General features: G+C 41.6%; 112 protein-coding genes, 2 tRNA genes and 1 riboswitch (1 of these 115 running past the window's edge). Of the genes, 88 read left to right on the top strand and 26 right to left on the bottom strand.

The window, feature by feature from the left end; genetic code table 11:
- Positions 1 to 160, bottom strand: partial view of an ImmA/IrrE family metallo-endopeptidase gene (locus B5Y67_RS18165; protein ID WP_088227818.1) — the 5' end (the start) only. It extends 356 nt beyond the left edge of the window; only the first 160 of its 516 coding nucleotides appear in the window; it begins with the start codon at positions 158 to 160; its stop codon lies off the left edge, out of view.
- Positions 129 to 452 (bottom strand): helix-turn-helix transcriptional regulator, encoded by a 324-nt coding sequence (locus tag B5Y67_RS18160; protein ID WP_088227817.1) that lies wholly within the window; start codon positions 450 to 452, stop codon positions 129 to 131. Before B5Y67_RS18160 ends, B5Y67_RS18165 begins: the two co-directional genes overlap by 32 nt.
- A 161-nt stretch (positions 453 to 613) precedes the next feature.
- On the opposite strand from B5Y67_RS18160, the gene B5Y67_RS18155 reads away from it, so the two are divergent.
- The 9 genes from B5Y67_RS18155 (at position 614) to B5Y67_RS18110 (ending at position 6,948) form a co-directional block, all read left to right on the top strand.
- Positions 614 to 823: a helix-turn-helix transcriptional regulator gene (locus B5Y67_RS18155; protein WP_088227816.1), complete on the top strand. Its 210-nt coding sequence runs from the start codon at positions 614 to 616 to the stop codon at positions 821 to 823.
- A 34-nt stretch (positions 824 to 857) separates the two neighbouring features.
- The gene (locus B5Y67_RS18150; RefSeq protein ID WP_088227815.1) at positions 858 to 1,049 is read left to right on the top strand and encodes a helix-turn-helix domain-containing protein; all 192 of its coding nucleotides are present in this window, start codon (positions 858 to 860) and stop codon (positions 1,047 to 1,049) included.
- Positions 1,050 to 1,246: 197 nt separating this feature from the next.
- Positions 1,247 to 1,480 (top strand): hypothetical protein, encoded by a 234-nt coding sequence (locus tag B5Y67_RS18145; protein ID WP_088227814.1) that lies wholly within the window; start codon positions 1,247 to 1,249, stop codon positions 1,478 to 1,480.
- Entirely contained in the window at positions 1,477 to 1,707 is a 231-nt protein-coding gene (locus B5Y67_RS18140; protein ID WP_088227813.1) for a hypothetical protein, read from the top strand. The genes B5Y67_RS18145 and B5Y67_RS18140 overlap by 4 nt, the downstream gene beginning before the upstream one ends.
- 2 nt (positions 1,708 to 1,709) lie before the next feature.
- Positions 1,710 to 2,168 (top strand): hypothetical protein, encoded by a 459-nt coding sequence (locus B5Y67_RS18135; RefSeq protein WP_088227812.1) that lies wholly within the window; start codon positions 1,710 to 1,712, stop codon positions 2,166 to 2,168.
- A gap of 236 nt (positions 2,169 to 2,404) precedes the next feature.
- On the top strand, positions 2,405 to 4,366 hold the full coding sequence (locus B5Y67_RS18130; protein WP_088227811.1) for a hypothetical protein: 1,962 nt from the start codon (positions 2,405 to 2,407) through the stop codon (positions 4,364 to 4,366).
- Positions 4,367 to 4,743: 377 nt separating this feature from the next.
- Entirely contained in the window at positions 4,744 to 5,469 is a 726-nt protein-coding gene (locus B5Y67_RS18120; RefSeq protein ID WP_088227809.1) for a hypothetical protein, read from the top strand.
- A 3-nt stretch (positions 5,470 to 5,472) separates the two neighbouring features.
- Positions 5,473 to 6,222: an MBL fold metallo-hydrolase gene (locus tag B5Y67_RS18115; RefSeq protein ID WP_088227808.1), complete on the top strand. Its 750-nt coding sequence runs from the start codon at positions 5,473 to 5,475 to the stop codon at positions 6,220 to 6,222.
- 15 nt (positions 6,223 to 6,237) lie between these two features.
- Complete coding sequence (locus B5Y67_RS18110) at positions 6,238 to 6,948, top strand: phosphoadenosine phosphosulfate reductase family protein (protein ID WP_170932739.1); 711 nt, start codon at positions 6,238 to 6,240, stop codon at positions 6,946 to 6,948.
- Between the two features lie 109 nt (positions 6,949 to 7,057).
- Here B5Y67_RS18110 and B5Y67_RS18105 read toward each other — a convergent pair whose 3' ends face one another.
- Complete coding sequence (locus tag B5Y67_RS18105; protein WP_088227806.1) at positions 7,058 to 7,246, bottom strand: hypothetical protein; 189 nt, start codon at positions 7,244 to 7,246, stop codon at positions 7,058 to 7,060.
- Between the two features lie 78 nt (positions 7,247 to 7,324).
- On the opposite strand from B5Y67_RS18105, the gene B5Y67_RS18100 reads away from it, so the two are divergent.
- The 4 genes from B5Y67_RS18100 (at position 7,325) to B5Y67_RS18085 (ending at position 9,787) form a co-directional block, all read left to right on the top strand.
- Entirely contained in the window at positions 7,325 to 8,125 is an 801-nt protein-coding gene (locus tag B5Y67_RS18100) for a replication protein (protein ID WP_088227805.1), read from the top strand.
- Positions 8,126 to 8,387: 262 nt separating this feature from the next.
- The gene (locus B5Y67_RS18095; RefSeq protein ID WP_088227804.1) at positions 8,388 to 8,909 is read left to right on the top strand and encodes a putative metallopeptidase; all 522 of its coding nucleotides are present in this window, start codon (positions 8,388 to 8,390) and stop codon (positions 8,907 to 8,909) included.
- The gene (locus tag B5Y67_RS18090; RefSeq protein WP_088227803.1) at positions 8,906 to 9,253 is read left to right on the top strand and encodes a hypothetical protein; all 348 of its coding nucleotides are present in this window, start codon (positions 8,906 to 8,908) and stop codon (positions 9,251 to 9,253) included. The genes B5Y67_RS18095 and B5Y67_RS18090 overlap by 4 nt, the downstream gene beginning before the upstream one ends.
- 30 nt (positions 9,254 to 9,283) lie before the next feature.
- Positions 9,284 to 9,787: a hypothetical protein gene (locus B5Y67_RS18085; RefSeq protein WP_088227802.1), complete on the top strand. Its 504-nt coding sequence runs from the start codon at positions 9,284 to 9,286 to the stop codon at positions 9,785 to 9,787.
- On the opposite strand, the gene B5Y67_RS18080 is transcribed toward B5Y67_RS18085, so the two are convergent.
- Together B5Y67_RS18080 and B5Y67_RS18075 are read right to left on the bottom strand one after the other, a co-directional pair.
- Positions 9,784 to 10,719, bottom strand: a complete 936-nt coding sequence (locus tag B5Y67_RS18080; protein ID WP_088227801.1) for a hypothetical protein — start codon at positions 10,717 to 10,719, stop codon at positions 9,784 to 9,786. The two genes, B5Y67_RS18085 and B5Y67_RS18080, sit on opposite strands and share 4 nt — an antisense overlap.
- 206 nt (positions 10,720 to 10,925) lie before the next feature.
- The gene (locus tag B5Y67_RS18075) at positions 10,926 to 11,441 is read right to left on the bottom strand and encodes a hypothetical protein (RefSeq protein ID WP_088227800.1); all 516 of its coding nucleotides are present in this window, start codon (positions 11,439 to 11,441) and stop codon (positions 10,926 to 10,928) included.
- Positions 11,442 to 11,889: 448 nt separating this feature from the next.
- On the opposite strand from B5Y67_RS18075, the gene B5Y67_RS18065 reads away from it, so the two are divergent.
- The 29 genes from B5Y67_RS18065 (at position 11,890) to B5Y67_RS17930 (ending at position 35,440) form a co-directional block, all read left to right on the top strand.
- Positions 11,890 to 12,474, top strand: coding sequence for a protoporphyrinogen oxidase (locus B5Y67_RS18065; protein WP_088227798.1), 585 nt, complete (start codon positions 11,890 to 11,892; stop codon positions 12,472 to 12,474).
- The gene (locus B5Y67_RS18060) at positions 12,455 to 14,386 is read left to right on the top strand and encodes a phage terminase large subunit family protein (RefSeq protein WP_088227797.1); all 1,932 of its coding nucleotides are present in this window, start codon (positions 12,455 to 12,457) and stop codon (positions 14,384 to 14,386) included. The genes B5Y67_RS18065 and B5Y67_RS18060 overlap by 20 nt, the downstream gene beginning before the upstream one ends.
- The gene (locus B5Y67_RS18055; RefSeq protein WP_170932738.1) at positions 14,358 to 14,639 is read left to right on the top strand and encodes a DUF6148 family protein; all 282 of its coding nucleotides are present in this window, start codon (positions 14,358 to 14,360) and stop codon (positions 14,637 to 14,639) included. Before B5Y67_RS18060 ends, B5Y67_RS18055 begins: the two co-directional genes overlap by 29 nt.
- A gap of 51 nt (positions 14,640 to 14,690) precedes the next feature.
- The gene (locus B5Y67_RS18050) at positions 14,691 to 16,355 is read left to right on the top strand and encodes a phage portal protein (protein ID WP_088227795.1); all 1,665 of its coding nucleotides are present in this window, start codon (positions 14,691 to 14,693) and stop codon (positions 16,353 to 16,355) included.
- A complete protein-coding gene (locus tag B5Y67_RS18045; RefSeq protein WP_207652430.1) occupies positions 16,279 to 17,475 on the top strand; it encodes a head maturation protease, ClpP-related in 1,197 nt (398 codons plus the stop codon). The genes B5Y67_RS18050 and B5Y67_RS18045 overlap by 77 nt, the downstream gene beginning before the upstream one ends.
- The gene (locus B5Y67_RS18040) at positions 17,475 to 17,879 is read left to right on the top strand and encodes a hypothetical protein (RefSeq protein WP_088227794.1); all 405 of its coding nucleotides are present in this window, start codon (positions 17,475 to 17,477) and stop codon (positions 17,877 to 17,879) included. Before B5Y67_RS18045 ends, B5Y67_RS18040 begins: the two co-directional genes overlap by 1 nt.
- A gap of 27 nt (positions 17,880 to 17,906) precedes the next feature.
- A complete protein-coding gene (locus B5Y67_RS18035; RefSeq protein ID WP_088227793.1) occupies positions 17,907 to 18,962 on the top strand; it encodes a major capsid protein in 1,056 nt (351 codons plus the stop codon).
- Positions 18,963 to 18,989: 27 nt separating this feature from the next.
- The gene (locus B5Y67_RS18030) at positions 18,990 to 19,343 is read left to right on the top strand and encodes a hypothetical protein (RefSeq protein WP_088227792.1); all 354 of its coding nucleotides are present in this window, start codon (positions 18,990 to 18,992) and stop codon (positions 19,341 to 19,343) included.
- The gene (locus B5Y67_RS18025; RefSeq protein ID WP_088227791.1) at positions 19,336 to 19,653 is read left to right on the top strand and encodes a hypothetical protein; all 318 of its coding nucleotides are present in this window, start codon (positions 19,336 to 19,338) and stop codon (positions 19,651 to 19,653) included. The genes B5Y67_RS18030 and B5Y67_RS18025 overlap by 8 nt, the downstream gene beginning before the upstream one ends.
- Positions 19,650 to 20,201: a phage tail protein gene (locus B5Y67_RS18020; protein WP_088227790.1), complete on the top strand. Its 552-nt coding sequence runs from the start codon at positions 19,650 to 19,652 to the stop codon at positions 20,199 to 20,201. Before B5Y67_RS18025 ends, B5Y67_RS18020 begins: the two co-directional genes overlap by 4 nt.
- Positions 20,202 to 20,203: 2 nt before the next feature.
- On the top strand, positions 20,204 to 20,683 hold the full coding sequence (locus B5Y67_RS18015) for a hypothetical protein (protein ID WP_088227789.1): 480 nt from the start codon (positions 20,204 to 20,206) through the stop codon (positions 20,681 to 20,683).
- A 1-nt stretch (position 20,684) separates the two neighbouring features.
- Complete coding sequence (locus B5Y67_RS18010; protein ID WP_088227788.1) at positions 20,685 to 22,151, top strand: phage tail protein; 1,467 nt, start codon at positions 20,685 to 20,687, stop codon at positions 22,149 to 22,151.
- On the top strand, positions 22,151 to 22,672 hold the full coding sequence (locus tag B5Y67_RS18005; protein ID WP_088227787.1) for a phage major tail tube protein: 522 nt from the start codon (positions 22,151 to 22,153) through the stop codon (positions 22,670 to 22,672). Before B5Y67_RS18010 ends, B5Y67_RS18005 begins: the two co-directional genes overlap by 1 nt.
- A gap of 11 nt (positions 22,673 to 22,683) precedes the next feature.
- Complete coding sequence (locus B5Y67_RS18000) at positions 22,684 to 23,001, top strand: hypothetical protein (protein WP_088227786.1); 318 nt, start codon at positions 22,684 to 22,686, stop codon at positions 22,999 to 23,001.
- Between the two features lie 144 nt (positions 23,002 to 23,145).
- Complete coding sequence (locus tag B5Y67_RS17995) at positions 23,146 to 25,365, top strand: hypothetical protein (RefSeq protein WP_088227785.1); 2,220 nt, start codon at positions 23,146 to 23,148, stop codon at positions 25,363 to 25,365.
- Positions 25,366 to 25,377: 12 nt separating this feature from the next.
- A complete protein-coding gene (locus B5Y67_RS17990) occupies positions 25,378 to 25,602 on the top strand; it encodes a tail protein X (RefSeq protein WP_088227784.1) in 225 nt (74 codons plus the stop codon).
- Positions 25,589 to 26,611, top strand: coding sequence for a contractile injection system protein, VgrG/Pvc8 family (locus B5Y67_RS17985; RefSeq protein WP_170932737.1), 1,023 nt, complete (start codon positions 25,589 to 25,591; stop codon positions 26,609 to 26,611). The genes B5Y67_RS17990 and B5Y67_RS17985 overlap by 14 nt, the downstream gene beginning before the upstream one ends.
- On the top strand, positions 26,611 to 27,099 hold the full coding sequence (locus tag B5Y67_RS17980; RefSeq protein ID WP_088227782.1) for a phage baseplate assembly protein V: 489 nt from the start codon (positions 26,611 to 26,613) through the stop codon (positions 27,097 to 27,099). The genes B5Y67_RS17985 and B5Y67_RS17980 overlap by 1 nt, the downstream gene beginning before the upstream one ends.
- A 14-nt stretch (positions 27,100 to 27,113) precedes the next feature.
- A complete protein-coding gene (locus B5Y67_RS17975; RefSeq protein WP_088227781.1) occupies positions 27,114 to 27,515 on the top strand; it encodes a phage tail protein in 402 nt (133 codons plus the stop codon).
- Complete coding sequence (locus B5Y67_RS17970) at positions 27,512 to 27,808, top strand: hypothetical protein (protein ID WP_088227780.1); 297 nt, start codon at positions 27,512 to 27,514, stop codon at positions 27,806 to 27,808. Before B5Y67_RS17975 ends, B5Y67_RS17970 begins: the two co-directional genes overlap by 4 nt.
- On the top strand, positions 27,798 to 28,931 hold the full coding sequence (locus B5Y67_RS17965; RefSeq protein ID WP_170932736.1) for a baseplate J/gp47 family protein: 1,134 nt from the start codon (positions 27,798 to 27,800) through the stop codon (positions 28,929 to 28,931). The genes B5Y67_RS17970 and B5Y67_RS17965 overlap by 11 nt, the downstream gene beginning before the upstream one ends.
- Positions 28,924 to 29,574, top strand: a complete 651-nt coding sequence (locus B5Y67_RS17960) for a phage tail protein I (RefSeq protein WP_170932735.1) — start codon at positions 28,924 to 28,926, stop codon at positions 29,572 to 29,574. Before B5Y67_RS17965 ends, B5Y67_RS17960 begins: the two co-directional genes overlap by 8 nt.
- Positions 29,575 to 29,595: 21 nt before the next feature.
- On the top strand, positions 29,596 to 31,539 hold the full coding sequence (locus B5Y67_RS17955) for a phage tail protein (RefSeq protein WP_088227777.1): 1,944 nt from the start codon (positions 29,596 to 29,598) through the stop codon (positions 31,537 to 31,539).
- 12 nt (positions 31,540 to 31,551) lie between these two features.
- Entirely contained in the window at positions 31,552 to 31,923 is a 372-nt protein-coding gene (locus tag B5Y67_RS17950; RefSeq protein ID WP_088227776.1) for a hypothetical protein, read from the top strand.
- A 37-nt stretch (positions 31,924 to 31,960) separates the two neighbouring features.
- Positions 31,961 to 32,101, top strand: a complete 141-nt coding sequence (locus B5Y67_RS25430; protein ID WP_170932734.1) for a hypothetical protein — start codon at positions 31,961 to 31,963, stop codon at positions 32,099 to 32,101.
- Between the two features lie 123 nt (positions 32,102 to 32,224).
- Positions 32,225 to 32,911, top strand: coding sequence for a hypothetical protein (locus B5Y67_RS17945; RefSeq protein ID WP_088227775.1), 687 nt, complete (start codon positions 32,225 to 32,227; stop codon positions 32,909 to 32,911).
- A 246-nt stretch (positions 32,912 to 33,157) separates the two neighbouring features.
- Entirely contained in the window at positions 33,158 to 33,556 is a 399-nt protein-coding gene (locus B5Y67_RS17940) for a phage holin family protein (protein ID WP_088227774.1), read from the top strand.
- Between the two features lies 1 nt (position 33,557).
- A complete protein-coding gene (locus B5Y67_RS17935) occupies positions 33,558 to 34,421 on the top strand; it encodes a glycoside hydrolase domain-containing protein (protein WP_088227773.1) in 864 nt (287 codons plus the stop codon).
- Between the two features lie 362 nt (positions 34,422 to 34,783).
- Entirely contained in the window at positions 34,784 to 35,440 is a 657-nt protein-coding gene (locus B5Y67_RS17930; RefSeq protein ID WP_088227772.1) for a hypothetical protein, read from the top strand.
- Between the two features lie 172 nt (positions 35,441 to 35,612).
- On the opposite strand, the gene B5Y67_RS17925 is transcribed toward B5Y67_RS17930, so the two are convergent.
- A complete protein-coding gene (locus B5Y67_RS17925; RefSeq protein ID WP_088227771.1) occupies positions 35,613 to 36,440 on the bottom strand; it encodes a DNA adenine methylase in 828 nt (275 codons plus the stop codon).
- Between the two features lie 75 nt (positions 36,441 to 36,515).
- Positions 36,516 to 38,183, bottom strand: a complete 1,668-nt coding sequence (locus tag B5Y67_RS17920; RefSeq protein ID WP_088227770.1) for an AAA family ATPase — start codon at positions 38,181 to 38,183, stop codon at positions 36,516 to 36,518.
- A gap of 539 nt (positions 38,184 to 38,722) precedes the next feature.
- Between B5Y67_RS17920 and B5Y67_RS17910 the strand changes: the two genes are divergently transcribed.
- The 4 genes from B5Y67_RS17910 to B5Y67_RS17890 all read left to right on the top strand — a co-directional run bounded on the left by B5Y67_RS17910 (position 38,723) and on the right by B5Y67_RS17890 (position 41,741).
- On the top strand, positions 38,723 to 39,550 hold the full coding sequence (locus B5Y67_RS17910) for a hypothetical protein (protein ID WP_088227768.1): 828 nt from the start codon (positions 38,723 to 38,725) through the stop codon (positions 39,548 to 39,550).
- 136 nt (positions 39,551 to 39,686) lie between these two features.
- The gene (locus B5Y67_RS17905; RefSeq protein ID WP_088227767.1) at positions 39,687 to 40,214 is read left to right on the top strand and encodes a hypothetical protein; all 528 of its coding nucleotides are present in this window, start codon (positions 39,687 to 39,689) and stop codon (positions 40,212 to 40,214) included.
- 185 nt (positions 40,215 to 40,399) lie between these two features.
- Positions 40,400 to 41,182, top strand: coding sequence for a DNA adenine methylase (locus tag B5Y67_RS17900; protein WP_088227766.1), 783 nt, complete (start codon positions 40,400 to 40,402; stop codon positions 41,180 to 41,182).
- Positions 41,183 to 41,564: 382 nt separating this feature from the next.
- Complete coding sequence (locus B5Y67_RS17890; RefSeq protein ID WP_088227764.1) at positions 41,565 to 41,741, top strand: aspartyl-phosphate phosphatase Spo0E family protein; 177 nt, start codon at positions 41,565 to 41,567, stop codon at positions 41,739 to 41,741.
- Between the two features lie 210 nt (positions 41,742 to 41,951).
- Here the strand turns inward: B5Y67_RS17890 and B5Y67_RS17880 are convergent, their stop codons facing one another.
- Positions 41,952 to 42,239, bottom strand: coding sequence for a hypothetical protein (locus tag B5Y67_RS17880; RefSeq protein WP_088227762.1), 288 nt, complete (start codon positions 42,237 to 42,239; stop codon positions 41,952 to 41,954).
- A 497-nt stretch (positions 42,240 to 42,736) separates the two neighbouring features.
- A tRNA-Trp gene (locus B5Y67_RS17875) sits at positions 42,737 to 42,810 on the bottom strand.
- A 158-nt stretch (positions 42,811 to 42,968) separates the two neighbouring features.
- On the opposite strand from B5Y67_RS17875, the gene B5Y67_RS17870 reads away from it, so the two are divergent.
- The 6 genes from B5Y67_RS17870 to B5Y67_RS17845 all read left to right on the top strand — a co-directional run bounded on the left by B5Y67_RS17870 (position 42,969) and on the right by B5Y67_RS17845 (position 58,459).
- The gene (locus tag B5Y67_RS17870) at positions 42,969 to 43,793 is read left to right on the top strand and encodes a PHP domain-containing protein (RefSeq protein WP_088227761.1); all 825 of its coding nucleotides are present in this window, start codon (positions 42,969 to 42,971) and stop codon (positions 43,791 to 43,793) included.
- A gap of 31 nt (positions 43,794 to 43,824) precedes the next feature.
- Positions 43,825 to 44,844: a potassium channel protein gene (locus B5Y67_RS17865; protein WP_088227760.1), complete on the top strand. Its 1,020-nt coding sequence runs from the start codon at positions 43,825 to 43,827 to the stop codon at positions 44,842 to 44,844.
- Between the two features lie 73 nt (positions 44,845 to 44,917).
- The gene (locus tag B5Y67_RS17860) at positions 44,918 to 45,808 is read left to right on the top strand and encodes a BON domain-containing protein (RefSeq protein WP_088227759.1); all 891 of its coding nucleotides are present in this window, start codon (positions 44,918 to 44,920) and stop codon (positions 45,806 to 45,808) included.
- Between the two features lie 193 nt (positions 45,809 to 46,001).
- Positions 46,002 to 46,961 carry a metal-dependent hydrolase gene (locus tag B5Y67_RS17855; RefSeq protein ID WP_088227758.1) on the top strand — a complete coding sequence of 320 codons (960 nt, stop codon included), beginning with the start codon at positions 46,002 to 46,004 and terminating at the stop codon, positions 46,959 to 46,961.
- A gap of 103 nt (positions 46,962 to 47,064) precedes the next feature.
- Positions 47,065 to 49,734 carry a DNA translocase FtsK gene (locus B5Y67_RS17850; RefSeq protein ID WP_088227935.1) on the top strand — a complete coding sequence of 890 codons (2,670 nt, stop codon included), beginning with the start codon at positions 47,065 to 47,067 and terminating at the stop codon, positions 49,732 to 49,734.
- Between the two features lie 139 nt (positions 49,735 to 49,873).
- Positions 49,874 to 58,459 (top strand): glucoamylase family protein, encoded by an 8,586-nt coding sequence (locus B5Y67_RS17845; RefSeq protein ID WP_088227757.1) that lies wholly within the window; start codon positions 49,874 to 49,876, stop codon positions 58,457 to 58,459.
- A 245-nt stretch (positions 58,460 to 58,704) separates the two neighbouring features.
- On the opposite strand, the gene B5Y67_RS17840 is transcribed toward B5Y67_RS17845, so the two are convergent.
- On the bottom strand, positions 58,705 to 60,147 hold the full coding sequence (locus tag B5Y67_RS17840; protein ID WP_242976029.1) for an MFS transporter: 1,443 nt from the start codon (positions 60,145 to 60,147) through the stop codon (positions 58,705 to 58,707).
- A gap of 13 nt (positions 60,148 to 60,160) precedes the next feature.
- Positions 60,161 to 60,823: an AbrB family transcriptional regulator gene (locus tag B5Y67_RS17835; RefSeq protein WP_088227756.1), complete on the bottom strand. Its 663-nt coding sequence runs from the start codon at positions 60,821 to 60,823 to the stop codon at positions 60,161 to 60,163.
- Between the two features lie 242 nt (positions 60,824 to 61,065).
- Here B5Y67_RS17835 and B5Y67_RS17830 point away from each other — a divergent pair, with 242 nt between their 5' ends.
- Positions 61,066 to 61,704: a ribonuclease H family protein gene (locus tag B5Y67_RS17830; RefSeq protein ID WP_170932733.1), complete on the top strand. Its 639-nt coding sequence runs from the start codon at positions 61,066 to 61,068 to the stop codon at positions 61,702 to 61,704.
- Here the strand turns inward: B5Y67_RS17830 and B5Y67_RS17825 are convergent.
- Both B5Y67_RS17825 and B5Y67_RS17820 read right to left on the bottom strand, forming a co-directional pair.
- A complete protein-coding gene (locus B5Y67_RS17825) occupies positions 61,697 to 62,173 on the bottom strand; it encodes a DsrE/DsrF/DrsH-like family protein (protein ID WP_047808174.1) in 477 nt (158 codons plus the stop codon). The genes B5Y67_RS17830 and B5Y67_RS17825 overlap by 8 nt on opposite strands.
- Positions 62,174 to 62,236: 63 nt before the next feature.
- Positions 62,237 to 63,553 carry an aminotransferase class V-fold PLP-dependent enzyme gene (locus B5Y67_RS17820; RefSeq protein WP_088227754.1) on the bottom strand — a complete coding sequence of 439 codons (1,317 nt, stop codon included), beginning with the start codon at positions 63,551 to 63,553 and terminating at the stop codon, positions 62,237 to 62,239.
- Positions 63,554 to 63,700: 147 nt separating this feature from the next.
- On the opposite strand from B5Y67_RS17820, the gene B5Y67_RS26260 reads away from it, so the two are divergent.
- From B5Y67_RS26260 to B5Y67_RS17810, 3 genes are all read left to right on the top strand, one after another.
- The gene (locus tag B5Y67_RS26260) at positions 63,701 to 63,823 is read left to right on the top strand and encodes a hypothetical protein (protein WP_282432792.1); all 123 of its coding nucleotides are present in this window, start codon (positions 63,701 to 63,703) and stop codon (positions 63,821 to 63,823) included.
- 152 nt (positions 63,824 to 63,975) lie between these two features.
- On the top strand, positions 63,976 to 65,199 hold the full coding sequence (gene pepT, locus B5Y67_RS17815; RefSeq protein WP_088227753.1) for a peptidase T: 1,224 nt from the start codon (positions 63,976 to 63,978) through the stop codon (positions 65,197 to 65,199).
- A 234-nt stretch (positions 65,200 to 65,433) separates the two neighbouring features.
- A complete protein-coding gene (locus B5Y67_RS17810; RefSeq protein ID WP_088227752.1) occupies positions 65,434 to 66,582 on the top strand; it encodes a class I SAM-dependent RNA methyltransferase in 1,149 nt (382 codons plus the stop codon).
- Between the two features lie 95 nt (positions 66,583 to 66,677).
- On the opposite strand, the gene B5Y67_RS17805 is transcribed toward B5Y67_RS17810, so the two are convergent.
- Complete coding sequence (locus B5Y67_RS17805) at positions 66,678 to 67,430, bottom strand: hypothetical protein (RefSeq protein ID WP_088227751.1); 753 nt, start codon at positions 67,428 to 67,430, stop codon at positions 66,678 to 66,680.
- 302 nt (positions 67,431 to 67,732) lie between these two features.
- Between B5Y67_RS17805 and B5Y67_RS17800 the strand changes: the two genes are divergently transcribed.
- The 9 genes from B5Y67_RS17800 (at position 67,733) to B5Y67_RS17760 (ending at position 77,337) form a co-directional block, all read left to right on the top strand.
- A complete protein-coding gene (locus tag B5Y67_RS17800) occupies positions 67,733 to 68,623 on the top strand; it encodes a respiratory nitrate reductase subunit gamma (protein WP_088227750.1) in 891 nt (296 codons plus the stop codon).
- 47 nt (positions 68,624 to 68,670) lie between these two features.
- Positions 68,671 to 70,284 (top strand): (Fe-S)-binding protein, encoded by a 1,614-nt coding sequence (locus B5Y67_RS17795; RefSeq protein ID WP_088227749.1) that lies wholly within the window; start codon positions 68,671 to 68,673, stop codon positions 70,282 to 70,284.
- Positions 70,285 to 70,709: 425 nt separating this feature from the next.
- Entirely contained in the window at positions 70,710 to 70,898 is a 189-nt protein-coding gene (locus B5Y67_RS17790) for a 4Fe-4S dicluster domain-containing protein (RefSeq protein ID WP_047808167.1), read from the top strand.
- Between the two features lie 33 nt (positions 70,899 to 70,931).
- Positions 70,932 to 72,155 (top strand): dissimilatory-type sulfite reductase subunit alpha, encoded by a 1,224-nt coding sequence (gene dsrA, locus B5Y67_RS17785; RefSeq protein WP_088189044.1) that lies wholly within the window; start codon positions 70,932 to 70,934, stop codon positions 72,153 to 72,155.
- 33 nt (positions 72,156 to 72,188) lie between these two features.
- Positions 72,189 to 73,247: a dissimilatory-type sulfite reductase subunit beta gene (gene dsrB, locus B5Y67_RS17780; protein ID WP_088189045.1), complete on the top strand. Its 1,059-nt coding sequence runs from the start codon at positions 72,189 to 72,191 to the stop codon at positions 73,245 to 73,247.
- 25 nt (positions 73,248 to 73,272) lie between these two features.
- A complete protein-coding gene (locus tag B5Y67_RS17775) occupies positions 73,273 to 73,497 on the top strand; it encodes a hypothetical protein (protein ID WP_047808164.1) in 225 nt (74 codons plus the stop codon).
- A 202-nt stretch (positions 73,498 to 73,699) separates the two neighbouring features.
- Positions 73,700 to 75,157: a cobyrinate a,c-diamide synthase gene (locus B5Y67_RS17770; RefSeq protein ID WP_088227933.1), complete on the top strand. Its 1,458-nt coding sequence runs from the start codon at positions 73,700 to 73,702 to the stop codon at positions 75,155 to 75,157.
- Between the two features lie 316 nt (positions 75,158 to 75,473).
- Positions 75,474 to 76,427: a LysR family transcriptional regulator gene (locus tag B5Y67_RS17765; RefSeq protein WP_170932732.1), complete on the top strand. Its 954-nt coding sequence runs from the start codon at positions 75,474 to 75,476 to the stop codon at positions 76,425 to 76,427.
- A 61-nt stretch (positions 76,428 to 76,488) separates the two neighbouring features.
- Positions 76,489 to 77,337, top strand: coding sequence for a nitrilase-related carbon-nitrogen hydrolase (locus tag B5Y67_RS17760; protein WP_088227748.1), 849 nt, complete (start codon positions 76,489 to 76,491; stop codon positions 77,335 to 77,337).
- A gap of 108 nt (positions 77,338 to 77,445) precedes the next feature.
- On the opposite strand, the gene B5Y67_RS17755 is transcribed toward B5Y67_RS17760, so the two are convergent.
- Complete coding sequence (locus B5Y67_RS17755; RefSeq protein ID WP_088227747.1) at positions 77,446 to 77,748, bottom strand: zinc-ribbon domain containing protein; 303 nt, start codon at positions 77,746 to 77,748, stop codon at positions 77,446 to 77,448.
- 303 nt (positions 77,749 to 78,051) lie between these two features.
- On the opposite strand from B5Y67_RS17755, the gene B5Y67_RS17750 reads away from it, so the two are divergent.
- The gene (locus tag B5Y67_RS17750; RefSeq protein ID WP_088227746.1) at positions 78,052 to 78,294 is read left to right on the top strand and encodes a hypothetical protein; all 243 of its coding nucleotides are present in this window, start codon (positions 78,052 to 78,054) and stop codon (positions 78,292 to 78,294) included.
- A gap of 6 nt (positions 78,295 to 78,300) precedes the next feature.
- Here the strand turns inward: B5Y67_RS17750 and B5Y67_RS17745 are convergent, their stop codons facing one another.
- Positions 78,301 to 79,620: a M18 family aminopeptidase gene (locus tag B5Y67_RS17745; RefSeq protein ID WP_088227745.1), complete on the bottom strand. Its 1,320-nt coding sequence runs from the start codon at positions 79,618 to 79,620 to the stop codon at positions 78,301 to 78,303.
- 176 nt (positions 79,621 to 79,796) lie between these two features.
- On the opposite strand from B5Y67_RS17745, the gene B5Y67_RS17740 reads away from it, so the two are divergent.
- From B5Y67_RS17740 to B5Y67_RS17715, 6 genes are all read left to right on the top strand, one after another.
- Complete coding sequence (locus B5Y67_RS17740) at positions 79,797 to 80,615, top strand: GNAT family N-acetyltransferase (protein WP_088227744.1); 819 nt, start codon at positions 79,797 to 79,799, stop codon at positions 80,613 to 80,615.
- A gap of 505 nt (positions 80,616 to 81,120) precedes the next feature.
- Complete coding sequence (locus tag B5Y67_RS17735; RefSeq protein WP_088227743.1) at positions 81,121 to 82,863, top strand: phospho-sugar mutase; 1,743 nt, start codon at positions 81,121 to 81,123, stop codon at positions 82,861 to 82,863.
- 513 nt (positions 82,864 to 83,376) lie between these two features.
- Positions 83,377 to 84,354: a J domain-containing protein gene (locus B5Y67_RS17730; protein WP_088227742.1), complete on the top strand. Its 978-nt coding sequence runs from the start codon at positions 83,377 to 83,379 to the stop codon at positions 84,352 to 84,354.
- Positions 84,355 to 84,398: 44 nt separating this feature from the next.
- Positions 84,399 to 86,996, top strand: a complete 2,598-nt coding sequence (clpB, locus tag B5Y67_RS17725; protein WP_088227741.1) for an ATP-dependent chaperone ClpB — start codon at positions 84,399 to 84,401, stop codon at positions 86,994 to 86,996.
- Positions 86,997 to 87,186: 190 nt separating this feature from the next.
- A complete protein-coding gene (locus B5Y67_RS17720; RefSeq protein WP_170932731.1) occupies positions 87,187 to 87,606 on the top strand; it encodes a hypothetical protein in 420 nt (139 codons plus the stop codon).
- A 42-nt stretch (positions 87,607 to 87,648) separates the two neighbouring features.
- Positions 87,649 to 89,415, top strand: a complete 1,767-nt coding sequence (locus tag B5Y67_RS17715; RefSeq protein ID WP_088227739.1) for a UbiD family decarboxylase — start codon at positions 87,649 to 87,651, stop codon at positions 89,413 to 89,415.
- Between the two features lie 49 nt (positions 89,416 to 89,464).
- Here the strand turns inward: B5Y67_RS17715 and B5Y67_RS17710 are convergent, their stop codons facing one another.
- Positions 89,465 to 90,001: a DivIVA domain-containing protein gene (locus B5Y67_RS17710; protein WP_242976037.1), complete on the bottom strand. Its 537-nt coding sequence runs from the start codon at positions 89,999 to 90,001 to the stop codon at positions 89,465 to 89,467.
- A gap of 187 nt (positions 90,002 to 90,188) precedes the next feature.
- Between B5Y67_RS17710 and B5Y67_RS17705 the strand changes: the two genes are divergently transcribed.
- Together B5Y67_RS17705 and B5Y67_RS17700 are read left to right on the top strand one after the other, a co-directional pair.
- Complete coding sequence (locus B5Y67_RS17705; RefSeq protein WP_088227737.1) at positions 90,189 to 90,398, top strand: hypothetical protein; 210 nt, start codon at positions 90,189 to 90,191, stop codon at positions 90,396 to 90,398.
- A 16-nt stretch (positions 90,399 to 90,414) separates the two neighbouring features.
- Positions 90,415 to 90,612, top strand: coding sequence for a spore coat protein (locus tag B5Y67_RS17700; protein ID WP_088227736.1), 198 nt, complete (start codon positions 90,415 to 90,417; stop codon positions 90,610 to 90,612).
- A 203-nt stretch (positions 90,613 to 90,815) separates the two neighbouring features.
- Here the strand turns inward: B5Y67_RS17700 and B5Y67_RS17695 are convergent, their stop codons facing one another.
- The 8 genes from B5Y67_RS17695 to B5Y67_RS17660 all read right to left on the bottom strand — a co-directional run bounded on the left by B5Y67_RS17695 (position 90,816) and on the right by B5Y67_RS17660 (position 97,322).
- Positions 90,816 to 91,346, bottom strand: coding sequence for a hypothetical protein (locus tag B5Y67_RS17695; protein ID WP_088227735.1), 531 nt, complete (start codon positions 91,344 to 91,346; stop codon positions 90,816 to 90,818).
- Between the two features lie 27 nt (positions 91,347 to 91,373).
- Entirely contained in the window at positions 91,374 to 91,994 is a 621-nt protein-coding gene (locus B5Y67_RS17690; protein ID WP_088227734.1) for a sigma-70 family RNA polymerase sigma factor, read from the bottom strand.
- Positions 91,995 to 92,298: 304 nt separating this feature from the next.
- Complete coding sequence (ribE, locus tag B5Y67_RS17685; RefSeq protein ID WP_088227733.1) at positions 92,299 to 92,763, bottom strand: 6,7-dimethyl-8-ribityllumazine synthase; 465 nt, start codon at positions 92,761 to 92,763, stop codon at positions 92,299 to 92,301.
- Between the two features lie 50 nt (positions 92,764 to 92,813).
- On the bottom strand, positions 92,814 to 94,016 hold the full coding sequence (locus tag B5Y67_RS17680) for a bifunctional 3,4-dihydroxy-2-butanone-4-phosphate synthase/GTP cyclohydrolase II (RefSeq protein WP_088227732.1): 1,203 nt from the start codon (positions 94,014 to 94,016) through the stop codon (positions 92,814 to 92,816).
- A gap of 43 nt (positions 94,017 to 94,059) precedes the next feature.
- Positions 94,060 to 94,710: a riboflavin synthase gene (locus B5Y67_RS17675; protein ID WP_088227731.1), complete on the bottom strand. Its 651-nt coding sequence runs from the start codon at positions 94,708 to 94,710 to the stop codon at positions 94,060 to 94,062.
- A gap of 24 nt (positions 94,711 to 94,734) precedes the next feature.
- Positions 94,735 to 95,862 (bottom strand): bifunctional diaminohydroxyphosphoribosylaminopyrimidine deaminase/5-amino-6-(5-phosphoribosylamino)uracil reductase RibD, encoded by a 1,128-nt coding sequence (gene ribD, locus B5Y67_RS17670; RefSeq protein ID WP_088227730.1) that lies wholly within the window; start codon positions 95,860 to 95,862, stop codon positions 94,735 to 94,737.
- A gap of 162 nt (positions 95,863 to 96,024) precedes the next feature.
- Positions 96,025 to 96,139: riboswitch (FMN riboswitch) on the bottom strand.
- A gap of 50 nt (positions 96,140 to 96,189) precedes the next feature.
- Positions 96,190 to 96,732: a GNAT family protein gene (locus tag B5Y67_RS17665; protein WP_088227729.1), complete on the bottom strand. Its 543-nt coding sequence runs from the start codon at positions 96,730 to 96,732 to the stop codon at positions 96,190 to 96,192.
- 513 nt (positions 96,733 to 97,245) lie between these two features.
- A tRNA-Pro gene (locus B5Y67_RS17660) sits at positions 97,246 to 97,322 on the bottom strand.
- A 189-nt stretch (positions 97,323 to 97,511) separates the two neighbouring features.
- Between B5Y67_RS17660 and B5Y67_RS17655 the strand changes: the two genes are divergently transcribed.
- The 14 genes from B5Y67_RS17655 (at position 97,512) to B5Y67_RS17590 (ending at position 114,556) form a co-directional block, all read left to right on the top strand.
- Complete coding sequence (locus tag B5Y67_RS17655; RefSeq protein WP_242976028.1) at positions 97,512 to 97,775, top strand: DegV family protein; 264 nt, start codon at positions 97,512 to 97,514, stop codon at positions 97,773 to 97,775.
- A gap of 308 nt (positions 97,776 to 98,083) precedes the next feature.
- Entirely contained in the window at positions 98,084 to 98,374 is a 291-nt protein-coding gene (locus B5Y67_RS17650; RefSeq protein WP_242976027.1) for a DegV family protein, read from the top strand.
- A gap of 238 nt (positions 98,375 to 98,612) precedes the next feature.
- Positions 98,613 to 99,377 (top strand): P-loop NTPase, encoded by a 765-nt coding sequence (locus B5Y67_RS17645; RefSeq protein WP_088227728.1) that lies wholly within the window; start codon positions 98,613 to 98,615, stop codon positions 99,375 to 99,377.
- A 65-nt stretch (positions 99,378 to 99,442) separates the two neighbouring features.
- Entirely contained in the window at positions 99,443 to 101,461 is a 2,019-nt protein-coding gene (gene cooS / locus B5Y67_RS17640; protein ID WP_088227727.1) for an anaerobic carbon-monoxide dehydrogenase catalytic subunit, read from the top strand.
- A 17-nt stretch (positions 101,462 to 101,478) separates the two neighbouring features.
- Positions 101,479 to 103,659, top strand: a complete 2,181-nt coding sequence (gene acsB / locus B5Y67_RS17635) for an acetyl-CoA decarbonylase/synthase complex subunit alpha/beta (RefSeq protein WP_088227726.1) — start codon at positions 101,479 to 101,481, stop codon at positions 103,657 to 103,659.
- A 93-nt stretch (positions 103,660 to 103,752) separates the two neighbouring features.
- The gene (gene acsC, locus B5Y67_RS17630) at positions 103,753 to 105,081 is read left to right on the top strand and encodes an acetyl-CoA decarbonylase/synthase complex subunit gamma (protein ID WP_088227725.1); all 1,329 of its coding nucleotides are present in this window, start codon (positions 103,753 to 103,755) and stop codon (positions 105,079 to 105,081) included.
- A gap of 136 nt (positions 105,082 to 105,217) precedes the next feature.
- Positions 105,218 to 107,122 (top strand): ASKHA domain-containing protein, encoded by a 1,905-nt coding sequence (locus tag B5Y67_RS17625; RefSeq protein WP_088227724.1) that lies wholly within the window; start codon positions 105,218 to 105,220, stop codon positions 107,120 to 107,122.
- 22 nt (positions 107,123 to 107,144) lie between these two features.
- Positions 107,145 to 107,906: an AAA family ATPase gene (locus tag B5Y67_RS17620; RefSeq protein ID WP_088227723.1), complete on the top strand. Its 762-nt coding sequence runs from the start codon at positions 107,145 to 107,147 to the stop codon at positions 107,904 to 107,906.
- 15 nt (positions 107,907 to 107,921) lie between these two features.
- The gene (locus tag B5Y67_RS17615; protein ID WP_088227722.1) at positions 107,922 to 108,884 is read left to right on the top strand and encodes an acetyl-CoA decarbonylase/synthase complex subunit delta; all 963 of its coding nucleotides are present in this window, start codon (positions 107,922 to 107,924) and stop codon (positions 108,882 to 108,884) included.
- Between the two features lie 74 nt (positions 108,885 to 108,958).
- On the top strand, positions 108,959 to 109,753 hold the full coding sequence (locus tag B5Y67_RS17610; protein ID WP_088227721.1) for a methyltetrahydrofolate cobalamin methyltransferase: 795 nt from the start codon (positions 108,959 to 108,961) through the stop codon (positions 109,751 to 109,753).
- A gap of 186 nt (positions 109,754 to 109,939) precedes the next feature.
- Positions 109,940 to 110,806 carry a hypothetical protein gene (locus B5Y67_RS17605; protein ID WP_088227720.1) on the top strand — a complete coding sequence of 289 codons (867 nt, stop codon included), beginning with the start codon at positions 109,940 to 109,942 and terminating at the stop codon, positions 110,804 to 110,806.
- A 126-nt stretch (positions 110,807 to 110,932) separates the two neighbouring features.
- A complete protein-coding gene (locus tag B5Y67_RS17600) occupies positions 110,933 to 112,075 on the top strand; it encodes a sensor histidine kinase (RefSeq protein ID WP_088227719.1) in 1,143 nt (380 codons plus the stop codon).
- A complete protein-coding gene (locus B5Y67_RS17595; RefSeq protein ID WP_088227718.1) occupies positions 112,072 to 112,707 on the top strand; it encodes a response regulator transcription factor in 636 nt (211 codons plus the stop codon). The genes B5Y67_RS17600 and B5Y67_RS17595 overlap by 4 nt, the downstream gene beginning before the upstream one ends.
- Positions 112,708 to 112,822: 115 nt before the next feature.
- A complete protein-coding gene (locus B5Y67_RS17590; protein WP_088227717.1) occupies positions 112,823 to 114,556 on the top strand; it encodes an MBL fold metallo-hydrolase in 1,734 nt (577 codons plus the stop codon).
- Positions 114,557 to 114,592: 36 nt separating this feature from the next.
- Here B5Y67_RS17590 and B5Y67_RS17585 read toward each other — a convergent pair whose 3' ends face one another.
- Positions 114,593 to 115,183, bottom strand: coding sequence for an HD domain-containing protein (locus B5Y67_RS17585; RefSeq protein WP_088227716.1), 591 nt, complete (start codon positions 115,181 to 115,183; stop codon positions 114,593 to 114,595).
- Between the last annotated feature and the right edge of the window lie 160 nt (positions 115,184 to 115,343).

Genomic DNA, 115,343 nt, shown 5'->3' with positions numbered 1-115,343 from the left:
GAATGATTACATTATCTACATAGAGCCCCTTAAGCTTTTTTGTTTTAAAACAATGTTCCTCAATACTTATTCCTCGTTTTTCTACTTCTATCAATAATGAATTAGACAAAACCAAACCGACATCACTCTCATTTCCGCTTTGACTTGATGTATTTTGCATATTCTAAAATTTCCTGTAGTTCTTCTTGTGTATAATCATCCCCCTCAAAATGCGCTGCGATCGTCTTTGGCAGATCTGTTTCGGATTCTGCTAATCCATCTTCTTCAATTAAGTTACTCTTTCTAATCTTGAAGTGATTAGCTATTTTTTCAATTGCTCCCATGCGGGGCTCTTTCTGACCTGTTTCCCAAGCTGATACCGCCTTATTTGATACACCAGCTATCTCAGCTAGATCCTGTTGTGTAAGTCCATATTTTTCGCGTAGGGCCTTAATATTTTCACTAATTCCCACGGTTTTACCTCCATTATTTCCCTGTCTATTTTAAGTAGATTATAATTGATATGTTGAAAAATATCAACCAAAAGATAGAAAAAATATAGTTTTTGTTGTTGACAATCTACTTTTAGTAGACTACTATTAACTCAAGCTATAAGAAAAGAGGGGAGAAAAACATGGCAATATCAGCAAAACAAGCAAGACTGAGAAAGGAGCTTTCGCAGAAGAAAGTAGCCGAATTACTCGGAGTACACCGGCAAACATATATGAAATGGGAGCATAATGCTGACGAGATGCCTGTTGGAAAAGCAAAAGAGTTCTGTAAAATAGTTAATTTGCCTGTGGATGAAATTTTTTTTAGCCCCGGATCTACTTTAAGTAGATAAAGGCGGGCGCGTTAACAAAAAGGTGGGGAATGGCATGATTCAAAGAGCAACACTTAGCTCAAAAGAGGCAGCAGAATACCTTGGGATTTCGTACTGGTTATTACTAGAAATGGTTAAGCGTAAAAAAATAACTCCAATTCGATGTGGAGGAAGATATCTTTTCCGGCAAGCAGGTCTTGATGCATGGATGACGCAACAAGAGGTAGAGAATTTCAAAATAGTTTGAGTCTTATTTTTGGATGAGTTCTATATTGAGGAGGAGCGAGGCTTGCTTGTGAAAACGTTGGTATTGAGGGGAGGTGATCACATTGGACAAGCTCGGCATTGACAGCTTTCGTGGTAGCATATCGGACTTCAAGCGCTATTTAAAAGCTCAGCGCATTCTCTTGATTGTCGGAGTCATTGCTTAAGGAGGTAAGCCCCATGGTACTCAAGCAAGCATCCCAAACATGTTACTGCGGTTTACCCATGGAATTCCCAGAGGCAGAAGTCAAGACTAAATGCTTATGTGGTGCTCTTTGGGTTCTAGGCCCAGAAGGTTATTGGTATACACAAGGACCCATTATTACCACGGAAACAATCAAAACCAAGTCAAGCCGTTATGAACGCTATATGTCCAGGCGAAACAAAAGAAAGGGAAAAGGAGGGAGACGATGATTAAAAAGATTACAAAGTTAATTAAGTTAGTGAAAGATTATATCGCCGATTATCGCTATCGCAAGCATTGGGCCCAACTCATGCGTAGCGGCCTAACAGTGAGGGACCACAAAACGCTCGTTACTGTAACCGATGATGAAGTCGTCGTGGATTATGTAGATGACCGGAAGATAGGACAAAAGTATGTAAATCCAGTCTATATCGATTCAACGAATTGGGGGCAATAACTATGGATTACAAATCGATGTTAGTCAGCTATGTTGAGAAAAATGGCAAGGAATTTTTAGCAGACTATACTATTGGCGTTATCGAAGGAATTGCTGGCCTTGGTCATATTGATTTAGAGGAAAAGTTTGCCGAGATCGTGGAGATGCTCAAAGCATATGATGAAGCCGGAATGGATAACCCATTACCCCGGGAAATAAAAATAGCTCCCGCGCCAACGGAAGCTCAAACAAAAAATATTCACCCTGATTGTAACATGGATACCTCAAAAATAGAACCATTAATGAACTTTCCCTTAATTGAACTTGGACCGGATTGCAAAAATTGTCTTTGCTTTAAATGCAAATTCCTTGGAGATTGTCATCTCGAATTACCCTCTACAGTTTATCACTGCCATAACGAATGCAGGGGATCTGCGGCTAAGCGAATTTGTATTTATCATGTTGAGAGGTGTTTGGCATGACCATTAAAAATTACGTTATGCCAAACAGGAAGATCAGAAATTCTCGGTCTAAGGCCAAGAGAGTATGTAAATGTCTAAGTTGCGCTCAGTCTTGGAAAGAAAGTTACGAAGAGTTGACAATGTTGATCTGCGGCGAAGAGGCGTGTTTCTTGAATTGTGATAGTTGTACGAATAGGCCAAATTGCGGGTCTTATGTGCCGGTGCCGGCAGCAATTTGATGAAAAGGAGAATTGCAGATGAATCAAATTTTACTCTCCAAAATGGAGATTCGGAATTTTAAAGGGATCAAGGATTTTATCCTGGATATTGGCGGCCTAAACGCTTTTATATTTGGCGAGAACGGTACCGGGAAAACAACTGGTGAAGACGCTTTTCTTTGGGTTCTGTTCGGTAAGGATAGCGCAAACAGGGCAGACTTCTCAGTCAAGCCTCAAGACAAGGACGGAAGCGACATTCATTTCCTTGAGACGGACGTTACTCTCCATCTATTAATCAATGGGCAGCCCAAAACTCTTCGAAAGATGCTCAAGGAAAAATGGACCAGAAAACGTGGTACTACAACTGATGAATTCGATGGCCATGAAACAAGTTATTGGATTGATGAGGTCCCGGCCAAGGCCAGGGAATATGCAGCAGCTATCAACTCGATTATTAATGAGACAGTTTTTAAGCTCCTGACGAATCCATTTTTCTTTTGTACCCAGATCAAATGGGAGGACCGACGTAAAACACTCATGGAGATTTGCGGAGATGTATCTGATGCCGATGTTATTGCTTCGGATAAAAGCTTGGAATCTCTAACGGAAATCCTTTCAGGCAAATCGATCAATGACCAACGAAAGATTATTGCTGAGAAAATCAAAATGCTCAATGAGCAAATCAAAGCTATACCCATCAAGATCAACGAGCTTTCCAGGACCGTACTTGGTGAAGAAATTAATTATTCCGTGGTTGAAGCTGGATTGCTCGAACATAAAGCAACTCTTCAGAAGATCGAGAAAAGCATGTTAGATGCGAGTCAATTAACCGCCGATTTTCGCCAGAAGCAACAAGAATCCTTTAAACTGAGTTCTGCAATTGAGAAACGGAAGAACGAACTTGATGCAGAAGCTCGGGCTGGATCAAGGCAGCTGACTGATGAAAAGGCCAAGCTTGAAAATGAAAAATATCGCCTAGAAGTTGCTTCTCAAATGACGGGGCCAAAAATCAAGGACAAGGAAACCTTATTTGCCAATAACGAGGCAAAACTCGTTGAATTACGTCAAACCTGGATTCAAGAGAACGAGAAGCAGTTCAAAGAACCTGATCCGGAAGCTTTTGTTTGCCCAACGTGTGGACAAGGTCTTCCCCAAGGCCAGAAGCAAGAGCGTATTGAACAGATGCGGCATAACTTCGAACATGCTAAAGCTCAAACTATGGATAAAGCCAGATCCGAGGGTAAGGAGATTGGCGCCAAGCAAACAGCCATCTCGGAAGAGATTGAGACCATGAAGAAAGACTTAACCAATAATGAATTAAAGATCGCGGAAATTGATGAGCGCCTGTCTGAGATCAACAAAGAGATCAATGCTGAGGCCAAAGATCACACCGCGCCTAATTATAATGTCGATGAACAATATCGACGCCTTCAATCCCAATATAACGCTCTTATGGAGGAGCTAAATAAACCTGTCGAGGACACAACTTCTGAACTTCTTCAACAGAAAGCTAAAGTTACTGAGCAAATTGAGACTCTGAATAACCTTCTTCATACGCGGGATGTTGCCATTAAAACTAAGGCTAGGATCGAAGAACTCAAGGCTGAGGAACGTACACTTGCTCAACAACTTAGCGAGTTTGAGAAACAACGGAATCTTATCGAGCAGTTCATTATGGCTAAGGTTAATCTCTTAGAGGGGAACATTAACAGTCGGTTCAAGATCGTTAAGTGGAAGCTCTTTGATGTTCAGATTAACGGCGGTATAAACGAATGTTGCGAGGCTATGGTTGATGGTGTTACCTGGCCGAACGTGAACCATGCTGGAAAGGTTAATGCTGGCTTAGACATTATAAATGTCCTGGCTGATCACTATGGCTGCTTAGCTCCAATCTGGATTGACTTTAGAGAGTCGGTTTCAAGGATCATTGATACTCAAAGTCAGGTCATTAACTTGATTAAGAGTGAACCGGATAAGGTTCTGAGAGTGGAGGTTGTATGAGATTAACGCACAATAAACAAGAAAGTGAGAGAGATGGTTAAGATATGCGGCCAGAAACAAGAGCACGTAAAAAGGCAAAGAGAGCTAGGGGGCGCATGATGAGCGCTCTCAAGAGATTAGAAAGCGAATTTGATGGATCTTGCTATAGCACGAACCCACGAGAAAGAGAAAATATAATGCGAGGTATTAATGAGTTAAGAAAAAAACTTTTAATAGAACGAAGCGATAACAATTTGATTATCACTAATAGCAGAGGAACTTCTACCATTTCCGGTATTTATAATGCCAATCACGAGTTAACAAAGGCCCTACCAGGATGTTGCGAGTGTAATTCAAGATGAATTTAAAATAATAACAAGAAAACGGAGGAATATACCATGTCAAATGAATTAGCCGTCAAAAATGAGGATTCCGAAATAATGCCAGGATTTATGAGCTTAAAAAGTTTTGAATTTACCCAAAGAGCAGCCACGTTATTAGCCAACTCTTCACTTGTTCCCAAGGATTATCAAAATAACATACCAAACTGCGTAATTGCCCTAAATATGGCAAGTAGAATGGGCGCGGATCCATTAATGGTTATGCAAAATCTATTTATTGTATATGGGCGCCCAGGATGGTCAAGCCAATTCTTAATTTCCACATTTAATACCTCAGGACGTTTCTCATCCCTTCGCTATGAATGGATTGGTAAAAAAGGCACAGATCAATATGGCTGTAAAGCCTGGGCTATTGAAAAGGCAACAGGTGAAAAACTTGAAGGATCAACAGTGACAATAGAGATCGCCAAAAAAGAAGGATGGTACACCAAGAACGGGAGCAAGTGGCAGACCATGCAAGAACAAATGCTTATGTACCGGGCTGCTAGTTGGTTTATCCGAGCATATGCTCCTGAGATGGCCATGGGAATGCACACGACAGAAGAAATTATCGATATTGGCGGTAATGATCCCGAGATCGTAATTGATCAAAATGCCAATAAAGGACCAATCATTGATATCGGGCCAGAATCAGAACCAGAACCTTCGCCTGAAACAGAGCAAATCGAGGATAAGCCAGAACACGAAGCAGAACTCCAACAAACTCTAGGACCGGACTTCTAAGCCATGATACTAAAAGTAATAGGCTCATCGAGCAAAGGAAATTGTTACATCCTCGAGACACAAACAGGTAGCCTCCTGCTAGATGCAGGGGTTCCCTTCAAAGAAATACAAAAGGCTTTGGATTTTGATTTATATAACGTACACGGCTGTCTTATCACTCACGAACACAAAGACCATTCTAAGGCTGTTAAGGACGTTATGTGGGCTGGGATTACTACTGTTATGTCAAATGGCACAGCCAAGGCGCTTAATGCTTATGAGCATAGGTTTTATCGGGCGCAAGTAGTAAAGAATGGTATGCAGTTCAATATTGAGGATTTTGCTATCATGGCATTTGATGTTCAACATGATGCTGCTGAACCACTCGGGTATCTAATTCAGTATCGGCCAACCGGAGAGAAATTGCTCTTTGCGACGGATACCTTTTACATTCGATATCGGTTCAATGGCCTTAATTACATCATGGTCGAATGTAATTACTGTCGAGATATCCTCGAGGAAAACATCGTGGCCGGACGGATCCCAGAATCATTAAAGAACCGGCTGCTCGAAAGTCATTTTAGTTTGGATAATGTTAAGAGCTTTCTTCAGGCCAATGATCTGATGCAAGTAAGGACAATTGTACTCATTCACCTTTCGGATGGAAATGCAGACGCAGCGAGAATGGTCCGGGAGATACGTGATCTGACTATGAAGGACGTTGAGGTCGCAGAGCCTAGGAAGGTTATTGAGTTGAAAATGTGCCCGTTTTAAGGAGGAGGTATTTCTTTGAACTATGTAGCAGTAAGTGGCGGGGCAGATAGTACGGCATTGGCACTCCTTCTTTGGGAACGTGGAGAAGACTTTGAAATGGTTTTCAGTGATACTGGGGGAGAACTTCCCGAAACTTATTGGATACTCCCAAGATTGGCCCAGAGGATTGATAAAAAACTAAATGTTGTGAGTAACGGAAGTTTCTTTCAACATTTAGTGCAATATGGTTTTCTTTTGCCTGGTCCAAGAATGAGATGGTGTACAAAGTTGGTCAAAATGGTTCCTCAAAGGAATTTCTTTAATCAGATAAGAGCGGAAAAGGTGTTTGTGGGTATTAGAGCTGATGAACCTCGAAGGTTAGAACGTAAAAATACTGAGAAATACGAAAATGCATATCCCCTTGCTGAGGCTGGAATGGGCAAGAAAGATGTAAAAGCACTTTGCGCAAATTATGACTTGCTAAATCCAGTTTACGAATGGCGCAGTAATGTATCTTGTTTCTTTTGCTTCTTTCAGAAAAAACGTGATTGGTTAGGACTTCTTAAACATCATCCGACCCTTTATGGAGTCGCAGAGGAATGGGAAAGACAATCAAGTATTACCACAAAACAGGGATGGGGTTGGAACCAAAGGTTTACTCTTAGTCAATTAAGAGTAGCAGATGAACAACAGCTCAAATTATGGCCTGAGCCAGATGCGGAACCATGCCTTATTTGTTCACTATAAAACACTGGATTCAGAAAACAGCTAAGACATTAGCGGAAGGCGGCCGCGAGCGCGAAGAAGTATTATGGAATAATCCACTTGCGTCTAAGTCAATGGGGACAACGTTGTTTTAGCCTGTAATATCCAGAAGTCGTTTAAGTAGCGATGTAAATTCTGACGTATCAGTGGTAACTTCAAGAATACTGTCATCTTTAGGATCATCGGGATACATCACAAAGGCTAGTTTACCAGGTTCTGATTCAAAAATTTCGAGTACATTCTTATCGTCGACGATTTCAATCTTGAGTTTGCCAGACATAAGATACAACCCCTTTGTGATTTAAGGATAGGTTAATCTTTCCCCAAAAATCATTGTTTTAACGGAGAAGGTGGAGAAATGGCTGACGTTCAAATTGACTCAGGGGAGTTCACAAGAATTGCAAATAGTTTACTTGAGAAATCAGCGCAACTCCACCTGAACGGTACCCAGTATTCAATCATTCTCACAGTTTGGAGATTTACTTATGGATTTCAAAGAAGTGAACATGAGATGTCAGTGAGCTTCCTTGCAAATGCGACCGGATTTTCAGGCAGAGCAATCAAAAAGGAATTAAAGGTCCTTATTGATAGAAATATCCTTTTAGTCACAAAAGAAAACACGAAAGCAGAATCAAGGACTTTGAAATTTAACAAGGATTTTGACACTTGGCTGGGGAACAATCATTCCCCTCAAAAGGTGGGGAACAATCATTCACCAGGGGAACAATCAATCCCCTGTGAGGGGAACAATTCTTCCCCTCATGAGGGGAACGATCGTTCACCCAAGAAAGAAAAGAAAGAAATATATAAAGAAAATATATATATAGTCTTTTCGCATTGGAATTCTAAAAAAATCATTACCCACAAAACGCTCACTGAAAAAATATCCGGTCACATAAATGCGAGATTCGAAGAAGGATATTCAGTTCATGAAATCCTTGAAGCCGTCGATAATTATGACACTATCCTCAAGGACAATGAGAAATATTTCTGGACATACAAATGGGGACTGAGTGATTTTCTTGTTCGAGGGCTGGATAAGTTCAAGACTGAGAGCGATCCGTTTAAGAATTACGCGAATAAGGGACAGCAGACGAGAGGCCCGACAAACCCAAAAAGGACAGGTTCATCAACCAAGTACGATAACTTTTATTTGTGAGGCAATAACCGGTGTTTAATGCTCGATGCGAGGAAGGTTTGCGCTAGCCGAAGCATTTAAACAATTTGTACAGAAATAAATAGGACTTATAGCAGCTGGAATTATGTTTATCCTTAAGATTTCGGCTGTATGTTGGATCCACTTGCTTAAGTGATCCATGTTCTGGCAATTGGGACAGCTTAACAACACTATTGTTTCACCACCTTCAAGGGTAGCTTATGAGCGATAGAAGACAAGTGTTACAAGAAAGAGAGGATACGCAATGGGTTACGAAAAATCGCCAAGAATTCGAGATATCGCTGAGAGATTGATTGACGAACACCATCCGCATCTTAAGGATGCTAAGGAACTCATAGAATATTACACTCGTGATGACAGTGGAGTGGATTGGGCAGGCAAATGCAAGAAATGCTCAAGTTTCGAACGTTTCTTAACGGGCATGATGTTTCATGTTTTTATTATCGATGTTGCCCTTGAAAATTGGTCCATGGACAGGCTTGAGGCCTTGGTTGATCATGAACTTTGCCATATTCAGCGTAAAACGGGAATGGAAGTAATCAACCCGGAAACAGGAAAAGTTATTCGCAAGGAATGGGCCAAGAAAAGCGATCCTGATAGCTGGTATGTACGTGAGCATGACGTTGAAGAATTTTCAGACGTGATTCATCGTCATGGACTTTGGGATTATGGAATTGAAAAGTTTGCTGAGGCCGTAAGAAAGGCAGATTACCAAATGACTATCTATGATGCAGAGCGTGAACAGGAGATGAAGATGGCCCAATGACAAATAGCCGAGCAAAAGGAGCAGAAGGTGAACGCGAATTCGCCCGCCTCTGCCGAGATCAAGGATACAACTGCAGGCGCGGACAACAATTCTGCGGTATCGAGGGTGAAGATGTTGTTGGCCTTCCTGGGATTCATATTGAGTGTAAGAGAGTCGAAAAGCTGAACATTGAAGAGGCTATGGCCCAAAGTCGCAGGGACGCCAAAGAGGGAGAAATGCCAATTGTGGCCTTCCGCCGAAATCGTGAGAATTGGAAAATATGTATGGATGCTGAGCAGTGGTTTGCAATTTATCGGGAGTGGGAAGCTGGTCAGGATTTAGCGGGAAGGGAAACTAAACGATAAGTTATTCCTGCGGATAAGGAGGGAAAGGGCTTGGGCGAGGCTGAAATTGTGACAACAGAAAAGAAAAAGCGTGTAAAGCCGTTATGGTACCGACAAACGATCCGTCGGTTCATGACTTACACGCAGGATAAACTTCGTCTACAAATACTTATTGCACAGCTTGAGACTGAATTTCCGAGCAATACGGCTCAGCTTAGTCTAAGTCCTGGCCGTTCTATTGGAAGTATTAGTGATAAGACAGGGGGATATGCGGAGAGTAGATTAGAAATGGAGATTGAAATCAGGGATTTAAGGCTAAAGATCCGTGAGGTAGATATGATTCTTAATTCTTTAGGATCGACAGAAAAGAAATTGATTGAGCTTAAGTATATGCAAAGATTTAATAAGGATTTTTGGGTAGCTGGTGAGATTGGGATGGCTGTGAGGTCGTATTACAGATTGAAGGACGAGCTTATTGTTCTAGCTGCTCAGTTGTTTGGGTATGTAAAGAGAGAGCAGATTAGTTTTGAGGAGTTAGGGTGGGTATCACCTTAATCTTTGAATTGATTTTGAAGGAAAAAATTGTATGCCTCTTTTAACATTTGAGAGTATTTATCCCCTTCATTTTTAAGCCTAAGATGATATTCTTCAAATAGAATTTTATATTGATTATAAAAATGACAATATACAAAATTGTCTTTTCCAAAATCAAATGTCAGAAAGTGTTCAGATATCTTTTTATTTACTGAATCATAGAATACCATTGACAAAATATTGATATCTTCCAAAAGACTTAATATCATGTTGGGGTAGGCTGTGGTCACTTTACCATAGCAATCATCATTATATTTAAAGTCTAAAGTTATCATAATAAAGTTCGAAAACGACGAGTTAAATGATGAATGAATTGAATTAGACAAAAATTTTTGCTGTTCATTTCTTCGATTACGAAAGTAATCAATAAATTCTTGTTTATAATCTAGCTTACTAAATAATCGCACAATGTCTTTATTGAGTTTTCCACGAGAGATATTTTTATTCCAAAATTCGTCGTTATCATACATTTCCTCCTTATTGGCAAATTTATTGCTAAATTCTTTATTACTTAAACAAGAGAAAAATAGATTTATTGTTTCAATTAGTGATCGCTGTAAACATTTTATTCCGTCCATCATACCACTATAGAGTAATGTCCTAATACTTATCATCATGGTTACTATTTTTGCGCTTAATACTACTAATGCTAAGCTGGTTTTGCTTTCTGAATTATTCTTTTTACATATTTCATGAATCTGAATTGATAATTTCAGTGCAATATCAAATAAAACTATAAAATCTTCAAGCCTGTTTTCAATGAGACTCCTAAATTCCTTTTTTTTCTCTTCAAGAATAAAGTCAAGGTCAATAGTTATATCTTTCCCAAATTGTTTCATTGTAACTTCGTCAATCTTATTAGCATACTCTCTAACACTAATTAAGTCATTCATATTGATCCTCCCTAGCCATAATATTTGAAAATAATTTTCCGCTGAATTATTTTTGTGTTTTGGCAGAAATCTGGCACAAAATTAGCAGTGCTTAGGTGCAAATCAGTGGTATCATGGTATTAAGAGAGGCCGTCCGAAAGGGCGGCTTTTTGTAGTTTAAATAGAGTATCAGAAGGGATAATTTTGCTAATGAAGAGCTATTAAACCTAAAAAAATAATCCTTTAACGATATCAATTATAATTCCCGAAAGTATACCCAGGAAAAAGAAAAGAGTAGCTCGCATAGAACTTTTTTTTTCTACTTCGCTGTAATAACTTTTTATAGCTCTGTAAAAATACTCAGCAGATTCGACAGATGTGTTTTTGAGAACATCTACATCGTCTTGTAATTGTTTTTCTTGCTCTTTGAGATAATTAATATTCTTTTTTTGTTTATCAATTATCTCTATTCGTTTTGATAAATCGTAAGCCAATAAATTAAAAGTTTGGTTTAATTCCTTTGATACAGCTTCGACCTTTTTAGATAATAGATTAAGCTTGTCAATATTGGTTTCCATCTTTAAGCTTTCAGTTGTTTCTTCATTATTTTCATTCCACTTGTCGGATAATCGCAGGAGAGAATATAACATAATTGGTAGTAATATTGCGCTAATTATAGTTGCATATAATTCATAACCGTTTACCTTTAACCATTCATAATACCAATCAGGTAACCAGGTCATATAGAACACCTCCAATCTACTAATTCTGGAAAGAAAGAGGCAAATCCTGCATGGTGAAATCCATAATCATGCAAATTTGTAATACCCTTGTTTAAATGCGATCTTTATATAGGAGTTAGTTTTTAATTAGCCTGAGGGCTCTTTTCTTTTGCGGAATAGGAGTGAGAGTCTTGGTCAAGAGAACGAGAATTGAGCCAATCCTTTTCCAATGTACAAGATGTAAAAAGAAATACTTCTCTTTTCAAGAAAGTTTGTTATGTCTAGAGTGTACTAAGGAGAAAGAGAAGAGTGATGTGGGCAACAGAAGTGTCAAGTTGACTAACTTAGACGTTCAAGGTACTTCCAGAGAACTTGACCAAATGCGGGTCTTGCGAGTCCCGAAAAAAAACTAGTTTTGAAAAAATTTTTTTGGGGCGTTTCGTTTCGCCAAATCGAGGAGGCAGGTAAAATGTCAGACAATGAATCGAACGCAAAACTAGTGGGCAGTGATTACCTCGCCGAGGTTTTTGGTGTATCGAAGCGTAGGATTCAACAGCTCACTAAAGAGGGAGTCATTGTTGCCACCAAGGTTAAGAATGCCAATTGTTATGACCTTATGCCAACGGTTCAGGGGTATATTAAATACCTCAGCAATAAAATTAACAACCGCGAGCCTAAAAATAGTGAAGCATTAAAGAACGAGGCTAGAAAGTCAAAAGCTGAAGCGGATCTGAAAGAAAGCAAAGCCAGTATGGCAGCTCTTGAATTGGATGAGCTTGAGGGGAAAATGCATCGTAGTGAGGACGTTGAAGCTATGACAACCGATTTAGTCTTTTCAATTCGAAGTATGATTATGGCTTTGCCTGGACGTTTAGCCATTGATGTTGCCGGTATTACGACAGCCGCTGAAGCCTCAGAACGCATTAAGCAAGAATGTTTCGGTATCCTTAATGATCTTTCTAACTATCGTTACGATCCCGAAGAATATAAACGGCGGGTAAGGGAACGTCAAGGTTGGAAAGAGCAGGAGAAAGATGGCCCGGACGAAGGATAAGCGAGCGATCGACCGGCTGAATGCAGCCATTTCGAATGCGCTCAAAAACTTCAAGCCTCCCGAAGACCTCACTGTTTCGGAATGGGCTGACAGGAACCGCCGCCTATCCCCTGAGAGTTCAGCAGAGGCCGGACCATGGAGAACTTCGCGAACCCCTTATCTGGAAGAGCCGATGAATGCTTTTAGTGATGCAAAGGTTCATCATATTATCATGGTAGCTGCGTCACAGGTCGGGAAATCCGAGTTTGAACTTAATGTTATTGGCTATATCATCGACCAAGATCCTGGAACCATCATTTTTGTACAACCGTCTGTTGTGGAAGCTAAAAAGTTTTCCCGTCTCCGTGTGGCCCCAATGATCCGCGATAGTAAGCCGTTAAAGTCGAAAGTAGCTGATGCCAAGGGTAAGGATAGCGGCAATACTATTCTGCAAAAGTCATTTCCTGGCGGTTCACTCATGATCATAGGATCAAACAGCGCCGCGGCTTTGGCCTCAACTCCAGCACGATATATCCTTGGTGACGAACGCGATCGCTGGGCCATAAGTGCCGGTGATGAAGGTGATCCATGGGCCTTGGCTGAAGCGAGGCAGGCGACATTTTATAATGCAAAATCCGTAGAGGTATCAACGCCGACGATTAAAGGCAGCAGTAATATTGAGGCGTCGTTTTATCTTGGAACTCAGGAACGGTGGTGTCATCAATGCCCGGAATGTGGCGATTGGCATAATATTGTTTTCGGAAATGTGAAATATGACTATGAGGAAATTAAAGTTGGCAAGAAGAAAACCTATAACGTAACGATAAGCGGCTGGGCATGTCCCTCATGTGGGTGTATTTCACCCGAGAATGTCATGCGTAAACAGCCGGCGAAATGGATAGCAGCCAATCCCGAAGCCTATAACAATGGTGTTCGCTCTTTCTGGCTGAATGCGTTCTCTTCTCCGTGGACATCCTGGAGCAAAATCATACGTAAATTTCTTGAAGCTCAGCATAATCCGCAGAAACTAAAGGTTGTCGTGAATACTCTTTTTGGTGAACTTTGGGAGGAAAAGGGTGAGGGCGTTGAATCGGATGACTTAGTTAAGCGGCGGGAACGCTATGATTGCGACGTTCCAAAGGATGTCTTGGTTTTAACCTGCGGGGTTGACGTCCAAAAGAACCGTCTTGAATATGAAATTGTAGGCTGGGGCCTGGAAAAGGAGTCCTGGGGCATTCAATATGGCGTTATTATGGGCGATCCTGGACAACTTACCACGATTACAAGCCCGGAAGGATTGAAAATACGATCTCCCTGGGAAATGCTCGACGATATCCTAAACAAAGAATACCTTACCGAAGATGGCCAGGTGCTTCAGATCATGACGGCCTGTATTGACTCAGGTTATCATTCGGATACTGTTTATAGTTATTGCAAAGCCCGAGAAATTAATAGAGTATGGGCCATTAAAGGCCAGGGCGGAAGCGGAATACCCTTTATTCATCGGCCAACGAAACGAAATGATGCCGGAGCGTGGTTATTTAACATTGGTGTTGACGCCGGGAAAGATACCATTACTTCGCGTCTAAAAGTTGAGTTTGAAGGGCCTGGGTATTGCCATTTCCCTATCGATAATGATAAAGGTTATGACCGAACTTACTTCGAAGGGCTGACTTCTGAGCACAGAACAACCCATTATTCCAGGGGACAAACCATATTACGATGGGAAAAACGCTCATCCGGGGCACGCAATGAGCCGTTTGACCTTCGAAATTACGCCACTGCAGCGCTTGAAATCTTGAAGCCTAACTTGGAAATGCTTAAAAAATTGCGTGAAACGACCGATAACAGCCCTCAAAAGCCTAGTAATATTGCCAACAACACGCCGAAAAAAAGGCGTTACGGTGTTGTTTCAAGAGGCATTGATTTGTAAAAAAGGAGTGATTACTACGGCAACAAGATTAGAAACTCTGAATAATCGGCTCGCTGAATATCTTCAGTGTGAGGATTCGATTTTAAACGGGGCTCAAAGCTATGCCTTAGCGAAAAAGACGATTACTAGGGCAAATTTACAGGAAGTCGCCGAGATGATTAAATATCTCGAAAAGGAAATCGCTCAGGAAGAAAGCCGATCCAGGGGCAGGGGAAGAAATCTTGTTGCCGGTGCCATTCCGATCGACATTTAACACCTAAAAATTTAAGGTGTTTTATTTTTTGCCCTGAAAGGTGGTGAGAATTTGAATTTAATCGACCGAGCAGTTTCGTATTTTGCACCAAATAGGGCAGTACGTCGCGTAGCCGCCAGAAATGCTCTAAAAGTATTGAATACCGGCTATTCAGAGGGCGGGGCGTCCGTTCGTAAAAAATCTATGCGCGGTTGGAGAAGCAGGAGCGCCAGCCCGGAAGAAGATATCGACCTCAATCTTTATACACTTCGTAATCGGTGTCGTGATTTGTACATGAATGCCCCGTTGGCCAGAGGATCTATACAAACGACGCGCACCAATGTCATTGGATCAGGGCTTAAGCTAAAATCCCGCATTGATTTTAATTTCCTTGGATTATCCGAAGAAGAAGCGGACGAATGGGAACAGACCGTTGAGAGAGAATTTTCCCTATGGGCGGAATCGGTCCATTGCGACGCTTTAAAAATGAACAACTTTTATGAGCTACAACAACTTGCCCAGTTATCATGGCTCCAAAGCGGAGACGGTTTTGCCCTATTAAAACAGGATAGGCCCCAGCCATTTATGCCTTATGGCCTGAGAGTACATCTTATTGAGGCAGACAGAGTATGCACTCCCAATACTTTTAGCAATGTTATTGCCGGCGAAATAAGCATCTTTGCCATTGAAGGCAAAGCCCCGAATGGCAATCGAGTCATATCTGGCGTGGAAATTGATGCTAATGGGGCTGTTGTTGCGTATTGGATTTGTAATCGTTACCCGCAATCCTTTTATTTTGCCAGTGATTTATCGCCTTTAACTTGGACAAGAGTTGAAGCTTTTGGGCCTCTAACCGGCAGGCCCAATGTCTTACATCTCATGGAATCGGAACGTCCTGAACAGCGAAGAGGTGTGCCTTTCCTTGCTCCGGTTATTGAAACTTTGAAGCAACTCACGCGATATACCGAAGCGGAGCTTATGGCTGCAGTAGTAACAGGCATGTTTACCGTATTTGTAAAGACCGAAGGCCCTACTAGTGAAATGCCCTTGGGGTCAATGGTGCCTGAATCTATGGGCCAGGAAAATCCACAAGCAGAAACCAATGAATCAGTGGACTATAAATTAGGCAACGGCGCTATCAATATTCTTCAGCCTGGTGAGGACGTAGAGATGGCGAATCCAGGCAGGCCCAACACAGCCTTTGAAGGCTTTGTGGATGCACTTTCAAAATATATTGGTGCAGCCCTAGAGATTCCTCAAGAACTGTTGCAAAAATCATTTAAGGCCAGTTATTCTGCAGCAAGAGCGGCACTTCTTGAGGCCTGGAAAATGTTTAAAATGCGTCGCGCTTGGATGGCTCAGGATTTTTGCCAGCCGATATATGAAGAATGGCTTGCTCAAGCGGTTAGCCTCGGGAGAATAAAGGCCCCGAGGTTTTTTGATGATCCGGTTATCCGTAAAGCATGGTGTGGAGCTGAATGGAATGGACCTGCCGCCGGCCAACTTGATCCAACAAAAGAAGCTGAAGCTGCACAAATGCGAGTGGAAAATGGTTTCAGTACGAGGGAACAAGAGACGATGGAGATTAACGGCGGTAACTTTGACCGAAATGTTCAACAGGCCAAACGAGAAAACGCCCAGATGAAGGAGGCGGGATTTAATGGGCCAGCAATTAGCCCCAGTAAACGGCAACAAGCCAATAATGGGGCAAGCGACAAACCCGATGAAAACACCTAAAACTAGATATTGGAACTTTGTCATGAATGCGGCCACCGAAACAGAGCCCGAGTGCGTTGAACTTCGCATTGAGGGTACTATTGTTGACGATGAGGACGCCTGGTTATATGAGTGGTACGGTATTCCGTCTGCTGCGCCGAATGCTTTTCGCGATGAACTTTCCCAATATGCCGGGAAAGACCTTACGCTTTGGGTGGATAGCTATGGCGGCAACGTCTTTGCAGCGACCGGTATGTATGTTGCTCTCATGGAACATAAGCAGACAGGGTCAACCATCACCGGCAAGGTGGGAAGTAAGGCCATGAGCGCCGGAACCATCCCTCTTATGGCCTGTGACCAAATTCTCATGGCTCCTGTCGCAATTCTGATGGTTCATAACCCATTATCGAGCGTCCAAGGGTATGCAAGCGACATGAGAAAAGCTGCCGATGTGCTTGACGTCATTAAAGACACCATCATTAACGCTTATGCTAATAAAACAGGAATAGCAAGGGATAAAATCTCCAGCATGATGGATGATGAAACCTATATGAGCGCTAATGTCGCCACGAAGGAAGGCTTTGCCGACGATATTCTTTACCAAACCGGCGAAAAACCAGGTGATGTCATGAATTTTGCCTACAATAGGCTTTCAGTCATCAATAGCGCGAATGAATCCATAAAGCATTTGATGACGCTCTTAGATTCTGGCGCCATTTTGGTGCCTCAAAATAAACATAATGAGGAGGAAACGATTATGGATTTGGCTGAACTCAAAGAAAAGCATCCGGACATCTACAATGCGGCTATCAATGAGGGAAGAGTGAACGCAGTTAAGGCCGAAACCGAACGGCTCAAGGCGTTTGATGTCTTAAATGGCAAAGTTGATCCGGAGTTTTTGGCCAAGGCCAAGTATGAAGACGGGGCAACGGCTGAAAGCGTGCTTTTTAAAGCCTTACAGGAAGGGAAAATGATCAATTCAGCCTATGTTGCTCAGGCTGAAGCTGATGCCAATAATGCAAATCAAGTTCCCGGCAGCGCATCTGATGATACTAAACCAGACGAAGTAACAGGGATCCTAAACAGGGTTACAGCAATTGCCAAGAAAACCCTTGGGATTGCAGAAGGAGGTAATAAATAATGCCAAATCTTGACACATTGACCTATGACAATCTTTTTGCCGGGAATATTGACGTTGTAACGGAAGAAATCACCATTGGAGAGAACCAAACGATTCTACGTGGCGACTTACTTGAGAAAAAGGTCACTGAAACCATTGCCGTTGAGGGAGCCGTTGGGACTACCAATCGAACTGTCGCTACTAATTTTGTTAGGCCGTCAGGAGCTGCTGACGAAAACAGTTTTTATGCGGTAGCATCCGAAGATATTACAACCGGAGCGGGAGTTACAGCCAAAACCATCGGGTATCGAGCTGGGGTTTTCAACGAGAATTCGATGCGTTTCGGTGGAGCCTCTACGGCCGATGACAACCGGGATATCCTAGCGGCCCAAAATATTTACCTCAGGCAAGCAGTTAAGCAGTAAATCAAACAATAAGAGGGGGAAACTTACATGCCAATCAATATTTATGATCCCAGAGTTATGGACCAACTCGTAAGCGTTATGCCGGCCACCGGAGGATTTTTCAGGGATACCTTTTTCAATAGGCATTTGCCCATTCTCGGTGACACGGTTGATGTTGATTTTTACAAGGGGAAACGACGAATTTCGCCCTTTGTCAGCCCTAAAAGTGCCGGGAAGACCATTGAGAAAATTGGTTATAAGACCAATACTTTTAAGACTCCGTTGCTCAAACCAAAAGACGTAACTGGCGTTGAGGATATTTCTGTAAGATTACCGGGCGAAGGTCTTTATAATGCCGTGGCAGCTGAAGAAAGAGGCTTGATCATGCTCACTAATGCCTTAAACGACTTTAACGATATGAATATCCGTCGTGAAGAATGGATGGCTTCCAGAGCAATGTTAACCGGAAAAATACCGGTTATCGGTGAAGGTGTTAACTACGAAATTGATTTTGGATTTACGAATAAAGAAGCACTTGCCGGGGGAGCACTTTGGAGCGCTGATACTAGCGATCCAATGGCGGACATTGATCGCTGGGTTCTTATTTGCCAACAGAATGGATACCATACTCCCAACGTTTGCTTGATGTCTTCGGATGCCTATAATGCCTTTATGACCAGAGTTAAAGCACAAGGCTATTTAGATCAATTAAGTCTCAATCTAAATGTTCTGCAACTCAATCCCCGTCAGTTATCGGAGAATGTCATCTATGGCGGCATGATCCTTAAGTATAACATGCCGATTTATATTTATAACGAATGGTTCTTAGATGACTGGACGGATCCTGCCAACCCGACGGAAAGTCCCATCGTTCCCCCTGGTACTGTTTTGCTAGGTTCCACCAATGCTAAGACTACCATTTATTACGGCGAAATTAAGCTGACCGATGCTACAACAGCAAGCGGATTCCGTTCGATCGTTGGCGAAAAAGCCGCCCAAACATGGATCGAAGAAGATCCGCCGCAACGATTCTTAGCGCTCCATAGCCGGCCGTTGACAGTTCCCCAGGAAGTTGATTCTTGGTATGTAGGAACAGTTCTTTAATTTACAGATTAAGGGAGGATAAAGAACGTGGCTATTATTGTTAAAGAAGGGTATATACGGTTTAAAAATAAATCATATAAAGTTGGGGAAACGGTCAAAGGGCTTTCTCAAGCTGAAGAAGACAAGCTTATTTCAAAAGGTATTGCCGAAAAGGCGATAGAAGGAGCTAAACAAAATTCAAAATCAAATGTTCCCCCTGCTGCTCCCGAAACTTCTGCACCCCCAACAGATTCATCTGTACAAACTCCAGCACAAGCCGAAACGGCAACTTCTCCAAGTGAGACGCCTGAAGGACCAGCAACGTCTATGCCTCCGGTAACTCCTGCTGATCCGGCTAATTCTTCCGCAGCTCCTTCTACCACGGCGGCCGCAAATGGCTAATTTTAAAGATTATCTAGCCAGCGATTTAGATATTTTCTTTAATCTTGATGAATTGGGCGAAGAGCACATCATTGACGATAAACTCATGACCATTGTTCCTGACAACGAAGAGCTTAAAGAGCGGAAACTCAAAGCAGCAGAGGGTACCTATTTAGGAGACCTCCTTTTTCATGTCCGGAAGTCTGAATGGGGGCTAAAACCTTCAATCAAATCTCAGATTATTAAGTTTGATGGTAAAAAATACCACGCTTCGGATTATCAAGAGAATGATGGTGTTTGCACGATTATCCTGGAGGCTATTGGCTCATGATTACGATTGACGCCGAAAAACTAAAAGAAGTTGAAGAACGACTTGGGAGCTTTAAAAATAAGGCTCCCAATGTTATTGCCAGGGCCTTAAATCGGGCGGCTCAAAATGCCCGGACTAATGCGGTTAAGAAAGTCCGAGAGGATTATCAAATTAAAGCCGGTGACGTTCGGAGTACCATTAAAATTACGCAAGCCAATAGGACGACTCTTGGGGCCGTCGTGAAATCGACGGGGGAACGAATTCCCTTAATTAAATTTAAAGTAAGCCCTTCGAATCCGAGACCTAAGAAGCCGCCAAGCGTTCTAAAAGTCCAGGTAAAAAAGACGGGTCTCAAAGAAATCGTAGGGGCTTTTGTGGCCGACATCAACGGAAATAAGGTTTTTCGCCGTACGGGAAAGAGCCGTCTTCCTATCGAGCAGCTTTATGGCCCTGCGGTTCCTCAAATGTTAGGAAGTTCAAGTGTCAGGCAGTTTGTTGAATCCGAAGCGTCCAAAATGTTTGATCAACGGCTTGATCATGAAATTCAAAGGATATTGGAGAGCGGTTAAGAATGATACCTACCGAGTTACAGGACGTTCTGGTTAAAGAGATGGGCTCTCTGTTCAGCGGAATGCAGCTTAAGAATCCTGATGGCGAGTATGTAGCAGTGAATATTTATCCTCAATGTTTGCCTGTTCCAAAGAAAGATGAGCACGAGAATACTATTTCGCCATTCCCTTATGTTGTCGTCCGGATCCAAGAGGGCGAGGGCGTCGATGAAGAATCGGGCGATACTTGCAAGCTTATGTTTGTCGTCGGAACGTTTGACGACGATGAAAGCAACCAAGGTCATAAAGATGTACTCAATGTTTTGGAAAAAATACGGCAGCATCTCTTTAAAAAACGCATTTTCAACAAACAGTTTGAATGTGTTTACCCCTATAAATGGACGGTCAATGAAGAGGATGTCTGCCCCTACTATTTTGGAGGCATGGAAACTAATTGGACCGTGCCTAAGTTACTTTTTGATGATGAGGAGGGATTAACTTAAGATGGCTTATCAACATGGAATTTCCATTCAAGAGCTGGCAACGCCTGTCACGGAGCCCATTGAATCTCTGTCGTCAGTGCAGGTTGTCATCGGTACGGCGCCGGTTAATTTGTTGGCTGATCCGGCCGCGGCGGTTAACAAGCCTATTGTAGTCCATTACCTTGATGAAGCGAAGGCTGCAGTAGGGTATAGCGACGATTTCGACAATTATACGCTTTGCCAGTCGATTGACGCTTGTTTCAACCTGTTTGGCGTTAGCCCATTAGTGCTTATTAATGTTTTAGATCCCGCTGTCCATAATGTGGACGTGCCAGAACAAACCGTGGCTATTGTCAACAATTCAGCTAAGGTAAACACGTTTGGCGTTCTTCTAGACAATACATTCGTTGTCAAGGACAGCACGGGCACGACAACCTATAGCAAAGGAACCGATTACACAGTTTCCTTTGATGCTGATGGGTATCCGATCATAACAGTTGTCAGCACCGGTGATATTCCTTCAGATGCCACGCAGTTAAAAGTTACCTGTAAAAAAATCGATCCGTCGAAGGTCACGGAAACGGATATTATCGGGAGTTATATTTCGGCAACGGGTACCTATAAAGGAATTGAATGCGTTCAACAGGTATTTCCCCGGCTTGCCCTTGTACCGGGGCTATTACTTGCCCCCGGATGGAGTCATAAGCCAGAGGTTAAGGAAGCCTTAAATGCCAATAGTTCCGCAATTAATGGATGTTTTAGCGCCGAAGTTGTTCTTGATGTCGATTGCTCTGCCGTTAAGGATTATACAGCGGTAGCATCATGGAAAACGACCAATGGCTATACGGATAAGCGCGATATTGTCCTTTGGCCAAAGCTCAAAGTCGGCAGCAAGATTTATTGGTACAGCGCAGTGATGGCAGCATTAATCTCCTATACGGATGCCCAAAACAATAGTGTCCCGTATAAATCTCCTTCGAACAAAGTATTGCCCATTGATGCTACAGTTCTAGCCGATGGCACTGAAATTTATTTGGATATGCTGCAGGCGAACGAATTAAACGGCAATGGGATTGTAACCGCTATTAATATGGCGGGGTGGCGTTCTTGGGGGAATAATACCGGGATTTATCCCTCATCAACGGACGTGAAAGACCGCTTTATTCCGGTTCGCCGGATCTTCGATTGGTGGGGAAATTCGTTTATTGTGGATTTCTTCTCGAAGGCTGATGATCCAACGAATTACCGCCTTATTGAATCCGTTGTAGATGATGAAAATATCAAAGCCAACGGATATCAAGCGGCGGGGCAAATTGCTGGGGCAAAGATTGAATTCAGGCAACAAGATAACCCCATAAGTGCAATTCAGGGTGGCCAAATTCAGTTTATCCAATCGATTGGGGCATTTCCTCCGGCTGAAAATATCATTGATGTGCTTCAATTTGATCCGAATATTCTTCAGGCAGCCCTCTTTGGAGGTGGTCAATAATGTCCGTTAATGCAATTCCAGAAAAAGTGATCAATTACAACGTCTATTTTGACAACGAAAAGCTAATTGGCGTCAATGCAGATGCGACACTCCCAAAACTTGAACCTATGACCGAAACAGTTTCGGGGGCTGGGCTAGCAGGCGAGTATGAAAGTCCAGTTCCCGGCCATTTTGGCAAGATTGAAATGGACCTTAGTTTTAATACCGTGAGCGAAGACTCAGCAAAACTCTTGGTTCCGGGAACAAAATCCTTGGTTCTTCGCGCTTCGCAACAGAGTTATGATGTCGCGGGCGGACAAATGCAATATAGACCCTTGAAGATTACCTTAAAAGTGTTAACCAAGGGCGTAGATCTGGGCAAAATTTCACCTGGGAAGGCTACAGGCACGAAGAATACATTTGAAGTGCTTTATATCAAGATTGAGGAAAATGGGAATACCCTGCTAGAACTCGACAAGATCAATTTTATTTACAATGTCTTTGGTGTCGACGTTCTTGCCGATATCCGCAATCAAATTTAGGAGGATTTGCAATGGAAAAAGTGGTTGTTATCGAAAAAAAGGGTAATGAATATTTGGTCGAATTTAATAAGACCTTTAACTTTGAAGGAAGAGACTATAACGAAGTAGATTTGTCAGGCCTGGAAAGGTTAACAACCATGGACTTGGCGAGAGCTGATAAAATGTTTATTTCAACCGGTCAGGTCGCCATGATGAACGAGATGTCGACAGGTTATGTCTGTATCATTGCAAGCATGGTCTCGAATAAGCCTGTCGAATTCTTTCAGGCTCTTCCCGCAAAGGAAGGCATTAAGATTAAAACGATCATTTCAAGTTTTTTTTACAATTAGGTATTAAACAGGGAGACGGACAGTGGCTGAGAAAAGCTGCTGTCCGTCTTGGTTTGGATACCTTCACGTCGATAGAATTTTATCTAACGTTAAACATCTCGGATTTTCTCGATATTGCCTTAGAGATCAAAGAGGTGACTGCAGATGGCCAGTAAACTTTATCAAATCGCATTTCAACTTGGAGCAAAGTTAAGTTCTAGCTTTGGCAGTACCTTTGCATCTGCCCAAAGACAGATGGGTAACTTAAATGAGCGGCAAATCGAAGCTGCTACAGCTTCAGAAAAAGCAAGCAAGGGTTTTTTAGGACTCGGCGAAGGATTAGGAAACGTCGTAAAAATGGCGGCTGGTGTAGCTGGCGGGATCGGGTTTGCTGAAATTGCCAAACAGTCGATTGAATTGGCCTCGGATCTGAATGAGGTCCAAAACGTCGTAGACACAACCTTTGGTAACGGGTCAAAGCAAATTGATGCTTGGAGCAAAACAGCCCTTAATGCTTTTGGATTATCTGAATTACAAGCCAAACAATTCACCGGGACAATGGGAGCAATGATGAAGTCTAGTGGAATAGCTGGAGACAAACTCGTCGATATGAGCGAAAATCTCAGCGGTCTGGCCGGTGACTTTGCTTCTTTTTATAATTTAGACATAGGAGATTCCTTTGAAAAAATTAAGTCCGGTATTTCCGGTGAAACTGAGCCCCTAAAAAGTCTTGGTATCAATATGAGCGTTGCTAACTTGCAGGCCTATGCCTTGAGCCAAGGTATCAAGAAAAGCTGGAATAACATGTCTCAAGCTGAGCAAATTCAAATGAGATACGGTTACTTACTCAGTGTATCTAAGGATGCTCAGGGCGATTTTAATAAGACTCAGCAAAGCTTTGCCAACCAGGTTAGGATTGCAAAAACCAATTTAGCGCAATTAGGCGCGACAATCGGGGCTAAAGTGTTGCCATTCCTGGATGGAATATTAATCGGGTTTAACAGTTTAATGACCACAGGACCAAAAGTCATAGAAAATATCAAAAACTATTTCACGTCAGGGTCTAGCGGAATCTCTACATCGTTTAATAAGATTAGTTCATCGTTTGCCACATTTAAAACAAATCTTAGCTCGGGAACGAGCATTTCACAGGCGTTTTGGGCATCCTTTAAAAGCTCATTAGGCGAAGGCGCTGCCGGAGCCATTTCCAACATGATTGGTTATTTTGAATTTGGAACAAAAGGCTTAATTTCGTTTCTTAAAGGTGATATGAAATCGGCAGGCGACTTTTTTTACGCCATGTTTCCTGATGAAGCGGGAACACAGGATAAAGTTAATAAAATAATATCCATTCTCTCAGGACTAAAGGCTTCAGTAATCAATGCCTTTTCACAAGGTAAAGCTAATATAGCAGCGTTTGGAAAGTCAATCTCTGATATAGCGTCGAAATACGGTCCTCCTCTCATATCCTTCGCTCTCAAATTCGGCCAAGGATTTGTAAAAATGATTCCCTTATTCCAGAAGATTTCTCAGTCGGTTATCGGAGCTTTTATTAAAATCTCTCCGGTGATTTCTGGAGTTGTCGGTATTATTGTAAACAATGTTTTGCCGCCATTGTTAAAACTATTTAACTTTATAGCCACGAACATTGTTCCCTTGGTAGCCAGTGCCTTTGTGACTTATATGCCGAGAATAGCCCAAATGGTAAATAATTTATGGACTATTATAAGTCCAATCCTGAAGTTCCTCATCGGCTTAATCACGATGGTAGGAGCAGAGGTTGGAACTGTTGCTTTGGGAATTATCAATTTTGTCGCTAACTTGGCCAAAAATTTGTTCAACATTCTGGACGGAATCATTCAATTCATTTCGGGAGTCTTCACAGGGAACTGGTCAAGTGCTTGGGAAGGGGTTACTAAAATTTTTAGCGGAATCTTTGGTACCCTGGGAACTTTGTTGAAAGCTCCGTTGAATGCAGTTATAACCTTAATCAATGCTTCTATTTCCGGCATAAACCAAATTAATTTTAAGATCCCTGATTGGGTACCTGGCCTTGGTGGTCAACAATTTGGTATAAACATACCCAAGATTCCCCAACTTGCCCAAGGAGGATACATTAGGCATAGAGCCGGGGGCATCTTGGCCAATATCGGTGAAGGTAATGAGGATGAAATTGTATCGCCGGTTTCTAAACTAAAGAGTATTTTAGGGGGAGCACAAGGAGCTTTAGGCCAAGTAATGCAAGTTACCTACCAGATCACCATTCAAGGAAACGCCAGCGAAGACGATGTTTATGCAGGGGTCGAACGAGGTAACGATGATCTTGAGAAACGTTTAAAGCAAATCGATGCCAAGAAGCAAAGGCTTTCCTTTCAACCGGGATAAGGAGGTACCGCGATGACTACCTATACAACAGTCTTAGGCGATACTTGGGATATGATCGCTTATAAACTATCCGGTCATGAAACATGGGCTAAAAATCTTATCGAAGTTAATCCCCAATATGCTCAAACGGTCCTTTTCTCTGCAGGAATCGTTCTTAATGTACCTGAACTGTCAACTTCAACAGATTATTCAGCGTTACCGCCATGGAAGCAAGGTGCTGCCAATGCTGGCACGTAGCGCTGGGATAAAGATCCTTTACCAAGGAATTGATATCACAACGGATCTGATTAAGGATCTTTTGAGTTTTAAATATACTGATAATGCGGCCGATAATGCCGATGACGTAGAAATAACCCTCAAGGATAAAAGTGGTAAATGGCTGAATAACTGGTGGCCGGAGAAAGGGGATTCTCTTACGGTAGAAATCAACACGACAAACTGGCGCAAGGACGGAGATAGTCAAACTCTTCCCTGCGGCAGCTTTATTGTCGACGAGCCGGAGTATACCGGCCGGCCCCGAGTTATGACTTTAAAGGGTATTTCAACACCATCTAATACCAACTTCACAACAACGAAGAAAAGTAAGGCTTGGGAACAGATTAACCTTAAAACAATCGCTCAGGATATTGCCGATAATGCAGGACTGAATCTGTTTTTTGACAGTTCAATTAACCCAACCTATGACCGGAAGGACCAATCAGATACCTCAGATATGGCGTTTCTAGCCGATTTGTGTAAGTCTGAAGGCATATCGTTTAAGGTGACGGATCATACGATTGTACTTTTCAATGAAGCTGATTACGAAAATAGGCCAAGCATTTGTACTTTAGTAGAGGATGGCGGCCTTGTTAACAGCTACAACTTAAAAACTTCGCTGACGAACACAGCCTATGCCGGTTGCCAAGTAACGTATTACGATGCCAACAAGGGCCGATTGATTGATTATCTTTTTAGCATTAAAGATGATATCGATCCCGCCAAAGATAAGGTTTATGTTGAAAATACCCGAGTCAATAGCTTGGAAGAGGCGCAGAGGCTTGCTCAAAAGAAACTCCGCGAATTAAATAAGAAAGAATTTTCGGTGACGATGAATGTTGTCGGCGATGTTCGACTTATCGGCGGTGTTTGCGTGGACATTAGCGGTTTCGGAAAATTCGACGGGAAGTATTTCATAGACAAAGCGGCACATAACCAACCGAGTTATACGGTTGATTTAGAAATGCATAGGGTTTTGGAGGGATATTAATGGACCCAGAGACCAGGAAAGCCTTACAAGCACTCATGAATTTAATCAGAGTTGGCCAAGTCAGTTCTGTAAATGAAGTAAAGGGCACTGTCCGAGTAAAATTTGGCGATAAGGACAATTTAATTAGTCCGGAGCTCTCCCTTTTTAGTTCTGAATACGATATTCCTCCGATCGGCAGCCAAGTCCTGTGCTTGTTTCTTCCTAATGGCCTTCAGCAAGGATTTTGCTTGAATGGGTTTTACTCCGATGTCAATCCGCCTCCTGTTCAGGATAAGAACATATATTTTAAGGCCTTTGGCGATGGGACTACTTTAAAGTACGATCGGCAAGTAAAAGAACTTGAGATCGTGGCAGCAGGAAGAGTTAATATTAATGCTGCTGGTAACGTGAATATTACCGGGGACCTGACAGTCCAAGGAAATATTAATGCCTCCGGAACAATTATTGATGTTGGCGGCAATACGAACCACCACACTCATCCGGCTTAAGGCGGTGGACATATATGATTGGTTATTTTGGTGACATTATTTTTGAAACGTCGGACCAAAGAATTTTAACCTTTAGCGGTTTTAAACGTGATGTGAAAGGCCGTTGGGAAAAACATGCTGTGATCGGCAAAAAGCCTGTCTCAGAATTTTCGGGACCGGATCTGGATACGGTCACTTTTACTGTAAACTTAAATGGTAGTTATGGCGTTAAGCCAAGAGACGAAATGGAGCGTTGGGCTCAATATGTATCTCAAGGGTTTGCTGGTGTTCTGGTAATTGGCGGAAGACCCATAGGGGATAACCTTTGGGACGTTCAAAGCGTGAGCGAGGCCTGGGATACGATATTCAATCAAGGGGAACTTTACAGCGGCAAGATTGACGTGACATTAGAGGAATACGTGGAGGAGATAGGATGATTGATCTTCAAAACGTGCAAATCATTGGTATTAGGGGTGATTCTGAGATTCTTCGTAATTTAAAAGTAATCTACACGACGCCACAAGGCACGGTACCCTTTGACCGTGCCTTTGGTATTGATATCAGTATTTTAGATGAGCCTTTAAACATTGCTAAAGGGAAGCTCACTGTGGCCTATATTAATCAGGCCAAGCAATACGAACCCAGGGTCAAAGTGAAAGAAGTATCTTTTGCAATAGATTCTGAGAACGGAACTATAACCCCCAAGGTGGTGGTTGAAAGTGGATCTTAGTAATTTACCAGACGTTGAATTTGCCAGTAAAGACGTGGATACGATTTTAAGCGATTTAATTTCAGGGTATGAACAAGCCTATTTGCAACAGACCGGAGAAAGCAAAACTCTCTATCCTGGTGATCCCATTAGAATTTGGCTTTATTCTCAGGCCTTGAGGGAATTTCAACTAAGGACCTTAATTGATGCTTCGGCAAAGCAAAACTTACTTAAATATGCGAAGGGTGATTACCTTGACAATAAAGGAGCGCCATGGGTCACAAGATTGGCAGCGACTAAGGCAACGGTACCTGAAAAGTTTATTCTTAGCGCTCCACAATCGACTAATCAGACGATTCCCGCTGGGACAAGGGTAAGCCCGGGAAATAATATCTACTTTCAAGTAACGTCTGCAATAGCGGTTCCTTCCGGAACGACTGAAATATCTACGACTTTGGAATGTACAGCTGCGGGCAGCCAGGGAAACGGTTTTACTCCCGGACAAATCAATATCCTTGTAGATCCGCTGCCTTGGATCGCCAGCGTAACGAATACGGATACAAGCGGCGGTGGGGCCGATATCGAGGATGATGAAAGCCTGAGGGAACGGATCTGGCTTGCTCCTGAATCATTTAGCGTTGCTGGGCCTAGCGGAGCTTATGAATTCTTTGCCAAACAATATAGTGCAGCGGTTATGGATGTGAAAGTATCTTCTCCTAGCGCCGGTACTCTTGACATAAGGGTTCTGCTCCAGAATGGTGAAATTCCCGATAATGATTTTCTCGCGGGTTTAAAATCCTATCTTAGTGATGATACGAAACGTCCATTAACCGATAATGTAACGGTCAATGCACCTGAAGCGGTTAACTATGACATAATCCTCACCTATTATATTTCAACGGATAATTCAACTTCGGAAGCAACGATTCAGGCTAATGTCAATGCAGCTATAGAAAGCTATGAGTTATGGCAGAAATCAGCGATAGGAAGAAGCATAAATCCCTCAAAGTTGATCTCTCTGATTATGGCGGTAGGGGCAAAGAGAGTAGATCTTTCAAGCCCAGTTTATACAGCAATAGAAACTACGCAAATTGCTGTAGTTAACGTTACGAGCGTTATTTATGGAGGGCTTGAAGATGATTGATATTTATTCAGTGTCAGTCTTAGATCTTCTTCCCCCTAACCTCAAACAAGATCCAGATATGATTGCCGCCTCCAAAGCGGTTGATAGTGAATTTACACTTGTTGTTAATGAGGTACAGGATTGCATTATATTACCTCGGATCGATGAGTTAGAGAGCGATTTGGTAGATCTGTTGGCCTGGGAACTGCATGTTGACTTTTACGACGCAGAATTACCTGTTGAAACTCGTCGAGCTCTTGTTAAGAATTCAGTTCAAGCCCATAGGCTCAAAGGAACTCCAGCAGCTGTTGAGATGGTCGCAAGTACCGTATTTGGCCGTTGCTCGCTTGATGAATGGTTTAATTATGGTGGAAATCCTTATTTTTTTCGGGTTAACGTTGAAGCCAGTCAGCAAGGAGCTTCCCAATCCAATCTTACCAAGCTAGAAAGTTTAATCAATGAATATAAAAATACTCGTTCGTGGTTAGAGATTGTTAATATCTTCCTAACCTCGAATAGCAAATTTTATGTGGCGGCTGCAATGACAACAGGAGAATCCATTACAGTTTATCCTTGGAATCAAACGGAAGTTGATAGTAATAGTTTGATGGTCATTGGATTAGGATGCCAATCCGTAGAAACAACAACAGTATATCCACTTTAGGAGATAGGAGGGAGTATTTGAATGGCCGAAAATTTTTATAGTATCTTAACGAAAGTTGGAGCTGGCAAAATAGCCAATGCCTTTGCCTTAGGTACCAAAGTAAATATTACTCAATTTGCCGCAGGCGATGGCAACGGGGCCTATTACAATCCTACAGACACACAAACCGCGCTTGTTCATGAAGTCTGGCGCGGTTCGGTACAGGCTATTAATGTTGATCCGGATAACCCTAATTGGCTCGTCGTAGAAGCGATAATTCCAACGACTGATGGAGGATTTTCGGTTCGTGAAGCCGGGATATTTGATGATGCAGGAGACTTGATCGCGGTCGGCAAGTATCCAGAAACTTATAAGCCTTTGGTCGCTGATGGAAGCGCGAAAGACCTCTATTTAAAAATAGTCCTGCAGGTATCTAATACGGCTTCAGTCACGTTAAAGGTTGATCCCTCCATTGTACTTGCCAGCAAGAATGATTTAAACGCCTTAGCCGGGGCAGGGAGAACGACCGAAACAGTTAAAGGAAACGCCGATGCCATTGCTGCAACCAATCAGGCTCTTGCTACGCATCAGGCCGATTATGTGCGGCAACCTGGATACGCCCCAGATACAGGTACATCTAATCATATAGTAATGACTTTAAGTCCTGCACCAACAAGTTATGTAGACGGCATGGGGGTTACCATTAAACCAGCTAATGCCAGCACAGCTGCAACAGATATAAATGTTAATGGCCTTGGAGTTAAAAACATAGTGGATTCATTCAGTAATCCAGTAGCCAATTTCAAGGCAAATACAATTTATAGTCTGAAGTACGAGGCCACTTCCGGAAATTTTATTGTACAGGGTAAGGGGGGAGGTGGAACGGCGCTGCCCTCAGATGTGGCAAGTGGTAAGACATTTAGTAATGACACCGGATCGTATCTAGTTGGCACGAATACTAAAGAATATGGTGTTGGTGACGTATTACCCCTGTCAAGGTTAACAGCAATCCCTGTGTTATCAATGGGTGGATCGTATGTTAATAGATTCGCGTTGGAGACTTCTACCTATTTTTATATAGTAAATTCTAACGTCTTCTGTAAATACAACAATAATAACACTCTAATTTCGAGTGTACAATTTAATAACACATATTCAGTTAATTATGTCGATAAAACCTATGTTGAGGGTAATTATGTTTATATTGCATATGTCTATAACAATGCAGCTAAATTAGTTAAAATTGATTATACAACTATGACCGTTATATGGGATATTATATGGAGTTCCGTAAACGGATATAGGGTTAGGGCAATGTATTCCGATGGTACGTATATGTATCTCATAGGAAACACAACGCAAAATGACCCGAAGTGGGGAAAAGTCCAGGAATCCGATGGTTCTATTTTATCGGGTAATACACTCGTGCCATTTTCGCAATATGTTGATGGATGCATAAATGTAGGTAAATATGCTTATATACATTATAATCAAGGAAACATTGATAAGATAGACATGACTACAAATACCCTAATTAGTACATGGGCCATAACAATAAGTTCAGCTCCATCATTTAACTGGTTGGTTGTTCCTGACGTTGATACATTTGTCATTGTAAAGGGGAACTATTTTTATAAATTTACCTTTAACAATCCAACCCCGATATATTCGATTTCTGTCAATTCAACTTATAATGCAAATTATAGTTCATTATCCTATGGCACAACACCTGATAAATTGCATGTATATGTAATTTGCGCAGGTCAGATTTATATGAAAATAAGGTTATCTGACGGGGCTATCATAGATAGTGATTTATCTGTTACTTACGCACCTTATTATATATTTGGCATTGGCGTTCTTGGAAATCAAGGTATCTTGCTTAATGGGATAAGTGACTTTTGGACTTTAGTATCGGTTGCATCATCTAGTTCAACTTTATATTATTGGTATAAACTGTGTTATGGTTTATTAGTAACTAATTAGGAGGTAATAACAATGATCTTTTTAGGAAATTTTAATAAAATCTCGGATACACAATGGGCTGTGGGTTTTCAACACAATATGCCATTAGACCCAATAGAAGGGATGAAAGATGAAAATGGCAATCTATATACACAAGACCAATTAAATCAAATGGGTATATTAGTAGATAGTATGCCAGCACAACAACCGCCCCAAGGTCAAATATTATCATGCACTTATATAAATCCTCAGACTAAAGATGTGTCATATTCATACCAAACTCCAATAAATACTGATCCAAACCAGTTAATAACCCAACTTCAATCTGACCTAGCTGCAGCAAACAAGTCCATCGGGGAATTAACCATTATGATGTCAACATTGCTAACGCCTACAACTACCTAAGGTGTTAGCTTTTTATATTGAGGAAGGAGACGAGATTATGACATTCACAAAGGATTCAGGCCTAGTGCTAGTGTGGGTTTCCCTGGTTATGACAGGAACTTACACACTCGACCAAGTACCTAATCTTTATAACCTCAAAACTGTGGTAACAGAGGTTGTAAACGGCACAGCAGCTTAATTCCAAACCGAAGGGCAAAGCAAGGACTAGTGATAGTCTTTTTTCTTTGCCCTTCTACTAATTGAATAAAGGATTTAACCCCTTCAATTTAGAATACTTTCTTTAGAAAGGGGAATGGGGTTAATGATAAAAGAATGGCGAACAAGGGATTGGAAGTGGTTAATAGGAATCTTAGTCGGGATAATTGTGCTAATATTAGCCGGTTGGATAATGAAAATACCTGATGTTGGCACTTATCTTTCAATTCTAGGAACGGGAGTTTCTATTGCTTTGGCATTAATTGCAATTTATATATCGTTATCGCAAAACAACAATTCGGAGATTCTAAATGTAAACACAACGAATCTTTTAGCAAGGATAGATGAGAAAGTTGGAAACGTTAATGAAAAAGTCACAAGTATTAATCCTAAAGAAATTGCTACATTAGTTCAGACAAATGTGAATGCTACTCTTGACGATTTCTCCGATACGTTATTTTCAAAACTCGAGAAATCTGGAGTAGATCAGGGTATAGTTGAGAAACTTAAGCAGGAAGTTGCCGTTCAGTTAGCCGGCAATTCTACTTTAGCTGAATCATTTGATGTAACTAGCCAAAAAGAATTCATAGAAGATCAAGTTAAGAAAGTGCTTGGAATTATTAAGGACAAGTCATTCAGCGAAAGTGTGGGAATAATTAATTCAACGTCTTTAACGGACCAAGCGCGACAACAGTTATATAAATCTTTGGTTTATGGCAAAAACAAAAAGCCTAGAGATGACAATGACGATATGTATAATGCATTACGTGAAATGTATGTACACCGCGTTTGACTAAGGTCTTGAAAATGTTTTTTAGTTCACAGTAGACCTATTACGCGCAGCAAAAGCGAAGGTTGACTTTTCAAAGAAATAGTGTTGATTTAGTTTCAAACGTAACTTTGAGACCATCGACGTATTTTGCATAACAAACGCTCTTAACCAGGGCGTTTTTATTATGCCCTGGAATCTGAGCCCGAAATCCGCAGGAGGTGACGGAGACTAGGGTACCCAGGGCAATTCTAATACTTGGAGGCAGATATGAACGAAAAATTCATTTTCAAAACATCATTTGCCGCGATAGGGACGGCCATTACGGCTTGGTGTGGCGGGTGGGATATCGCGCTTAAGGTTCTTGTTTACCTTATGGTTCTTGACTATATTACCGGCTTCTTGGGGGCGGTGAGGCAGAAGAAAGTAAATTCCGAGGTTATGTTTTGGGGCGGCATTAGAAAGATTGTTATTCTTTCTCTTGTCGCCTTAGCAGTTCTTCTGGATAAGCTTTTTGGAAACTCCGGCCCGGTCTTGAGAACGATGGCGATGTACTACTATGCCGGGCGTGAAGGGATTTCTATGATTGAGAACGTTGGAAAGATTGGCCTCAGAATGCCGCCAAAATTTAAAAGTATTTTTCAGCAATTACAAGAGAAAGGAGATTAATATGTACGGTATTGATTGCGCGACCAGGTTAACTGCGGCGAACGTGCAAGCCCTGAAAAGTGCGGGAGTAAAAGCCGTAGGGCGTTATCTTGGAGGTAATTATGGCCTAACTGCTGCAGAAGTAAAGTCGATCTTAGACGCAGGCTTGGCCTTGTGGCTTATCCTGGAACTAGATCCCACTAAGGCAAGTTACTTCAATTATTTACGAGGGGTATCTGATGCACAATATGCTCTTGCCCAGGCTCAAGCTTTAGGAGTTCTAAAGGGCGTATGTATTTATTTTGCGGTAGACTTTGAGGCCCAACCGGGGGATATGTCCACTATAAAAGAGTATTTCCGGGGCGTTCATATGGTTCTGACCGGGAAATATCAAGTAGGTGTTTATGGGTCATTTGCAGTGCTCAAAGCCATGAAAGGCGCAGATTACCCGCCGGATAAGTTCTTTCAAACTTACGCCTGGTCCTATGGAGACAAGGCCCCAAATCACATCTATCAATACAGCAATAATGTACTAGTAGCAGGGTTTAAGGTTGATCAGGACTACGTAAATGAAGATGCAGGATTATGGACCGCGGAAGCAACGGCAAATACTACCGAAGAAAAGGGGAGCGAAGAAGTGTTAGATGTAGCAGTTTTAATGGATACTGAGGAAGATTTTTGGTCAGCAATTGACGTTTCAAGGAGGAATGGTAACTGCGCTTTGTTTGTGCGGGTATCACATAACGCTACTCCGCCAGCTGATGCTATGAAAGCTGTGCACCTAATCGTCGTTGGTGGAGCAACCACGGGGCACCCAAACGAAACGCTGCTGAGCGGCGATGATAAGTTTGGTACGGCGGCTGCTGTGAAAAAATATCTAGGCTAAATTCGCAAGCGCTTGCCAATTTGGCCAGGAATTTTCGATGAAAAGAAACGGCTAGGTTAGCTCATATCAATAGCTTGGGAGTGTAGCTTGTCAGATATTAAGTAAAATATGCCAAGAAATATGTCTGCTTGATGACTCTAACACTTCAATTAGAACTGTATATTTAGTTAATTTTATCAAGTGAACTTGACTTTTTTTATTAAATTGATACGAAACGCTTTACTTTCTTAGTCAAGTAAATTATATTTTTTCGTTAAAAAGTAAAGTAATTCTTCCTGTCCCGGCAGACAGGATTTAATACGAGCAGGTCAGAGATGGCCTGCTTCTCTATTGCCAAAAATTAAATTTTAGGAGGTTTTATCATGGATACAAATGTAATTATGTTACTCATTTCTTTAGGTTCTTTAGTAGTTGGCTCTGTCGCTGGACTAGCTATTAACTATTTAGTTCAAAAGGGAAAAGATCCTAAAGTGATTCTTAATACTGCCGACATGGTTTTAGGAGAAGCCAAAACGCTCAATGATGATATCGGCAAAGTATTTCTACCAGCACCGGCAGAAATGGTCATTGATAAAGTGATTCAAGTATCACAGGCCGGAGTTCATGCAGCTGAACAACGTTACAATAGCAGCCAGATCGCGAAGGATCAGAAGAACCAAAACGCCTATGACGCAGCCATGAATATGCTTAAAATTGCCGGGTATGAACCTACGCCAGAAATCCAGAAAGCAGTTAAAGATATGATCGAAACCGGTGTGTTTGATATGAATTCGAGCGCACCTGCTGAAGAAACAGCTCCCGCTGCTACCGATCAAGCCGTTAGCCAGGCCATTGCTAGTAAGGTCAAACAGGTTGTTACTCCGATTGCGACACAGGCCGCGAACGATGCAGTTCAGCGGGTGATTAGCCAAACGGCTCAAGCTTTTTCGGGTGCTGTGACTCCGCAGGCTGCTCAAGCTACTCCTGACACTCAAATAGCTCAACCAGATCCGCAAACGCAAACTCAACAGCCTGCATAATTAAAGCTCCGGTGCCGGCCGGCGCAGCCACGGCGAAGCCCCTCTCTCAATGTAAATGTGAGAGAGGGGCTTTTTGTTTAGTCATAAAAGTTTATTAAGGACATGCAAGTCTATCGAAATTTAATTTAATACTTCGGTTCTCCAATTCGAGTACTGGAGGATGCTTTCAAACTCAGTGAATAGTAGGGCTATATATTACTATTTCTTCACTTTTTTTTGAGCTACCTGCGCTATAATTTATGCTTATTATTTCCTGTTTAAAGTTTCTATAGAGGTTCGATATAAATTCGCAATTATCATAAGTTACAATCCAGTTGTTATTAGAGCGTAAGATCTCTTCCGCTAATCTACTATGGTCAGTAGGCTTAAAGCAATTCATATAAAGGAGAGGTCCTTTTTTTACATAAGGTGGGTCAAAGTATATAAAGGATTTACGCGGATCCTCGCCAGGTATGATTCTTTCTATGAATTCGTTTACATCGTAATTGTAAAACCGGATATGATTTTTATACAAAGAGATATGATGAAGCTTTTCGATCAAAGTCTTTTTATTAAATCGAGCATCTAATTTATTTGAACCTTTCTGATCGGCACCGCCAATCGGACCTCCGTGAAGGATACCAGATATATTTGTCCGATTGAGGAAGAAACTTGCAAAGCCGACTTCTAAAGTTGAAAATATGTTTTGATTTTTGTAGATATATTTTTGATGTTCTCTCTCTTCAATGGTTATTGAGGTTAGCTCGATTAATCTACAAAATTCTTCCGTATAATTTAGTATACTATACCAAAAGGAATAGACAGCATTATCTAAATCATTCAGTATTAGTTTGGAAACATTCTTTTTGAATAATAGCTTTAGGGCGAGACCAGCTCCGCCAGCAAACGGCTCGATATAGGTGCATTTTTCGAGATGGTTTCTTTTTATTATGTCAAGAACGAAATCATATAATTTAGTTTTTCCGCCAGGATATCGTAAAGGAGTTACTGTTGCTGGCATGGTGTACACCTCCTCACGTTGAATATAACATAAATTCACATGCATGGCCATAGAAAACAGAAGGCACTATACTATTTAGTTATTCCATTCATGAGGGTTTATACCATTAAATTCTGCAACCTTTTTGAACATATGGTACAAATCTGTATGGAATTTATCTAGTTCTTCCTCGTGTTCATTACTATTTACCCAGTGTTTGAATAAAAGTTGAAAGAACTCCTTATGTTTATTAAAGGTAGCTTTATTCAATTCTCGTTTGATTCCTTTAGTAGATTCCTTTTTTTTCAACAAATCCTCGAGCGTGTTTGTGATATTATCTATATCAGGACGGATTTTATCTCTATAATAGATTTTTCCGAAACCAAGGTCTAAGATTGTTGGTTCTGTCCAAAAGGGATCGTCGTTGTCGAATAACTCAATGGAGTAATGCATTATTAGTTCTTCTGGTGACTTCCCGCCAGGTAAAATAATAATGTGTTTACGTAGTTCTCTTTTTCCATTCTGATCTCCATCTAGAATACAAATCGATTGTAAGATTGATTTCAATAGATGATTATCATTAAAAAGATTAATTAAGTTTTCAGCCCCAAGTTTAACATCAACTAAATGAAAGAATCTACGAACTCTAGGGAATTTGTCAGGAAATTTGTCGCAGAAATAGTCAAAAATTGTATTCAAAAATATTCTTGCTTCATCATCTTCCATAAATAATGGAATGGATCTATTTGTATAAATGTCAGTGTGTGTTTTAGATTCAAGAAACATCTTGATTTTATAAATATCTGGCGAGTCCAATTTGTGAACTGTAGTTATATTATCAATTAAATAAACAACATTGTGTTTTTTTAAAAGTGCATACTCTAGCAAAGATAAACTATGTGTAGTAAAAAAGAATTGAATCTTGTAATCACTTGAATATTGATGAAATAGTTCCAATAATTGAATTTGTGCGGAAGGGTGGAGCGTAGCATCGAGTTCATCAATTAAGAGAATACTTTCAACGGAGTTAGAGCTACCTGTAATATTTTCGTAATAGTATTTCAAGGATACAATAGCAGTAATAATTATAAATAAGTTATCTTCACCAGCTGATATTGTATTAGAGTCGATACCATCGTGTGTGCTATTAAACTCTGATCTAATTTTTATATCGCCCATTTTTTGCGGGCTTATGGAAGAAATCGATAATCCGGTCAATTGTTCGTACAGCCGCATAATTTCCTCTTGATATTCATTAGGTAATGATTTTTTAATTCCTTCTATGGCATTGTCGTTCTGGTATTCACCAAAAGGTACTAGACGAGATAAACCTAAGTATATAACTGGGCAACTAGGTAGTTTGTCATGAGAACCTTTTGGATAATATGGCTTAACTGAATATCTATTGCTTTCAGGAGAATTGTGCTTTCTAAATGCTAAAGTTGGGTGATTAAAATAATGTGTTGTGAATAATGTGCCGCTATGACCGATAGCAGGGTCGTTATATTGTTTATCGCCGCGAGTTAGGCTTTCTATTTTGGGGTTTATCGTATTATTGATTTTTTTAATTATTTCTAGGCATTTTTTATCTTGAAGCAAAGGGCAATTCCTACTATTTACTGTCTGAAATGAGTTACTAATTAAATACAGCAAGGAAGTTTTGCAAGTTCCGTTTGTTCCGGAAATTACGTTAATATATTTCGTGAAATTAAATTCAATATTCTTAATCTTTCTATACTGTATTATTGAAATTTTTTCTAACACCCCTGGTTCCTCCTACCACATTCACTAATTAATAGGCCTCAAAGCTTCTCCCGCTTGATCAGCGTAACGGGTGCAACAAGTCACAATCGTAGCTCAGTAAATAATTTGGGTACTGCTTTTTGCAGTTCTCTTTGAAGAAAGATTTCCCTGCTTTTCGACAAAATGTTCTATTTTACGATTCGATTTAGCATTAAGCCCTTCTTCATAAAAAGAATCCCTTGTGTGTGAGAAGCTTACTTCAAGGCATATATCATAATTGGGCTAAAGAGAAGCGATCCCAATGTTCAGGCCCATCCCAAATCTACAAAAATCTAGCTTATTACCGCAAAGAGCGTAAGTTAGCAAAGATAGCTGATATTGTTGGTATGGATCAGCTACAACCTTTAATCGAGGCGGGCGTAGTATACTCTAGAATATATGTACTTATGAGTTTAGGGGATTGCCCTTGGGGTTATGATGAAGAGTTGGTTTGGGAACGTTAAATCTCCGTTGTGGTGTTAGTGATACATATTGTATATTTTAGAAATGGGGTGATAAAGTTGAGCCTAAATTTAGTTCTGCAATTTTTACCTTCGATATTATCGACAGTACTAGGTGGTATTTTAGGGTATTTGTTTGGAGTAAGGACTCGGAAGATTGATAGGTTCTTTGGTCAAGTTCAGGAAAACCTTAATAAAGTATCTAGTCCTCTTTTTCACGATATCAGAATTATCGAAAGACAATTTCGTTCATGTGAGAGGCAACGACTCCTTAAAGATTTTTTTAATAAATATGGGGCAGCATCAACAATGATATACCAAATAGGAAACAAGTCTATTTGGGAACAATATTATCAGCTTGAAGATAAATACTATACTTTTTATAATCAGCGAACACAGGAAAACTGGAATGACTTTTGGATTTGTTTTCATCTGTTTTCTTCTAGAGTTAAAACTGAGTACAGAATAAATACAATGGTTATGTTTAGAGAGTATGATTGGATGCGTTTCATTTCTGGAAAAGGTCTTCTTTCAAGATTCTTTCATGAATTTAGTCGCATCTGCTACGAGACATTTAAGACTTTATCCTTTGCGTCCTTGTTCTTAATTTACATAATTTTATGGGATAGTTTGATTGGAAACCACATGATCCCCAAAGACATCAAATCATTGTGTTTCTCGGCAATAGGTTATATCATTTTTCCATTATGGGGTTTTTCTATGATGTTAGCGACCAGATATATAGCATCAACTTCATGGAAATTGGATAAATCAATTATTCAGCTCTTTATTGAACGGAAATTTCCTAGAATAGCAAAGCGTTGGGACAAAATATTCTCTGATCAACCGAAACGTGTTGTTGAGAAAATTAAAACACCTGAAATGTAATGAAGACAGCAAATAAATATTGCAGTAACCATCGAGCAGCTCTCTACTTTACTGAGGAAAAAGATCAAACGTTGAGTATAAAAAGACACCGAATGAAATCGGTGTTGACAGTGTGTGCCTAAAAGAAAGGATAAAAATGAATAAGAAGAATAATCTTATTAAAGAATTGTTTTCCTCATTTTTTATAGTTATTATTTGCTTATTATCAATTTCACCCTTTATCGGTGGATTTTTTATCTTAACTAGGTATTTATTGAATATGCTTATGCGTAACTTTGTATTTGCAAATTTTGTTTCGTTGTTGTTATCCTTGATAGTTTTCGCTTATTTGCCAGATAAAATTTTAGATTACCTTTCAGTAATAACAGGAATTTTAATGGAAGCTGATCTTTATCGTCCAAAAGGATATATCGAAGGTTCGGTTGTAGTTCGTGTTATTACCGATTTAGCACGACTACGATTACGCTTTGTTGTTTATTTTATAGCATTCATTTTAGCCCTTTTTACGAATCTTAAAGAATGCGGGTTTGATTTAATTAGGAGTCAATATATAAATGACTATAGAACCGCAATCAATGGAGCTATTTTGACATTTATCGTTTTTGACAGAATGGTTAATGAATATCGTAAGCTACAAGAAAAGGAAGATGAGCCAACCCCATGAAAATCTTTGTCACCCCCATCTCCGTTTTCACCTGATTCGAAATCAACGGCGGCCCTCATTTTTCTTGATGTCCCCTCTTTAATGAGGGGATTTTTTTGCGTTTTGGGGCTAGGCATCCTTGAACTATAGTTATATAATTAGAACAAATGATCTAACAAATAATACAGACGTTTGGTGGTGAAGACTTGAATAGTCCAATTAAATGGATGGGTGGCAAATATAGACTAAGAAAAACCATCGTAAAAATGATACCTGATCATATATGTTACTGCGAGCCCTTTGGAGGCGCTGGCTGGGTCCTCTTTGAAAAATCTCCTTCTAAAGTAGAAGTCTACAATGACATAAACTCTGAACTAGTTAATTTTTTTCGAGTAGTAAAAGAAAAGCCCGAAGAATTCATTCAGGCATTCGATTATCTACTTATTTCAAGAGAAATATTCCAGAAATACAAGGCGCTAAATCTCAGCGGAACCTCAGATGTAAAAAGGGCGGTCAGGTTTTATTACTTATTACATTTTAGCTTTGGAGCCTTAATGAAGGGCTTTATGATTAGCCCTTTAAAGAAGCCACCAATGACTCTAGAACGAGTAAGGGAAAGCATAACCTCTGTGAAGGACAGGTTGATAAATACTATTATAGAGAAAAGGGATGTAGAAAAGATCTTATCAAGTTACGATCGTTCTTCAACGTTTTTCTACTGCGATCCTCCTTATTATGGGTTGGCTGATTATACAGGTCAGGGGAGTAAACCATTTTCTAAGGATGATCATGTTAGATTGAAGGAATGTCTGGCTAAAATAAAGGGAAAGTTTTTGTTAAGTATTAATGATCATCCGGAGATTCGAGCGCTGTATTCAGGCTTTAACATAAAAGAGATAGATGTAAGATATTCAGTTTCCAGAACCAATAAAAGCAGCTTTGCCAAAGAATTATTCATAAGCAATTATGAGATAGGGATAGACAAATGAAAATTTATGCCACACCGATCTCCGTTCTTGTCTGGTCCGAACTCAACGGCCGTCCTCATCCAGTACGCTTCAAAATCAACGACAAAGAACTTAAGATCGAGCAGGTCATCTCAACGGAAGAGGAGAAGATTGCCGGCAATTGGATGCTATTGTTCAAGTGCCAGAGCGAAATTAATGGAGAGCTAAGACGGTTTGAACTTAAGTATGAACTAAATACTTGTAAGTGGATGTTGTGGAAGATGTAGCATAATTATGTTAAATACGGGAAAAATAATTTCACGAAGATTAATCGTCCTGCTAAGATCCCATCGATAACGGTGGGACTTTTTATTTCCATAGCAATATTGGGCATACTATTCCCATATAAATGGGAGGTCAAAGTATGCGCGAACTTGAAGAAATAATGAAGCAGATCGAAGAACTGCGGCGTAGCATGGTAAAACTTAAAGAAGGGAAAGGCCTCACGGATCAAGAAGTTGTTACTGCAAGCCAGATGCTTGATGTGGTTTTGAATGAATACTACAAAGTATTGAAATCAAGGGTTGATGGGCAAAAGTAAAGAGAGCTTAATCGCTCTCCTTTTTTGTTAGCTGTAAGTTTAAACCTCTAAGTAAATCTTCAATCCGTTCAAGTGAATCGTACGCTTTTCGATTAGCTTCTTGGACTCCGTTTCTGACGGCTGTTTTTATTACGAAGTATGCAGTAATTAAGCTCAGAATCGGTAATATAATCGCGGAGATGAGGGTATAATCCGGGACGATTATGTCATTCATGGCTTAAACTTGTGACCGCATTTCATGCAGTATAACTCCATTTTATTTTTCCCGATTCCCCCGGCCAATAATCCAACAGGACCCAATAGAGCTCCACCGACAACGGCCTTCCCTATGCCAACTCCTTTTTTATTGGCGGTAACAGATGTTGATAAACATTTTGGGCAATATGGAATTCCTTGTTCATCCATTTCTTTTTTTCTTAATAGATCCTGTTTAGCTTTTTCGCTTTGTTTATTCATTTCAGCTTTTAAGCTTTCCTTAGCTTTATCTAAAAAACCCATTCTGATTCCTCCTTATTATTTGAGTGTGATTTTATCCCTTCGATGATATTTTAAATTTTCCTGCTTTCCGACATTCTTAATGCTTCTGCGACAAATATGTAAGAAAATAGTAGAGCCCAGGAATAAAAAGGCTAAAGTCTATTCATAGGAAATAATCGAGCTAATGATAGTCCACTTTTCCGCCTAGAGCGAGAGCAATGCCTTTGAATGTAGGAGCGATGGCGGGGGTTAAGGTATTAATACTTTCGGGTTACCCCAGAACGAAACCCTGGGTAAAAATTTATTGCTTCTTATTTTAATGCAAAATTAATGCAAACAAAATAAAAGAGTAGGATGTAAAATCCTACTCTAAATTAACCTCTATAATATANAAGAGTAGGATGTAAAATCCTACTCTAAATTAACCTCTATAATATAAAATCAAGTGTTCCACTTTTGTTCCACTTATTCGTTTTTCAACTTAATCAGAAAATCGCTCAGTCCCTTGGTATAACTACTGGCAGGGGATGCAAGAGTCGAACTCGCACTGACGGTTTTGGAGACCGCTGTTCTACCATTAAACTAATCCCCTTTAGGTTTGGCGACGAATTGAATTATAGCTTAAAATAAGATATGTGTCAACTATGATTATGGAACTAAATTAAATGAAATATAATAAAGGCGGCAGGATTTTTCAAGAAAAACCAGAATAGGCATTATGAAATAAGTCAATGGGAGGGAGTGGGTATCTTGAGGATTGATTTACACGTTCATACTCAAGAATCAGACGGTTCGCAGACTGTCGAAGAGGTCTTAAATCTCGCCCATTCAAATGACGTTAAAGTACTTGCTATCACAGATCATGAAAGTACTGAAGGTATCACAAGGGCAGAAGAATTGGCCAAATATCTAAATATTGAAATTATTCCCGGCGTTGAGTTATTAACAAATTTTCAGGGGGAGGAAGTTCATCTACTAGGCTACTTTAAAGATATTCACAATTCATTATTGCAAACACGTTTGACTGAGATTCGAAAACAGCGCACATCTCTGGCATACGATATGGTTAAATGTCTTCAGAAAGGGGGGCTTTCCATTGAGTGGAAGGATGTTGAGCGTCAGGTCGGTTCGGTTGGAGCTGTAAGTAAGGGCCATATTATGAGGGCCATTCATCATCGATATAGCGGTTCAAATCCAAAAAGCTGGCAAGATATCGCAAAATATTTTCGCCCTGGTGGGCTCGCCTATCTTCCCTATCTGAAGCATAGATTTGAAGATGCTGTTGATTTAATTTTTAATACCGGAGGTTTCCCTGTTGTGGCCCATCCCGGTTTATTGCATGAACCGGATATGGTCTTTGATCTCCTGGCTTATCGACCGATTGGGCTTGAAGTGTATTATGGCTACTGGGAACAACAACAGAGCTTAATCTCTTATTACACTAAGGTTGCTGCTCAATTTGCCCTTTTAGCTACGGGTGGAAGCGACTATCATGGGCCTTTTGGTCGGATTCAAATGGGTCAGATGGATGTTCCCCTTGAAGGAGTTTATAAGCTGCGAAACCTACTGACTTAAGTCAGAGGTTTGTAAAGAAAGAAGTGATTTGTTGGGCAGGCGCATTGGACTAGCCTTTTTAGCCCTTTTGTTTACGTTGTTTTTCGGAACAATTGGGTTAATGACGACGGAACACCTCACTTTGGCCCAGGCCTTTTATTTTACGGTCGAGACCATTACGACGGTGGGTTATGGGGATATTGAAGTTAAATCAGATTCCGGCCATGTTTTTATCATTATCCTCATGATTGGCGGAGCCGGAGTAATGCTCTATTTTGTTGGAATAATGATGGCGTTTTTAATCGAAGGTCAATTAGCAGGGGCGTATGGGAGAAGAAAGATGAATAAGAAAATTGCTGAACTTCAAAACCACATTATTGTCTGTGGAGGTGGACGCGTTGGAAAACAAGTGCTCTACCGTCTCCGGAAAGAAGGCCATCCTTGTGTTGTCATTGAACAACAAGAGGACTTGGCCCATGAGTTTATTGAGGAAGGATATCTAGTCCTTAATAATGATGCGACTGAAGATGAGATATTAAAAAGGGCAGGTATTGAGCGGGCAAAGGGGTTAATTACGGCACTTCCTGAAGATTCCCTAAACGTATTTGTAACCCTGACGGCAAAAGGGCTAAACCCGAATATTCAGGTAGTTGCCCGCATGGATCGGTTAGAATCTGAGAATAAACTGTTGCGTGCCGGAGCTGACAAGGTGATTTCTCCGGCCATATTAGGCGGCTGGAGAATGGCCATGTCAATTTTGAAACCTATTAGTATTGAGTACCTTGAAACTGTTATTCATGATCAGAATATTGGGATGGAAATTATGGAACTTAAAGTTGATCAAGGGTCCTGCCTGATCGGAAGAACCTTGTCTACAAGCGGCATTAAGCAGCAAACTGGTGCTATGATCTTAGCAATTTTGCGTAGTGATCGTGTTATCAGTAATCCTAGTGCTCAAGAGGAAATCATAGAAGGTGATCTTCTCATAGTGTTGGGCTTGAGAGAACAATTGCATCTTTTGGAAGAAGTGGCAGCGAATCTGACAAAATTTAAGCCTGCTGAAATAGGGTAGATTAAAAGAGGAAGTCTTGGGATAAAATACCCTCTGAGTATGAAAACACAGCTTCATGGTGGAGGGAGATTTTATGCATAATTCGCGATCCGAAAAAGATATTCTTCGTGATATCAAAAAACTTATTCATACACATTTCGGAGAAAGCGGGCAGGGGATTCAAGTAGAGGTCAAAGGAGACAGGGCAATAATCTGGGGAATGGTTGATAGTTTAGCGGAAAAGGATTTTTTTGGGAGTCGTGTGGGCCGCATCGATGGTGTTCGTGAATTAGATAACTCTCTGACCGTTTCTAATGACGGAATTATCCTGGATAAGGATATAGAAGAGGGAATTATTGAACGGTTTAAGAACTCTAATTTTGAGGATATAACTCATTTGGGGTGTCGGGTTAGTCGCGGAATTGTTACCTTACTCGGCCATGTTGAGACCCAAAGCACTGAACGGTTAGCTAAGCGCCTTGCCTCTCAGGTACGCGGCGTAAAAGAAATCCGCAGCGAAATTCAATTTTTGGAGAAAGCCGTCGACGACGCGACTTTAGTAAATCGCGTGGAAAATGCCTTGGTTGCATCACCTTGGGTTAATGCGCATGAAATTCAAACAGGTGCGCGTAATGGCTTGATAACGTTAAGCGGTCTTGTAGACACACAGGAAGAGATGGAATGGGCCGTTGAAACTGCATATCAAGTTCCCGGTGTGAAGGCTGTTGTCAGTGAGATAATGACTCGCCATCGGTCGCAGGGTGATGACTTGTGGCTGACGGAGCAGCTGGTATCAAAGTTGGGACAGCATGGTTTAAATTCAGGTCAAGTTCGAGCTTTTGTACAGAATGGTATTGCTTTTCTGACTGGAGAAGTTTACACCGAAGAGGAACGTGATCTCCCTGAAGAAATGATCAAAAGCATCCCCGAGATTCATACTGTCAATAATTCAATTAAAGTTGCCGCACATTCCAGCAAAGGGTAATTGACTAAGGTTTAGATCCTTTGCTATCGTGTCATGGATTACTCCGCATGATTATGCGGAGTTTTCTAGTTATATGTAATAAGATGAAAAATCAGGAAATGCATTTCAGAGTATGAAATTCGGGTTGCTTCAACAACTTTATGCTATAATAAAAACTGTTAGGGTCGTGACAAAAATGTGAAGGAGGGCAATAATGGATCCTATAACTCATGGACTCGTCGGAATTGCCTTAAGTGCTTTCTCAGGTCATACGATGCAATTAAATGATCCCGTATTTTTGGGCTGTTCTCTGGGCGCTATGCTTCCTGATCTCGATATTTTAGCTCATCTCAAAGGTCGTTTAAATTATTTGATGAACCATCGGGGTGCAAGCCATTCTTTGCTTGCCTTAACCGTTATGTCTTTGGGACTCGGAACAACCTTATATTTGATTTATCCTACGACGTCTTGGTGGACTGTAGTATTATGGACACTTATTGGAACATTATCGCATAGTATTTTGGACTTATTAAATTCTTTTGGAGCAGAATTGTTATGGCCGTTTTCGCGTAAGAAAATCACAGTCGATATGATAATGCTTACCGATCCCATCATATCATGCTTGTTTCTGGGATCTTTTATGGCCTCGCTGCGTTCTGCTGATTTTTCCAGACCTTCTGCTTCGTTTGCTATATTTTTCAGTTTATTATATTTAGGCTACCGTCAAATTGGCCGTTTGAAAACACGTAATAAACTTATGGAAGTGTATTCAATTAAATCTCGTGCTGAGGTTAAAGTCCTTCCGGCTATGTATCATCCTTTTGCCTGGAATTTTATTCTCTTCCAGGGAGATTCGGTGCGGTTTGGTATTGTTCGTAATCAGATTCCTTCAATTTGCAGAGTTTTACCGAAATTCGATAAAGACAATCCTTCAGTTTCTAATGCTCTTGAGGGAAATCTAGCGGAAATGTTTTGTCAATTTACCCCTTATTATCATGTGGTGGCTCATAACTCTGATTCAGGAGAATGTCTGGTGGAATTTGTCGATCTGCGGTATTGGACGAAAGGTGATTTTCTCTATACCGGCAATGTTTACCTGAATGAAAACGGTGAAATATCCTATGAAATTTTTAATCATTTCCCCAATCAAGAGGGCGTGCTTTTAAGTTACTAAGGAGATTAGAACAAAAAAACCTTTTGACATTCTCATAGCTTATCAACCATAATGAGTATAGCATGGGGGTGAAAAGGTGCGAGGTAATGGAAAGAATTTAGATATGTTTGATTTTAAATTAATTTATTTAAAAATAATAAGTATTTTATTGTTCCTATTTTCTCTATTGGGCCTTATGGGCGGCCGGGGATTTTTTATGGGACGACAGATTTTTTCGGGGATTTCAGCAATTTTTGGAGTTCATTTTGCTTGGATTGGACTTTTTCTATTTTTGATTGTTGCTATTGTTTTATGGATTTATTCGGATAAAGTCCAGTCGTTTCGATCGCGGTCTCAATTCAAATCTCAATCTCAATCTCAAACGACCACAAGGAATGTTCATTCTAAAGCTGTCGCCAAAGCACAGCGCAAAAGGCAAACTGAAGTAAAGTCCGCGAAGTCGTGGTTAACAAGTCCCAAACCGAATGAAGAGGGAATACCTTTGCCCGGTGGAAAACTTGTTAATTTGCATGGCTTTAATCATTATTTTTCCTCGCCGGAATGGGTCGAAATTAAAGATGTTGATCAGGAACAAGCGCGGGAAATGAATGAATTGGGCGAAGATTTTCCATCATATTTTGCAGCCGGTGAGTCATTTCTGCTGAAAAAGACGCCGAAATTGACTCTATTAAGGGGAATCGAAACGTATTTTGAAGACGTAGATCATGAAGAGCCCACGAAGAACGCAATTCCTAAGTCAGAGAGTAATCGGCCAGTGGCACAGGAGAATTTGAAGGAGAACCCCTGTCAGGCTAAACCTATCTTTAAATCTCAAGCAGATCAAGCAGAGTTTTTAGCGCAGTTTAAAATCGATAACAATCCAACTCACAGGGATCTGGAAGAGAACTTTAAGGTATCATCAGATCAACAATTATGTACAGATCCTCAAGATGTAGGCCTTAAACCTGAGAATAAGCCTGATTTGCAGATCAACCATGTGATTAATACTGTCACGGCTGTAAAGGAATGCAGTTTAAAAGACGAAAGGATCAGTGATCCGCACAAAGTTCTGGATTCTGCTGAAGGGGAGAAGAAGCCGGAATTTAACACAGAATCTAAAATGAGATTTGTTGCTGAATTAATCCAAGAACCTATATCGGATCCAAGATCAGAATCAGAAATAACGACAGATCAAATTCTAGAATCTGCTTTGGAACCTTCTTTGGAACCTTCTTTGGAACCTACTCCTAAAACTCATGTTCCCATTACTTTTGATGACATTCCTGAAAATGTTCCCGAAGATGTTCCCGAAGATGTTCTCGAAAATATTCATGAAGACATTCATGAACATAATCCCGAGGATAAACTTCAAGATCATCCTCTTTGGGAATCTCCTGACTTTTCCTTGCTTGACCCCGTTGCCTTGCAATATCCTGTCCAAGACCCCGAGACTTCCAGGTTGTTAGAAAAAGTGCTTTTGGATTTCGGAGTTAAAGCAAAAGTAATTCGTGTTACCAGTGGACCTGTGATCACTCGTTACGAATTAGCCCCGGCTCCGGGAGTGAAAATTAGTAAGATTGTCAATTTGGCAGATGATATTGCTTTAGGGCTGGCGGCTCGTGATGTGCGTATTGAGGCTCCTATTCCAGGAAAGGCGGCTATTGGCATCGAAGTTCCCAATAAACAGGCGCGTTCGGTCCCTTTTCGAGAAGTGCTGGAGACCCCCAGTTTTCGTGACTATTCTTCGAAACTTAAAGTAGCATTAGGAAAAGATATAGCAGATCAGCCCATCGTCGCAGATTTGATTAAAATGCCCCATCTTTTGGTGGCTGGAGCTACAGGTTCAGGGAAGAGTGTTTGTATTACCTCAATCATAAATTCAATCTTATTTAATGCAACGCCGGCCGAAGTGAAATTCTTACTCGTTGATCCTAAAATGGTTGAGCTGAGTCAATATAATGGTATTCCTCATCTTCTTGCCCCCGTAGTTGTTGATCCTAAGAAGGCAGCTAGTGCTCTTAAATGGATCGTTAAAGAAATGGAAAATAGATATGAACTTTTTGCTGCTGCGGGAGTTCGAGACGTTGTCCGCTATAATAAACTTAAGTCTGAAGTTGATTCGTCCATAAAGCTGCCTTACATCGTCGTAATCATTGATGAATTGGCAGATCTCATGCTGGTAGCTCCCGGTGAAGTCGAGGAGGCCATCTGCCGTTTAGCCCAAATGGCAAGGGCAGCAGGTATTCATCTTGTAATTGCAACTCAGCGGCCATCTGTTGACGTGATAACAGGGGTCATTAAGGCCAATATTCCCAGCCGAATTTCTTTCGCGGTATCGTCTCAAATCGATTCACGCACGATACTTGATGCTACTGGAGCCGAGAAACTTTTGGGCAAAGGGGATATGCTTTATTCTCCCTTAGGGGTTAATAAGGCGTTGCGCGTACAAGGCTGTTTAGTGACCGATGAAGAAGTTCAAAAGATCATTGCCCATTGGAAGAACCTTGGCAAACCCGAATATCTTGATCCGGAACGGTTGTTTGCAGAAACTCCGGAAAAGAATGAGGAGGGTAATGGTCCTGATGATGCGCTATTTTTTGAAGCAGGAAAACTTTGTCTTAAAAGCGGTATCGCATCGACCTCTTTCTTACAACGACGCTTAAAACTCGGATATACCAGGGCCGCGCGCTTGATGGATATGCTTGAAGATCAAGGAGTTGTGGGAGCTTATGAAGGAAGTAAACCCAGACAGGTACTTATTACCATGGATGAATTTCTAGAGCGGTTCGGTTAATACTTAACAGTTAATTAATAAATAATTTCGGCACCCTAGCTGTGAAAAATGGCTAGGGTGTTTGTTTTTATGAATGAAGTGGGAGAGATTGGGAATAATGCAATAATGATGCTCAAAAAATGACAAACGGAGACGAACAATGAAGTTTTTCGCACGGTCAATGATTAAAGAAAAGCCATATAAGGACATTGCCCTTCACGGAGAAGATTTGCTGAAGCATGCGGAAGAAATTGCCCGTTTCACCGCGAATCAGAGTGCACATCATCCGAAGCGAACTCTCTTGCCAAGGGTCAGACAAAATATTAAGTTCTTAGAACGGGCTTATCATGAAATTACGGATTATGCTACTCGAACAAAAGATACCATCCCAGCAACGGAATGGTTATTAGACAATTATTATAGTCTCAGAGGATTGAAAGAGGAGATCCCCAAAAGCCTTCCTTTGAAATTTGAACGGCAGTTGCCCCGCATTTCCAGCGGTGACTTTATGGGATATCCCAGAGTATATGCTTTGCTAGTCGAACTAATCGAGCATACAGACAGTCAATTACAACGCGACACTTTAAAAGCGTTTATCAATGCGTATCAGGTTCAAATCCCTTTAACGAGCGGCGAATTATGGGCAATCCCCACAATGCTAAGAATTGTAATTCTCGAGAATATTAGGAGATTAGCGGAGCTTATTATGTTCACCCAAACTGAAAGGGAACGGGCTGACCAATGGCTTCTGCCTCTCTTAGAAACCGAACACGATAAAACGAACTGGGATGAAATGCTAAAAACTTTAAGTATGGAGGAAGAATATTCTTCAGCATACGCCGAACAAATTTTAAGACGGATGCGCGAACACGGTGTGGATGGAGCTCCTTTACTGCACTGGATTGATCGGGCCGTTGCCAAACAGGATACGACCATTGAGGAGTTAGCAAAACTTGAACGTCAACGACAGACAATGTATCAAGTATCAATGGGGCATGCCATTACGAGTATGCATTTTATTGCCGCGGAAAATTGGCCCCGGTTTTTCGAAGAAGTAAGTCTAGTCGAGAGTGTTTTTGAAAAAGATCCTAGCCATATTTATGGACAAATGGATTTCGACTCTCGGGATGCCTATCGTCATGAAGTGGAAATGATCGCTAAAAATTTCAAAACCTCGGAACTTGTTGTAGCACGAAAGGTGCTCGCCAGGGCAGAAAAGGCACAAGCCGAAGGCGATACACTGGCCTCCCATATAGGGTTTGATTTGCTGGGTCTGGGCCGAAGCAGTTTAGAACAGGAGCTAAAACAGGACTTTGGCTCGAATCTCAGCGCTCTCTCTACATTTCGTCAAGCCGTTGAAAAAAAGCCTTTAACATATTACTTTGGCGGCCTAATTCTTGGGATTTGTTTGCTGACACTTTGGGTTTTATCGTACGCCAGCAGCATGCCACCCTCTCTTGGCTATATCGTCTTAATTTTAACGCTCCTTATCTGGGCCAGCGGTTTAATTATACCTACCCTTAACTGGTTAGTCTGCAAACTGTTTACGCCTACCTTTTTACCGAAATTGGAGCTGCGAGAGGGGATTCCTGATGAATTTAGGACGATGGTTGTCGTTCCCACTCTGCTAACGAGTGTGGATCGAGTCAAGGAACTCGTCGCTGAAATGGAAGTATATTTTCTGGCAAACAGAGATGATAACTTATATTTTGCCTTGCTGGGAGATTTTGCAGATGCCCCCTCCCAAACGATCCCGGGTGATGAGGAAATTATCATCGCTGCGAAGGAAGAAATAGAAAATCTCAATCAAAAGTATCAACAAGACCAATTTTATTTATTACATCGGCACCGCTTATACAATTCTGCTGAAGGAGTCTGGATGGGGTGGGAGCGCAAACGAGGAAAGCTTTTGGAGTTTAATGCTCTGTTGCGTCAAGCTGGGGAGACAAGTTATGATATCCAGATTGGAAACTTAGCTGCTCTTCCGAGTATCCGCTATGTAATTACCCTTGATGCCGATACTCAATTACCTCAGGGAACAGCTAAAAAGTTAATTGGAACCCTTGCCCATCCGCTGCACTCTCCGCAGTTAAATGAGGATAAAACAAGAGTTGTCCAAGGTTACGGAATACTACAGCCCCGGGTAGGAGTTTCCATTTTGAGTGCCGGTGCCACCGAATTTTCCCGCATCTATTCGGGCAGAGTTGGAGTAGATCCGTATACAAACGCCATCTCGGATCTTTATCAGGATCTATTTAACGAAGGGATATTTACGGGAAAAGGGATTTACGATGTTGATGTATTTCAACAAGTAACCCATAAGACCTTTCCAGAAAACACTATTCTCAGTCACGATCTCATCGAAGGGATTTATGCCCGAGCGGGCCTTGTCACAGATATTGAATTAATTGATGGTTATCCTTCGACCTATCGCGCTTTTCTGCGCCGTCAACATCGCTGGGTGAGAGGAGACTGGCAGCTCATTCCTTGGCTTTTTAAACCTCTGCCCTTTATCTCTAAATGGAAGATCTTTGATAACTTAAGAAGAAGTTTGGAAAATCCAGCCCAATTATTGCTATTGACCTTAGGATTCATGATTCTTCCCGGGAGTCCTTGGGTATGGGTCGGACTGGCTGCATTAGGTATTCTCTGGCCCATGATCTTGTGCATCTTCAATATGCTTTTATGCCAGGGAAGAGAAGAAACTAACGTTGCTCAGGATTTTTTAACACTTGCCGAACAATTTGCTCTACAATTTTTGCTGCTGCCCTATCAATCTTACATCATGCTTGATGCTATTTTCAGAAGCTTATACCGGCAGCTTATTTCTCACCGAAATATGCTGGAATGGGAGACGGCAGCCGATACGGAAAAACGAATCGACCTGAGTTTTAAAGCGAATTTAGGAGCAATGCGGCCTGTCATCGTCTATTGTGTCCTTGTTTTTTTTCTGATAGGGTTTCTGTTTCCGGCTAAGCTGATGGCGGTTACTCCCTTAGTGATTTTATGGCTTCTTTCCATTTGGTGTTCCTATCGGGTAAGCCTGCCGAAACGACATAAGAAGGAATTGCTTTCTGCTTCCGAACAGCAGTCGTTACGTCTCTGGTCGAGGAAAATTTGGGCCTTTTTTGAAGAGTTTGTGAGTGATGCTGAGCATTGGCTGCCTCCTGACAATGTCCAAATTGATCCGCCCAATGGGATTGCTCATCGAACATCGCCAACGAATATTGGTTTAGCCTTGCTGGCAAATTTAGCAGCAAGAGACTTTGGTTATATTTCCTTATCGACGGCCATCAACAGAATTGAAAGAACACTGCAGACGATTAAGGAGCTCGAACATTGGCAAGGTCATCTTTACAATTGGTATGATACATTAAGTTTGGAACCTTTGGAGCCACGATATATATCCACAGTAGATAGCGGTAATTTCGCAATGTATTTGGTGACGTTGAAATCTGGACTTAGCGAATCGATGGAAAGTCCACTTCTCAATTTGGGTTATCTTTCTGCCTTGCAAGATACGTTAATCCACTTTAAACAGGCAGTCAGCGAAGAGGTATTTAACGATTTTTCCGAATTCGAAAGGGGTCTTAATAAGTTTCTGGAGACCTCTGATCAGAGCTGGAGTCTGGAAACTTGGCGACAGCTGATACGGTCTTGGCCTAATGTTCCCTCGAATCAGGAATGGTCTGAGGAAGGAAGATATTGGGCTAAACAAATACAGAAAATGATTGGTTCCTTTGAGAAGGAGATTCAAGACTTTTTCCCCTGGGCCAAAGATCCAGCACTCATAAACCAAATTGACCAACAGGTTGCCGATGAACTTCAATTTGCTCCTTTAGAGCGTCTTGCATTGTACTATTCCCAGGGCTTAGAACACGGAACGTTTTCTGCAGAAATTGGAGAAAAAATCAAACCTGCCTTAGAGAGAGCTCAGCACTTATTACTTAAGTCCAGAGAATTACAGCATGAGCTCGAAGAGATGGTTTTGGCTACAGATTTTCGTCCCTTATTTGATGAGAAACGTCAACTTTTCTCCATTGGCTATCGGGTTGGGGACAGTATGCTTGATAAGTCCTATTATGATTTATTGGCCTCTGAGGCTCGCCAGGCAAGTTTTATTGCCATCGCCAAAGGGGATGTGTCTCATAGTCATTGGTTTAGACTGGGCCGTACCTTAACTTTGGCTCAGAGGAAACGCAGCCTCGTTTCTTGGAGTGGTACAATGTTTGAGTTTTTAATGCCTCTATTGGTCATGAGGAATTATGAAGGGACGTTATTGGATGAAACCTATAATTCAGTAGTTGAAGTTCAACGCAAGTATGCTGCTGAACATAATTTGCCTTGGGGAATTTCCGAATCGGGCTTCTACGCCTTCGATCCCCAGCTAAACTATCAATATAAAGCCTTCGGGGTTCCGGGATTGGGTCTGAAACGAGGATTAATTCAAGATTTAGTAATTGCGCCCTATGCCAGTTTCTTGGCGCTTATGGTTGCTCCGCGGGAAGCATTAGCTAATATCTCCAGTATGGATCATCAGGGTTTCAGCGGCCGATACGGTCTTTATGAAGCTGCTGATTATACAGCGGATCGCATTCCGGTAGGAGGATCTCATAAGTTAATTAAGAGTTTCATGGCTCATCATCAGGGAATGAGCTTTCTGGCTCTAGATAATGTTTTGTTTGATAACAGGATGCAAAATCGATTGCATAAGGAGCCTTTTATTCAAGCCTCGGAGCTTCTTCTTCAAGAAAGGCTTCCTTCAGCAGTATCTCTGGTATCTCAGCCGGAGAGTGAACAGGTTGTTGCGGAACGATACAGCAAAAATATCCTTCCGGAAAAAAACCATTCTATTTTCCTGAATACTGCCATGAGCCCCATTCCCGTTACTCATTGTATTTCCAATGGACAGTATTCAGTGATGTTAACAAATTCAGGAGCTGGATTCAGCCGATTCCGTGAAATCAGCATTTCACGTTGGCGTGAAGATGTAACCCGTGATGCTTGGGGTATGTATTTTTACATTCAAAATTTAAATTCCGGCGATGTTTGGTCAGCGGCTTTTCAGCCTTGTGGTTTTGGCGGGGAGGACTACAAAGTAACTTTTGCTCCGGATCGCGTAGAATTTCGTCGCCAGGACGGCAACCTTACGACTAAAACGGAAATCGTTGTTTCGCCTGAGGACCAAACTGAGATAAGACGTATTTCCCTTACGAATCATAGCAAATTTGAGCGTGTTGTGGAGATTACGAGTTATTTTGAAGTCGTTTTAGCGAGGGCGAATGATGATTTAGCCCATCCTGCCTTTGGTAATTTATTTATCCAAACGGATTATCAGAATGAAGTGCTTTTTGCGTCACGGCGTCCTCGTAAAGAAAATCAGCGGCGTTTGTGGTTGATGCATACTGTGGCGACAGAAGGGGACAAGGTAGGAACCCTGCAATATGAGACAGACCGAGCACGATTTGTCGGAAGGGGGAGAAGCCTTGCCAAGCCGCAAGCCGTAGATGCCAATCATCCCTTGTCGAACACCGTTGGTGCAGTTCTTGATCCGATTATGAGCCTGCGTCAGCGAGTCAGAATAGGTCCGGGGCAGACAGCCAGGGTTTCTTTTTCAGTGGGTTATGCTGATAATCAAGAGGAAATAGTTCGCATTTCTGAAAAATATCGCGATCCGCTCTCGGTGAATAGAGCTTTTGAATTGGCTTGGACGCATTGCAATATGGAACTTCGTCATCTGAATTTGACGGCTGGGCAGGCCAATGAGGCACTCAGTCTTGGAGGTCATCTGTTCTATCTCAGCCCGTGTCGCAGAGATGTGGCGGAATACATCGAAAGGAATTGTAAAGGGCAGTCCGGTTTATGGTCTTATGCCATTTCAGGAGATCTGCCAATTGTACTCGTTCGGGTTGATTGCGAAGAACATCTGGATTTAGTCCATCGCTTGCTCACAATTCATGAATACTGGAGTCTTAAAGGGTTATATGCTGATTTGGTAATTCTCAACGAGGACGAAAGTAGTTATGTCCAGGCTTTCCAGGATAATTTGCGGGATTTAGTTTCGATGGGACATGCTCGGGATCGCTTAAATCAACCGGGTGGTGTTTTTATCCTGCAAAAAGGTCATGTTCATCCTGATGATTTAAGATTGCTTTATACCGTAGCAAGAATAATGTTTAATGGAGAAGGTGGGTCTTGTACACTTCAAGTTCGTAAGAAGAGCAAACTAATTACTGAGGAAGGGATCGATGCCGATACTCATAGTCCCAGCGAAGCAGATGAGGTCTCCTTGGAAGCTTCTTCAGAACATAAACCTCCTGAATCCATCGACGAGATCTTAAGTTCCTTAACATTTCCGAATGGATATGGAGGCTTTAGTGACGATGGAAAAGAATATATCATCCAACTTCAGGAAGCCAGAAATACCCCGCTTCCTTGGATTAACGTTATTGCCAACTCAAGGTTTGGCTTTCAAGTCTCCGAGGCAGGTGCGGGTTATTCCTGGTCAATGAACAGCAGAGAGTATAAACTGACTCCTTGGTCCAATGACCCGGTTCTTGATCCTCCCGGGGAAGTGCTTTACTTAAAGAATGCCGAGACAGGCGAATTCTGGTCTGTGACTGCCAGACCGAGGCGGGAGAAAGGAGCTTATACAATTCGCCACGGACAGGGATATTCTGTCTTTGAACACTGCAGTCATGGCTTAAAACAAACCTTAAGACTCTTCGTGCCTGTTGAGGAACCTGTAAAAATCACGGAATTAATGCTTAGCAACATGTCGGAACAGACGCTGCATTTAAGTCTAGTCTATTACGCTGAATGGGTCTTGGGAGTGGCCCGGGAACAGACCGCCCCTTATTTGGTGTCGGAATTTGATAAGGAGAAACAGCTTTTCTTAGTTCGAAACACCTATCAAGAAGAATTTGCTGGAAGGCATGGGTTTTTGACAGCAATCGGCGGGGACATCGATAGTTATACCGGGGATCGATCAGAATTTATCGGGCGAAACGGAAGCCTGGCAGATCCCATAGGCTTAAAGACGGAAAGATTCTCGGATTCCGTAGGTGCAGGTTTTGACCCTTGTACAGCAATGAAAATTAATATATCGCTTGCGCCGGGAGAAGAAAAAACAGTGACCTTTTTATTAGGGGATACTCAGAATCGAGAAGAGGCTGAAGAAATTCGCGAGAAGTATAGAGACCCCAAGAAGGTAAACGAAGAACTGGAACATGTCAAAAGCTTTTGGGATGGCTTACTGGGTAAAATTCAAGTCGAAACACCTGATACATCCATGAATTTGCTCTTAAATCGCTGGTTGCTTTATCAAACCATGGTCTGTCGGGTATGGGCGAGATCGGCATTTTATCAGTCTGGAGGAGCCTATGGCTTTAGAGACCAACTTCAGGATGTTATGGCGCTGGTTTACACGTCTCCCGAGATTACCAGGCGGCAAATTATTCTTCATTGTGCCCATCAATTTAGAGAAGGCGATGTCCAGCATTGGTGGCATGAGGGAAAAAATAAAGGTATACGAACAAGGTTTGCGGATGATTTGCTGTGGCTTCCTTTCGTAACTGCGCACTATATTGAACGTACCGGAGATATCGGGGTGCTGGAAGAAGTCACGTCTTTCCTTGATGATGAAACGTTGAAAGAAGGGGAAGATGAACGTTATTCAGTTCCTGACATTTCCGCTGAGACTGGAACTGTTTACGAACATTGTCTGCGAGCCCTTGAACGGGGTATGCGTTTTGGTGAACATGGCTTGCCGCTGATTGGTTCCGGAGACTGGAATGATGGATTTAGTCAAATCGGTCCCAAGGGTCGCGGAGAAAGTGTTTGGTTAGGATGGTTTTTGTATTTAACCTTACAGCGTTTCTCCAATATTTGCTTAGGACGTCAAGACAAGGAACGAGGAGAAGGCTACCGCAGGATTGCTAAAGAGCTTCAACAATCTTTAGAAAAACATGGCTGGGATGGTGGGTGGTATCGTCGTGCTTATTTTGATGACGGCACTCCCTTAGGGTCAACTCGAAATACAGAATGTCAGATTGATGCTATAGCTCAGTCTTGGTCGGTAATTTCAGCTGCAGCTAAACCCAGTCGTGCTTTAGATGCGATGTTGGCCTTGGAACACTATTTGTGGCGCAAAGACGAAGGAATTCTGCTGCTGCTGACACCGCCTTTTGACAAGTCTCTGCCTGATCCTGGTTATATTAAAGGCTATGTACCGGGAGTTCGGGAAAATGGCGGACAATATACTCACGGGGCGATTTGGGCCGTATTGGCCTACACAACTCTGGGGGAAGGGGATAAAGCCATGGAATTGTTTCACATGTTAAACCCCGTCAATCATGCCCGAACGGAAAATGAGGCCAATCGCTATAAAGTTGAGCCTTATGTTGTCGCCGCGGATGTTTATGCCATTCACCCCCATGTAGGCCGCGGCGGCTGGAGTTGGTATACTGGAGCGGCAGGGTGGTTATATCAGGCCGGGCTTGAAGGGATATTAGGTTTTAAGCGACTAGGGGACAGGTTAATTCTTAAACCGTGTATACCCAGCCATTGGAAGGGGTTCCGTTTAACCTATACATACTGTTCATCACGATATGAAATTGTCGTTGAGAATCCTCAAGGGAAGATGACTGGAGCTGAACAGATTACCTGTGACGATGTGCTTTTAGAGGAACCGGTCATTCAACTCAAAGATGACAGTCAGGTTCATACTATACATTTAACTATGTAATAACCTTATCCTTCACCGGGTAATAATGGTTTGAGAGACCCCATACCACATGATTTCGCTCTTGAATTTAAGGTGAGGCATTATTTCCTGGAGGACTTGCAATTTTCCAGACACAGAAAGCCTTCTATTGTAGTTATGATCCTACGACAGAAGGCTTTTTTTACTCCTTGAAGGTTAGGTACGGTATTTGGCTTTTAGATTTGATCACAATATTAAGAAATTGATTTTTAGGGTTTTGTATGAAATTAAGCTTCGGGCTGATAATAGCCTTTGCGGTTAAGAGAGAGCAAACCAGCGACAATTGCAATTCCCATTGAGGTTAACATGACAATCTGATAAGCCCCGACAAAAGCATTTGCTTGTTGTTCTGCTGTCGGAGAGGTGATACCTTCCAGCAGGATTGCCTGTCTGTTTTCAAATAAGGATACAGAATAAGAGATTCCAATAACCATGCCAACATTTCGGAGCAGGGCGTTAATTCCACCGGCAATACCTAATTTTATGGTTGGAACTGAACTCATGACGCTGCTGTTATTGGGAGATTGGAAAAGACCACAACCCAAACCTATCAGCAAAAGACCAGGTACGATTTGCCAAGTTAGTGAGCAGGCGGTTAGACTGGACAAATATAAAAAGCCAGAGGCGAAGACGATCAATCCGCTTGTGGTCAGGACGCGTGGGCCGATTATATCCGAGATGAGTCCGCTGATTGGTGCAGAAATTGCCAACATCAGGGGAAAAGAGGTCATTATTAACCCAACTTGGGTTGGATCAAAATTTAAAACATGCTGTAAGTAAAAAGGCATCAGCATGGTATTGGCAAACATTGCTACAAAAGAAAGAAATCCGGTAATATTTCCCGCTAAAAAGGGCCGGATTTGGAACAGGGACAGATCAATCATAGGGCTTGAAACGCGAATTTCGGCCAAGAAAAATGCTGCCAATAAGATGAGACCGAGGATTAAGCCACCTCTGATCGGATAGGAGTTCCATCCCCAATCTTGGCCATTACTGAGGGAAAATAAAAGGCACAGCATGCCGCTGGTAAAAAGAAAGGCGCCAATAAAGTCGAATGTTTCGTTGCTTTGCAAGGGTGTGTCTAAGGGAAGAATTAGGAGGGCGGCTATGTAACCTATAATTCCAATAGGCAAATTGATGTAAAATATGGTACGCCAGTTTAACAACCCAACTAATATGCCGCCGAGGGCGGGACCGGTAAGGCTTCCCAAAGCAACAACAGTTCCGGTTAGCCCCAAAGCCTTTCCGCGTTCCTTTGGAGGGAAATTCGCAGTAATAATGGCCGGGCTATTTGCCATGAGGATCGATGCCCCAATTGCCTGGAGGACACGCATTCCGATGAGAAACCAGATGTTTGTCGCCAGGCCGCAAAGTACAGAACCAAGAGTAAAAATAATAAATCCGAAAGAGTAGACTCGTTTTCTTCCAATAAGATCAGCTAAGCGCCCAAAAACAGGGAGCAGGCTGGAGATGGTTAATAAATAGGCAGTAACTACCCATTGCAGCGTTGATAGGTTTGCTTGTAATTTTCCTGAGATTGTCGGTAAAGCTACACTGACAATACTGCTGTCCAACGTTGACATAAAGGTCCCAATGGAAACCGTTGCTAAAATAAACCATCGGTATTTTGGGGAGTCTTTAAAATAGCTGGAGTTGTAACCTTCGATCAAAAAACTTGCTCCTTTAGGCAATGCCGTTCAGTTTTTCAAAGATTGCTTTTCTTTTCCCGATGGTTAACACGACGACAAGATTTTCAGGGGCAAATACGGTGTAAACAACTCGGTATTCCTTGTGGCCGCAGTGGAAAGAAACACGGTATGTTTCATAATAGGGTCCTCTTAGCCTTTTAAATCCCAATGGATCTTCTTCGAGTCCGCTTAACACTGCGGGTATTTCCTTAAGCTCTGCCGGTTGGAGGACAGCCAAATCATGAATTCCCCGGGTGGTTATGACAACTTGAAAAGGCGTTGGAGATGATTTCACGTTCTCTAATGGTTTTATGCTTTGGACGGCGCGCCATTTTACGGATTGGAAATTTTTGTGGGCCCGGTAACCTTCTTCTGCCATACGATCAAGGACTGTGCTTAACTTTAATTTTTGTTCCAGTAATCTATTCTTAAGCTCGTCGCCTGTAAATCCGGCGCTATGTAAGTCACCGATAATCAGGTCTTCAAAAAAATCGGAAAGTGGTTCGACTGAACGCTCGGCAGTTCTTACGAAAACTTTGCCTTCAGAATCAACACATAAATCTAAAGTGTCTCCTGGAGCTAATCCAAAGAGGTTTCTCAATTCCAAGGGTAATGAGATTTCACCTTCTGCTCCGACCTTCACCCGGTAAGTTTCCATTGTTTTTCCCCCTCTTAGTTCATGTCTTTTGGCTTGAACTTGGGTTATACGGGTATACATTGTAGTTATCTTTATGAATTCGACGGATAATTGGTTAATCCTTCCTGCTTGTAAATAATATTTAGACTATTCTGCACAAGATAAATATGTTACTCAGTTTTGTTTTGAGATAACAAGACTTATACTATAATATGTATGTGGGAAAAAAAGCTCCAAATTTGGTCAAAAGGGGTTTTGCAGCTTTGGGAAAAAAGAATTTTTATGTTGTAAAAGAGGGATACAAGAAGGGGCTTTTCGATAATTGGCCTGATTGTCAGTCAGCAGTTAAAGGGTATAAAGGAGCAGTTTTTAAAGGATTCGAAACGAAAGCTGAAGCCCTTGCCTGGAAAGATGATGGAGAAGATCAAAAGGGTGGGGTCAAGGAAAACTCCTCTGAAGATAAAGTATGTGAAGTGAACTGGGAGTATGACTATGACGTTTATACAGATGGCAGTTATCGAAATGGGAAGTATTCCTTTGGCTATGTTTTTGTCAAAGAGGGACAAGTTGTTTTTGAAGCGAATGGAGATGGAGAAAATCATGAAGCTGCCATTATGAGGAATGTTGCCGGAGAAATCGCAGCGGTAATACATGCTGTGAAAAAGGCTAAGAGTCTGAATGCCAAGATAAGAATTTATCATGACTATTCAGGAATTGCCAACTGGGTTACTGGCGCCTGGAAAGCTAAGAATAAATTTACACAAGCCTATGTAACCTTTATGAAAGAGTACCAAGGCCTCTACACTTTCGAAAAGGTAGCCGGTCACAGTGGTAATCGGTTTAACGATTACGTGGACCGGCTTGCGAAGGAGGCATTGGGAATTAGCAGTAAGATTAGATAAAGAGCTGCATATCTGACTCTAAGGCATCTTTTAAGTATTCCTTAGCAGTAATAATTTGGACCTCCGGCAGTAATTCATCCTCTTTGAAGCCCATGACCTCAACAGAGAGCTTACAGCCAAAAAAGGTTACACCTTTTTTTCGGGCCCCATTAAGGAAATCGGTGAGTGTGGGGGTCTCGTCATCATTCATCATCTCAAGGAGCATTTGTTTTCCTAAGCCTGCCATATTCATGCGAGAAAGTGGCAGTTCTTCCGGCCCTTTGGGTGTCATTAAACCGAAGATTTTTTCAAAGGCAGTTTTATCGTCTGCTGATAACTTAGCTGGATCTCTTACCAAAAATAATCCCCAAAAAGCAAAAAACATGCTCACATTAACCCCTAATTCTTTTGCAGTATTGGCGAGTATGAGAGCTGCTAAGGCTTTATCATAGTCACCGCTGAACATGAGAATATTCATCTTTTTCTCCAATACTTACACCCCTTAGAATTTGTTTTCTAATGCTAGTATAAGTAAAAATTAGAATTGTATAACTTAGGAGATGCTCATTGTGGGGTGTCTGACAATTTGCTCCAGGGTTTGCAGGAGAATATTTATTTCGTTAAAATTATTATAGAGGCCAAAACTTATACGGACGACACCTGGGCGAGAAGAATTGCGGCTCTTTTTGTAATACTCCATTTGTTTCGGAGAAATTGAGAGTAATTTCTGGATATAGGGTTGAGTACAGAAGCAACCCGTCCGAACGGCGATACCGGCTTCCTGAGAGAGGATTGAACCAACCCGTTCATGATGCATGCCTTTTATATTGAAGGGAATGACGCCTATATGGGGTTCTCCCGGGCTGAATTGAGTATACAGTGTAATGCCCGGAATTGATCTTAGTCCCGAATAAGCATATTCGGCAAGCTGATATTCATAGTGATCAATTTTTTTCAGGTCTAGAGCACACAACGTTTTTATGGCAGCGACAAGAGCGACAACCCCGATAACATTGGGAGAGCCGGCTTCATCCTTCATTGGAGGGTCGTTCCAAAAAACCCAATTATGGGTTACGATCTCTGCGGTTCCTCCCCCTACCATTTCTGAGACCCCTTTTTGAAAGGTTTCACGAGGTCCGATCAGGACTCCGATACCAAAAGGTGAGTACATTTTGTGAGCCGAAAATGCCAGATAATCGATACGCTGAAGCGGGTTTTCCGGCCTCATATTGACAATGGTATGGGGTACCATTTGAGCTCCATCCACAAGGATTTTAGCTCGATAACGATGAGCTAATTCGGCTATTTTATGTATGGGGTTAATATAGCCGGTTACGTTTGATGCTCCGGTAACTGTAACTAATTTTACTTTCCCTTTATAGCGTATTAGTTTGTTTTCCAGGTCCGTTATGTTTAGTTTTCCCTGAGAGTTTACCTCTACATAATCTACCTGAAATTTGTTTCTCCATGGCAAATCGTTGGAATGATGCTCCATCCATGTGGATAAAACTACACTTTTCTTATTGTCTTCGCAAAGGCGATAAGACAATTTATTAATGGCTTCCGTCGTATTTTTAACAAAAATCGCCGTATCGTTATCGGGGTCAGCATTGACGAAATTAAGAACGATTGATCTTGCTTCTTCGTAGATCTGGGAAGAATATTGCGATTTGTACCCTGTACCGCGATGAACTGAAGAATACATTGGTGCGAAGCGATTTATTTCCTCCATGACAGAAACTAAAGGGGGAGTTGACGCAGCATTATCAAAATTAATGCCCGCTACCCATTCACCGTTGTATAAGGGAATCTTCATGTCTGTCCCCATAACAAGATGTCTATAAATTGATTCTGAAAGTTTATAGTTCATGTAATCATCTCTTTCAGTTAAAAATATGTTTCTTCAGCATCATATTATTATTTAATCAAAAGGTGACTAAAGAATTTGACTACATGATATATTCTCCTGTGTAACATACTAACATTGAAATTCACTTGCAAAAGTATGGAGGTAACTATGAAAAAGTCAGGTGAAATCCAAAAACGCCCAAAAGGTCTGGCCAGCGCCAAATATGATTCTCGGCGAGCAGAATTCAAGCAGCATCAGAAAAAAGGTAAGGATCTTAAAGAGAACCCCTAATAGCGAGCTCTAGTTTTCAAGCCTCAGCCTAAGGCTGAGGCTTGAATTCAGTAAATGCGGTTTAGAGTAAGTTGATGGTATAATTAATCGTTAACCGAGATTAAAAACCTATGTGTTGTAAAAATAGTTTTGCTGAAGATGGAGGTTTAAAGATGACAACTGTAATTGAACGATTCTTACATTATGTAAAATTTGATACACAATCCAGTGAAGAAACCACTGCCCTCGCAACTCCCGGGCAATTTGAATTGGCTGATACTCTCGTTGAAGAACTTAAAGCTATGGGGTTAGACGATGCTTCCGTCGATGAAAAGGGATATGTCCTTGCTCATTTGCCGGCCAATACCACCAAACATATTCCGCCAATTGGCTTTATCGCCCATCTGGATACAAGCCCCGATATGCCTGGCAAGGATGTAAAACCTCAGCTTATTGAAAATTATGATGGCGGTGATATTGTCCTCAGCGGAGATAAAAATATTGTTCTATCACCGAAGGACTTTCCGGAATTATTAAATTACCGCGGAAAAAATCTAATTACCACCGATGGAACAACCTTACTTGGAGCAGATGACAAGGCAGGAATCGCGGAGGTGATGACGGCCATTGATTATCTGCAGAATCATAAGGAAATTTTACATGGGATGATTTGCATTGCTTTTACCCCTAACGAGGAAGTAGGCAGGGGAGCGGACTATTTCGATGTTCAGAGATTTGGTGCAGAGTTTGCTTATACCGTTGATGGTGGTGCAATCGGGGAATTAGAATATGAAAATTTTAATGCGGCCGGGGCAAAGGTTAAAGTCCAGGGCAGAAATGTTCACCCAGGATCGGCTAAGGGTAAAATGATTAATGCTATTTTGCTGGCTCAAGAATTTATTATGAAGCTGCCAACGGATGAAACTCCTGCCAATACCGAAGGATATGAAGGATTTTATCACTTGACTGATATTCAAGGAAACGTAGAAGAGACAATCCTTAATTATATCGTACGTGATTTCGATATAAGCTCTTTTAAGCGAAGAAAGGATGATTTACAGCAGATTATCAGTGATCTTAATGAAAAACATGGAGCCGGAAGGTTTTCCATTGAGATTAAGGATCAATACTTCAATATGAAAGAAAAGATCGAACCTGTAAAGCATATTCTTGAGAATGCGGAAAAGGCCATGAATGAAGTTGGCGTGGTGCCGGATATCCGTCCGATTAGAGGCGGAACTGATGGGGCGAGACTATCATTTATGGGGTTGCCTACGCCAAATATTTTTACCGGCGGACATAATTTTCACGGAAAATTTGAATTTATTCCCACGTTTGCTTTGGAAAAAGCGGTAGATGTTATTTTAAAAATCGTCGAGATTTATACTGCAAAATGATAGTTTTTAAAAACATGATAAGCTTTTCTGAGGCCTAATAATTCAATAATACAATAATACAAAATTTGGTTAACATTTCTCCGTTAAGAACGCATGTTCTTGATTATTTGGTTTGATACAGAAAATTGCGACGGGTTTATACTTGCTATTATTATCTCTAAAACGTATAGTAGACAAGGACCTTTTCCGAAGCTGAAGAGGTTAGTCGTAAATATTTGAGGGGTTGAATCCAAAATGGCTAAATTACAGTTAATAGCAACGGCTGCCTTTGGTTTAGAATCTATTGTCGCCCGAGAGTTGAAGGAACTAGGGTATTTCGATCAAGTTGTTGAAAATGGAAGGGTTACTTTTGTCGCCGATGAGCTGGGAATTTGCCGCTCAAACATTTGGCTGAGAAGTTCTGATCGCGTCCTGTTAAAAATCGGTTCTTTCAAGGCTATGACCTTTGAAGAGCTCTTTCAAGAGACGAAAAAATTGCCTTGGGAAGAATGGCTTCCCGAGGATGCGAACTTTCCTGTCCAAGGAAAATCAATCAAATCAAAGTTATACAGTGTTTCCGACTGTCAAGCTATTGTTAAAAAGGCAATTGTGGAACGGTTAAAGGAGAAATATGGCCGTAGTTGGTTTGAAGAAACTGGGCCCCGCTATCAAATTGAGGTTGCCCTTCTGAATAACGAGGCTACTTTAACAATCGATACTTCCGGACTTGGTCTGCATAAACGCGGTTACCGTAAACTTGCGGGTCAAGCACCTCTAAAAGAGACTCTAGCTGCAGCAATGGTTCAATTGAGTCATTGGCATAAAGAACGAGCTTTATTAGACCCTTTCTGCGGGACGGGAACGATCCTAATTGAAGCAGCTATGATTGCCCTTAATCAGGCGCCTGGCCTTAAGCGAAGCTTTGATGCCGAAAAGTGGCAATGTATTTCCAAAGGGTTTTGGCAGGAAGCCTTTCAAGAGGCCCTTGATCTTCAAGAACACAGTAAAGACCTACATATTTATGGCTCAGATATTGACTCTAAGGCTCTGTCTTTAGCAAGGACACATGCTCAGGAGGCCGGTCTCAGTGATCTGATTCATTTTCAGCGTTTGCCGGTGGCAGAAGTTAGATCAAGATTTAATTATGGTCATATTATTACGAATCCACCCTATGGAGAGCGACTAGGTCAAAAGGACGAAATTGAACAGCTTTATCTTGAACTTGGTGAGACCTTTAACCGTTTAGAAAACTGGTCTCTCCATGTTATTACGAATCAACAATATCCCGAACGCTTGATGGGGAGGCGCTGGGATAAAAGCAGAAAACTTTATAATGGACGACTAGAGTGTCATTATTATCAATTTTTTGGACCACGTCCGCCGAGAGAAAGTAGTCGATCGTGAACAAAAAATGCAAAAGAGGATTATTCCCCTGTCGCCGGGAGAATAATCCTCTTTCAATTATATCTTAAGTTTATCATGTGCGGTTTTCCGGACATCTAACGCACAGAAACGGGAGGCTCTCCTTTTACGGTTTGAAGATCTCGCAAAGCTCGTTGAACCTCCTCGTCGAGGCCTTCAAGGGCTATGATGACGGCCCCTTCCGAACCACCGACACCTCCGGCAGCAATGCAGCGAGCTTCCACGTCATATAATGTTTCCAGTGCGGTTAACTCAGTGACAGGAGTTGCCCCCAACATTGGGATAAGACCAACTTTATGTCCAATCGACTCATCTACGCTGGATTTGGTCATGAACTCTACAGCCTGACGAACATCGGGCACCATTTTTTCAAGGCCGATAGGAACGATCAGCTTTACTCCGCGGGCATAGAGTAATCCCTGTGCTGCCCCAATGGTTCCGCCCGAAGCATCTGAAACCATCACAGCCGTTAAGCCGGTGTGATCGACAGCATTGCCACCTTTGATAAAGATATCACCGGATTTTAACTTAGGAAGATATTCTTTCCAAGGGGTCTCAATAACTTTCCCCTCAACAATGACATAAGGAGCAGTTTTCTTTGTAGAGCGGCTGATTCCTAACTCTCCTTTGGTAACAATGCCCATTGTGTAGCCTGTCTTATCTTCAATGGTTACCCCTAGCAATTCTTCAGCTACAAAAGCATTTGTTGTACCTCCTGCGATGATAACAGCATGGTTGTTCAAAGCATTCTGAACGCAAGACATTCCTTTAACCCCTCTGGCAATAAGACGTTTAGATTCGCTGGCAGTTAACGTTATTAATGCTTTCATACAATAACCTCCTTGCAGTTTTTTATTAATGATGTATTTATGTTATACGAAAACAATAATTAATAAAAGCTAAATATTATGTTTTTGGTTAGAGTCTAAAAAAAATGTAAATATTTTGTCAAACAGTAATTATAATTAAGAAATATCAGATCATTAAGCCTTTTTTGAATAAAAAATTAGATGTGTGCACCATAAAGATACAATTAGATAATGATATGGTAGGATAAAAAATGATAATTTTACAAGCTTAAATAACTCAAATACACTAAACGTGATAATAATAACAAAGGAGGTAGAGGGTTTTGTTTCTAAGTTTAATTGCTTATGCGGCCATACTCCTTTTTCTTGGTTTGTCCGCTTATAAGGCCTATCAGTTTTCAAAATTACCATTACACGGGCGAATGGAACTATATCCCGTACCGAAAGAAAAAGGATTTGAGCACGGAGGCTCATTCTATGAGGAGATTTCTTGGTGGAAAAAACCTCGAGAAGTTTCACATGTTCGGGAAATTGTCGAAATGTTTAAGGAAATAGTCTTCATTAAAACGTTATTCGAAAATCAGCGCCCTTTTTGGTGGCTTTCTTATGCACTTCATCTAGGAATTTATTTTATTTTTGTTTGGACATTCTTGTTAGTTGCCGGAGCCGTTTCAATGCTTAATGGAATTGTGGTGGCAGCGAATACAACGAGCGTTTGGGGACTTTTATTATTTTATCTAACCTATATTACCGGGATTATTGGACTTGTTTTAGCAGCGTTAGGTTCCGGGTTGTTAGTTCTTCGTCGTATGTTTGACTCTACCCTTAAAAAATATACGACACCTCAAGAATACTTTAACCTTTTGCTGCTCTTTGCAGCAGTCGTTACCGGAATCATTACCTGGAGCAGCGACTTTTCCTTCAATTCGGCTCGAGAAGTTACGGCGGGCATTATTACCTTTACACCTTTTGCTGCCAATGGCCTCTTGGTAGTCCATGTTATTCTGGTCGGAATTATGTTAATCTATATTCCCCTTAGCAAAATGAGTCATTATGTAGGAAAGTACTTTACCTTCCATACAGTTCTGTGGGACAACAGCCCTAATCTTAGAGGAAGCGCTATTGAGCAAAAAGTGAAGACGGCTACTTCTTATCGTCCAACTACCACTTGGTCAGCTCCTCATATTCAGGCACCTAGCTCCACGAAGAAATAGGATTAAAATTCTTAAGTGAACTTTTTGAGAAGAGGAGAACTAAATATATGTTAGATCAAAAAGATTTGCGCCCGAAAGATTTGGGACGTCCGGATGAACAATTGATTAAACTCGAAACCTATAATCTTATGCCATTATTGCCTCCCTATGATAAACCGGGTATGCAGCCACCTATTTCCGAGCCCAAGCCTGCATGGAGAGAAAAATACTGTGCATCTTTAGACGGCTTTATCGGACTCGATACTCTGACCCGTCCTCAAACGAAAGAGGAAGAAGACGAATTTGTGCGTAAGTTTCTTAGTGGTTTAGAGAAAATTTTCTCAGATGCCAATAATGGTATATTGGAACCTCTGTTACTGTCTTTTGAATATTGCGCGAAATGCAACACGTGTTCCGAAGCTTGCCATATCTATAAAGCAGCCGGAGACAATGAACTTTACCGTCCAATTTTCCGCTCGGAAGTTCTGCGTAAAGTTGTGAAAAAGTATTTTACGAAGAGCGGAAAACTATTAGGCGGCTTTGTAGGTGCGGACATTGATGTCAATTGGGAAACAATTGCACGTTTAGGCGAGTTAGCTTACCGTTGCAATCTCTGCCGCCGATGTGCTCAAACTTGTCCGTTGGGCTTAGATAATTCTATTCTCTCAAAGGAAATTCGTAAGATCTTTAGCCAGGAAATGGGAATTGCCCCAACACCTCTGCACAATAAAGGATCTATGCTGCAACTCAAAACGGGTTCCTCCACAGGTTTAACAAAACCAGCTTTCTTAGATACCTTGGAATTTTTGGAAGAAGATACAGAAGAGAAATTTGGTATCAAATTGAAATTCCCTGTTGACAAAAAGGGTGCAGATATTCTTGTTTTGCATAACGCCGGAGAATTCATTGCGTGGCCGGAAAATCCTGTTGCTTTTGCAATTTTGATGAACGAAGCAGGCCTTAATTGGACACTAAGCAGTGAAATGATGGGTTATGACAGTGTTAACTACGGATTGTGGTATGATGACGTTCAAGCTAAGAAAATTGCTTTAGCTCAGATGAAGGCTGCTAAGGAACTGGGCGTTAATCGTATTATCGTCGGTGAATGCGGCCATGCACATAAAGCATCTATTGTTGCAGGTGACCGTATGGCTTATGGAGATGCGAAAGTTAATGTTGAAAGCTGTTTGCCGCTTCTCTGGGATTTGGTGCAGAGTAAGCGTCTGAAAATGGATCCCAGCCGTAATAATTTTCCGGTGACTTTGCATGATCCTTGTAATGTTGTTCGTCAGATGGGGATTGTTGAGCCCCAGAGAAATGTCTTAAGGGAAATCTGCCCTCAGTTCAGAGAAATGACACCCCATGGCGTTGATAATTATTGCTGTGGCGGGGGGAGTGGCTTTGCCATTATGAATGCTCTAAACTTCCCGCAATTTCGAGATAATGTGGCTTCCCGTATGAAGTTCAACCAAATTCTTGGCGCTTTTCAAGGTAAAATGGAAGATGCCTCTCAGGTTAAGTATATCTGCGCCCCCTGTTCTAACTGTAAGGGAGCTATGCGGGCAATTCTAGAGCACTATGATGCTACAGAGAAGTTTAATCTGCAGTATGGCGGTCTCGTTGAACTTATGGTTAATGCTCTTGTAAGCATGAAACGACCTTACTTCGAATTCCTGGAATAGTTTTAGCCATATAATTTACTGATGGACCATTTCATTGATCTGGAATGGTCCATCTTTTCAGCAAACATTTAGGAACAGGTGTTCCAAGACTGTTTGCTTATTTCATGTTATGCTATGAACTTTCTTGTTTTCAAGGCCATGGTGCAACAAATTTGGGAAGAAATTTTATGGTGGGCTTTAAAGAACTTTAAAGAACTATAGAAGTTTACACTAAACGAAAATGTAATTAACGCTGCATATCTAACGATAAATATAATAATTAGTTTTGCATATTGTACAATCGCAATTATATATTGTACGTATAGAATACAAGGTGTTAAATTAAGAATATGAACTAGTGTTAATTTACACAAGAAGATTTCTCCTAATTTCTCACAATGTTCATTTTTTAATACTTCTCTTTTAAGGTTAAGGAGGTGTAATTAGTGTTTATCGTATCAATTGACGAGGATCAGTGCTCTGGCTGCAATTCATGTACTGAAGGATGCCCAGCTCACCTGCTTGGCTTTAGTGATGACAAAGCACATGTAATCGGCGACGAATCAGAATGTATGGGTTGCGAAAGCTGCATTTCTGTTTGCCCGACTGGTGCTGTCACTATTACTGAAATGTAGAAACCCCATAAAATAATAGATGGAGGGTGTGCAATGACGGAAAAGAAAACGCCGCTACTGGACGAACTGGAAAAAGGAAAATGGCCCAGTTTTGTGACGGAAATGAAACGCGCTGCAGTTAAGAGTGAGTCTGCTGGCGAGTTGCTCCAAGTTTTGGAGAGATCTTATGTTGAGCACAGAGGACACTGGAAACATGGTGGAATTGTTGGAGTTAGAGGTTACGGCGGTGGTGTTATCGGCCGTTATGTTGATGAGCCTGAAACCTATCCAAATGTTGCTGAATTCCATACAGTCCGTATCAATCAACCATCAGGATTCTTCTACAACACGAAAACACTTCGCACAATTTGTGATATTTGGGAGAAATACGGCAGCCGCTTAACAAACATGCATGGCTCTACTGGGGACGTCATTTTGCTAGGCTGTAAAACAGAGGATATCCAACCTATCTTTGATGAGTATAGCGAAGCTGGTTTTGACTTGGGCGGATCTGGATCCTGCCTTAGGACAACCAACTGCTGCGTAGGACCTGGCCGTTGTGAGTTTGCCTGCTACGATACTCTTGAAGCATGCTATAATATTACCAATGAATTTATGGATGAGCTTCACCGTCCAATGTGGCCTTATAAGAGCAAAATTAAGTTCTCAGGCTGTGCTAACGACTGCACCGGTGCAATTGCCCGCTCAGATATCTCAGTCATTGGTACTTGGCGTGATTCCATCCAATTTGATCAAGCAGCTGTTAAAGAATATGCAGCGAAGAACTTTGATATTCAAGGTCTGGTTTGTGACAAATGTCCGACTAAGTGCCTGACTTATAATAGCCAAGCTCAAGAGCTTTCCGTAGTTGCTGAAGATTGCACGCGTTGTATGCACTGCATCAACATGATGCCTAAAGCAATTAAAGCTGGTAAAGAAAAAGGCGCTTCCATTTTGATCGGTGGTAAATCAACAATCGTTCAATCAGCGTTTATGTCTTCAGTGGTTGTACCTTTCATGAAGATGGAAGCGGAAAGCGACTTTGAGGAATTTAAAGATCTCGTAAGACGCATTTGGGATTGGTGGGATGAGAACGGTAAGTCTCGTGAGCGTCTTGGAGAATTAATTTATCGCGTAGGAATGGGTAAATTCCTACGTGAATGTGAAATTCCTGCTGTACCACAGCAAGTCTTCCGTCCGCGTGCTAACCCATATGTATTCTGGCAGCAAGATGACCTTGACAAGTCAGGTACTGCTCTTGATGGTTCGAAACTCTAATAAAATAGATAGTTTAACGAGAGGTGGATAATCATGGCAAAATTAGACCAAGGACCTCCTAATTATAAGGAGATGCTTCCTCCAATAATTAAGGAAAACTATGGCAAATGGCAATATCATGAGATCCCACAACCGGGTGTACTCAAACACGTTGCTGAGAGCGGTGCAGCTCTTTATAGTGTGCGTGTAGGTTCTCCTCGTTTAGTAAGTATTGATTTCATTCGTGATATTTGCAACCTTGCTGACCAATATTGCGATGGACATCTGCGTTTCACAACACGTAACAACGTAGAATTCTTAGTGTCCGATGAAGCAAAACTTAAGGCTCTTCTTGAGACATTATCTGCTCAAGGATATGCTGTTGGCGGTACAGGAGCATCCATTAGTAACATCATCCACACTCAAGGATGGGTTCACTGCCATACACCTGCAACAGATGCTTCAGGCGTCGTTAAGGCTGTTATGGATGACTTATATGAGTATTTTGAATCCATGAAGCTCCCGGCTAAACTCAAAATGGGCTTAGCCTGCTGCTTAAATATGTGTGGATCAACACACTGCAGTGACATCGGAATTGTTGGTGTTCACCGTACTCCTCCTCGTATTGATCATGAAAAACTCCGTAAAACAACTGAAATCCCGACGCTGGTAGCAAGCTGCCCGACTGGTGCTATTCGTCCAGATCCGAAGAACAAGAGCGTTGTCGTAAATGAAGATAAATGCATGTACTGCGGAAACTGCTACACCATGTCTCCGGCTATGGAAATTTATGATCCGAGAAATGACGGTATTGCTATTCTCATCGGTGGTAAAGTTTCCAATGCCCGTACTGCACCGAGCTTTTCTCGCATGGTAATTCCGTTCCTGCCGAACAATCCGCCGCGTTGGCCTGAAGTTACAGAAGCTATCCGCAGTATTATTGAACTCTGGATTGCCAATGCACACAAAGGTGAGCGTCTTGGTGAATGGATTGAGCGTATTGGCTGGGAAAAATTCTTTAGCCTAAGTGGATTGCCGTTCTCTGAAATGCTTATTGACGATTATATCTTTGCACGGGAGACTTTCCGTACGGCTGCTGGATTTAAATACTAATTAAAAATTTAGGGGGTATAGACAAATGGGTAGAGGACCAGCGAACCCAGAAGTCAAGAAGAAAGTTCTTGAGTACTTGGCTAAGGTTGAAAAAGCTAAAAGTAGAGACGTTGCGGTTGCCATCGGCGAGAAGAAAAGCGATGTTGATGATGCCGTAAAAGAACTTACTGCTGAGGACCTTGTTGAATACCTCTATATTACGACAACTTATATTTGCCTAAAAGGTAAAGTAAAAACACCAAATTCATAATTATTGATCGACGCGATCACTCTTAATCATCAGTTTTAAATCGTTGACCATCCCGACTTCTCTGATCCTGTTTCTGCTGATTATTCGATCAAGCATTACCCGGGATCGGAAGTTGGGTGGTCAATTTTGTTATGAGGTGCCGTAAGTCATAAGCAAAAGCTCCAAGAAAGGTGTGGATGATGTGTTGCCTATATCAGAAAATATGACTGTGAATCTTGATCAAAGTAACCTAAGCGTCCCACGCATCGTCATTGGAGCACCTCAAGGGAGAAGTGGCAAAACCACCTTTACCTTAGGATTATTAAGGGCTTTTGTGCGGCAGGGTGTTAGGGTTCAACCTTTTAAAAAGGGACCTGATTATATTGATACCAGTTGGCATACTGTAGCTGCTCGTACAACAAGCCGCAATTTAGATGCTTATTTTATGACACATCAAGAACTTTGTGAGTCCGTTTATAATCATTCAAGCGACAAAGATGTTACAATTATTGAAGGCGCTATGGGATTATATGATGGATCTGACCTGCGAGGGAGCAGCTCAACAGCTGAAATAGCTAAGATAACACGAACACCAGTACTTTTGGTTGTTGATGCGACCCGTATGACTCGAAGCATTGCGGCAATGGTTATGGGGTATCAGCATTTTGACCCGGAAGTACAAATACTTGGTGTTGTTCTTAACAAAGTAGCTCGTAATCGGCATGAGAAAGTTGCACGTGAGTCTATTGAGGAATTTTGCAAGATTCCTGTCGTTGGAGCAATTCCTAAAGATCTTAATTTAACCATTCCTGATCGCCACCTTGGCTTAGTCACGAGTGATGAATTCAATGAAACAAATCAATTATTGGATTATTTTGCAGAGGTTATTTCTCAACATGTTGATTTGGAACTAGTGTTGGAGTTAGCTCGAAGTGCCCCGAAAGTTCCAAATATCCAGGGAAAAACTTTAATTAATTCAGACGATAATCTGAAAGCAAGGAACAGTTCGCCTAATATTGGAATAATTAAGGATGCTGCTTTTAGTTTTTATTATCCTGAAAATATTGAGGCCTTACAGCGACTTGGAGCTAATCTGATTCCAATTAAAGCGCTAATTGATAGTAAACTTCCTGATGACCTCGATGGTTTATATATTGGGGGAGGCTTTCCGGAGATTTTCGCTGCAGAACTTGAAAAGAATAAATCAATCCGGGAAGATATTAAATTCTATGCAGAAAAAGGTCTCCCGATCTATGCTGAATGTGGGGGATTAATGTTTCTGGGTCGCTCCATATGTATCTCGAATAAAAGTTACAATATGGTAGGATTGCTTCCCTTTGATACTCAAATGGAACGGAAACCCCAAGGGCATGGGTATACGCTGATGAAAGTTAACCAGGGGCAACCTTGGTTTGATGATGATATAGAAGTTAAAGGACACGAATTTCATAATTCTCGTATTATTAATTTATCTTCTGATGTAAAATTTGGTTTTGAAGTAAAACGTGGTCATGGAATTGACGGACAACATGATGGAATATATTATAAGAATGTATTTGCTTCTTATAATCATCTTCATGCTGTAGGGTGCCCAGTTTGGGCTGAACGTATGGTTGATCTCGCCATACAATATAAGCAAAGAAAATGGCTGTTACTTGAGAAAGCTGCCGGTCAAAATTAGATATAGTTTCAACGTTTATGATATTATATATTTGAAACCCGGATAAATCATATTTGGGAGGCAATATAAGCATCTTCACCTGATTGATTTAATCCCGGATATGCTGAAAAAAGAACTCCGCAGAACCATAATCTAATGCGGAGTTCTTAAATTTCCTATATTTAAGAAAAAGAACGTTTGCTCATCTGGAATAATCTTTCTGCTAATGGTATTATAAATATATACGATACCAAACCTATTTTTTTATGACAGACGCTAACCAAAGCAATTGGCAAAATATTTTATGGATATAAATCTAGGAGGGAGATTTACCATCATGGAACAACACTTTCTTGTTTTTAAAGAAGTGGCAGAAACTAAAAACATTACGCTCTCTGCGAAAAAACTCCATATGAGCCAACCTAGTATTAGTTTGCAGATTCAGAACTTGGAGAATCAATACGGTGCTCGTTTTTTCGATAGAACGAATAAAGGAGTAACCCTGACAAAAGAGGGAGAAATATTTTATACTCATGTTCGAAGTGTACTGGATATTCTTATGAATGCCAAAGAACAGATCAGTGCATTGTCAAAAGGGCGGAGAGGCCTTATCTATTTAGGAGCGACATTGACAATAGGGGAGTATATTCTTCCTAATATTCTGGCCTATTTATATAGAAATCATCCTGATGTTGATTTTAAGGTCAAAATTGCGAACACAGATTCCATATCGCAGGATGTTTTAGAGAAAAAGATCCATATTGGTTTAATTGAAGGACCTGTTCCACGGCATAAGGATCTTAACGTCGAAAAGTTTTGGGAAGACGAATTGGTTGTCGTACTTCCTTATTTTCATCCCTGGGCAGCTAGAGAGAGCATTACTCTTGCGGAATTGCCTCATGAGCGTCTGGTAACTCGTGAGGATGGTTCTGGAACACGTAAGGTTATGGAAATGGCTCTCAAAGAGAGAGGCCTTGAACCGGAACAGTTAAACATCAGTATGGAGTTAGGAAGCACTCAGGCAATCAAAGAAGTCGTTGCAGCAGGTTTAGGGATAACGATTATTTCTTCCCTTACTGTCCGTCGGGAATGTGATCAAAAGATTTTTAAGTCCTTAAAAATTCAGGATGCTCCGGTCTATCGGCCTTTAAGCATTCTTACAAATGCACATCAAAATACCCAAGCGACTCAGTCAAAAGACGAGCGCCTTTTAATTGATTTGCTTCACGATCATAGATTGTTATCGGAAATCCTTAGTAAAGATTATAATGAATTGGACAGCATAGAATAAAAGAACAAATTTAAGTGTTTATCAAATACTCTAATGTCATGAGTGGAAGAGCGAGGAAACTATGCAACATGACTGTCAAATAGGCTTAGTTCAAATGGAATCTCATATCGGCGAAAGAGAAACTAATTTTATGAGAATCACACATCTTGCTGAAGTGGCAAGTAAGAAGAAGGTTTCCTTTTTGTGTTTTCCTGAATGTGCCTTAGACGGATATTCGCCGCAGTATGCATCGGAGCTTGGTGATACGATTCGTTGTTCAGTAATAAACCGCTTGAAAGAATGCGCAGAAGATTTGGGAATTATCTTGCTGGTTGGCCTGGTTGAGCAAGATAATAAGGCCGGAAAGCCCTATATTTCACATGCTATTTTGTCTCCGGGTAACGAGGATATGGTTTATCGCAAAGTTCATTTAGGGAGAAGTGAGCTGGACTATTTTACCCCTGGAAACCAATTTCCAGTATTCCACGCACAGGGAACAACGTTTGCCGTTGGAATATGCTGGGATTGGCATTTTCCGGAGGTGACTGCCATTTATTCTTTGAAAGGCGCAGAGATTATTTTTGCTCCTCATGCTTCTCCTGTCATAGCGGGTGATCGAAAAGAGATCTGGCTGCGTTATCTGGGAACAAGAGCCTACGATAATTCAGTATATCTGGGAGCCTGTAATTTGATCGGGAGTAACGGTAAAGGCAAAGAGTTCAGCGGCGGAACGTTAACCATCGGTCCGAAAGGTGAAGTAATTTCTAACACAGAAGTATTAGAAGAACGTATATTTATCTCCACTCTTTCTGCAGAACGAATTAATAAAATTCGTCGTTTTGACCGACTTTCAATGAGAGATAGTTTTTTCCTTGCGGACAGACGTAAAGAACTTTATCATGAACTTCTTGAACTGGATGTTCAACGTTAACATAATTGTTGTTGACTCTGAAATCCCAGAGAAACCGTTGGGCTATGAATAAAGCAAAAAACCTTTCTAAGCATATGCTTAGAAAGGTTTTTTCGTGAGAATTAATAATTACCAATTGTTACGTGAACGTGATTGGTAGCAATCTCGGCAATAAACTGGTTTATCACCTGACGGCTGAAATGGAACCGTTGTTTCTTTACCACATGCTGAACAAATAGCAGGAAACATTTCGCGAGGTTGTCGAGAGAATCCTCCATTGTTTCTGTTTTGGTTTTTACGAGCAGCACGACATTCTGGACAACGACCAGGCTCGTTTGTAAATCCCTTCTCAGCATAAAACTCTTGTTCAGATGCAGTAAATTCGAAGTCACGGCCACAGTCTTTACAAGTTAGGATTTTGTCGTTAAACATAATAGACCCCCATTAATTTTTATTACCCGCGACATGGGAAGTTCAGAAAGGTCTTCCCATAGCCTGAGGCAATCGAGAAGGTCTGTGTAAATCCACAAGTACTTCGAGCACTTCTATTATATCTAAAAGACTTACAATAATCAACCAGAATTAGCCGCAAATTATTCAAGTTAGGAAAAAATGGATATATACGGTATAATATCCAAAAACTAAGGTCGATTTATTTCTTGTTTATGTCTTAAAGTTTAACTGCATTGCATAGAATTTAGTCTATCAGATATTAGGTGCTGAGGAGGGATTTATGTGGAAGACCATGATCCTGAGTTAATACCAGAGCGTATTCTTGGGGTACAACGATTGGAGGATTTATTTAATCACAAAGGGTATTTGATATGTCAAGCAACTGGAAATAAAATTTATGATTTTGAGCAGGTCACTGCAGTTTTTATCCCTCTAAGCACCACGAAGGATCAAGTGATGGTTGTTCAGCGGGACTATGCGGTCGAGTTTTTACAGAGCTGCCTCTCGTTTTTACATTCTAGTTAAAAGAAATTAACAAGTCTCATAAAATTGAATAAAGACATTTTTGATTGCTAAGTGGTCCTTTGTCCCTCCAAGCTCTCGCACCGAATGCATGGCTAAGATTGGGTTCCCAATATCTACTGATCGAATGTCGAGGTGAGTGCTGGTAATAGGACCAATTGTTGATCCGCCTCGTTCATCAGACCGATTGACAAATTTTTGAACGGGAACATTGATACTCTGGCAAAGTGAAGAAAAGATCGCCGCCGATTCAGCATCCGTAGCGTAGCTTTGGTTAGCGCTATATTTTATCACAGGTCCGTTATTGAGAAGCGGATGGTGTATAGGGTCATGTCGTTCTCCTGCGTTGGGATGAAGAGCGTGAGTCATGTCCGCTGAGAGATAAAAGGAATGTTCTAAGGCTAGGAAAAAAGCCTCCCGGTCTTTTTTCTGTGCTAAAAGAATTCGCTCAAGAACATGTGCTAAAAAAGGTGAAGCCGCGCCTTGTTTTGACGTGCTTCCACATTCCTCATGATCAAAACAGGCTAAAACCTGAGTTGGTAAACCTGTTTTGGCCTTGGTTAGGGCTGAAGCAGCCGCATGTACCATTGCTAAATCGTCCAGTCGTCCGCTGGAGATAAACTCCTGTTGTAAACCAACAAAACATCCCTCTTGATGATCATGAAGGAAAAGATCAAAATCTAAAATATCGTTTTTGGAGCAATGAAACGTATTTGCCAGATGTTCAATAAGTACTCCTTCTTGCTGCAATTTATCTTTAATTTGAGCTAGCAGCGGAAGCAAATCTTTTTGCTTATTTAATTCAAAACCTTCGTTAGCTTTTCTATTTAAATGAATGGCAATATTAGGAATAACAAGTAAGGGGTGTTCACTACGAAATAGGTTGCTTTGAGGGTGAAAATTAGAGGTTCCGCGCAGGATTACCCGTCCTGCTAGAGAAAGAGGGCGGTCTAACCACGTATTCAGAATTGGTCCGCCATAAGTTTCAACATTAAGTTTAAGGTATCCTTCAGTTGGGATTTCGGGCATAGGTTTAATACGAAAACTGGGACTATCTGTATGAGTTCCGATTAAATGAAAACCTGTCGATTCCAGATCTCCTTCACCGACTACAAAAGCAATAATTGCCGAATCGTTACGCGTGACAAAATATTTGCCTCCAGGTACGATTGCCCACTTGTCCGCGAGATTTAAGCTGCTAAAGCCATAAGGCATTAACAGCTGTTTAACGCTTTCCACTGCATGAAAGGAAGAGGGACTTTCTTTAATAAATTGAAGAAGACCATTAGCAAATTGAAGTTCTTCGTTACTAATCTTTGACACTTGCATTACTGGGACCGCCTTTCTTACTTTACAAAAGAGTTAATATTTTTCGTTGATATTTTTCCGAAAAACGATTAATATCAATTATAATACATTCTTATTTTACTATTTGTAACCAAGCTAGTGGTAGCTGGAACATTGAAAAAAGTCGTTTAATAACAAAACAAAGTGAGTTTTACGTTATGGAATCTATGAGGATGACCACACTAGAACGGATTCGTCTGCCTGAAATGGTGGAACTATGGAATCGCTGCTGGCAGGGTTATTATTATAATATGGCTTATACTCCGGAGCATATGAAATTTTGGCTGGAACTTGGGCAAGTTGAGTTAGCGAACTCTATCGCCATTTGGGCACATAATCAGATCGTGGGGTTTTCCTTGTTAGCCGTAAAGGATTCAGATGGCTGGGTTGCAGGAACAAGCATTGATCCAAGATATCGAGGAAAGGGCCTTTTTAAACCGTTGATGAAAGCACAGATTGAGTTGACCCAACGTCTTGGCCTTGGAAAAGTCTACTTAGAAGTTCTTGTTCAAAATTATGCCCAAAAGGTTTATCGTTCTATCGGCTTTTCGAGGATTCGTCAACTTTATGTTTATCGAACAGCTTCCCTTGAGAATGCCCCTTTATCCGCTTTAACCATAAAACCTTTTAAAGAAATTTGCTTAGAGCAATATTTTGAAAAACGTCTGCAGGCCAATTTTATTCCTGCATGGCAGCGTCGGCAAGGATATTTAGAACGCTATCGGAATATTCAGGCTTTAACGAATGCTAACGGAAGTGCAGGAATTTTAACCCTTAGGCAGAATAATGGCCCTATCCTCGATGTATGGAGTTCAAACACAGCGGGAGCAGAGGAAATAACCTCAATGATCCTAAAATTTCGTAAGCGTGGATTTTCTTTATTAAATCAACCGGAAGACTGGATTGTAGCCTTCCTCCAAATGAATGGCATATATGCTAATTCGAGGCAAATTGAAATGTGTTTGAAATTGGAATAATGCGGATGGATGAAGCATATATTAGTAAGGTATGGTGCGAATTAGGGTCATTACCAAAAATTACTGGGTTGAAATGATACCAATGGTCTCTTGAAAATTTACAGAGATTGGTATATAATTAGAAAATATCTAATATTCTATTAGAAAGGAGATTTCTATGACGCAAAAAGAGCAGTTGATGATCAATGCTATCTTAGAGTCAATAGGACTAGAATCCCTTAAGTCCGGGCAGACTCGCAGGCCAGTTTACAAAGAGGGATAAGCAGTTACGAAAGGGAGCGGTATTTTGACCCGGATTCTAATCCTAAATTGTAACCTAATAAGCCTTGAAACATTCCAAACCCGAATCTAAAAGCGAGTTTCTTATATTCTCTAATTGATATAAGGAGCTCGCTTTTACACTTGAGTTGTTTCGTTCAAGCTGTTCTAACGGATTAGAGTATGTTATACTCACTGAAAAGGGAACATATTCCAAGTCCGAAGGCAATAAGGAGGAATTATCGAGATGAGCTTCCGAGATCGATACCAAATATGGTCAGAAAACCCCTATTTTGATGAAGAAACAAGACAAGAATTAAAGCAGCTTACCGATCAGCAAGAAATTGAGGATCGTTTTTATAAGGACTTAGAATTCGGTACAGGTGGTTTAAGAGGAATTATGGCCGCAGGTACGAATCGAATGAACAAGTATGTTATCAGGAAGGTTACTCAAGGCCTGGCGGAATACATTTGTGATCATGGACTTGAGGGAAAGAAACGTGGTGTAGTCATAGCCTATGATTCGCGCTGGTTTTCTGCGGACTTTGCCCTTGAAGCTGCTTTGATCCTTGCTCAAAATGGTGTTAAAGCTTATCTGTTTGATGAATTGCGGCCTACCCCGGAGCTTTCCTTCGCGGTGCGAGAACTTCAAGCGATTGCCGGGATCGTTGTTACGGCGAGTCACAATCCCAAAGTATATAACGGGTACAAAGTCTATTGGGAAGATGGCGGGCAAGTACCGCCTGCAAAAGCGGATGAAATTCTCGCTCGAATCGAAGCTCGTGAAAGTTGGCTGGGAATCGAGCCTATGCCCATAGAAGCAGCTAAAAGAGAAGGCCTTCTTCAGATGATCGGCGCTGAAATTGACAATGTTTACCTCTCTCGTGTGAAAGAACTCGCCCTTCACTCTGAGCTGGATGTCCAACGAGGTAAGGAGCTTTCAATTGTCTACACACCTTTTCATGGAGCAGGAAATAAACTAGTGCGGAGCGCTTTAGCCGAGCTGGGGTTTAGTTCTGTGACTGTTGTAAAAGAGCAAGAACAACCCGATCCCAATTTCACGACGGTTCCTTATCCTAATCCGGAAATCCCCACGACCTTTGATTTAGCTCGAGAGTATGGGAAGAAGGTTAAGGCAGAATTGTTGTTAGCTACTGATCCTGATTCTGATCGCCTAGGTGTGGTATTAAGGGCCCCAAATGGCGATTATCGTCAGCTTTCAGGCAATCAGATCGGAGTCTTGTTAACCTATTATGTGCTATCACAGAAAAAGAATTTAGGCATTCTTCCTGCAAAGGCGGCCATTATCAAAACAATTGCTTCGACAGATTTGGCAGATGAGGTTGCGCGATATTTTAAGGTCGCGGTGGAAAATGTGTTAACCGGCTTTAAATTCATTGCCGAAAAGGAAAAAGAGATGGAAGATGGTGGTTGGGGCAAATTCCAATTCGGTTTCGAAGAGAGCTATGGTTATCTTGCGGGAGACTTCGTTCGAGACAAGGATGGAATTATTGCTTCAGTCCTTTTAGCGGAAGCCGCCCTCTATTATAGAAGTATGGAACATCGCAGCCTTTTTGAAGTTTTGGAAAGCATTTACCAAATGTACGGGTATTACCTTGATTCTCAGGAATCTTTGACCCTAGAAGGCCATCGGGGCCAAGAAGAAATGGTTTGGATTATGGACTCACTTCGTCAGGAGGGAATCCGTGAAATATGCGGTATTCAGATTGGAAAAATTGATGATTATGAGCAACAAATTGGCAAAAACCTTGTAACAGGTCAATCCTATCCCCTAACACTTCCGCGTTCCAATGTTTTGAGATTTTCCTTTGCAGGAGGCGGGTTTGTTATGGTTCGGCCATCTGGAACAGAACCTAAGATCAAGTTCTATTTCTCCGTAAAAGCAGATTCGCAATCGGCTGCAGAGGAGTCACTGCGCTTGGTCAAAGACAACGTCATGAATCGCATCGCTCTAATACGCTCAAAATAGATTGGGCTCAATTTATCCAATTTTTAAGACCACTTCTATAAGTGGGGGTGGGTCCTTCGTTAACTTCAGGAGGGGTAGAGTCCGCCTTCGCCGCTAAGTATTCCTATTGGGAAAGGCGGCTCGGCAATAATGTCCACTGGACATTATTGTATCTGAAGCCCCGATGTTCAGCTTTGGCTGAACGAGTTCACTCGGAATTATCGTCTTCTGAGGATGATCAAATCAGATAAATGGTAAAGAAGTGTTTGTTAAAGATGGTAGTTCGTTAATTATGGTATGTTTTGGGTAATTACTCAAGGCATACCTTTTTCAATTAATAATGTTGGCTATTAAAGAATAATTCTCATAATAATATCTGACCATTATTGACCTTCGTTAAAAAAGAGAATATAATCTAAGTGTCAAGGAAAAATAAAACCAATATATCCCAAGTGCAGCATTTTAAGTTTAGACAATATAGGGGAAGTTCTCATAAATCATGACGTGGAAAGTTTGATCATTTGAGGTGGTACTATGGATTTTAAAGATTATTATGAAATTCTGGGGGTCTCTCCTGATGCGGAGGATAAAACGATTAAAAAAGCTTACCAAAAGCTGGCTAAGAAGTATCATCCCGACGTAAATCCGGGAGACAAATCGGCTGAAGCTAAATTTAAAGAGGTCAGTGAGGCTTATCAAGCAATTAGTGATCCTGAGAAGCGGCGAAAGTATGACGAATTGAAGCAGGATTATCAACAATGGCAGAAGCGCGGCGGACGCGGGGATTTCGATTGGGGCCGATGGCAGGCACATCCCGGTGATGGCGGACATCAAACTTATACCATGTCCCCCGAAGAGTTTGCCGAAATGTTCGGGGGTTCAGCTCGTTCTGGGGGCTTTGATGGAGCAGATAGTTTTTCGGATTTCTTCTCGACTCTTTTCGGAGGGGGACAATCCTTTGGCTTTGGAGGCAGTTCGACAGGGGTTAGATCTCGTGCCGGACAAAATCTTGACGTTGATGTCCAAGTGACCTTGGAGGAAGCGTACAATGGCACTAAAAGGGTTATCAGAACTGGAGAAAAGCAAATTGAGGCTAAGATTCCCAAGGGCGTAAGGATGGGGTCAAAGGTTCGTTTGGCCGGACAAGGCGGTCCTGGGATTGCTGGGGGGCCTGCAGGAAACCTTTATCTAAATATTACGGTCAGCGGCGATCCCCGTTTCAGCAGAGATGGTGATGACTTAAAAATTATTTTGCCGGTCGATTTTTATAAAGCAATCCTTGGGGGGGAAGTTCGCGTTCCGACCTTTGGCGGGGAAGTCCTTCTTAAAATTCCACCTTTATCTCAAAGTGGGAAAAAGTTTCGCTTGAAGGGAAAAGGAATGCCGAAATTAGAACAACCCCGCCAATACGGAGCCCTATTAGCGGAATTATCAATCGTACTTCCGGATAATTTGAATCCACAAGAACTTGCTGCCCTTCGTGAATTAGCGCAAAAACGGGGTATAACCTAGTAAACATTCTTATTTAACTTTAATTTAGAGAGGAGAGTGTAACCATGGCATTTGATACAAATCGATTTACTCAAAAATCCCAAGAAGCAATTGCTCAGGCGCAAGCATTGACAGAACGGAACGGAAACAGTCAGGTTGAACCGGAACATTTACTGCTTTCACTTCTGGAACAGGGAGACGGTGTGGTTCCCCAAGTCTTAGCAAAAATAAATCTGGCAGTTGGGGCTCTTGTTCAATCCCTGCGTCAAGAAATAAACCGATTTTCGCGCATAAGCGGCGGGAACCTTCAAATTACAATATCTCCGCGCTTGCGGACAGTCTTGGTTGCCGCTCATGACGAAATGTCTACCTTCGGCGATGAATACGTAAGCACTGAGCATATCCTGTTATCCATTTTGGAAAAAGCCGGAGGAGCCGCTGAAAAGGTTCTTAAACAGGCTGGATTAACCCGGGAAAATCTCCTTCAAGCCTTGCGGGAAGTGAGAGGAACACAGCGGGTAACAAGCCCAAACCCAGAAGGGACCTATGCGGCTTTGGAACAATACGGTTTGAATTTAGTTGAGCAGGCTAAACGCGGACGTTTAGATCCTGTCATCGGACGGGATGAGGTAATTCGTCGGGTGATCCAAACTCTATCTCGACGAACTAAAAACAATCCGGTGTTGATTGGAGAACCAGGAGTCGGAAAGACCGCGATTGTTGAGGGGCTAGCTCAAAGAATTGTTCGCGGTGACGTCCCCAAGGCAATTAAAGATAAACAAGTCATCGCCCTTGATCTTGGAACGATGATTGCTGGGGCTAAATATCGCGGGGAATTTGAAGAACGCTTAAAAGCAGTCCTGAAAGAAATTCAGAATCGTGACGATGTAATTTTGTTTATTGATGAATTGCACACAGTCGTGGGTGCGGGGGCAGCTGAAGGAGCCATGGATGCCAGTAATATGCTGAAGCCTATGCTAGCTCGCGGAGAACTAAGCATGCTTGGAGCAACTACTCTGGCAGAATATCGTAAGCATATCGAGAAAGATGCTGCTCTGGAGCGTCGTTTTCAGCCAATCATTGTTGATGCTCCTAGTGTGGAAGATACTATTTCTATTCTAAGAGGTTTAAAGGAACGTTATGAAACGCATCACGGGGTTCGCATAACCGATGGAGCGATTATTGCGGCTGCAGTACTGTCGGATCGCTATATCAGTGATCGTTTTCTGCCTGACAAGGCCATTGATTTAATTGATGAGGCCGCCGCGCGGATGCGGATGGAAATAACGAGTGATCCCTATGAGTTAGACCAAATTAAACGCCGAATTATGCAGCTGGAAATTGAACGGGAAGCCCTCAAGAAGGAGAAAGATGAAGCCAGCAAAGAACGTTTAGGCAAAATCGAAAAAGAACTTGCTAATCTTAAAGAAGAACGGTCAGCTCTCGAGGCTCAACTGCAGGGTGAACGGGAAATCCTGACGAAGATTCAACAGCTCAAAGAAGAGGTGGATCGTTCTCGAAATCTCATGGAACAAGCTCAACAACAATTAGACTATAATAAAGCCGCAGAATTACAATACGGGATAATCCCCAACCTGGAGAAAAATTTAAAGAATGAAGAAGAAAAGCTCCAGAGTAAACAAGATTCTCTGTTAAAGCAAGAAGTAGTAGAGCAGGATATTGCCGAAATTGTAGCTACTTGGACCCATGTTCCTGTTTCCAAATTGATGGAAAGCGAGATGGAGAAACTTGTCCAGATGGAGGAACGAATTCATCAACGAGTGATTGGGCAGGATGAGGCTGTACGCGCCGTTTCAGATGCCGTTCGACGAGCCCGTGCCGGTCTGCAGGATCCTAATCGCCCCTTAGGTTCTTTCCTTTTCTTGGGGCCTACCGGAGTGGGCAAAACAGAATTGGCACGAGCCCTAGCGGAGTTCCTCTTTGATGATGATCAAGCATTAGTGCGGATCGACATGTCGGAGTATATGGAGAAGCACACGGTAGCTCGTCTGATCGGAGCCCCTCCCGGCTATGTTGGTTATGAGGAAGGCGGTCAATTAACGGAAGCCGTACGTCGTAAGCCCTATAGTGTTATTTTATTTGATGAAACGGAGAAGGCCCATAGTGATGTAACCAATGTTTTGTTACAACTCTTGGATGACGGACGGCTTACCGATGGTCAGGGAAGAATTGTCAACTTTAAAAATACCGTAGTTATTTTAACGAGTAATATTGCCAGTCCTATAATTCAGGAACTATCCCGCAGAAATGCTCCCCAGGAAGAAGTCCGTTCAGCCATCAACGAAGAATTACGGCAGCATTTTCGCCCTGAATTCCTTAATCGTCTTGACGAAGTCATCGTCTTTCATCCTCTTGATCGGTCACACATTGGACAAATTATTGAGATTCAACTGGGCCATTTACGCAAACGTTTGCATGAACGTAATATATCCTTAGAAATAACAGATCAAGTTTTGCAACAACTAGCCAACGAAGGTTATGATCCTGTTTATGGGGCACGGCCGCTGAAACGTGTTATTCAACAACGTCTCCAGAACCCCTTGGCGCTTAAATTATTACAGGCTGAGATAAAAGATGGGCAAAAAATAGTCGTTGAAATTGATGCTGCAGGGGACTATATATTTAAAGTTTTATCAAATTAAACCATATTTTGTCTATTTGGATATGGATAAAAACCTTTGGCTTCCGCTTTGACAAAGAAAGGCGGAGCCGAAGGTTTCTTTATAACCTCCAAACAAGGTTAGCAATGCAGCAAATACTTGTCTATAATTAAGACCAAAATGTATAATAAAGCGGAATAGATGTTAAACAGAGAGGTGGGGATGTTCAATAATGTTCGATAAACATTCAGAATTAATGTCATATCAGTGGCAAGAAGGAGTGGGACGCTGTCAAGTACGGCTAACTCTTATCGATACAGGCAATGGACTGCAAGGCCTTTTAACAGGTGGAGAAAAGCCTCATGTTGGTGGGGTTGTTCTTGCTCTGCCCCGTCAAAGTTTGCAAGGAGAGGGGTGGAGTTCAGATGTCTATATTACACCGGTTCCGGGGCATAAAGATGTAGAAGTTGCCCGAACTATGGCCGAAGCACTTGCACAGGCAATTTTGTTTCCTGTGACCATCACTGCAGGTATCCATTCGGATCACTTGAATTCGCAGGAATTAGGCCAAATTATACAAAATTGTAACAACCTCACTCAAACTGTTTTGAATTTCCTGGAATCAGATGGGATTTCAGAGACTTCTCATTGAAACTAAACCATAGCTCCATGATTCTATTGAAGAAGGTGTTTTATGCATACCAATTTACGTCAGTTTATCACGACTCTTAAACAGGAAAAGCAAATCATAGAAATTGAGGCTGAAGTTGACCCATACCTGGAGCTCGCTGAAATTCACCGCCGAGTTATTCAAGCAGAAGGGCCAGCCCTATTATTCAAACGAGTTAAAGGCAGTGAATTTCCAGTTGTGACTAATTTATTTGGTACACGGCAAAGAGTTGATTTAGCTGTTGGCCCAAAGCCGGAAGAAACTGTTCAAAGAGCGGTAGCTGCTCTAAATCGCCTGCTTCCGCCAAAACCGTCGCTGCTTTGGCAGGAAAAGGAGTGGATTATCTCACTGGCCAAAAGCGGTCTGCGTTCTATGAAACCGGGAAAAGCTCCTGTTCTTGAAATTCAGGAGAAGTCCGTTGATTTAACTCGTCTTCCTGTATTGACGAGTTGGCCCGAAGATGGCGGTCCTTTTGTGACCTTGCCTTTGGTATATACTGAGCATCCTGTGACGAAAGAACATAATCTTGGCATGTATCGAATCCAGGTTTACAATCATCAAGAGACGGGGATTCACTGGCAAATACATAAAGGGGGAGGGTTTCATTATTTTGAAGCAGAACGGCTTGAACAAGACCTTCCTACAACTCTTTTTTTAGGAGGCCCGCCGGCTTTGATCCTTGCTGCTATAGCGCCGCTTCCTGAAATGCTCCCTGAGTTAATTTTCACCTCTTTTTTGATGGGAGAAAAGCTCTCTCGAGTTGATATTCCTTCTCATCCTCACCCACTTATTGCAGAGGCCGAGTTTGCCATTTGCGGTAAAGTTTCTCCCTTTGTACGCAGGCCTGAGGGCCCTTTTGGAGATCATTATGGTTATTATTCGTTAACACACGATTTTCCCGTTTTCAATGTTCAGACAATCTACCATAGACGAGATGCCATTTATCCTGCAACTGTTGTTGGTAAACCTCGTCAAGAAGATTATTTTATCGGCGAATATTTACAGTCCCTCTTGTCTCCAATGTTTCCGATGGTCATGACTGGAGTAAAGGCACTCTGGACTTATGCAGAGACTGGTTTTCATGCTCTGGCTGCCGCTATTGTTCGAGAAAGTTATCGCCGGGAAGCGTTGGCTCACGCCTTCAGAATTCTTGGAGAAGGGCAGTTAACCTTAACAAAATTCCTGATTCTAACGGATGTACAACTGGATCTGCAGAATTTTAAACTCTTATTTGAAACTGTCCTTGCCCGCTTTGAACCGGAATCTGATCTTATGATATTAAGCGAAACTTCCATGGATACTTTAGACTATACAGGGCGCAGACTAAACCATGGCAGCAAAGCAATTATGCTTGGTTTAGGAAGTGCAAAACGAGATTTGCCCCGACAATTTGACGCCGGAAAGCTGCCTGGCGTGTCCCGCATTAGACCATTTTGTGCCGGCTGTTTAATATTAGAGTCCCTATCGTTTAAAGACGCACCAGAATTGGCCGGGGATGTTTTGGCACATCTTGAAGATGAACCTTTTAAGAACTGGCCCTTTCTTGTCTTAGTTGATGACCTTGATTTAGCTCTTGACGTTACAGGATTTTTATGGCAAGTTTTTACTCGTTTTGACCCGGCTCACGATATTTATGCTGCCACAGAAATCAGGCATCATCGTCTTATTTATCATGGGCCCATTTTAGTCGATGCCCGAATGAAGCCGGATTACCCTGGTGAAGTCCTTCCCGATGAAGCTACAATCAAATTAGTTGATGAGCGTTGGAATAAGTATGGATTACGGTTGTAACAATTATAGTTCTTAAGGTTTATAGTACGAAAAAGGCTCTTGAACCGGTTCAAGAGCCTTTTTCCTGCTGGAATAAAGTTTGAGTTTGGGAAGGATCACGTAATAAGTTTTGAACAATTTCTAAATGTTGAATGCTTTGTTCAACAAGGCTTTGGAGTTCATCTTTTTTAATTATTAATGCATCAATTTCTTCTTGCAATTGAATAATCTCATGCCTTTTTTCAACGAGGTCTGCCTCTATTTCTGTTTTCTTTTCTGCTGCAAGACGGTTCGCTTCGCTGGTGATGGCGTCACTTTCATCTCGTGCCGATTTAATTAAAGTTTCAGCATTATTATTGGCTTCTTCGCGAATTTGATTAGCTACTCTCTGGGCACTCAGTAAAGCGTCTCTTAAGTCACTTTCCATCGTTTCATAACTTTTAAGGCGATTTCCCCATTCCGTGTTTTGCTCCCGCAGGTTATTAATTTGCAAACGAAGTTCTTTATTAGCGGCATTTGCTTCGGATAATTGACGATCTGTTTCAGCCCAGGCTTGATCGACAGCTTCCGGTTCATAGCCACGGATTACCCGTTTAAAGTCCGGCATTTCCAAATCTTTAAAGCCTCCCTCTTTATTTAGATAATAAAACATCTCTTCAAGAAAAAAGTACAGCGGTATGGACGGTTTATCCAGTTATTTAAAGAAGAAGTTTTGGTTTAGTGAATAATTATTAGCGATTTTACAAATCCTGAAACTGTCATATGGAATAAGTTCCAAAAAGGAGGGTCAAAAAATGCAACTCAATGAGATGGAAATGAAAAAACTTCTAGATCAAGGAATGCTGACTCGAAGTATCATTGAAACCGAAACGGCTATGAAAAAGTGCCTAATGTACCATGAAATGGCCAAAGATCCTGCTGTAAAAGGATTTTTTAAAGAGCAGGCCAAAGGTTTGGAAGACGTTATAGGATACTTTAAAAAGGGAGTTAACGAAATCCAGTAGAAAAGGGGGAATTAGAATGGGCGACTTTAGTGATTTGGATATGCTTTATGATTATGAAAAAGATGCTGCGAGTGCTGCCATGGGCTATATGACCTTAGCAACTCGGGCTCATCACGGCGATTTAAGAAATATCTACTTACGTTTAGCGAACGAAGCCACTAATGCACATAGTAAGGCGAGTAAATTAATTAATCAAAATGGTGGCATTGCCTAAACAAGCGTATGTAAAGAAAACTTGGCTGGCGCCAAGCCTCTGGCGCAGGCGGCAGGTTAGTTGCACTTATACAGTCAGAAAGTATGCAACGAAGTTATACTTTCTGACTGTATAAAAAGGGCTGTAACAAAACTTACCAGTTTGTTACAGCCCAATTTTATTATGAAATAGAGACTATTTCAAGAGTTTGTTGTCATGACACTTTAAGATTTCCACCATCCGGGAGTCTTGTCCTTGACAATTTGTGTTAGTAAATTAACAGCAGCATCATTAATTTGAAATAATTGACTCTCAAAACGAACAATTCCTTTTTGAGGGTAGTATTGTAGTGCATAATCCTCTTCTGAATGAAATTTAGAAGAAGAACGATGTAAGGTAAAAAACTCGATAGGTTGCTCCTTCAAATCTTTAGGAATCTGGGATCCTGTAATGGGAGTGGCTTGTTGCAGGTCATGTATAAACGCACTAATTTCCTTTTGGTTCGTGTAATAATAGGGATGATATGGATCGTTTGCATAAAGCATGCCAAGCATTGTGATTGCATGAGGGTGAAACTCGCGATTAGACAGACCGAGTGTAGAGAAAGGGTCGAGCCAACTTTCCTCATAGAGAGGCGGCCCTAAGATAGCGGCTGAAAGTAAGGTTAAAATACTCAAACTAACAGCTAATTTATGATGTTTTAATTTTGAAAGACGCATTCGACAGGAGAAAACGAAACTGGAAAAGGAAAGCATCAAGAAACTCCTCCGCATGGTTGAAATTTAACCAGCTATTTGCCGAGAACGATAAAGAACTGTTTTTCGTCTAATACGTTGGATAGCATTGTCCAAAGATTTAGGATGAAGCCCCAGCTGTTCGGACAATTCTCGCTGCTTAAATCCTTGAAGAAAATAATGTTCAAAGACGATTCGTTCAAGATTAGACAGATCACGATTTATATCGTTAATAATTGAACGAGTTTCCTCGTTAGCAATAACAGTCGTAGCCGGGTCTTCGGCATTCGGCAGAAGAGACATAAAACTCGTTTCCTCAGATTCGGAAATAGCATTGTTTAGGGAATAAGCATTGTTCAGATTGACATGTTTATTACGTGTATATTTTCGAATACTATCAATCAATTTGCGCTTTATGACCATTCTTAAGAAATGGAGGAAAGGAATATTTAAATGGTCGTCATATGCTAGAACCGCTCTGTATATCGCAATCCGTCCCTCTTGGATGAGATCATCATAATCCGCCCTGGGCAGAAAATATTTACAGGCGATAATACGAACTTCTGGTTCGTAGTACTCAATTAATTGATTTAATGCTTCTTTATTCCCTGAGCGCGCTGCCTCAAGCATCGACGTTTCATCTATAATCGCGTTGTCTTTTAAAGACATGGCACTCAACTCCTTGTTAAAAATTAGTCATGATGCTTCACATTGAGTTTAATTAAGAATGACATATTTGACAAGGAATTTTTAGTGGACGATCATCCATATCTTACTAAGGATAACTTGCCGCCGTTTCAAGCGTAAGACTCCCGCTTCCACAAGTGGGAGCGGTTCCCATACCTGTTTCGGTGGGGGGAGAGTCCATCCTGCAGCGCGATAACATTTGTTATGGGCTTGGCGCTTGCGGCGAAAGTGTCCACGAGACACTTTCGTCACCGAAGCCCCGATGTTCAGCTTTAGCTGAAGGAGTTCACTTAAATGACTTCAGAAGATTGGCAGTTTCTATTGCGGTCATCGCAGCATCAAAACCTTTGTTGCCGGCTTTTGTTCCTGCACGTTCAATAGCTTGTTCTATGCTGTCCGTTGACAAAACTCCAAAAATAACCGGAATTCCGCTTTGTAGACCAACTTGTGCAATTCCTTTGCTAACCTCGTTACTTACTAAATCAAAATGGGGAGTAGCTCCGCGAATAACCGCGCCAAGGCAGATAACAGCATCGTATTGTTTAGAATTGGCCATTGTTTGGGCGACAAGCGGAATTTCAAAGGCTCCCGGAACCCAGGCTAATTCTATATTCTCTTCAAGAGCACCGTGACGTCTTAAAGCATCTAAAGCACCGCTGACTAGCTTGCTCGTAATAAATTCATTAAATCGAGCTGCTACAATTCCAACTTTCAATTCTTGAGCTAACAGTTTTCCTTCGAAGGTTTTCATAATGTTATTAAACACCCTTTCTTTTTTAAGCAGTTTTTAGACCATAGCTGTTAGTGAACGGCTGATAAATAATGGCCTAATTTCGTTTTCTTTGTACAGAGATACTTTAGATTTTCAGGCTTGGAAGGTATTTCAACAGGAACCCGCTCGGCAACCTTTAAACCGTATCCTTCAAGTCCAACAATTTTTCTTGGATTGTTTGTCATTAAGCGAACGTTAGAAATGCCAAGATCCGCCAATATTTGGGCGCCAACTCCATAATCGCGTAAGTCTTCAGGAAATCCTAAAGCTAGATTTGCCTCAACGGTATCTTTGCCTTCTTCTTGAAGCTTATAGGCCTTGAGTTTGTTAAGAAGACCAATTCCACGGCCCTCCTGTCTCATGTAAAGCAAAACGCCGCGGCCTTCGCGTTCAATTTCTTCTAATGCTGCTGCAAGTTGATCGCCGCAGTCACAACGGCGGGAATGGAATACATCACCCGTAAGACATTCCGAATGTACCCTGACAAGAACAGGTTTTCCGTCATCAACGTTACCTTTAACGAGAGCTAAATGTTCTTTTTGATCGATGACACTCAGGTAACCGACGGCACGGAAATCACCAAAATCTGTGGGGAGGTGAATAGTTTCTCCTCTTTCTATTAGCTTCTCAGATTGACGTCGATATGCAATAAGGTCTTTAAGAGTGACAATTTTCAGGCTGTGTTTTTCCACAAAAATTTGCAAATCAGGGACTCGAGCCATGGTCCCATTTTCGTTCATGATCTCACAGATAACACCTGCAGGTTTCAATCCGGCAAGACGAGCTAAATCAACAGCACCTTCGGTATGGCCTGCCCGTACAAGTACTCCGCCTTCCCGAGCTTGAAGAGGGAAGATATGACCGGGACGATGCAAATCCTCAGGGGTACTGGCGGGATTCATAAGAACTGTAACGGTATGAGCACGTTCAAAGGCGGAAATTCCTGTTGAACTATCCGAGGCGTCGACACTGACTGTAAAAGCAGTTCCATGAGGGTCAGTATTATGCGTAACCATGGGTTGGAGCTCTAAGGCTTGAATACGCTCCTTGGTCATAGGAACACAAATCAGCCCTCGGCCGAAGGTTGCCATAAAATTGATGGCTTCGGGAGTTGCTAACTCAGCTGCCATAACTAAGTCCCCTTCATTTTCCCGATCTTCATCGTCGACCATGACGATCATTTTTCCTTGACGGATATCTTCTATAGCTTCTTCAATGGTATTGAATTGCATGACGGTCAACTCCTTCTAAATTTAAATTCGCTATTCTTAGTCTCTAAGCAAAACCATTTTCCGCCAAAAATGTCATAGTAAGATCTTCCTTGGAATCTCTAACTCGGTTGAATCCCATAAAACGGGCAACATATTTCCCTATGAGGTCAGTTTCTAAATTAATGCTTGAGCCGATTTTTTTTATGCCTAAAGTGGTTTCTTGGGAAGTGTGAGGAATAAGAGAAACTGAAAAGCAATCATGTTCCACATCGACAACAGTTAGTGAAATTCCGTCAATAGCAATAGATCCTTTGGGCAAAATGAAGGAAAGGAGAGTGGAGGGGGCAGTGATTTCGAGAAGTTGGGCTATACCCCAAGGAGTTATCTTGCGAATTGAACCAACGCCATCAACATGTCCGCTCACTAGATGTCCTCCCAAGCGGGTTTGGAGTTGGAGGGCCCGTTCTAAATTTACTCGGCTGCCGCTCTTCAAATCGCCAAGATTCGTTTTAGCTAGAGTTTCAGCCATCACATCGACGGTAAATTCTTCACCGCTTTGATGTATTACTGTTAGGCAAACTCCATTGACAGCAATACTGTCTCCCAATTGGGTTCCCTCGAGGACTTTCTTTCCCTGCAGCGTAAGCCTTCCGGAGTTTGGTAAGAGGCGAAGATCACGGACAATACCTAGTTCTTCAACAATTCCGGTAAACACATGTATCCTCCTTCAAAGCATCTGTTACTGTCTAATTTCATGTGGCTTAAAATAGCCTGTTACATGAATATCTCTAAAATTCATATCCACTTGGAGGTCATAGAGCTCAATGGCATCTTTCATCAATTGGATGTTCAAGCCGGAAAGGGGAGAGGGGCCATTTCCTCCTACTAATTTAGGTGCGATGAAACATTCTAATTTGTCAACACACTCATGTTCAATAAGAGCACCTGCCAAACGACCGCCGCCTTCTAGTAAGATACTGATCCATCCTCGGCGAAAGAGATCTTTAAGCATTTGCTTAAGAGGGACATATCGTGACGTATCATATTGCCAGATTTCAACGTTCTTAAGCTTTTGCAACCGACTGAGCTTATCAGCTGGCGCAGCCTTTGTTGTAGCAATAATACAAGGACTCTCGGCGGAAGAGGTGAGAACCTGTGAGTTTTCAGCTAAACGGCATCTACCGTCAACAACAAGCCGAATAGGATCTCGGCCGCCCGGTAAGCGGCAGGTTAGTGCTGGGTTGTCGTGAAGGATTGTTTCACTGCCAACAAGAATAACATCGTATTGATCACGTAATTGGTGGACGTATTGGCGGGAGATCTCACTGCTCACCCAGCGGGAATCCCCGGTTTCAGTGGCAATTTTTCCGTCTAGAGTTAAGGCTGTCTTGTAAAGGACGAAAGGCATAGTTGTGGTTATTGCTTTGCAAAATGCTTCGTTTAAGGATGCAGCCTCATGCTGCAATACTCCCACGTCAACTTGAATTTCTGCTTCACGTAATCGTTGAATTCCGCGGCCTGCAACGAGAGGATTGGGGTCTTGCATGGCTACAACAACACGTTTGACGCCTGCCTTAATTAGAGCGTCAGAGCAGGGCGGGGTTCGGCCGAAATGTGAGCAGGGTTCTAGAGTAACATAAGCTATAGCATCCTTGGCTTGATCTTGAGCTTCTGACAGAGCATGGACTTCAGCATGAGGAGTTCCGGCTTTTTGGTGGTAGCCCCGCCCGATGATTTGATCATTTTTGACGAGAACACATCCGACCATTGGGTTCGGACTAGTTCTCCCCAAGGCCTGAGCTGCCAGTTTAATAGCTTCAGACATATAAGTTTCATCCGTTGATTTTTGAATAGTTTCCCGTTGCATATAATTCCTTTCTGAAACTTTTTAAGATAGTTTCCCCCAAAAATCGTAAATACCATCAAGGATCAAAGCCAATAATTAGGAAATAAAAAAACACTCGCCTATCCTCGAGTGTTGAGCTAAAAGTCATAGTAAAAAAGCGTAAAAAAAGACGCATTTTTTAATCTATTCCTCTTCTCATCCAGACTTTACTGTCGGCTCCGGAATTAAACCGGATCTGCCAAAAAGGCTCGCGGGCTGTACCGCCGATAGGGAATTTCACCCAACCCCAGAGGATAGTTTATTATTAAATTTGATTATAGTGTACCCCATGTCCAGCGATTTGGCAACCTATAATTTTCCGTGAAGGGTCAAAAATTCATCACGCAATAATCCCATAAGGACAGCATCGTGATAATTTCCAAGTACATAGCGTGCCTCTCGCTGGCGTCCTTCGATTTTAAAGCCAACTTTTTCGTAAGCTCTGATTGCTCGAAGGTTTTCGTCCCAGGTATCCAATGAAATCCTATGAAAGTTCCATTGAGTAAAGAGAAAACGGACAAAGGTTATAATAGCATCTGTTCCGTAGCCCCTGCCCCAATATGATTTATCACCAATAACAATAAACAGGGTTGCCGAACGACCAGGAACATTGAGTTCTTTAAAACCAATGGTACCAATCAATAAGTTCTTTTCATTCAAAATTGCGTACCGGTAAACGTCAGAAGGGCCGTCGAGAAACTTTTCAATGATTTGATCTTTTGAATAAAGAGTATTTAGCGGCCAAGCTCCACTTGACCAATAATTAATTTCCTCATCGCTTAACCAGTGGTAGATAATATCGATGTCATCCTCTTCAATAGGGCGAATCTTAATTTTCTTTCCCTCTAACATATTAGGCTCCTTCTCAGTACTTTATCTTTGGATTATAGTACATCTAATTTATTACACCTAAGTTTATTAAATCTATTGTAGCACTCCATTGAAGCAATGAAAAATATCAAATTTTAGTCCTTTTCATGTAATTCACATAAAAATGTCCTTCTTGATTTAAGCGAAGGACCTCTTTTCACAATTAAGCTTTGGAGGAAGTAAAAGGAGAGCAGTAGCTCTCCTTTTACAATGCGCAAATGTAGGTGACTCCCAGTAAGATGTGGCGTTATTTTTCCAAGAAGTATCCCTTTAAAGATTAAAAAACTCTATTGTGTGTCATTGGACGAGATATTTATGGGTAAAGATCCGTTATTTCATAATAAAGGAAATTGGTGTTTACATAATTAACCATTAGGGATTAAAATAATTGCTAAAGAAAAGGATTTTTTTTCCTCGAAAAATAAGAGGATCAAAATAGGGTCAAATGACCAAAAAATAAAGGATCTCCAAAACTGGAGATCCGCTAATACCAGATGGTCGGGGCGACGGGATTCGAACCCACGGCCTCTTGGTCCCGAACCAAGCGCGCTACCAAACTGCGCTACGCCCCGCAACTCGTTTATCAGAACGAATACTATAATAACAAACCCCTTTGATCCTGTCAACATTATTTATGCAGAGATAGAGATATTAAATTAGAAAGGAGATAAAAGCCAGTTCAGATGAGGCAATCCAGGCATGAATTTTGAGGAGAGAAGAAACTTGAGAAAAATAGGGATTGTTATGAATCAACAAGATATTTGACGAATGATATTGTACAGCAATTCCGGATTACTATTGTCCCCCTTTTAGTGACTATCGGCACAGAGACTTTTCCAGAAACAGAATTATCGAATGAGCAATATTTCGAAAAGCTTAATCATAGTAATAGTTTATCAACAACTTCCCAACCATCAGTAGGAGCTTTTCTTAATGCCTGCGAATCTCTGTTTTCACAAGGCGGTGAAGAAATAATTAGTCTTCATCTTTCGAGCGCCATAAGCGGTACTATAAGATCTGCCTAAATGGCAATTGAGCTGTCTTCCAACAAAAAAAATATTTGTATTTGATTCTCAATCTTCGGCCTAAGGATTTGGAGCTTTATTTTATCCGGTTTTTAAGACCCCCACTTCTATAAGTGGGGGTGGGTCCTTCGTTAACTTCACGTGGGGTAGAGTCCTCCTTCGCCGCTAAATATTCCTATTGGGAAAGGCGGCTCGGCAATAATGTCCACTGGACATTATTGTATCTGAAGCCCCGATGTTCAGCTTTAGCTGAACGAGTTCACTGTTAATACTCTGGAGAATCTGCGGCGAGGCGGACGAATAGGGCGGTGCAGCTGCAGCAGGCTCAGATCGATGTGCTTGATAAAGTCCGTTCCCGGTCAAGGGTTTGGCAGCGAGTTCTCGATGAATTATCGAGAGCGATATCCAGTGGGAAACGCTTTCGGATATGTGTAATGCATGTCGATATTCCAAAAGAAGGAGAAGAACTTATGGAGGAGCTTAAATCGCGCTTTCCAAAACATGAAGTAAGATTATTCGAAGCAGGTGCTGTCATTGCAACTCATGTCGGAACAGGTGCATTTGGCTTGGCTTTTCACCCTTGGCCGATAAATACATAGAACTGCAAAATGAAAATGTATTCCAAATACTAAAACAGAAGTCAGTTATTTACAGAATATTATGGATTTACAGAATATTTTAATTTATATCGACTTTTTACTTTATGGAAAAAGTAAAAATATTAAAATAAATTCAGAATGTTTGCAGGATTAAACAAAGAAAAAAAGAATATAACTATATACCCAAAGCTTGTTCCAGGAAATGCTTGCATATAGCAGCTAAAGGAGTGGTAGACAGATGAAAATCGCAATCTCCGGTAAAGGTGGAGTTGGGAAAACCACCTTTACTGCAAATTTTGCCCGTTGGTTAGTGGAAAAAGGTATTACCGTACTAGCAGTTGACGCAGACCCCGATGCAAGCTTGGGGACGATATTGGGATTTCCTGATGAGGTACTGGCGAATTTGAAAGCTATTGTTGATATGAAGGAACTTATAGAAGAACGCATGGGTGGGACTGGTGCCTTTTATCCTCTAAATCCTAATGTCGATGATATCTTAGATGATTACTGTGTCTCTCTTGGACAACTTCGTTTTTTTCGGATGGGGAATATTAAAGGCGGCGGTACTTCTTGTTATTGTAAGGAAAACAGTTTTCTGCAGGCTTTGGTTAATTCTCTTATTCTCGGAGAAAAAGATACCGTAATTCTTGATATGGGTGCTGGAATAGAACAATTAACACGAGGAACAGCTTTAGGTGTTGATGTTTTAGCAATTGTTACAGAACCATCCAAGGTGAGTGTGCAAACTGTCCGTGTAATTCAACAACTTGCCCATGAGCTAGGCATTCCTCGTATCGTTGTTATAGGCAACAAAATTCGTAATGTGAACGATGAAAAGTTTCTTAGAGACCACTTTTCTACAGAGCAACTGGTTGGCATCATCCCTTACAGTGACGAACTGTTGGAAATGTCCATCAATACAGGCAGTATTCCATCGCCTGAAGGGTCTCTGGGAGTTCAGCTCAATACAATTTATGAAAAAATTATTGATGAAGGGAGATGACAGGAGTTTTCATTAGCAGCAATAAGAGTATGAGAAGAGGATCTTATTAAAGAGGAGGTTGTAACATGCCTAGATATCGGGATTTAACCCATACTGCCCGACCATCGGATGCACCAAGAGTTGTTGATCCGAAAAATCCTGTTCGTACATCAGATCCTGGTGCCCTGCAAATGCTAAAAATGCTGGAAGGTAAAAACATCGAAACAGTTTTTGACCGCGTAGTAGCTCAACAACCGCAGTGCACCTTTGGTTACAAAGGTGTATGCTGCAGAATTTGTATCGCTGGTCCTTGTCGGGTTAAAAAGGAAGAAGGTCCTGGCAGCCGCGGAATTTGCGGTGCATCTGCTTATACCATTGTTTCTCGTAATCTCGTACGTCTGATTGCCGGAGGAGCAGCATCTCACTCGGAGCACGCACGCCATGTTCTTCATACCGCTCATGCATTAGTAGAAGGTCACGCCCCGGATTATGAAATAAAATCAACGGCTAAACTGCATAAATTGGCTGAAAAGTTAGGGATCTCAACTCTTGATCGAGAGGATAAAGAAATTCTGAAAGATGTTGTGGAACTGGGATATGCAGATTTTGGCCGCTACCAAGATCGTCCTTTAGCTTTTCTCGATTCCTTCATGACCCAAGGGCGTCGTAATAAATTTCAGCATACCAATGTTATGCCCAAAGCAATTGATGGTACCGTTACTGAATTAATTGCGCAAACGGCAATGGGTGTTGACAACGATCCTGTAAATATTATTTTCGGCGGAATTAAAACTGCTCTGGCTGATTTAGCCGGAGAATATGTGGGAACTACTCTCAGCGATGTTTTGTTTGGAATTCCCGAACCTATCGTTTCTGAAGCGAATCTTGGGGTAATCGATCCTAAAATGGTGAATATTGCAGTTCATGGCCACAATCCAGTCCTTAGTGAGATGGTCGTTGCAGCTGCTCGAAAAATGAAGGCAGAAGCGCAAAAAGTTGGTGCTGAAGGGATTAACGTTGTCGGAATTTGCTGTACGGGAAATGAATTGCTCATGAGAGAAGGAGTCTATTTAGCAACTTCTTCCGCTTCACAAGAAATGGCTATCATGACCGGTGCCTTAGACGCCATGGTGGTTGATATTCAATGTATTTATCCGTCAGTCCAAACAGCTGCGGAATGTTTCCATACTAAAGTTATTACCACAGAAGGTATTATGAAAACTCCAGGGGCTCAACATCTCGCCTTTAAACCAGAAACAGCAATGGAAGATGCTCAGAAACTTGTTAACATCGCTATTGAAGCATATAAACAGCGGGATCCGAATAAAATTTCCATTCCTAATGAACGACATAAACTGGTTGCCGGTTTCAGCATTGAAGCTCTCACAGATATTTTCTCTAAAGTATGTCCCGAACGACCGATCTCTGTTCTCACCGATGCAATTTTGAGCGGACAAATTAAGGGAGTTGCCTTAATGGCCGGATGTAACAACTTGAAGCGAACCCAAGACGAATCTCACGTTGCTATCTTAAAAGAACTTGTGAAAAATGACGTTTTTGTCATAGCAACAGGTTGTTCAGCCGGAGCCTTCGCGAAGTTTGGCCTAATGTCGCCTCTGGCAGTCGATGCCTATGCAGGAGAGGGACTTAAATCTTTCCTGAAAATGCTGGAAAATGCCAATCCTCAGCTGACGACTGGCTTGCCCTTGGTTTTCCATGTTGGTTCGTGTGTTGACAATAGCAGAGCTTCAGATTTAGCTGTTGCCATGGCCAATGAACTCGGAGTTGATATACCAAAAGTGCCCTTTGTGGCCTCAGCTCCTGAAGCCATGCATGAAAAAGCGGTTGCCATTGGGACATGGTGTGTCACTTTAGGATTGCCGACACATGTAGGAAGTTTGCCGCCTGTTGAAGGAAGCGATTTGGTTTATGGTATTACCACTCAAATTGCCCATGATGTTTTTGGAGGAAACTTTATTTTTGAAGTAGATCCGGTTATTGGTGCACAAAAACTTCTCAATGCTTTGGAGTATCGGACGTGGAAACTTAATATCCATAAGAAAACAGCAGAGAAAAATGAGACCCCAATTGCTCAAGGCTGGTAAGGAAGGAGGAATGTCTGATGTCAATGGAACAAATATATGAAGAAGCTATTAAGGACCCAAATAATCAACCGAAAAAATTATTACGCAAAGCTTATGATGGAACCGTAATTGCCATGACCTATGCCGAAATTCTTCTTAATCGTGCTATCAAAGATTACGGTGAAGCTCAGATGATTGGTTATCCTGATACCGCTTATTATCTCCCAGTCATCACATGTCTTTCCGGTGAAAAGGTGACCACGCTGGGTGAATTAGTTCCAATTCTTAACCGCTTGCGTAATCAGGTTCGCACGGAACTTACGTTTGAAAATGCCAGACTTTGGGGTGAGTCAGTTCTTTATGCCGCTGAAGTTATTGAGGCGATTCATTATCTTAGAGGCGATGAACCTAAAGTTAAACCGTGGACAGGATTCTTAGGCGACCCTGTCGTTCGGAAACACGGTATCAAGATGGTTGACTGGACTATTCCGGGCGTGGCGGTTATCCTTGGGCGAGCTAAAGATTCAAAAGCTGCTAAGAAAATTATTGATAATTTAATGGGCAAAGGATTTATGATCTTCCTGTGCGATGAGGTTATTGAGCAATTACTGGAAGAGAACGTTAAAATCGGTGAGGATTATATTGCTTTTCCTTTAGGAAACTTTACACAGGTAATTCATGCAGTAAATTACGCTTTCAGGGCAGGTCTTGCTTTTGGTGGTATTCCTGCAGGGGAACGAGAAAATCATCGTGATTACCAGCGCCGTAGGGTTCGGGCTTTCGTTCTGCATCTTGGAGAACTTGATGATGTAAAAGTGGCTGCAGAAATGGGCGCGATTTTTATGGGCTTCCCAGTTCTGACAGATCAAACTCTTGGTGAAGATATGCAAATCCCCGATTGGTATATTTCCGAGCCTGATTATGAGAAATTAGTTCCTTTAGCCTTGGAAGTTCGGGGCATTAAATTAACAAATATCGAGCTGCCCATTCCGGTTAACTTCGGTCCGGCCTTCGAAGGTGAAACCATTCGCAAAGGGGATACCTACGTTGAATTTGGCGGCGGGCGAACAACTGCGTTCGAGCTTGTTCAAATGGTAGGTCCCGACAATATCGAAGATGGTCGAGTCACTGTGATCGGGCCAGATATTGATACTGTCCCTGAGGGCTCTAAACTTCCTTTAGGAATTAAAGTTGATATTTACGGACGTAAGATGCAGTCTGACTTCGAAGGGGTTTTTGAACGCAGAATTCACTATTTCGCAAATTATGGCGAAGGTGTTTGGCACGTAGCACAGCGGGATTTGTGTTGGGTACGGATTTCTAAAGATGCCCGGGCAAAAGGTTTCTTAATGAAACACTTTGGAGAACTTTTAATTGCTAAATTAAAGGAAGAATTTCCGGCTATTATTGACCGGGTTGAAGTCACCATCATGCTCGATCAGGCAGCTGTCGATGAAGGCATTGTTCTTGCCCGCGAACGTTATAAGTCCCGCGACGACCGCATGAGGAGTCTGACCGATGAATCTGTTGAAGACTTTTATTCTTGTTTGCTTTGCCAGTCTTTTGCCCCCAATCACGTTTGTATTGTTACACCGGAACGGGTTGGTCTCTGTGGTGCGGTGAGTTGGTTGGATGCTAAAGCATCTCATGAAATCGCGCCCAATGGTCCTAATCAGCCAATTCCTAAGGGACTGGCCATTGACGACTTAAAGGGAATGTGGCAGTCCTGTAACGATTACTTGTATAAAGCTTCGAATAATACTCTGGAAGAGGTTAATCTTTATACCTTAATGGATCGGCCAATGACTTCCTGTGGCTGCTTTGAAGCTATTATGGCTATTGTTCCGGAAGCAAATGGCCTTATGATTACAACTCGCGAACACTCCGGAATGACTCCCAGCGGAATGACTTTTTCAACTTTAGCCGGAACTTGCGGCGGAGGAATGCAGACTCCCGGCTTTATGGGCATTGGACGTTCGTATATTCTTAGTAAAAAGTTTATTCCCGCAGACGGCGGAATTGCCCGTATTATCTGGATGCCTAAAGAACTAAAGGAATTCCTACGTGAAGATTTTGTGCAGCGTTCAATTGATGAAGGAATAGGTGCAGACTTTATCGATAAAATTGCAGACGAGTCCATCGGAACTACCGCTGAGGAAATAATACCTTTCCTCGAGGAAAATGGGCATCCCTGCTTCAATCTTGATCCATTAATGTAAAGCCAAAGATCTATGACTTAAGGCCCCGTTTTTAAAGCGCAGGGGCCTTCGAGTCTGCTTCCTTACCATACTCAATAAGAAAGGGGTTTAAATATGGCACTAACAGGTTTAGAAATTTATAAGCAATTACCAAAGAAAAACTGCGGAGAGTGTGGAGTACCAACTTGTCTTGCGTTTGCCATGGCTTTAGCTTCAGGCAAAGCGGCATTAGACACCTGCCCGTATGTCACGGCAGCAGCTAAAGAGGCCCTGGATTCAGCCTCTGCCCCTCCTATTAAAGCTATTAAATTTGGCAAAGACTCAGTCCTTGGAGACGAAAATGTTCTTTTCCGTCATGACAAGACCTTTTATCATCCTACGACGTTGCTGATTCGAGTCTCAGATGCATTAAGTGATGCCGATGTAGAAGCGAAGGTTCAAGAGATTAACGGGTTAGAGTTCGATCGCGTCGGCCTTCACTATTCTATCGATGGAGTTGCTGTTGTTCATGAATCAGGAGATGCAGCACGTTTTGAAAAAGTAGCCGGTATGGTGGCTGCAGGGACTGATAAATCGTTGCTTTTGTTAAGCAGCGATCCAGCAGCGCTGAAAGCGGCTCTTGTACCTTTAGCCTCCCGCAAACCCTTAGTCGGTGAGGCAACAGCAGAAAACTATGAAGCTATGGTTAATCTTGCTAAGGAAAATTCGGTCCCTGTCATATTAAAAGCTGAAGGCCTAGACGCTTTGAATGATCTTGCCGAGAAAGCTCAGGCTTTAGGTTATAAAGAGTTTGTTTTAGATCCGGGCTCGAGAAAGCCGGTAGAAACCTTGGCGAATCTGACTCATCTTCGTCGTTTAGCGATCAAGAAGAAATTCCGGCCCTTTGGTTATCCGGTAGTTGCTTATACCAGTAATCCAGAACCCCTGGATGAAATAATGGAAGCTTCAGTTTATGTGGCTAAATATGCCAGCGCCATTGTTTTAAACACAAGTACCAAAGCTCATATTTTACCACTAATGACCTTACGGCAAAACCTTTACACTGATCCTCAGAAACCCATTCAGGTTGAACCAAAGCTTCATACCGTGGGAGATGTGAATGAAAACTCTCCATTCTATATTACGACGAACTTCTCCTTAACTTATTACAGCGTGGAAGGTGAAGTCGAGGCAACGAAGATTCCAAGTTATATCCTTCCTATTGATACGGATGGAACTTCAGTGCTTACAGCTTATGCAGCAGGAAAATTTGAACCGGAGAAAATTGCTCAGGCCATGGAAGCTAGTGGTATTGCCGATAAAGTAAAGCATCGAAATATCATTATTCCAGGTTACGTCGCCGTGATATCCGGTAAACTGGGGGAATTAACCGGCTGGAAAGTAGTTGTTGGTCCTCGTGAATCTAGTGGCATCATTTCTTTTGCCAAATCACAATTAGGGTAATTTTGTCCGGAAATTAGGTAAGCAGGTTCAATTTAATTATTAATAGTTCAGTCATGACAAATCTGGATAGCATTGTTTTAGAGTTTGTACCCGATTTGTAAAAGGGATTTTTCAGTAGATTAAGGATGTGAATAAGATGCCCGAAATCAAATTCATGCCCGATGACCGCATTATTCAAGTAGAAATAGGAATATCGTTGCTCACCGCAGCAGCTCAAGCTGAAATATTCATTAAATCAGGGTGCGGAGGTAAAGGAACATGCGGTGCCTGTAAAGTAGTCGTTCTGAATGGGGAACCTCAAGTAATAGGGACTGGAAACCTCACGCCTGAACAACTTTCCAACGGAGTTCGGTTAGCCTGCAAAACGATTGTTCAAGGCGACATGACCATTGAGGTGCCTCCTGAATCCAGGCTCCAAGAACACCAGGTCTTATTAGGAGATTCACAAAAAGGACTTTTACGGGAAAGCGAACATGATTTGCTTGAAAAGTTTGGGCATCACCCTCTGGCAACAAAACAAAGAATAGTGCTGTCGGCTCCAACTTTGACGGAGAATACCAGTGATTGGGCTCGGCTTCATATGGAACTTCGACGTGTTCTCAAAGCAGGAGATAAACCAATCTACATTCCCTTATCAGTTCTTCAACATTTGCCTGAGACGCTGCGCCAAGCCAATTGGGATGTCTCAGTCACTTTAACAGATCTCGAATCTGGTTTTACGGTTACAAATGTTGGAGCAGGTCAAGATAACCCTCTTTTTGGGCTGGCCATTGATATTGGCACTACTACTGTCGTAGTTTATTTAATAGAACTTGCCAGTGGTCAGATTGTTGATCAGCAGGGATCCTACAATAAGCAAGCGCGATACGGAGACGATGTTATTTCTCGGATCGTTTTTGCCGTCGAAAATGAAGAAAACTTACAAGTGATACGTCATGCTGTTCTAGAAACCATCAATGACCTTCTGGATAAACTTCTAAGCCGTCATTCAATCAGTCCAAAAGATATAGCAAGTGCCGTGGTGGCGGGGAACACAACGATGACCCAGTTGTTTTTAGGTGTTGACCCAAAGTACATTCGACTTGAACCCTATATTCCGACTATGTCAACTGTACCTTCTGTTACGGCCCGTGATGCTGGACTGCATATGTTACCCGAGGCATTAGTTCACTGCTATCCTTCGGTTGCAAGTTATGTTGGCGGAGACATTGTTGCGGGAACGTTAATTACCGATTTAGCCAACGGAGAAGACATTACATTATTTATCGATATTGGCACTAACGGTGAAATTGTTCTCGGCAATCAGGATTGGCTTGTATCTTGCGCATGTTCTGCTGGTCCGAGCTTTGAAGGGGGCGGGATAACCTTTGGCATGAGAGCCATGCCTGGGGCCATCGAGCGGGTCATTGTAGATTCTGATACTCTGGATGTATCTCTTAAAGTAATTGGAAAATGTTTGCCGGTCGGAATCTGCGGTTCAGGACTCGTTGATTGCGTGGCCAAATTATTGAGTGTCGGTATTATTGACCGGGCAGGAAACTTTCAATTGAGCCATCCCTCAGGCTCTGAACGCATACGGGCGACTGCTGATGACAAAGAATTTGTCTTAGCTTGGGCACACCAAGCAGGTGGGAAAAAAGACGTTGTCATCACTGAAAATGATGTAAAAAACATCATTCGTGCCAAAGGCGCTGTTTATGCCGGGATTCGTTCTTTGCTTAATATGGTTGCCGTCGATATTGAAATGATCGGCCGTATCGTGATCGCCGGCGGTTTTGGTAATTACCTCAATGTTCATGATTCCGTACAAATAGGTTTATTGCCCGATCTTGAACCGGAACGGTTTGAATTCATCGGAAATTCTTCTGTAAAAGGAGCAAGGTTGGCCTTATTATCTCAAGCTGCCTGGCGGGAAGCGGAAGAGTTAGGACGTAAAATGACTTATGTTGAACTATCGGTTGGGGCGACATTTATGGACGAGTATGTATCCGCTTTGTTTTTGCCTCATACCGACTTATCCCTATTTCCATCTTGTCATTAAGGTTAAAATGGAGGTCTTTTAAATGGCAAAATATATAGCAGTTGCAGGTAAAGGCGGGGTAGGGAAAACGACATTTACTGCATTATTGTTAAAACAAATGGTTCAACAAAGAAAGGAAATTTCTATTCTTGCCGTTGATGCTGACCCTAATGCAAATCTGGATGAGGCTTTAGGTTTACAAGTTACAGGGACTATTTCGGATGTGCTTGAACAAAGTAAAGATCCTAAAGCAATTCCCACAGGAATGCCCAAAAATATCTTTATCGAGTATAAACTTCAGCAGGCCCTGGTAGAGACTAAGGATATAGATCTTCTTGTCATGGGTGGGCCACAGGGAGCAGGATGCTACTGTTATCCAAATGACATCCTGCGCAAACATCTTGAGGATATCGGAGAAGGCTATAATTTTGTAGTTGTCGATTCCGAGGCGGGTCTTGAACACATTAGTCGTCGGACAATCCCTCATATTGACGACATGTTTGTGATCAGTGATTCGTCAGCAAGAGGAATCCGTTCAGCTCGAAGAGTCTATGAGCTTATCCAGGGCCTAAAATCTGCAGTTGGAAAATTATATTTAATTGTCACCAAGACAAATGCTGACAGTTTGGAATTGCTCAAAGAAGAAATTGCGCAAACAGGTCTCACCTTATTAGGGGATATTCCGCTTGATCCTATGGTTGTGGAATATGACTTGGCAGGAAAGCCATTATTCGATTTACCAGATGATGCCGTCTCGGTCAAGGCTGTACAAAGCATTTTGAATCGTGCCGGAATCTTTAACTAGAAAGGAGAGAAGTTCATGTCCGTTGCATTAGTAAAAGAGAGATATACAAGTAAAGTCGGAGAGGTTGTCCTCGGTGCAACTTCTGAACAAGGAGGAACTCGAACTTCAACCATCACTGTGGGCGGAGACAGTGCTTTGCCGTTTCTTCACTTTGAAGGAGAATTGAAAAACCGCCCAGTTATTGCCATGGAGGTCAATGATATAGTACCTGCATGGAGTGAGTCAATAATGAGCCAATTTGGAGATGTTCTTAATAATCCTGCTGTATGGGCTAAAAAATGTGTGGAAGAATTTAAAGCTGATTTAATTTACCTAAAGTTAAACGGTGCTGATCCCGATGGAGAAAATCGGTCTCCTGAGGATTGTGCCCGGATTGTGAAAGAGGTTTTGGCAGCTGTTGGAGTTCCTCTGATTGTCGTCGGGTGTGAAAATGACGAAAAGAATAATGAAATCATGGCTGTCATTGCTGAAGCGGCTACGGGAGAAAATCTCCTTCTCGGACTTGCGGAGCAAGATAACTATAAATCGATTACTGCTGCGGCAATGGTTCATAAGCATACGATTATTGCCCGTTCTCCTCTCGATATTAATATCTGCAAACAGCTTAATATTTTAATCAATGAAATGGGTTTGCCACTCAATAAAATTGTCATTGATCCAATGATTGGTGGACTTGGCTTTGGAATCGAATATGCTTATTCGATTATGGAGCGTGCTCGCTTAGGTTCTTTAGCTAACGACAAGATGCTCTCGATGCCTATGATTTGTACGGTTGGCTATGAGTCCAATCGGTGCAAAGAAGCTAACACTTCGGCTGAGGAGTTTCCAGGATGGGGAGATCTTCAAGACAGAGGCGTTCTTTGGGAAGCCATGACGGCTTCGGCTATGCTCCAAGCTGGCGCCAGCGTTCTTATTATGCGTAATCCTGCTGCGGTGCGTTTAGTCCAGAAAAACATAGCAGATATGATGAGTAAATAACCTTTTTCAACGTTTGCTCATAATTTTAGACTTTCTGTAATATCAGTTTGATAATAATGAAAGGTCGTGATTTAATGCTTATTTTTGGAGAACGTATCAATGGAATGTTTACAGACATTGGAAATGCCCTTCGTAATAAAGATCCTAAACCAATTCAGCACTGGGCAGTAAAACAACAAGAAGGCGGAGCTCATTATCTGGACGTTAACTCCGGCCCAGCCATTCCGACAGAGGAACGTGTTGAAGCCTATGAGTGGATGGTCAATGTTATTCAAGAAGTATCAGATTTGCCCTTGGTCCTTGATTCCACGAATTACAATGCTATCGAAGCAGGCTTGAAGGTCTGTAAACGTCCTGCAATTATCAATTCTTGCCCTGCTGAGCAAGTTAAAATCGAACGTGTATTTCCAATGGCCATTCAGTATAATGCCGGTGTTATTGGCTTAACTATGGATAAAAAGGGCATTCCCAAAGACTCGGAAAACCGGGTAGCCTTTGCCATGGAATTAGTGGCGGCAGCTGATGAATACGGGCTGAGAATGGAAGACCTCTTCATCGATCCCTTAATTCTCCCGGTTAATGTTGCCCAGGAACATGCGCCTGAGGTTTTAGAAAGCTTGCGTCAAGTGAAAATGTTAGCCGATCCGGCTCCCCGAACTGTTCTTGGCTTATCAAATGTATCCCAAAAGTCACCTGATCGCAATTTGATTAATAGAACCTACCTGGCAATGGCTATTGCTTGCGGACTTGATGCTGCCATTATGGATGCTAATGATGATGATCTGGTTGATGTGGCTGCAACGGCTCAAATCCTGCTGAATAAGAGCATTTACGCTGATTCTTATTTGAAAGTTTTCCGCTCCAGATAACGCTTTGCCTTCTCTACAAGTTATAATAGAAATGTTACGAGTGAACTAATGGCGAAAGAACAAATACGTTCAAATAAAAAACTCCTCAGAAATCTGGGGAGTTTTTTTATTTGAACGTATTTCTATTCATACCAAAGGAGATACAAGCATAGCTATCTACAGAAACTAAATCTGGAGGTGGACTTTTTGGAAACGTATTTCCACAATGATCCTCGAATTCATGAATGGCTTGAGCAAATTACCGAAAAGATTTTTACAGTTTGTCTTTTAAAAGGCGTGGACGCTGAAACGGAGTTTAACAAAGGATGTCAAATTGTTGTCAAGCTTACAATATTACTGCAAAGTATCGCAATATTTCCACCGGAATACCTTGAGGAGGGTGTTAAGCAACTTATCGAACAACAGCTCCCCGCTAAGAAGATTATAAATAACTTTCCATCCTTTAATGACGTGAAGGGACGTATGTTAGCGGAAGGGATCTCCCAGGTAATAAAAACTGCAAGGAACCAATCAACATCCTTAAATCAAGAATTTGAAAGTGCTGAAGAAATAGCTATTCACAAAGATGAGGACTTTGAGGAATGTTTAGAAAACATAGCTCCAGCTCTTGTTTTAGTAAATGAAACCGTTGAGGATTATCAAGAGCCGCAAGAAGCCTTAGAATCTCTGCAAGATCCTATGAACTTACAACAAAGGGATGATGAAAACGATCAAGAATTATACCTGGAATCTCGCAGAAACGGTGAAAAAGCTGCCGACCGCAGATCTCAAAGCGACGAAGCAAAAGAGCGGTTAGAGTATGTATTAAAATCAATCTATCCTGGCAAACCGATTCAATGGAATATGAAGGTCGCTAATCAACCGGTTTTCGCCAACATAGAGGATTTGCTGATTTGTTTGGATGATCCCAATAATTTTTGTAATGCTAAACTATTAAATCGACAAGGATGGAAGACGTTTATTTGCAGTTTTGAAGACCTATTATACCCACGCCGAGTGGAGAGAGGAATACGACAGATTTTACGTCAGAAAGGAAAACCACTCGTGAAATAACGGTTTTTTTATTACCAGGTAGTAGGAAATACTATTTCTTTGTCGAATAATTTATATATTATTTTGTAATACGACATTAGACATTACTATAAAAATACGACATTACTATGAAAAGAGGTTTATTTTTTGTCTGATAAGTTGGGAGAAATTATAAAAAATACTTTGGCCGCGATTGAATCGGGGAAAGAGGAGATTTTTTTTATTGCGGAAACATCGCGCAATGAGACCCTACGATTGACTAATGAGCTCTCTCAGCTAAAGTCAGATATTTCTGAGATTATTTCTCAGGTGGATGCTCAAGAAAAAGTTGATAGACAAAAACGCTTGATATTAATGGAAGTAAATAAATCCTTTCAAAATTATACTCAAAAGGAAATGATTGAAGCTTATGCAGAAGCGAAAGATGCCCAGGTAACATTGCAGCTTCTGCAATCAAGAGAAGCGCAATTACGTAAGCGAAGGGATGAGTTGGAACGATCCTTAAATCAGATGCAAGCGACTATTGAACGGGCTCAAAACTTGATGACCCAGGTAAGTATGGCGATTAGTTTATTACAAGGGGGGATTGAGGGAGCCCTTAATTTTCAAAACCACGAACAACGTCAAGAACTGGGTTTGCGAGTTATAAAAGCGCAGGAAGACGAAAGACGGCGTGTTGCCCGAGAAATACATGATGGACCGGCTCAAACTCTCGCTAATATCGTTTTACGCTTGGAGATCGCTGAAAGGTTGTTAGAGTATGATCCTAGTCGTGTAAAGGCAGAACTTATGGATCTGAAAAATTTAGTTCGGGCAAACCTTCAAGACATCCGACGAATTATTTTTGATTTGCGTCCTATGGTCCTGGATGACTTGGGACTGATTACAGCAATTTCCAGATATCTGGATAATTTCAGTGAAACCTATGGAATTGAATGCGAATTGCGTATTGAAGGATCTGAAAAAAGGCTTCTTCCAACATTGGAAGTGGCTCTTTTCCGATTAATCCAAGAAGGCATCACCAATGTAGCTAAACATGCGCACTCATCTAAAGTAAAGATAACTCTAAATTTTCAAGACGATTGGACCTCAGCTCGAATTCAGGATTATGGTAAAGGTTTTGATGTTGATTCAACAATGATGACACCAGGAGAGCATTTCGGTCTTATAGGTATGCGGGAACGAGTAGAAATGTTTTATGGACGCTTTTCGATTCAATCTTGTTGCGGGAAAGGTACAATTATCGAATTTTCAATTCCATCAAGGCTTGAGAGGGGGGACAAACCATGATACGAATAGTTATCGCAGATGATCACCCTCTTTTGCGAGAGGGGTTGCGTCGTATTTTGGAATTTGAAGATGGAATTAAAGTCGTGGCAGAAGTTGGAGATGGACAAGGTGCCATAAATATTGCACGTACTTCGGAATTCGATATTTTGTTAATGGATCTGAATATGCCAGGGGTTAATGGCTTAGAAGCGGGGCGAGTTATTCGTCGGGAAAAACCTGACATTGGTATTTTAGTCCTTACAGTTGATGATTCTGACGATAAAGTTTTTCAAGTACTGCAAATCGGTGTTGCAGGATATTTACTCAAAGATGTGGACTCAAAGACACTGATAGAGTCTATATACAAGGTATATAACGGTGAACCGATTTTGTCGCCGGCTGTTACTGGAAAGTTGATGGGACAACTGTCCCAACCACCGGTAAGGAATACATGTGGTCTTAGTGATCGGGAATTAGAGATTCTTCATTATGTGGTTCAAGGATCTTCGAATCGAGAAATTGGTGTCGCTTTGTTTATAAGTGAAAAGACAGTAAAAAATCATTTGTCCAGTATTTATAGGAAATTGGAAGTGGAAGATCGGACTCAAGCAGCACTGAAGGCTGTTAAACTTAAATTGATTCAACTGGACTAAAATGTAATATAATAATAGTCTATTGCTAAATAAGCCTCTAAAAGGTAAGATGAAATAAACTCAAATAGTTAAGGGTCATTACGGTTTTCAGACTTTTATAAGTGGAGGATTATTCATGAAGATTAATTTTTTTGGTGCAGCTCAAGTTGTAACTGGATCATCATATCTTGTGGAATCCGATAAATCACGAATTCTAATTGACTGTGGAATGTTTCAAGGGTCAAAGGCACTTAAAGAGTTGAACTATGGAGACTTTCCCTATAATCCTTCCAGTCTGGATGCTGTTATCTTGACTCATGCTCATACAGATCATTCAGGTATGCTTCCAAAACTAGTGAAGTCTGGATTCAAAGGTAAAATATGGGCAACCCCTGAGACAATTAAGTTATGTTCTATCATGTTACCTGACAGCGGTCACATTCAAGAAATGGAGATTGAACGAAAAAACAGAAAACGAGAAAGGGCCGGACTTAAACCGTTAGATCCTATTTATACCGTTCAGGATGCTTTGGACACCCTGTCATATTTTCAGCCCATATCTTATCATGAACTCGTCAATTTAGTTCCAACCATATCTTTTGAACTATATGATGCGGGACATATTTTAGGTTCTGCACATGTTGTACTTCATGTAAAAGAAGCAGACTTTAATAAATCCATTGTTTTTTCCGGCGATATTGGTAATGTTAATCAACCCTATCTCGAAGACCCAAGTATTTTAAGTGATGCAGAAATCGTGATTATGGAAACGACCTATGGGGACCGTCTTCATGACGAACTTGGCAAGGTGACGGATCGTGCGGAACAACTTGCCGAAACGATTCGCTCCACTTATGAAGCTGGAGGAAATTTAATTATTCCGGCTTTTGCTATAGAGCGTACGCAAGATCTTCTATATTATCTCCGTAAACTGCAGGATGAACATCGAATCCCGATTCTGCCTGTGTATATAGATAGTCCCTTAGCGATTGCTGCAACTAAGATATTTCAGGAAAATACAGAACACTTTGATTTGGAAACCCGGGAGCTTATTAAACAGGGAAGCAGTCCCCTTACACTGGCAAATGTACATTTCAGCCAAACTGCTGAAGAATCCATGGCTCTTAATGAGATAGAAGGCGGAGCTATTATAATTGCTGCCAGTGGAATGGCTGATGCCGGTAGAATTAAACATCATTTAAAGCATAATTTATGGCGCAGTAATGCCACTGTGTTGTTTGTTGGTTACCAGGCCCAAGGAACTCTTGGCAGACTTCTTTCTGAAGGCGCAGAAACAGTTACTATTCACGGAGAGAAAGTTGCAGTCAAAGCCCGCATAGGGCATATGGATGGCTTATCTGCCCATGCCGATCAAGCCGAACTTCTTCAGTGGCTGTCACTTTTAGGAAAAAAGGCAGAGCAGATTGTTCTTATTCACGGAGAATTAGAGGCTCAAACTGCGTTTGCTGAGAAGATTAAGGAACTATTCGGAACGACACCAATTATCCCTCAATTAGGAGAAGTATTTGAATATATATCTGATCAGTTTGTTCGACATGCTCCTGACAAGCCATGGATATCGGAGAATACTGCGGCGAAGACTGGAGAGGCGAATCAAGCTCTTTCTGCAGAACACCCTGTCAAAGAATCAAGACCACAGCTCGTATCCTTATCAACGAAGCCGACAAGCCGTTTTGAATCTCATCATTCACGAGCGCAAGTTAACAGAGCTTACATTAGACTTCGACATCGTCTTAAAAAGATTCTTGATGAAGGTAATCGCTCTCGCAATTATGACCGGGTTATACAACTGCTTGAGGGCTTAACCCGTTGGCTCGAAGATCAAGAGAAGGGCAATCGGCGCAAATAGAACAAATTAATGTGCTCTTATCCAAGGTGATTGTTATTAGATCCAGGCAAACTCTGCCGTTTGGCGTTTGATTCCGGCAAGGAAGCGGAGGGTTTCTTCACGTCGCTTAATAGCCAATCGTTTCCCGGATTTGGTGGATACTTTATCAGGCAAAGCGTCGGCAAAAAGTCGAGCCCGTTCAAGAGCTTGCTCAGGTGTCTGGATTAATTCGTCTTGTCCTACGCAGCTAAATAATCTCATTAAGCCGATATTTCCCAGGTTATCCAGTATGTCAGACTCGCGTAAATATACAGCCTCGTCACTGCGCCCCGGTTCGGAATAATACATGTGATTTTCAACAGCATCTAAAATCAAAGGTAATTTATCGGGAGAGAACATCATTTGTTGTAAAAGGTTAGCAGCCACTCCTTTTGAGCGTAATGCATGGTCGACATTTTTAATAGCATAGATAGGGTATTTCCCTGTATCATGAAGCATTGCTGCAGCAAATAACACCTCATCATCAAGCATTAGATGGGAGGATAGTTCCTTTGCCAAATGATATACCCTGAAACAATGTTTGATCCCCCAGGCGGGATGGGCGCCTGATTTTTCGACGATCTGAATAAGTTCTTGGCGGAACTCCATAAAGTTGGCCTCCTTAGTTTCTTTTGAGACTATATACGCCAAAGGAAGAAAAAATCCTCCCAAAATATGGAAATAAAATATTACTAATGACTCTTAGATATCTTCTAATTCGATTTTACTGGAGTCAAGTCTTTGGCTTTTAAGCAGGAATATCGTTTAA

The sequence above is a fragment of the Desulfosporosinus sp. FKB genome, from assembly GCF_002196705.1.
Taxonomy (GTDB): Bacteria; Bacillota; Desulfitobacteriia; order Desulfitobacteriales; family Desulfitobacteriaceae; genus Desulfosporosinus.
The sequence above is the reverse complement of the archived record's forward strand: the minus strand, read 5'-3'. Positions and strand labels throughout refer to the sequence as shown.

Coding starts and splice junctions, on each gene's coding strand:
- B5Y67_RS18155 (WP_088227816.1), top strand. CDS start 614: ATGGCAATATCAGCAAAACAAGCAAGACTGAGAAAGGAGCTTTCGCAG.
- B5Y67_RS18150 (WP_088227815.1), top strand. CDS start 858: ATGATTCAAAGAGCAACACTTAGCTCAAAAGAGGCAGCAGAATACCTT.
- B5Y67_RS18145 (WP_088227814.1), top strand. CDS start 1,247: ATGGTACTCAAGCAAGCATCCCAAACATGTTACTGCGGTTTACCCATG.
- B5Y67_RS18140 (WP_088227813.1), top strand. CDS start 1,477: ATGATTAAAAAGATTACAAAGTTAATTAAGTTAGTGAAAGATTATATC.
- B5Y67_RS18135 (WP_088227812.1), top strand. CDS start 1,710: ATGGATTACAAATCGATGTTAGTCAGCTATGTTGAGAAAAATGGCAAG.
- B5Y67_RS18130 (WP_088227811.1), top strand. CDS start 2,405: ATGAATCAAATTTTACTCTCCAAAATGGAGATTCGGAATTTTAAAGGG.
- B5Y67_RS18120 (WP_088227809.1), top strand. CDS start 4,744: ATGTCAAATGAATTAGCCGTCAAAAATGAGGATTCCGAAATAATGCCA.
- B5Y67_RS18115 (WP_088227808.1), top strand. CDS start 5,473: ATGATACTAAAAGTAATAGGCTCATCGAGCAAAGGAAATTGTTACATC.
- B5Y67_RS18105 (WP_088227806.1), bottom strand. CDS start 7,246: ATGTCTGGCAAACTCAAGATTGAAATCGTCGACGATAAGAATGTACTC.
- B5Y67_RS18100 (WP_088227805.1), top strand. CDS start 7,325: ATGGCTGACGTTCAAATTGACTCAGGGGAGTTCACAAGAATTGCAAAT.
- B5Y67_RS18095 (WP_088227804.1), top strand. CDS start 8,388: ATGGGTTACGAAAAATCGCCAAGAATTCGAGATATCGCTGAGAGATTG.
- B5Y67_RS18090 (WP_088227803.1), top strand. CDS start 8,906: ATGACAAATAGCCGAGCAAAAGGAGCAGAAGGTGAACGCGAATTCGCC.
- B5Y67_RS18080 (WP_088227801.1), bottom strand. CDS start 10,719: ATGAATGACTTAATTAGTGTTAGAGAGTATGCTAATAAGATTGACGAA.
- B5Y67_RS18075 (WP_088227800.1), bottom strand. CDS start 11,441: ATGACCTGGTTACCTGATTGGTATTATGAATGGTTAAAGGTAAACGGT.
- B5Y67_RS18065 (WP_088227798.1), top strand. CDS start 11,890: ATGTCAGACAATGAATCGAACGCAAAACTAGTGGGCAGTGATTACCTC.
- B5Y67_RS18060 (WP_088227797.1), top strand. CDS start 12,455: ATGGCCCGGACGAAGGATAAGCGAGCGATCGACCGGCTGAATGCAGCC.
- B5Y67_RS18045 (WP_207652430.1), top strand. CDS start 16,279: ATGGGCCAGCAATTAGCCCCAGTAAACGGCAACAAGCCAATAATGGGG.
- B5Y67_RS18040 (WP_088227794.1), top strand. CDS start 17,475: ATGCCAAATCTTGACACATTGACCTATGACAATCTTTTTGCCGGGAAT.
- B5Y67_RS18035 (WP_088227793.1), top strand. CDS start 17,907: ATGCCAATCAATATTTATGATCCCAGAGTTATGGACCAACTCGTAAGC.
- B5Y67_RS18025 (WP_088227791.1), top strand. CDS start 19,336: ATGGCTAATTTTAAAGATTATCTAGCCAGCGATTTAGATATTTTCTTT.
- B5Y67_RS18020 (WP_088227790.1), top strand. CDS start 19,650: ATGATTACGATTGACGCCGAAAAACTAAAAGAAGTTGAAGAACGACTT.
- B5Y67_RS18015 (WP_088227789.1), top strand. CDS start 20,204: ATGATACCTACCGAGTTACAGGACGTTCTGGTTAAAGAGATGGGCTCT.
- B5Y67_RS18010 (WP_088227788.1), top strand. CDS start 20,685: ATGGCTTATCAACATGGAATTTCCATTCAAGAGCTGGCAACGCCTGTC.
- B5Y67_RS18005 (WP_088227787.1), top strand. CDS start 22,151: ATGTCCGTTAATGCAATTCCAGAAAAAGTGATCAATTACAACGTCTAT.
- B5Y67_RS18000 (WP_088227786.1), top strand. CDS start 22,684: ATGGAAAAAGTGGTTGTTATCGAAAAAAAGGGTAATGAATATTTGGTC.
- B5Y67_RS17995 (WP_088227785.1), top strand. CDS start 23,146: ATGGCCAGTAAACTTTATCAAATCGCATTTCAACTTGGAGCAAAGTTA.
- B5Y67_RS17990 (WP_088227784.1), top strand. CDS start 25,378: ATGACTACCTATACAACAGTCTTAGGCGATACTTGGGATATGATCGCT.
- B5Y67_RS17985 (WP_170932737.1), top strand. CDS start 25,589: ATGCTGGCACGTAGCGCTGGGATAAAGATCCTTTACCAAGGAATTGAT.
- B5Y67_RS17980 (WP_088227782.1), top strand. CDS start 26,611: ATGGACCCAGAGACCAGGAAAGCCTTACAAGCACTCATGAATTTAATC.
- B5Y67_RS17975 (WP_088227781.1), top strand. CDS start 27,114: ATGATTGGTTATTTTGGTGACATTATTTTTGAAACGTCGGACCAAAGA.
- B5Y67_RS17970 (WP_088227780.1), top strand. CDS start 27,512: ATGATTGATCTTCAAAACGTGCAAATCATTGGTATTAGGGGTGATTCT.
- B5Y67_RS17960 (WP_170932735.1), top strand. CDS start 28,924: ATGATTGATATTTATTCAGTGTCAGTCTTAGATCTTCTTCCCCCTAAC.
- B5Y67_RS17955 (WP_088227777.1), top strand. CDS start 29,596: ATGGCCGAAAATTTTTATAGTATCTTAACGAAAGTTGGAGCTGGCAAA.
- B5Y67_RS17950 (WP_088227776.1), top strand. CDS start 31,552: ATGATCTTTTTAGGAAATTTTAATAAAATCTCGGATACACAATGGGCT.
- B5Y67_RS25430 (WP_170932734.1), top strand. CDS start 31,961: ATGACATTCACAAAGGATTCAGGCCTAGTGCTAGTGTGGGTTTCCCTG.
- B5Y67_RS17945 (WP_088227775.1), top strand. CDS start 32,225: ATGATAAAAGAATGGCGAACAAGGGATTGGAAGTGGTTAATAGGAATC.
- B5Y67_RS17940 (WP_088227774.1), top strand. CDS start 33,158: ATGAACGAAAAATTCATTTTCAAAACATCATTTGCCGCGATAGGGACG.
- B5Y67_RS17935 (WP_088227773.1), top strand. CDS start 33,558: ATGTACGGTATTGATTGCGCGACCAGGTTAACTGCGGCGAACGTGCAA.
- B5Y67_RS17930 (WP_088227772.1), top strand. CDS start 34,784: ATGGATACAAATGTAATTATGTTACTCATTTCTTTAGGTTCTTTAGTA.
- B5Y67_RS17925 (WP_088227771.1), bottom strand. CDS start 36,440: ATGCCAGCAACAGTAACTCCTTTACGATATCCTGGCGGAAAAACTAAA.
- B5Y67_RS17905 (WP_088227767.1), top strand. CDS start 39,687: ATGAATAAGAAGAATAATCTTATTAAAGAATTGTTTTCCTCATTTTTT.
- B5Y67_RS17890 (WP_088227764.1), top strand. CDS start 41,565: ATGCGCGAACTTGAAGAAATAATGAAGCAGATCGAAGAACTGCGGCGT.
- B5Y67_RS17880 (WP_088227762.1), bottom strand. CDS start 42,239: ATGGGTTTTTTAGATAAAGCTAAGGAAAGCTTAAAAGCTGAAATGAAT.
- B5Y67_RS17860 (WP_088227759.1), top strand. CDS start 44,918: ATGCATAATTCGCGATCCGAAAAAGATATTCTTCGTGATATCAAAAAA.
- B5Y67_RS17855 (WP_088227758.1), top strand. CDS start 46,002: ATGGATCCTATAACTCATGGACTCGTCGGAATTGCCTTAAGTGCTTTC.
- B5Y67_RS17850 (WP_088227935.1), top strand. CDS start 47,065: ATGTTTGATTTTAAATTAATTTATTTAAAAATAATAAGTATTTTATTG.
- B5Y67_RS17845 (WP_088227757.1), top strand. CDS start 49,874: ATGAAGTTTTTCGCACGGTCAATGATTAAAGAAAAGCCATATAAGGAC.
- B5Y67_RS17835 (WP_088227756.1), bottom strand. CDS start 60,823: ATGGAAACTTACCGGGTGAAGGTCGGAGCAGAAGGTGAAATCTCATTA.
- B5Y67_RS17820 (WP_088227754.1), bottom strand. CDS start 63,553: ATGAACTATAAACTTTCAGAATCAATTTATAGACATCTTGTTATGGGG.
- B5Y67_RS26260 (WP_282432792.1), top strand. CDS start 63,701: ATGAAAAAGTCAGGTGAAATCCAAAAACGCCCAAAAGGTCTGGCCAGC.
- pepT (WP_088227753.1), top strand. CDS start 63,976: ATGACAACTGTAATTGAACGATTCTTACATTATGTAAAATTTGATACA.
- B5Y67_RS17810 (WP_088227752.1), top strand. CDS start 65,434: ATGGCTAAATTACAGTTAATAGCAACGGCTGCCTTTGGTTTAGAATCT.
- B5Y67_RS17805 (WP_088227751.1), bottom strand. CDS start 67,430: ATGAAAGCATTAATAACGTTAACTGCCAGCGAATCTAAACGTCTTATT.
- B5Y67_RS17795 (WP_088227749.1), top strand. CDS start 68,671: ATGTTAGATCAAAAAGATTTGCGCCCGAAAGATTTGGGACGTCCGGAT.
- dsrA (WP_088189044.1), top strand. CDS start 70,932: ATGACGGAAAAGAAAACGCCGCTACTGGACGAACTGGAAAAAGGAAAA.
- dsrB (WP_088189045.1), top strand. CDS start 72,189: ATGGCAAAATTAGACCAAGGACCTCCTAATTATAAGGAGATGCTTCCT.
- B5Y67_RS17775 (WP_047808164.1), top strand. CDS start 73,273: ATGGGTAGAGGACCAGCGAACCCAGAAGTCAAGAAGAAAGTTCTTGAG.
- B5Y67_RS17770 (WP_088227933.1), top strand. CDS start 73,700: ATGACTGTGAATCTTGATCAAAGTAACCTAAGCGTCCCACGCATCGTC.
- B5Y67_RS17765 (WP_170932732.1), top strand. CDS start 75,474: ATGGAACAACACTTTCTTGTTTTTAAAGAAGTGGCAGAAACTAAAAAC.
- B5Y67_RS17760 (WP_088227748.1), top strand. CDS start 76,489: ATGCAACATGACTGTCAAATAGGCTTAGTTCAAATGGAATCTCATATC.
- B5Y67_RS17755 (WP_088227747.1), bottom strand. CDS start 77,748: ATGTTTAACGACAAAATCCTAACTTGTAAAGACTGTGGCCGTGACTTC.
- B5Y67_RS17745 (WP_088227745.1), bottom strand. CDS start 79,620: ATGCAAGTGTCAAAGATTAGTAACGAAGAACTTCAATTTGCTAATGGT.
- B5Y67_RS17740 (WP_088227744.1), top strand. CDS start 79,797: ATGGAATCTATGAGGATGACCACACTAGAACGGATTCGTCTGCCTGAA.
- B5Y67_RS17735 (WP_088227743.1), top strand. CDS start 81,121: ATGAGCTTCCGAGATCGATACCAAATATGGTCAGAAAACCCCTATTTT.
- B5Y67_RS17730 (WP_088227742.1), top strand. CDS start 83,377: ATGGATTTTAAAGATTATTATGAAATTCTGGGGGTCTCTCCTGATGCG.
- clpB (WP_088227741.1), top strand. CDS start 84,399: ATGGCATTTGATACAAATCGATTTACTCAAAAATCCCAAGAAGCAATT.
- B5Y67_RS17720 (WP_170932731.1), top strand. CDS start 87,187: ATGTTCGATAAACATTCAGAATTAATGTCATATCAGTGGCAAGAAGGA.
- B5Y67_RS17715 (WP_088227739.1), top strand. CDS start 87,649: ATGCATACCAATTTACGTCAGTTTATCACGACTCTTAAACAGGAAAAG.
- B5Y67_RS17710 (WP_242976037.1), bottom strand. CDS start 90,001: ATGCCGGACTTTAAACGGGTAATCCGTGGCTATGAACCGGAAGCTGTC.
- B5Y67_RS17705 (WP_088227737.1), top strand. CDS start 90,189: ATGCAACTCAATGAGATGGAAATGAAAAAACTTCTAGATCAAGGAATG.
- B5Y67_RS17700 (WP_088227736.1), top strand. CDS start 90,415: ATGGGCGACTTTAGTGATTTGGATATGCTTTATGATTATGAAAAAGAT.
- B5Y67_RS17695 (WP_088227735.1), bottom strand. CDS start 91,346: ATGCTTTCCTTTTCCAGTTTCGTTTTCTCCTGTCGAATGCGTCTTTCA.
- B5Y67_RS17690 (WP_088227734.1), bottom strand. CDS start 91,994: ATGTCTTTAAAAGACAACGCGATTATAGATGAAACGTCGATGCTTGAG.
- ribE (WP_088227733.1), bottom strand. CDS start 92,763: ATGAAAACCTTCGAAGGAAAACTGTTAGCTCAAGAATTGAAAGTTGGA.
- B5Y67_RS17680 (WP_088227732.1), bottom strand. CDS start 94,016: ATGCAATTCAATACCATTGAAGAAGCTATAGAAGATATCCGTCAAGGA.
- ribD (WP_088227730.1), bottom strand. CDS start 95,862: ATGCAACGGGAAACTATTCAAAAATCAACGGATGAAACTTATATGTCT.
- B5Y67_RS17665 (WP_088227729.1), bottom strand. CDS start 96,732: ATGTTAGAGGGAAAGAAAATTAAGATTCGCCCTATTGAAGAGGATGAC.
- B5Y67_RS17645 (WP_088227728.1), top strand. CDS start 98,613: ATGAAAATCGCAATCTCCGGTAAAGGTGGAGTTGGGAAAACCACCTTT.
- cooS (WP_088227727.1), top strand. CDS start 99,443: ATGCCTAGATATCGGGATTTAACCCATACTGCCCGACCATCGGATGCA.
- acsB (WP_088227726.1), top strand. CDS start 101,479: ATGTCAATGGAACAAATATATGAAGAAGCTATTAAGGACCCAAATAAT.
- acsC (WP_088227725.1), top strand. CDS start 103,753: ATGGCACTAACAGGTTTAGAAATTTATAAGCAATTACCAAAGAAAAAC.
- B5Y67_RS17625 (WP_088227724.1), top strand. CDS start 105,218: ATGCCCGAAATCAAATTCATGCCCGATGACCGCATTATTCAAGTAGAA.
- B5Y67_RS17620 (WP_088227723.1), top strand. CDS start 107,145: ATGGCAAAATATATAGCAGTTGCAGGTAAAGGCGGGGTAGGGAAAACG.
- B5Y67_RS17615 (WP_088227722.1), top strand. CDS start 107,922: ATGTCCGTTGCATTAGTAAAAGAGAGATATACAAGTAAAGTCGGAGAG.
- B5Y67_RS17610 (WP_088227721.1), top strand. CDS start 108,959: ATGCTTATTTTTGGAGAACGTATCAATGGAATGTTTACAGACATTGGA.
- B5Y67_RS17595 (WP_088227718.1), top strand. CDS start 112,072: ATGATACGAATAGTTATCGCAGATGATCACCCTCTTTTGCGAGAGGGG.
- B5Y67_RS17590 (WP_088227717.1), top strand. CDS start 112,823: ATGAAGATTAATTTTTTTGGTGCAGCTCAAGTTGTAACTGGATCATCA.
- B5Y67_RS17585 (WP_088227716.1), bottom strand. CDS start 115,183: ATGGAGTTCCGCCAAGAACTTATTCAGATCGTCGAAAAATCAGGCGCC.